The organism is Corynebacterium sp. KPL4035 (assembly GCF_037908325.1).
In the GTDB taxonomy this organism is placed as follows: Bacteria; Actinomycetota; Actinomycetes; order Mycobacteriales; family Mycobacteriaceae; genus Corynebacterium; species Corynebacterium kefirresidentii.
This window is the reverse complement of record NZ_JBBMGF010000003.1, coordinates 169323-281871: the sequence shown is the minus strand read 5'-3', so window position 1 is coordinate 281871 and position 112549 is coordinate 169323. Positions and strand designations below refer to the sequence as shown.

General features: G+C 58.0%; 106 protein-coding genes, 1 tRNA gene and 1 other RNA gene (1 of these 108 running past the window's edge). 45 read left to right on the top strand and 63 right to left on the bottom strand.

What is annotated here, in order from left to right:
- Positions 1-370 precede the first annotated feature (370 nt).
- From WMP96_RS04935 to ftsE, 11 genes are all read right to left on the bottom strand, one after another.
- On the bottom strand, positions 371-1687 hold the full coding sequence (locus WMP96_RS04935) for a hypothetical protein (RefSeq protein ID WP_340432240.1): 1317 nt from the start codon (positions 1685-1687) through the stop codon (positions 371-373).
- Positions 1687-1881: a hypothetical protein gene (locus WMP96_RS04930; RefSeq protein WP_340432238.1), complete on the bottom strand. Its 195-nt coding sequence runs from the start codon at positions 1879-1881 to the stop codon at positions 1687-1689. Before WMP96_RS04930 ends, WMP96_RS04935 begins: the two co-directional genes overlap by 1 nt.
- Before the next feature lie 2 nt (positions 1882-1883).
- The gene (locus WMP96_RS04925) at positions 1884-2468 is read right to left on the bottom strand and encodes a DnaB-like helicase N-terminal domain-containing protein (RefSeq protein WP_340432236.1); all 585 of its coding nucleotides are present in this window, start codon (positions 2466-2468) and stop codon (positions 1884-1886) included.
- Entirely contained in the window at positions 2469-2849 is a 381-nt protein-coding gene (locus WMP96_RS04920) for a hypothetical protein (protein ID WP_340432234.1), read from the bottom strand.
- Complete coding sequence (locus tag WMP96_RS04915) at positions 2849-3040, bottom strand: helix-turn-helix domain-containing protein (RefSeq protein ID WP_340432232.1); 192 nt, start codon at positions 3038-3040, stop codon at positions 2849-2851. Before WMP96_RS04915 ends, WMP96_RS04920 begins: the two co-directional genes overlap by 1 nt.
- A 244-nt stretch (positions 3041-3284) precedes the next feature.
- Positions 3285-4532 carry a tyrosine-type recombinase/integrase gene (locus WMP96_RS04910; RefSeq protein WP_340432230.1) on the bottom strand — a complete coding sequence of 416 codons (1248 nt, stop codon included), beginning with the start codon at positions 4530-4532 and terminating at the stop codon, positions 3285-3287.
- A 170-nt stretch (positions 4533-4702) separates the two neighbouring features.
- Positions 4703-5083, bottom strand: a transfer-messenger RNA (tmRNA) gene (gene ssrA / locus WMP96_RS04905).
- Between the two features lie 62 nt (positions 5084-5145).
- A complete protein-coding gene (locus WMP96_RS04900) occupies positions 5146-5502 on the bottom strand; it encodes a DUF488 domain-containing protein (protein WP_023020832.1) in 357 nt (118 codons plus the stop codon).
- Entirely contained in the window at positions 5495-5998 is a 504-nt protein-coding gene (gene smpB, locus WMP96_RS04895; protein ID WP_005322310.1) for an SsrA-binding protein SmpB, read from the bottom strand. The genes WMP96_RS04900 and smpB overlap by 8 nt, the downstream gene beginning before the upstream one ends.
- Positions 5999-6042: 44 nt before the next feature.
- Complete coding sequence (ftsX, locus tag WMP96_RS04890) at positions 6043-6945, bottom strand: permease-like cell division protein FtsX (RefSeq protein WP_200287999.1); 903 nt, start codon at positions 6943-6945, stop codon at positions 6043-6045.
- Positions 6942-7631: a cell division ATP-binding protein FtsE gene (ftsE, locus tag WMP96_RS04885; protein WP_259824850.1), complete on the bottom strand. Its 690-nt coding sequence runs from the start codon at positions 7629-7631 to the stop codon at positions 6942-6944. Before ftsE ends, ftsX begins: the two co-directional genes overlap by 4 nt.
- A 109-nt stretch (positions 7632-7740) precedes the next feature.
- Here ftsE and WMP96_RS04880 point away from each other — a divergent pair, with 109 nt between their 5' ends.
- Complete coding sequence (locus tag WMP96_RS04880; RefSeq protein ID WP_023020829.1) at positions 7741-9360, top strand: AbgT family transporter; 1620 nt, start codon at positions 7741-7743, stop codon at positions 9358-9360.
- A gap of 76 nt (positions 9361-9436) precedes the next feature.
- Here WMP96_RS04880 and prfB read toward each other — a convergent pair whose 3' ends face one another.
- Entirely contained in the window at positions 9437-10534 is a 1098-nt protein-coding gene (gene prfB / locus WMP96_RS04875) for a peptide chain release factor 2 (protein WP_301716038.1), read from the bottom strand.
- Positions 10535-10594: 60 nt separating this feature from the next.
- On the opposite strand from prfB, the gene WMP96_RS04870 reads away from it, so the two are divergent.
- On the top strand, positions 10595-11431 hold the full coding sequence (locus WMP96_RS04870) for an inositol monophosphatase family protein (protein ID WP_023020827.1): 837 nt from the start codon (positions 10595-10597) through the stop codon (positions 11429-11431).
- Positions 11424-12206, top strand: a complete 783-nt coding sequence (hisN, locus tag WMP96_RS04865) for a histidinol-phosphatase (RefSeq protein ID WP_301732436.1) — start codon at positions 11424-11426, stop codon at positions 12204-12206. Before WMP96_RS04870 ends, hisN begins: the two co-directional genes overlap by 8 nt.
- Here hisN and WMP96_RS04860 read toward each other — a convergent pair.
- The 4 genes from WMP96_RS04860 to WMP96_RS04845 form a co-directional block, all read right to left on the bottom strand.
- The gene (locus WMP96_RS04860) at positions 12203-12463 is read right to left on the bottom strand and encodes a MarR family transcriptional regulator (protein ID WP_301716040.1); all 261 of its coding nucleotides are present in this window, start codon (positions 12461-12463) and stop codon (positions 12203-12205) included. The genes hisN and WMP96_RS04860 overlap by 4 nt on opposite strands.
- Positions 12460-14382, bottom strand: coding sequence for a ferrous iron transport protein B (feoB, locus tag WMP96_RS04855; protein ID WP_301716041.1), 1923 nt, complete (start codon positions 14380-14382; stop codon positions 12460-12462). The genes WMP96_RS04860 and feoB overlap by 4 nt, the downstream gene beginning before the upstream one ends.
- Positions 14382-14627: a FeoA domain-containing protein gene (locus tag WMP96_RS04850; RefSeq protein WP_301716042.1), complete on the bottom strand. Its 246-nt coding sequence runs from the start codon at positions 14625-14627 to the stop codon at positions 14382-14384. The genes feoB and WMP96_RS04850 overlap by 1 nt, the downstream gene beginning before the upstream one ends.
- A 259-nt stretch (positions 14628-14886) precedes the next feature.
- Positions 14887-15966 carry a S1 family peptidase gene (locus tag WMP96_RS04845; protein WP_301732430.1) on the bottom strand — a complete coding sequence of 360 codons (1080 nt, stop codon included), beginning with the start codon at positions 15964-15966 and terminating at the stop codon, positions 14887-14889.
- A 149-nt stretch (positions 15967-16115) separates the two neighbouring features.
- Between WMP96_RS04845 and WMP96_RS04840 the strand changes: the two genes are divergently transcribed.
- Entirely contained in the window at positions 16116-16559 is a 444-nt protein-coding gene (locus WMP96_RS04840; RefSeq protein WP_239205890.1) for a DUF1990 family protein, read from the top strand.
- Positions 16560-16625: 66 nt separating this feature from the next.
- Here the strand turns inward: WMP96_RS04840 and WMP96_RS04835 are convergent, their stop codons facing one another.
- The 3 genes from WMP96_RS04835 to WMP96_RS04825 form a co-directional block, all read right to left on the bottom strand.
- A complete protein-coding gene (locus WMP96_RS04835) occupies positions 16626-17465 on the bottom strand; it encodes a kinesin (RefSeq protein ID WP_239205892.1) in 840 nt (279 codons plus the stop codon).
- A 251-nt stretch (positions 17466-17716) separates the two neighbouring features.
- Positions 17717-17793 (bottom strand) — tRNA-Met (locus WMP96_RS04830).
- A gap of 154 nt (positions 17794-17947) precedes the next feature.
- On the bottom strand, positions 17948-20938 hold the full coding sequence (locus WMP96_RS04825; protein WP_301716044.1) for a UPF0182 family protein: 2991 nt from the start codon (positions 20936-20938) through the stop codon (positions 17948-17950).
- A 90-nt stretch (positions 20939-21028) separates the two neighbouring features.
- Between WMP96_RS04825 and WMP96_RS04820 the strand changes: the two genes are divergently transcribed.
- Complete coding sequence (locus WMP96_RS04820) at positions 21029-21565, top strand: PPA1309 family protein (protein WP_023020808.1); 537 nt, start codon at positions 21029-21031, stop codon at positions 21563-21565.
- A gap of 46 nt (positions 21566-21611) precedes the next feature.
- Positions 21612-22274, top strand: coding sequence for a beta-N-acetylglucosaminidase (locus WMP96_RS04815; protein WP_301716045.1), 663 nt, complete (start codon positions 21612-21614; stop codon positions 22272-22274).
- Positions 22275-22279: 5 nt separating this feature from the next.
- Here the strand turns inward: WMP96_RS04815 and WMP96_RS04810 are convergent, their stop codons facing one another.
- Positions 22280-23344: a YlbL family protein gene (locus tag WMP96_RS04810; protein WP_301716046.1), complete on the bottom strand. Its 1065-nt coding sequence runs from the start codon at positions 23342-23344 to the stop codon at positions 22280-22282.
- 93 nt (positions 23345-23437) lie between these two features.
- On the opposite strand from WMP96_RS04810, the gene WMP96_RS04805 reads away from it, so the two are divergent.
- The gene (locus WMP96_RS04805; RefSeq protein WP_301716047.1) at positions 23438-24850 is read left to right on the top strand and encodes a zinc-dependent metalloprotease; all 1413 of its coding nucleotides are present in this window, start codon (positions 23438-23440) and stop codon (positions 24848-24850) included.
- Here the strand turns inward: WMP96_RS04805 and WMP96_RS04800 are convergent.
- Complete coding sequence (locus tag WMP96_RS04800) at positions 24847-25368, bottom strand: M48 metallopeptidase family protein (protein ID WP_301716048.1); 522 nt, start codon at positions 25366-25368, stop codon at positions 24847-24849. The two genes, WMP96_RS04805 and WMP96_RS04800, sit on opposite strands and share 4 nt — an antisense overlap.
- A gap of 127 nt (positions 25369-25495) precedes the next feature.
- On the opposite strand from WMP96_RS04800, the gene WMP96_RS04795 reads away from it, so the two are divergent.
- Positions 25496-26317, top strand: coding sequence for a hypothetical protein (locus WMP96_RS04795; RefSeq protein ID WP_301716049.1), 822 nt, complete (start codon positions 25496-25498; stop codon positions 26315-26317).
- On the opposite strand, the gene WMP96_RS04790 is transcribed toward WMP96_RS04795, so the two are convergent.
- From WMP96_RS04790 to WMP96_RS04755, 8 genes are all read right to left on the bottom strand, one after another.
- A complete protein-coding gene (locus WMP96_RS04790) occupies positions 26295-28352 on the bottom strand; it encodes an ATP-dependent DNA helicase UvrD2 (protein ID WP_301716050.1) in 2058 nt (685 codons plus the stop codon). The genes WMP96_RS04795 and WMP96_RS04790 overlap by 23 nt on opposite strands.
- A complete protein-coding gene (locus WMP96_RS04785) occupies positions 28345-29076 on the bottom strand; it encodes an NAD(+) diphosphatase (RefSeq protein WP_301716051.1) in 732 nt (243 codons plus the stop codon). The genes WMP96_RS04790 and WMP96_RS04785 overlap by 8 nt, the downstream gene beginning before the upstream one ends.
- Entirely contained in the window at positions 29077-30171 is a 1095-nt protein-coding gene (locus WMP96_RS04780) for a potassium channel family protein (RefSeq protein WP_034655803.1), read from the bottom strand.
- Positions 30172-30264: 93 nt separating this feature from the next.
- Entirely contained in the window at positions 30265-33444 is a 3180-nt protein-coding gene (locus WMP96_RS04775) for an ATP-dependent helicase (protein ID WP_301716052.1), read from the bottom strand.
- Entirely contained in the window at positions 33437-36544 is a 3108-nt protein-coding gene (locus WMP96_RS04770) for an ATP-dependent helicase (protein ID WP_340432250.1), read from the bottom strand. The genes WMP96_RS04775 and WMP96_RS04770 overlap by 8 nt, the downstream gene beginning before the upstream one ends.
- Before the next feature lie 32 nt (positions 36545-36576).
- Entirely contained in the window at positions 36577-37362 is a 786-nt protein-coding gene (locus tag WMP96_RS04765; protein WP_301716053.1) for a hypothetical protein, read from the bottom strand.
- A gap of 9 nt (positions 37363-37371) precedes the next feature.
- On the bottom strand, positions 37372-38310 hold the full coding sequence (locus WMP96_RS04760; protein WP_023020796.1) for a DUF3152 domain-containing protein: 939 nt from the start codon (positions 38308-38310) through the stop codon (positions 37372-37374).
- Between the two features lie 61 nt (positions 38311-38371).
- Entirely contained in the window at positions 38372-38596 is a 225-nt protein-coding gene (locus WMP96_RS04755; protein WP_005322370.1) for a DUF3107 domain-containing protein, read from the bottom strand.
- Positions 38597-38667: 71 nt separating this feature from the next.
- Here WMP96_RS04755 and WMP96_RS04750 point away from each other — a divergent pair, with 71 nt between their 5' ends.
- On the top strand, positions 38668-39993 hold the full coding sequence (locus tag WMP96_RS04750; protein ID WP_301716055.1) for a DEAD/DEAH box helicase: 1326 nt from the start codon (positions 38668-38670) through the stop codon (positions 39991-39993).
- Positions 39990-41228, top strand: coding sequence for an Rv3212 family protein (locus WMP96_RS04745; protein WP_239205910.1), 1239 nt, complete (start codon positions 39990-39992; stop codon positions 41226-41228). The genes WMP96_RS04750 and WMP96_RS04745 overlap by 4 nt, the downstream gene beginning before the upstream one ends.
- A gap of 74 nt (positions 41229-41302) precedes the next feature.
- Here the strand turns inward: WMP96_RS04745 and WMP96_RS04740 are convergent, their stop codons facing one another.
- The gene (locus tag WMP96_RS04740; protein WP_239205912.1) at positions 41303-41791 is read right to left on the bottom strand and encodes a hypothetical protein; all 489 of its coding nucleotides are present in this window, start codon (positions 41789-41791) and stop codon (positions 41303-41305) included.
- 496 nt (positions 41792-42287) lie between these two features.
- Here WMP96_RS04740 and WMP96_RS04735 point away from each other — a divergent pair, with 496 nt between their 5' ends.
- Both WMP96_RS04735 and WMP96_RS11730 read left to right on the top strand, forming a co-directional pair.
- Positions 42288-42548, top strand: a complete 261-nt coding sequence (locus tag WMP96_RS04735; protein ID WP_239205914.1) for a WhiB family transcriptional regulator — start codon at positions 42288-42290, stop codon at positions 42546-42548.
- Positions 42549-42631: 83 nt separating this feature from the next.
- On the top strand, positions 42632-42706 hold the full coding sequence (locus WMP96_RS11730; RefSeq protein ID WP_100067784.1) for a 50S ribosomal protein bL37: 75 nt from the start codon (positions 42632-42634) through the stop codon (positions 42704-42706).
- Positions 42707-42813: 107 nt separating this feature from the next.
- Here WMP96_RS11730 and WMP96_RS04730 read toward each other — a convergent pair whose 3' ends face one another.
- Together WMP96_RS04730 and WMP96_RS04725 are read right to left on the bottom strand one after the other, a co-directional pair.
- Positions 42814-43086, bottom strand: a complete 273-nt coding sequence (locus WMP96_RS04730) for a mycothiol system anti-sigma-R factor (RefSeq protein WP_023020791.1) — start codon at positions 43084-43086, stop codon at positions 42814-42816.
- The gene (locus tag WMP96_RS04725) at positions 43086-43697 is read right to left on the bottom strand and encodes a sigma-70 family RNA polymerase sigma factor (protein WP_023020790.1); all 612 of its coding nucleotides are present in this window, start codon (positions 43695-43697) and stop codon (positions 43086-43088) included. Before WMP96_RS04725 ends, WMP96_RS04730 begins: the two co-directional genes overlap by 1 nt.
- Positions 43698-43725: 28 nt before the next feature.
- Here WMP96_RS04725 and ybaK point away from each other — a divergent pair, with 28 nt between their 5' ends.
- Positions 43726-44229 carry a Cys-tRNA(Pro) deacylase gene (gene ybaK / locus WMP96_RS04720; protein WP_239205916.1) on the top strand — a complete coding sequence of 168 codons (504 nt, stop codon included), beginning with the start codon at positions 43726-43728 and terminating at the stop codon, positions 44227-44229.
- Here the strand turns inward: ybaK and WMP96_RS04715 are convergent.
- Positions 44215-44862 carry an SOS response-associated peptidase gene (locus WMP96_RS04715; protein WP_239205918.1) on the bottom strand — a complete coding sequence of 216 codons (648 nt, stop codon included), beginning with the start codon at positions 44860-44862 and terminating at the stop codon, positions 44215-44217. The two genes, ybaK and WMP96_RS04715, sit on opposite strands and share 15 nt — an antisense overlap.
- Between WMP96_RS04715 and aroA the strand changes: the two genes are divergently transcribed.
- Together aroA and rsgA are read left to right on the top strand one after the other, a co-directional pair.
- Positions 44861-46162, top strand: a complete 1302-nt coding sequence (aroA, locus tag WMP96_RS04710; protein WP_239205920.1) for a 3-phosphoshikimate 1-carboxyvinyltransferase — start codon at positions 44861-44863, stop codon at positions 46160-46162. The two genes, WMP96_RS04715 and aroA, sit on opposite strands and share 2 nt — an antisense overlap.
- Positions 46155-47180, top strand: coding sequence for a ribosome small subunit-dependent GTPase A (gene rsgA / locus WMP96_RS04705; protein WP_086587999.1), 1026 nt, complete (start codon positions 46155-46157; stop codon positions 47178-47180). The genes aroA and rsgA overlap by 8 nt, the downstream gene beginning before the upstream one ends.
- Here the strand turns inward: rsgA and WMP96_RS04700 are convergent.
- Genes WMP96_RS04700 through WMP96_RS04690 form a run of 3 tightly spaced genes read right to left on the bottom strand, consistent with a single transcriptional unit; the run spans position 47177 to position 48361 of the window.
- Positions 47177-47419, bottom strand: a complete 243-nt coding sequence (locus WMP96_RS04700) for a hypothetical protein (protein ID WP_301716057.1) — start codon at positions 47417-47419, stop codon at positions 47177-47179. The genes rsgA and WMP96_RS04700 overlap by 4 nt on opposite strands.
- A 16-nt stretch (positions 47420-47435) precedes the next feature.
- A complete protein-coding gene (locus tag WMP96_RS04695; protein WP_023020784.1) occupies positions 47436-47951 on the bottom strand; it encodes a DUF6912 family protein in 516 nt (171 codons plus the stop codon).
- Positions 47951-48361, bottom strand: a complete 411-nt coding sequence (locus WMP96_RS04690) for an HAD-IA family hydrolase (RefSeq protein WP_023020783.1) — start codon at positions 48359-48361, stop codon at positions 47951-47953. Before WMP96_RS04690 ends, WMP96_RS04695 begins: the two co-directional genes overlap by 1 nt.
- Before the next feature lie 178 nt (positions 48362-48539).
- Between WMP96_RS04690 and WMP96_RS04685 the strand changes: the two genes are divergently transcribed.
- Complete coding sequence (locus tag WMP96_RS04685) at positions 48540-48923, top strand: hypothetical protein (RefSeq protein ID WP_023020782.1); 384 nt, start codon at positions 48540-48542, stop codon at positions 48921-48923.
- Between the two features lie 23 nt (positions 48924-48946).
- Here the strand turns inward: WMP96_RS04685 and WMP96_RS04680 are convergent, their stop codons facing one another.
- The 9 genes from WMP96_RS04680 to WMP96_RS04640 all read right to left on the bottom strand — a co-directional run bounded on the left by WMP96_RS04680 (position 48947) and on the right by WMP96_RS04640 (position 59520).
- Positions 48947-49765 (bottom strand): hypothetical protein, encoded by an 819-nt coding sequence (locus tag WMP96_RS04680; protein ID WP_239205924.1) that lies wholly within the window; start codon positions 49763-49765, stop codon positions 48947-48949.
- Positions 49766-49905: 140 nt separating this feature from the next.
- Complete coding sequence (gene secA / locus WMP96_RS04675) at positions 49906-52491, bottom strand: preprotein translocase subunit SecA (RefSeq protein ID WP_340432217.1); 2586 nt, start codon at positions 52489-52491, stop codon at positions 49906-49908.
- A 245-nt stretch (positions 52492-52736) separates the two neighbouring features.
- Positions 52737-53381 (bottom strand): ribosome hibernation-promoting factor, HPF/YfiA family, encoded by a 645-nt coding sequence (hpf, locus tag WMP96_RS04670; protein ID WP_023020779.1) that lies wholly within the window; start codon positions 53379-53381, stop codon positions 52737-52739.
- A 145-nt stretch (positions 53382-53526) separates the two neighbouring features.
- A complete protein-coding gene (locus tag WMP96_RS04665) occupies positions 53527-54015 on the bottom strand; it encodes a ComF family protein (protein WP_232212580.1) in 489 nt (162 codons plus the stop codon).
- Positions 54016-54193: 178 nt separating this feature from the next.
- A complete protein-coding gene (lpqB, locus tag WMP96_RS04660; protein WP_259824880.1) occupies positions 54194-55933 on the bottom strand; it encodes an MtrAB system accessory lipoprotein LpqB in 1740 nt (579 codons plus the stop codon).
- Positions 55930-57720, bottom strand: a complete 1791-nt coding sequence (mtrB, locus tag WMP96_RS04655; protein WP_200288071.1) for an MtrAB system histidine kinase MtrB — start codon at positions 57718-57720, stop codon at positions 55930-55932. Before mtrB ends, lpqB begins: the two co-directional genes overlap by 4 nt.
- Before the next feature lie 68 nt (positions 57721-57788).
- Positions 57789-58481, bottom strand: coding sequence for an MtrAB system response regulator MtrA (mtrA, locus tag WMP96_RS04650; protein WP_023027822.1), 693 nt, complete (start codon positions 58479-58481; stop codon positions 57789-57791).
- A gap of 3 nt (positions 58482-58484) precedes the next feature.
- Positions 58485-59099 (bottom strand): dTMP kinase, encoded by a 615-nt coding sequence (locus WMP96_RS04645; RefSeq protein ID WP_023020774.1) that lies wholly within the window; start codon positions 59097-59099, stop codon positions 58485-58487.
- Between the two features lie 67 nt (positions 59100-59166).
- Positions 59167-59520, bottom strand: coding sequence for a DUF4259 domain-containing protein (locus WMP96_RS04640; RefSeq protein ID WP_023020773.1), 354 nt, complete (start codon positions 59518-59520; stop codon positions 59167-59169).
- A 248-nt stretch (positions 59521-59768) separates the two neighbouring features.
- On the opposite strand from WMP96_RS04640, the gene WMP96_RS04635 reads away from it, so the two are divergent.
- The gene (locus WMP96_RS04635; RefSeq protein WP_301716059.1) at positions 59769-60566 is read left to right on the top strand and encodes a hypothetical protein; all 798 of its coding nucleotides are present in this window, start codon (positions 59769-59771) and stop codon (positions 60564-60566) included.
- Between the two features lie 254 nt (positions 60567-60820).
- Here WMP96_RS04635 and manA read toward each other — a convergent pair whose 3' ends face one another.
- Positions 60821-62050 carry a mannose-6-phosphate isomerase, class I gene (gene manA, locus WMP96_RS04630; RefSeq protein WP_023020771.1) on the bottom strand — a complete coding sequence of 410 codons (1230 nt, stop codon included), beginning with the start codon at positions 62048-62050 and terminating at the stop codon, positions 60821-60823.
- 6 nt (positions 62051-62056) lie between these two features.
- Positions 62057-63079 (bottom strand): exopolyphosphatase, encoded by a 1023-nt coding sequence (locus tag WMP96_RS04625; protein ID WP_239205936.1) that lies wholly within the window; start codon positions 63077-63079, stop codon positions 62057-62059.
- A 41-nt stretch (positions 63080-63120) separates the two neighbouring features.
- Here WMP96_RS04625 and cobA point away from each other — a divergent pair, with 41 nt between their 5' ends.
- A complete protein-coding gene (cobA, locus tag WMP96_RS04620) occupies positions 63121-63858 on the top strand; it encodes a uroporphyrinogen-III C-methyltransferase (protein ID WP_340432216.1) in 738 nt (245 codons plus the stop codon).
- 111 nt (positions 63859-63969) lie between these two features.
- On the opposite strand, the gene WMP96_RS04615 is transcribed toward cobA, so the two are convergent.
- From WMP96_RS04615 to WMP96_RS04600, 4 genes are read right to left on the bottom strand one after another with little or no spacing between them, the layout of a single operon-like run.
- The gene (locus WMP96_RS04615) at positions 63970-65019 is read right to left on the bottom strand and encodes a sulfite exporter TauE/SafE family protein (protein WP_023020768.1); all 1050 of its coding nucleotides are present in this window, start codon (positions 65017-65019) and stop codon (positions 63970-63972) included.
- Entirely contained in the window at positions 65013-65699 is a 687-nt protein-coding gene (locus WMP96_RS04610; RefSeq protein ID WP_301716060.1) for a sirohydrochlorin chelatase, read from the bottom strand. The genes WMP96_RS04615 and WMP96_RS04610 overlap by 7 nt, the downstream gene beginning before the upstream one ends.
- A 9-nt stretch (positions 65700-65708) precedes the next feature.
- On the bottom strand, positions 65709-65960 hold the full coding sequence (locus WMP96_RS04605) for a hypothetical protein (RefSeq protein ID WP_023020766.1): 252 nt from the start codon (positions 65958-65960) through the stop codon (positions 65709-65711).
- Complete coding sequence (locus WMP96_RS04600) at positions 65957-67633, bottom strand: nitrite/sulfite reductase (RefSeq protein WP_340432215.1); 1677 nt, start codon at positions 67631-67633, stop codon at positions 65957-65959. The genes WMP96_RS04605 and WMP96_RS04600 overlap by 4 nt, the downstream gene beginning before the upstream one ends.
- 252 nt (positions 67634-67885) lie before the next feature.
- Between WMP96_RS04600 and WMP96_RS04595 the strand changes: the two genes are divergently transcribed.
- A complete protein-coding gene (locus tag WMP96_RS04595; protein ID WP_301716061.1) occupies positions 67886-69241 on the top strand; it encodes an FAD-dependent oxidoreductase in 1356 nt (451 codons plus the stop codon).
- Here the strand turns inward: WMP96_RS04595 and WMP96_RS04590 are convergent.
- The gene (locus tag WMP96_RS04590) at positions 69238-70605 is read right to left on the bottom strand and encodes a phosphomannomutase/phosphoglucomutase (RefSeq protein ID WP_340432214.1); all 1368 of its coding nucleotides are present in this window, start codon (positions 70603-70605) and stop codon (positions 69238-69240) included. The genes WMP96_RS04595 and WMP96_RS04590 overlap by 4 nt on opposite strands.
- A gap of 54 nt (positions 70606-70659) precedes the next feature.
- Positions 70660-71127, bottom strand: coding sequence for a DUF3499 domain-containing protein (locus tag WMP96_RS04585; RefSeq protein WP_023020762.1), 468 nt, complete (start codon positions 71125-71127; stop codon positions 70660-70662).
- Between the two features lie 95 nt (positions 71128-71222).
- Here WMP96_RS04585 and WMP96_RS04580 point away from each other — a divergent pair, with 95 nt between their 5' ends.
- Complete coding sequence (locus tag WMP96_RS04580) at positions 71223-71693, top strand: metallopeptidase family protein (protein ID WP_023020761.1); 471 nt, start codon at positions 71223-71225, stop codon at positions 71691-71693.
- Between the two features lie 80 nt (positions 71694-71773).
- Here WMP96_RS04580 and WMP96_RS04575 read toward each other — a convergent pair whose 3' ends face one another.
- The 3 genes from WMP96_RS04575 to WMP96_RS04565 form a co-directional block, all read right to left on the bottom strand.
- Complete coding sequence (locus WMP96_RS04575; protein WP_005528147.1) at positions 71774-72022, bottom strand: WhiB family transcriptional regulator; 249 nt, start codon at positions 72020-72022, stop codon at positions 71774-71776.
- Between the two features lie 567 nt (positions 72023-72589).
- The gene (locus WMP96_RS04570; protein WP_023020760.1) at positions 72590-73684 is read right to left on the bottom strand and encodes a sugar phosphate nucleotidyltransferase; all 1095 of its coding nucleotides are present in this window, start codon (positions 73682-73684) and stop codon (positions 72590-72592) included.
- Between the two features lie 100 nt (positions 73685-73784).
- The gene (locus WMP96_RS04565) at positions 73785-74684 is read right to left on the bottom strand and encodes a glycosyltransferase family 2 protein (RefSeq protein WP_340432213.1); all 900 of its coding nucleotides are present in this window, start codon (positions 74682-74684) and stop codon (positions 73785-73787) included.
- A gap of 124 nt (positions 74685-74808) precedes the next feature.
- Between WMP96_RS04565 and WMP96_RS04560 the strand changes: the two genes are divergently transcribed.
- The 9 genes from WMP96_RS04560 to WMP96_RS04520 all read left to right on the top strand — a co-directional run bounded on the left by WMP96_RS04560 (position 74809) and on the right by WMP96_RS04520 (position 85049).
- Positions 74809-76440, top strand: coding sequence for an LCP family protein (locus WMP96_RS04560; RefSeq protein ID WP_086587976.1), 1632 nt, complete (start codon positions 74809-74811; stop codon positions 76438-76440).
- Positions 76441-76465: 25 nt separating this feature from the next.
- Positions 76466-77131, top strand: coding sequence for a TIGR03089 family protein (locus tag WMP96_RS04555; RefSeq protein ID WP_200288089.1), 666 nt, complete (start codon positions 76466-76468; stop codon positions 77129-77131).
- A 43-nt stretch (positions 77132-77174) separates the two neighbouring features.
- Positions 77175-77912, top strand: a complete 738-nt coding sequence (locus tag WMP96_RS04550) for a sulfite exporter TauE/SafE family protein (protein WP_301716064.1) — start codon at positions 77175-77177, stop codon at positions 77910-77912.
- Between the two features lie 516 nt (positions 77913-78428).
- Positions 78429-79820 carry a hypothetical protein gene (locus WMP96_RS04545; RefSeq protein WP_023020755.1) on the top strand — a complete coding sequence of 464 codons (1392 nt, stop codon included), beginning with the start codon at positions 78429-78431 and terminating at the stop codon, positions 79818-79820.
- A 215-nt stretch (positions 79821-80035) separates the two neighbouring features.
- Positions 80036-80677, top strand: coding sequence for an ABC transporter permease (locus WMP96_RS04540; protein WP_301716065.1), 642 nt, complete (start codon positions 80036-80038; stop codon positions 80675-80677).
- A complete protein-coding gene (locus WMP96_RS04535) occupies positions 80674-81876 on the top strand; it encodes an ABC transporter ATP-binding protein (RefSeq protein ID WP_259824897.1) in 1203 nt (400 codons plus the stop codon). Before WMP96_RS04540 ends, WMP96_RS04535 begins: the two co-directional genes overlap by 4 nt.
- On the top strand, positions 81863-82615 hold the full coding sequence (locus WMP96_RS04530; RefSeq protein ID WP_301716066.1) for an ABC transporter permease: 753 nt from the start codon (positions 81863-81865) through the stop codon (positions 82613-82615). The genes WMP96_RS04535 and WMP96_RS04530 overlap by 14 nt, the downstream gene beginning before the upstream one ends.
- On the top strand, positions 82612-83568 hold the full coding sequence (locus WMP96_RS04525) for a glycine betaine ABC transporter substrate-binding protein (protein ID WP_340432212.1): 957 nt from the start codon (positions 82612-82614) through the stop codon (positions 83566-83568). The genes WMP96_RS04530 and WMP96_RS04525 overlap by 4 nt, the downstream gene beginning before the upstream one ends.
- A gap of 161 nt (positions 83569-83729) precedes the next feature.
- A complete protein-coding gene (locus WMP96_RS04520; protein WP_301716067.1) occupies positions 83730-85049 on the top strand; it encodes an amino acid permease in 1320 nt (439 codons plus the stop codon).
- Positions 85050-85448: 399 nt separating this feature from the next.
- Here the strand turns inward: WMP96_RS04520 and WMP96_RS04515 are convergent, their stop codons facing one another.
- The 3 genes from WMP96_RS04515 to WMP96_RS04505 form a co-directional block, all read right to left on the bottom strand.
- Positions 85449-86768 carry an MFS transporter gene (locus WMP96_RS04515; protein ID WP_301732386.1) on the bottom strand — a complete coding sequence of 440 codons (1320 nt, stop codon included), beginning with the start codon at positions 86766-86768 and terminating at the stop codon, positions 85449-85451.
- Between the two features lie 399 nt (positions 86769-87167).
- Positions 87168-88442 (bottom strand): threonine/serine exporter family protein, encoded by a 1275-nt coding sequence (locus WMP96_RS04510; RefSeq protein WP_034656263.1) that lies wholly within the window; start codon positions 88440-88442, stop codon positions 87168-87170.
- 548 nt (positions 88443-88990) lie between these two features.
- Positions 88991-90208, bottom strand: coding sequence for an amidohydrolase (locus WMP96_RS04505; RefSeq protein ID WP_340432211.1), 1218 nt, complete (start codon positions 90206-90208; stop codon positions 88991-88993).
- Positions 90209-90468: 260 nt separating this feature from the next.
- Between WMP96_RS04505 and WMP96_RS04500 the strand changes: the two genes are divergently transcribed.
- The 6 genes from WMP96_RS04500 to WMP96_RS04475 all read left to right on the top strand — a co-directional run bounded on the left by WMP96_RS04500 (position 90469) and on the right by WMP96_RS04475 (position 97254).
- Positions 90469-91449 (top strand): carbohydrate ABC transporter permease, encoded by a 981-nt coding sequence (locus WMP96_RS04500; RefSeq protein ID WP_301716070.1) that lies wholly within the window; start codon positions 90469-90471, stop codon positions 91447-91449.
- Between the two features lie 27 nt (positions 91450-91476).
- A complete protein-coding gene (locus WMP96_RS04495) occupies positions 91477-92322 on the top strand; it encodes a carbohydrate ABC transporter permease (RefSeq protein ID WP_034656258.1) in 846 nt (281 codons plus the stop codon).
- An 80-nt stretch (positions 92323-92402) separates the two neighbouring features.
- A complete protein-coding gene (locus WMP96_RS04490; RefSeq protein ID WP_340432210.1) occupies positions 92403-93725 on the top strand; it encodes an ABC transporter substrate-binding protein in 1323 nt (440 codons plus the stop codon).
- A 47-nt stretch (positions 93726-93772) separates the two neighbouring features.
- Positions 93773-94894: an ABC transporter ATP-binding protein gene (locus tag WMP96_RS04485; RefSeq protein WP_301716071.1), complete on the top strand. Its 1122-nt coding sequence runs from the start codon at positions 93773-93775 to the stop codon at positions 94892-94894.
- A gap of 175 nt (positions 94895-95069) precedes the next feature.
- Positions 95070-95687, top strand: coding sequence for a hypothetical protein (locus WMP96_RS04480; RefSeq protein WP_023020746.1), 618 nt, complete (start codon positions 95070-95072; stop codon positions 95685-95687).
- Between the two features lie 172 nt (positions 95688-95859).
- The gene (locus WMP96_RS04475; protein ID WP_340432209.1) at positions 95860-97254 is read left to right on the top strand and encodes a GntP family permease; all 1395 of its coding nucleotides are present in this window, start codon (positions 95860-95862) and stop codon (positions 97252-97254) included.
- Positions 97255-97262: 8 nt separating this feature from the next.
- Here the strand turns inward: WMP96_RS04475 and WMP96_RS04470 are convergent, their stop codons facing one another.
- Positions 97263-97772 (bottom strand): gluconokinase, encoded by a 510-nt coding sequence (locus WMP96_RS04470; protein ID WP_023020744.1) that lies wholly within the window; start codon positions 97770-97772, stop codon positions 97263-97265.
- 102 nt (positions 97773-97874) lie between these two features.
- Here WMP96_RS04470 and WMP96_RS04465 point away from each other — a divergent pair, with 102 nt between their 5' ends.
- Together WMP96_RS04465 and WMP96_RS04460 are read left to right on the top strand one after the other, a co-directional pair.
- Positions 97875-98426 (top strand): DUF262 domain-containing protein, encoded by a 552-nt coding sequence (locus tag WMP96_RS04465; protein WP_340432208.1) that lies wholly within the window; start codon positions 97875-97877, stop codon positions 98424-98426.
- 41 nt (positions 98427-98467) lie between these two features.
- Positions 98468-100354 (top strand): DUF262 domain-containing protein, encoded by a 1887-nt coding sequence (locus tag WMP96_RS04460; protein WP_340432207.1) that lies wholly within the window; start codon positions 98468-98470, stop codon positions 100352-100354.
- 113 nt (positions 100355-100467) lie between these two features.
- Here the strand turns inward: WMP96_RS04460 and uriH are convergent, their stop codons facing one another.
- Positions 100468-101409, bottom strand: a complete 942-nt coding sequence (gene uriH / locus WMP96_RS04455; protein ID WP_301716073.1) for a uridine-preferring nucleoside hydrolase UriH — start codon at positions 101407-101409, stop codon at positions 100468-100470.
- Positions 101410-101418: 9 nt separating this feature from the next.
- Entirely contained in the window at positions 101419-102843 is a 1425-nt protein-coding gene (gene uriT, locus WMP96_RS04450) for a uridine transporter UriT (RefSeq protein ID WP_200288122.1), read from the bottom strand.
- 66 nt (positions 102844-102909) lie between these two features.
- On the opposite strand from uriT, the gene WMP96_RS04445 reads away from it, so the two are divergent.
- The 4 genes from WMP96_RS04445 to WMP96_RS04430 all read left to right on the top strand — a co-directional run bounded on the left by WMP96_RS04445 (position 102910) and on the right by WMP96_RS04430 (position 107406).
- On the top strand, positions 102910-103518 hold the full coding sequence (locus tag WMP96_RS04445; protein WP_200288124.1) for a hypothetical protein: 609 nt from the start codon (positions 102910-102912) through the stop codon (positions 103516-103518).
- A gap of 81 nt (positions 103519-103599) precedes the next feature.
- Positions 103600-105150 (top strand): alkaline phosphatase D family protein, encoded by a 1551-nt coding sequence (locus WMP96_RS04440; protein WP_340432206.1) that lies wholly within the window; start codon positions 103600-103602, stop codon positions 105148-105150.
- A 21-nt stretch (positions 105151-105171) separates the two neighbouring features.
- The gene (locus WMP96_RS04435; protein WP_301716074.1) at positions 105172-106077 is read left to right on the top strand and encodes a polysaccharide lyase family protein; all 906 of its coding nucleotides are present in this window, start codon (positions 105172-105174) and stop codon (positions 106075-106077) included.
- Positions 106078-106212: 135 nt separating this feature from the next.
- Complete coding sequence (locus WMP96_RS04430) at positions 106213-107406, top strand: amidase (RefSeq protein WP_023020737.1); 1194 nt, start codon at positions 106213-106215, stop codon at positions 107404-107406.
- Here WMP96_RS04430 and WMP96_RS04425 read toward each other — a convergent pair.
- A complete protein-coding gene (locus WMP96_RS04425) occupies positions 107403-107912 on the bottom strand; it encodes a 2'-5' RNA ligase family protein (protein ID WP_023020736.1) in 510 nt (169 codons plus the stop codon). The two genes, WMP96_RS04430 and WMP96_RS04425, sit on opposite strands and share 4 nt — an antisense overlap.
- A 113-nt stretch (positions 107913-108025) precedes the next feature.
- Here WMP96_RS04425 and WMP96_RS04420 point away from each other — a divergent pair, with 113 nt between their 5' ends.
- The 4 genes from WMP96_RS04420 to WMP96_RS04405 form a co-directional block, all read left to right on the top strand.
- On the top strand, positions 108026-109924 hold the full coding sequence (locus WMP96_RS04420; protein WP_340432205.1) for a fructose-specific PTS transporter subunit EIIC: 1899 nt from the start codon (positions 108026-108028) through the stop codon (positions 109922-109924).
- Between the two features lie 559 nt (positions 109925-110483).
- The gene (locus WMP96_RS04415; protein ID WP_023020734.1) at positions 110484-111047 is read left to right on the top strand and encodes a CAP domain-containing protein; all 564 of its coding nucleotides are present in this window, start codon (positions 110484-110486) and stop codon (positions 111045-111047) included.
- Positions 111048-111258: 211 nt separating this feature from the next.
- Positions 111259-112020, top strand: coding sequence for a LamB/YcsF family protein (locus WMP96_RS04410; RefSeq protein WP_301716076.1), 762 nt, complete (start codon positions 111259-111261; stop codon positions 112018-112020).
- On the top strand, positions 112020-112549 hold the 5' portion of the coding sequence (locus tag WMP96_RS04405; RefSeq protein WP_301716077.1) for a 5-oxoprolinase subunit B/C family protein. It continues 1045 nt past the right edge of the window; only the first 530 of its 1575 coding nucleotides appear in the window; its start codon is at positions 112020-112022; the stop codon falls past the right edge of the window. The genes WMP96_RS04410 and WMP96_RS04405 overlap by 1 nt, the downstream gene beginning before the upstream one ends.

The following is a 112549-nucleotide window of genomic DNA, read 5'->3' as shown; positions in this document are numbered from 1 at the left end:
TGGTCGACCGTGGGTTGGGGTGTTGTGGGGGCGGGGGTTGCCCCTGGGGGTGGGTGTGTATTTGTGGTGTGGAGAGAGATGGCGCGACTCACAGTGGCAGGGCGGGGAGTCACCACACTAACCCGCTTATGAAATGCCCCTAGGCCATCCCCGCGGTAACTAATCACTCTAGAAATAGGATTACAAGTGTAGAAACACTACAAGGGTGCCCTATGTGTCCTATGCAGGTCAGGGCCTATTTTTGGGTGTCCTATTAGGTGTCCTACGTGTCCTAGGACAGCTAAGCCCAGGACAGTCAGGACACCACTCTAGGACAGGCAAAACACCGCGTGACCTGCACAGGACAGGTAGGACACTAGGACAGGCCCGTCTACACGAGATGATGGAAAGCAGGGCCGCGTTCTACACGCGAACCATCCCAGCGAAGCGCGCCATCGTGAACCATCTGCCCCAATATCGAATCGGCATCGGGACGGTCACGACTATTAAGCGCCTGCCTAAATTGCTGCCATGTTTCAGGCTCTGGAGAACAACCATCTTCAACATCAACCCATTCAACAATCTTTTGGGTTAGACGGCTGCGTTTCTCTTCCTTCCGCTTTATCCTCCGCTCTGCTGCCAGCTCCGCGGCTTGCTCATCCTCGCCCCGCCGCGCCGCCCTATCCTCAATGCGCTTATCGCTATCGTGCCGTTCACAGCGGGCGATAACCGCGGCGGAATAATCCATAATCGCTTTAGCGCTGTCATAGTCATGCTGGCTAGCACTAGCCTGGCTGCGCAGTAGGGCAATGCCCATAGCTAGCTTGGCGGTAGTGAAATCAGCGTGACCTACCGGCGCTACCGCTGCACCATGCTTGAGCTTTTGCTTTTGCATATCCCGGGAATGCTGCTGCACTGAACGAGGGAAGCTAAACGGCTTGCCCTCCATCAACTGCATTGGAATATCTACCGGCAAGAGCTCCGCTTTAGGATAGTCGCGGTCAACATCCACCAATGGATCTACTAGCTCTACGAACACGAAACGATGCCGCAAACCATCATCGCCACCTTCCAGCAAAATACCGGCGGTATCAGGTTGAGCCCCCACCGACAAACAGCCACGGTAGGAATCTTCCGGAAGTTGAATTTTATCCCTCCGGTTATTAATCCCCAGAGGGTTGCCACTGTAGACAGATAAAAGATTCTGCCTGAGCGTATTGCCTTGCCGCTTCATCAGGTTGCCCAATAAGCCAACTTCTGCGACACCAAACAGCACAGGCGCGCCAGGTATCGCTGTGCCATCTTCCACCAGAGGGTTGCCGTTATCGTCGTGTTCAATCATCGACGTGATTACGCCCTCCCCTGAACTTATAGACGCGTGTGTAGGCTCTAAGGTCTTGCCCTGGCATGAGACCTGCATAGCGTGGCGTACGTACTTCATAAGCCGGTCTTTGCCCATACCCGGCGCGTCCATCAGGCAAACGAATAGGTTCGCAGTTCCGGTACCTAGGCCTGCATCCAGCATGACTTTTCCGGGGGTTGCTGCGATGGCGTATAGGGCACAACCGACAAGGAATGAGACTGGTGGAAGGCTGTTATGGCGCGCATATTTGCGTATCGCTGCCAGCGCCTTGGAATCGGTATTAAATACCGTATTTTCTAGTTCCTGCCACTGCTGCAGGCTGTAGGCACTATTGCTCTCGGTCATTAACCCTCACCTCCAGCGACGAAATACCCGCGGGCTGGTGCATCAGTCCGCCGCCCGTCCGGGTCACGATGGCCACTGCGAAGCAGGGGAAGGCGCAGGGCTGCATCACGGCGACGTTGAGCAGCATCGTAGGTGCCTCTCGCCTGCTGTTGGGCGGTGAGCTCATCCACCAGGCGGTTAGTTACCTTGGCCATTGTTAAGCCACCTCCAGACCGGCGCGGTGCGCCATGTGTGGAAGGAACACAATCTGGTTCATGCAGCGGCGAATATCTTCATCTGCGCCACTGGAGGCGGCGTTAACGAGCTCATGCCCGGCACTGTCTAAAGCACGGTGTAGGCGCATCCTTTTAAGCCCATCAGCAAGGCGGTACACGTCCGCCATTACCGGCGGTAGGTACTTGCCTGAAGTCGCCTGCAGTAGGGCGCTAGCCACCGTGTCAGACAGGCTCCCGGCAGCCTGTAGGTCTTGCTGGATTAAATCTGGCTGCAGTGGCGCGTCGGGCTGGCCTTCATCATGCAGCCGCTGTGCCGCTTTGGTGATAGCCACATAGATAGTGCCGTGGTGCGGCATGTAGAAATCACGCGCATCTAACCTGTTGGCAAGGTCTGCAACCTGGCCAGCTCGCGCTGCTAATAAGCCACGCAGCAGGGCTAATTCAGCTTCCCGACTGTATAAGGCGCTGGTATAGTCAAGACTGGTTGACGCGCCACCACCATCATTCTTGCCCTCTTCCTGGCCTTCCTCGCCGGGCAGGGGGTATTTCTTTGCCGATGTGGGCATTTAGTAATCACCGCCTTCGATGCACGCGTCCCACACGGGGTTATCCGCATCGTCATCGTCTTGGCCTGGCGGGTTAAGCCTGCTGCTATACCCGTCATCGATGTAGACGGGCTGGCCGTTGCTGTAATGCCTCTGGTGGCATACTTGCCAGACAGGCCCATCAGATAGCCCCTCAAACTCCGGATTGGGCTGTACAGTCAGCAGACCGGCGTCACGTAGTTCAGCATCGACGGCGCTAACTAAGCTGCCGAGAATATCGCACACAGGTTCTAGCGTGGCATCGTCGAGTCCACTGAGTATGAGATTATCTTCCGCGCAATCCACGAGATTATGGATCAACTCTCGAATGTAGATAATCCGGTCATTGGCGTTCACGTTCATTACGCTGCACCCCCGCTCCACTGGTTGGTTGGGGTGAACAGTGCGTCCACATCTTCAGGCTTCAGGCGGATATTGCGCCCGGCCCTATACGCGATTAGGCGACCTTCCGCAATGTAGCGGCGGATAGTACGGGGGGATAGTTGGGTATAGTCTGCTGCCTGCTCAATCGTGAGCATTTGTGTGTCCGTCATGTCCCTTAAGGTGCCATGAGGGGAATTGAAATGCCACATATTGGTGCAGGTCAGGGGTAATACAGAGTTGTTTACGGTGGCATACGGTGGCATACGGTGGGATACGGTGGGATACGGTCGTTTACCATTTTGCATTAATGGCATTAATCACATTTTTGCACCAACCGCAACATAACCGCAGGTAACCAGACCCTAGAGAGTGATGTAGGACACATGTAGAGGGGTTAATCAAAAGTGGTAGATGCTACGTAAGCGAAGCGCTCACCTTCTCCATCAACGAGGTCGTTCGCTCCGCCCTCACCTTCAGATACACATTAAGAATTGTGGTCACATCATCCTGCCCCAGCAGGCGACCAATCTCCTTCAAATGCGCACCCTGCTCCGCCAAGCGAGTAATCAACCAATTACGCCCAGTATGCGGATCAATATCAGGACTTACCCCAGCCGCCTCTTTCGTCCGTTCAAGCACACTGCGATAACTGGTATCCATCACCATCTTGCCGCTAGAGGTAGCACTAAAAAGCACGGCACTACGGTCACCTTCCGTAGTACGCAATACCGTTGGCGCACCGGGCGCATACTTTTCTAAGTGCTCCAGAAAGATAGGCGTATCCGCCGCCATAATCGGCACCTCCCGATAACCCGCCCTAGTCTTAGGCGGCTGCACCATCATATAGATACCGCTGTTACCTGAAATGCGCTGCGCGTTCTGCTTCACCCTCACAGTCACACGGGGCACAGACGCGCCGGGCTGGTGCTCCACCTGTACATCGTCTCGCTCCAGGGCGATAGCTTCACCAATGCGCAGGCCATGGTGCAACATGAGTGAGGTTAAGGCGCGATAGCGGGCAGGCACGTGGTCTAAGATGGCGGCTATTTCCGCATCCGTAGGCAGGTACTTTTCTTTAGGCTGTACGCGCTTGCCCGCTTCCTTAATATCCACGGGGTTGGCTTCTATCATTTCGCGTTCAACGGCTGCAGCACACGCGGCTTTTAGGCGCTTATACGCCTGTTGATTAATCGTGTGGGCATTGGGATAGCACCGCTGTACACCGTCCCACCAGCGGTACACGTCCGCTTTAGTCAGCTTCGCTAGCGCAATATCCCGCAAGCTGCATACGTCTTTATCTTCAGCTCCAGGGCCAGAGGGCTGTGTGATGCGCACGCGGGCCACACGGCGATAATTCTGCATTGTGGATGGCTCAAGTGGAATGGGGCGCTGCTCCAACAGATTATGGAAGCGGTCTAACCACTGCCCTACCGTTTCGCCTGAAACTTCCTCCTTAGCCCGGCGCGTCTTGGGCGGCTCCCACGTGCCTAAGTCGATTAGGCGGCGCTCTGTGGCTATCCATCCATCTGCATCAATTTTATTGGCGAATGAGTGGCCAGGCGTGTGTATTGCGGCATCGGGGCCGGTGTATTCCGCGTACCAACGTTTGCCTTTTTGGCGGACGCGCCCGAATGAGCTGCGCCGTGCTTTCTTACTTGCCATGAATGTGCTCCAGGGATAAGGGCGGGAAGCGGGAATGTATTCCCGTTATTTTCCCGTTCAGAGTTCATTTAGTGTCATTCTATGGCAACCTATGGCAAGATACTAGACAGGCAATAACCTGCATAGATAAAGCAAAACCCCTAGTCGCGAACGACTAGGGGAAATGCAATTGGTGGAGCTGCCGGGAATTGAACCCGGGTCCTTCGTCACCTTGCCAGGGCTTCTCCGTGCGCAGTTCGCACAGGATCTCTGCTCGGCCCTCCGGATCGGGCGAACACGTCCGGATGATGGGCCCAGTCACCAGTAAGAGTCCCGACCGGTCCTGATGACCCGGCCAGCCGGCTAGTTCCTTAGTCGATGCCAGGTTCTAGGTCAGGAACGAAACCTAGGCTGACAGACACGCGTCGCTGTAATTAGGCAGCGAGGGCGTAGTCACGCTGAGAGTTCTTCTCTGCGTTTATTGGTTGCTACGACGCTTATACGGTGGTCGTTAGCCTGCACCGGCACGCTTCCCCTGGCTCAGTGCACGAAGTCGAAACCAAATCAACCCCATGCGGTAGGGACGGGATAGTGCATCTTCCCTACGGTTCGTATAACACTACCCCACCCACTTTTATTTCCTCAAGTGCTCCTTCAGCCACTCTTTGAGGACCACTGCGTGGTTGACCTTGCGGTTGGCGGCGGCAAAGAGAAGGGTGGCGTCGGCAAGCGCAAGCAGCTGGGTGAGCTCTTCGGAGTCATTGTCATCCAGCTCAGCCTTGTAGCGGCGGGCAAACTCGTCGAAACGATCCTCGTCGTGGTTCCACCATTTGCGCAGCTCCGGACTCGGCGCGACTTCCTTGAACCATTTCTCGTAGTCCACATCGCTCTTGGCGACGCCCCGGGGCCACATCCGATCCACCAGCACCCCGACGCCTTCGATGGTGTCCTCACCCTTGATGACGTCGTGGACTTTCGCTGTCTTAAACATTGATGCCCTTCACGCGGCGACCGAGCTCGCGGGAGATTTCGCGGTCCTGGTCGCGGCGCTTAATATCCTCTCGCTTGTCATAGTCCTGCTTGCCTTGGGCCAGCGCAAGCGAAAGCTTGGCGTAACCATTTTTGAGATAAACCTTGAGCGGAACCAGGGTCTTATTGCCATTGCGCACCTGGCCATAAAGTTTGTCGATCTCGCGGCGGTGCAATAAAAGCTTGCGGGTGCGCCGCGGGCTGTGGTTCGTCCACGAGCCCATGGAGTACTCCGGAATGTGGAGGTTCCGCAAGTACACTTCGCCATCGTCAATGGTGGCGAAGGCATCATTGAGCGAGATTTTGCCCTCCCGCAGGGATTTAATCTCGGTGCCGAGCAGGACGATGCCACACTCGTACTCCTCGAGAATTTTGTAGTCGTGCCGGGCCCGGCGGTTGGTCGCAAGCGTAGCCTCGCCGGATGCCGCCTTCTTGTTTTTCTTGCCCTTCTTAGCCATAGTTATGCCAGTGTAGTGCCCTTTTGACTGGCCCGGCAAACAGACTATTTGCGCACATATGACCGCAGGGTGATATGGGCCGTAACGGCGGTAACCACCAGCGCTAGCAGGCCAACGAGCGGGAGGGCAATCCAGAGATCGCCGGATTTCATAGGAGCAAGCAGCTGTGATTCATAAAGTCCCTGCAGGGACGGGTCTACCACTTGGGACTTGCCCAAGAAGATGCCGGCCCCGCCGAGGAGTACACCGATGAGGGAAGCCAAGACTGCTTCCATGACGAATGGCGCCTGCGTCATCCACCGGCTTGCGCCCACCATGCGCATGATCTCCGTTTCGCGAGTGCGGTGGAATGCAGCAATTTGCACCATATTAGCCACCAAGAAGATGGCCGCCACAGACATCACTATGGCCAGGATGAAGGTGGCATTGCGGATGGAGTCGAGGTTGCTGGCGGCATTGCGCACCTCTTGCTGCTGGTCGACGACGTCCTCTACCGCTGGGTTATCCCGAATCGCATCGATTGCGGAGGCATCTTCTGGGTCTACAAGCCGCACGTGGAATGCAGCCGGCAGCGCATCAGGGGAGGTTTGCTCCACCATCACAGGGTCGGTGTCTTGAAAAAGTTCTTTGAACCGCTCATAGGATTCTGCGCGGTTGCGGTATTCCACGGACTCGACGGAATCATCCGCCTCCAACTTATCCTTGATATCCGCGCAGGCCGGACTCGTGCAGTCTGGATCCCCAGCAGAAATATCCTCATTGAGCTGAACCATGACCTCGACGCGGTCGAGGTAGATATCCTTGGTGTCCTTGGTCAGGTTGGTCACCATAATGCCGGCGACAACGAGCCCGACCGCAATCGCGGTGGTGATAATCATGGCAATGGTCATAGTCAGGTTGCGGCCAAGCCCCTTTGTGGCTTCGCGGAAAATAAATCCTAGCTTCATGCTTCCCCCTCGTATTGTGCGTCATGCTCATCGCGCACGAGCACTCCATTGCGCAGCTCCAGCACGCGCTTGCGCGCCTTATTGACGGCGCGGGCGTTATGGGTGGACATGACCACGGTGGTGCCGCGGCGGTTGATGCCCAGCAGTAAGTCCATGATCTCGTCAGCGGTGGCGGGATCGAGGTTGCCCGTGGGTTCGTCGGCAAGCAGAAGCTTCGGCCGATTAACTACCGCACGAGCGATGGCCACACGCTGCTGCTCACCACCGGAGAGCTCATGCGGATAGGCGTTGTGGCGATCGTGGAGTCCCACCAGCTCCAATACCTGCGGGACCGCGGTGGAAATGCGGTACTTACTCTTGCCAATGACCTCCAGTGCAAAGGCCACGTTTTGATACACCGTCAGCTTGGGCAGCAGGCGGAAATCCTGAAAGACGTACCCAATGGACTGACGCAGCGCGTTGATCTGCTTGCCAGAAAGCTCATTGACGTGGAAATCATCAAAGTAAATATCGCCCTCGCTGACATTGCTATAGCGCACCATAAGCTCCAAGAAGGTGGACTTACCGGAACCGGATGGACCGATCAGGAAAGCGAATTCACCATCCGTAATCTCGAAAGACACCCCATCGAGCGCTGGGCGGGACTCGGCGGAGTAGGCCTTAGTCACGTTGTCGAATCTAATCACGTGAATCACTGTAGCAACCAAAGTTGACACCGCGCTGTGAACTATATTTAAGTAATGTGGTCTAAGACACTAATCTGTTCCGACCCAATCGACAGAAAGTGCCGATACTATGGCCGAAACCGAAACTAAAGAAAAACCACGTTCTGCAAGCGGCTTCCTGGGCACTGTAGAAAAGATTGGCAATAAGCTGCCGGATCCGTTCTGGCTCTTCGTCATCCTCGCGGCAATCGTTGCTGTGACCTCCTGGCTGGGACACCTCATCGGTATGAGCGCCGAGGATCCCAAGACCGGCGAGACCATTGAGGTGCAATCGCTACTGACCACCGAGAATATCTCGCGAATGGTTACGGACGCGGTGGAAAACTTCACCAGTTTCCCACCGCTCGGCGTCATCCTTGCCGTGATGCTCGGCGTGGCCGTGGCCGAGCAGTCTGGTCTGCTTTCCGCTTTGGTGCGCGGCATGGTCACCAAGGTCAGTGCCAAGATGCTTACCTTCGTCGTGGCGTTGGCCGGTGTGACCGGCTCTGTGGCCTCCGATGCCATCTACGTCATCCTCATTCCGCTGGGAGCCATGGCCTTCCACGCGGTGGGCCGCTCCCCCATCGTGGGTGCAATGGTGGCCTTTGCCGCCTCGTCAGCCGGATTTAATGCCTCGCTGATTCTCAATATCACCGACCTCCTGCTGGCTGGTATTTCTACTCCAGCCGCGCAGTTCGTCGATGCCGAGTATGAGGTCAGCCCGCTGGCGAATATCTTCTTCGTCATCCCTTCCGCCGTGGTGCTTTCGCTCATCATTACCGCGGTCACGGAATTCCTCATGGTGAAAAAGGCCCGCGAATTGGTAGACCATGACCACATCAATTACGAAGAAGTCTCCTTTTCCAAAGCCGCTGGCGGCCCTTCCAACGCGGAAGGGGAAAAGGAAGAATACGACTTCACGGATGATGAAGAGGCCATGCGCATCAAACCCAATGAACAGCGTGGTTTGATAGCGTCCGGCGTCACCCTGGCGATCTTCCTCGCCGCCTTCTTCGCCCTGCTGTTTATCCCTGGTTCCCCGCTGGCGAGCCAAGAAGACAGCTTTATGGAGTCGCCGCTCATCAGCGCCATCGCGGTGCCCATTGCCTTGGCCTTCTTGGTATGCGGCATTGCCTATGGCTTGGCGGCTGGCACCGTGAAGTCCTTTGCTGATGTGCCGACGTTTATGGCCAAGGGCATCGAGACTCTCGTTCCCATGCTGGTCCTCTTTTTCGCCGTCGCCCAGTTCCTCGCTTGGTTCGAGTGGTCCAACCTCGGCGTATGGACCGCTATTAAGGGCTCCGAGCTACTCCAGCACTGGTCCCTGCCGCCGTTGCTCATGTTCGCCGCGCTGGTCGCCATGGTGGCACTGCTCAACCTATTCATTACCTCCGGCTCTGCCCAATGGGCGCTTATGGCCCCGGTCATCGTACCGATGATGATGTATGTTGGCGTCTCACCCGAGGTCTCCCAGATGCTCTTCCGTATCGGTGACTCACCGACGAATATCATCACCCCAATGTCGCCCTACTTCGCGCTGGCGTTGACCTTCCTGCAGCGCTACTACAAGCACGCGGGTGTGGGTACCTTGATGTCGCTCGCCCTTCCTTACTCGCTATGCATGCTGGTGGGCTGGTTCATCTTCTTTGTCATCTGGTACCTCATCGGTCTCCCGCTGGGACCAGGTGCACCGATGCACTTCCCCGCATAAGATTTCGCCGCGAGCTCAAGACAAAGGCCGAACTGCAGAGACAATCCTCTCAGTTCGGCCTTCGTTGTTTTCCTAACTAGTCCTGCTCTTGCTGCATGCGCCAGCGGATGCCGGATTCAAGAAAGCCATCGATATCGCCATCAAGCACCTTGGAGGGATCACCCACCTCAAAGTTGGTGCGCAGGTCTTTGACCATCTGGTACGGGTGCAGCACGTAAGAGCGCATCTGGTTGCCCCAGGACGCGTTACCACCAGCGCCCAGCGCATCGAGCTCCGCCTGTTCTTCTTGGCGCTTGCGCTCCAAGAGCTTTGCCTGCAGCACGCGCATAGCCGAGGCCTTATTTTGAATCTGCGATTTTTCGTTCTGGCAGGTGACCACGATTCCGGTGGGAATGTGGGTCAGGCGCACCGCGGAGTCGGTGGTGTTGACGGACTGTCCGCCAGGGCCCGAAGAACGATAAACATCGACGCGCACATCATTGTCCGGGATATCGATGTGGTCGGTCTGTTCCACCACCGGCAGGACTTCCACCTCGGCGAAGGAGGTCTGGCGTCGGCCTTGATTATCAAAAGGCGAGATGCGCACCAAGCGATGCGCGCCTTGTTCCACGGAAAGCTGGCCATACATGTATTCACCATGGACCACAAAGGTCGCGGACTTGATGCCCGCTTCTTCCGCGTAAGAGATGTCATAGACATCCACCTTGTGGCCGTGCTTTTCTGCCCAGCGGGTATACATGCGCATAAGCATTTCAGCCCAGTCCGCCGCATCCACACCGCCGGCACCAGAACGAATATTGATAACCGCCTCACGCGGGTCATACTCACCGGAAAGCATGGTGGTGACCTCTAGGGATTCGATGGCGGACTCCAGGGAATCGAGCTCCTCGTCTGCCAGGGAAGAATCCCCTTCCTCTTCCGCAAGTTCGTACATGACGGGCATGTCCTCGAGACGCCCGCGCAGCGCTTCTAGCTTGCGAACCTTCGCCTGCGCTGCGGAAAGCTCAGAGGTGACCTTTTGGGCATGTACGGGGTCGTCCCACAGGGATGGATCCCCGGCCTGGGCCTCTAGTTCCCGAATGCGGACAGCCAAAGCCTCTGGGTCCATGACCTTCTCAATGGTGGTCAGGGTGGATTCTAGTTGCTTGAGCCGTGCTGTTACTTCGGGACGCATAGGCCCCAATCCTACCCACCCGGCCATCACAATTAGCCATCGGCCGCGTTTAGGGTGACAATGGTGGGCATGGATCAAAAGCCGAGCTTGCAGGAGATGATCGACGCGGTCATCAAGACCTTTATTGTCGCGCATGCGGATGACGGGGATGCGCACCTTGCGCAGGCCCTCGTCTATAACGCCGGACGCTTGGCGTGGCGCCTGCGCGAGATGGGCGTTGACGTTGAGCAAAAGACTTCCATCTCGGACGTTGTCACGGATGCAGACCGCGCGGCCGAGCGCTTCGTCGCGGGCGTGCTCGAGGCCGTGCGCCCGGAGGACGGCATCCTGGGTGAGGAGGGCGCCGCCCGCGAATCCCAGTCCGGCCGCACCTGGGTCATTGACCCAGTCGATGGCACCTACAATTTCTCTTCCGGCTCCGATTATTGGTGCTCTGCCCTCGCGCTTGCCGACGCCACCGGGATCACCCTCGGCGCCGTCCACCGCCCCGCCATGGGTTATACGTGGTTCGGTGGCCGCGACTACCCCACTTCTCTGGACGGCAAAGAAGTTTCCCGCCTTGCGGCTCAGCCAGCCAAGCAGATTTCGCTATCTACCTATTTGCACCCGACCTCGCTGATGGATGCGGATATCCGCGGGGCATGGCAGCGCGTGGCGGAAAACTTTGCTACAGTCCGTATGCTCGGTGCCGGTTCTGTTGACCTGTCCTCCGTAGCCGATGGCACGTGGGGCGCATGGATGCAGCATTCGGTAGCGGATTGGGATTGGTTCCCCGGCAAAGCTCTCGTTGAAGCAGCCGGTGGTGCCGCCCGCAAGGTAGAAGCCGGCGGTGTCGAATGGTGCCTCGCCGGCAATAAATTGGTAGTGGATCAGATGGAGGATTGGCTCCGTGGGTAAGTTCAAAGAAGACTTGGGCCTCGCGCTCGAGCTGGCGGGCCATGCCGATGTGGTAACCATGCATCGTTTCGAGGCCTCGGATCTTTCCGTTAAGGAAAAGCCGGATATGTCTCCCGTATCGGATGCGGACCTCACCTGTGAGAAGCAAATCCGCGAATCCCTCAAGCGCTCCCGCCCGCGCGATGAGGTGCTGGGCGAGGAATACGGCGGCGAGGCCTGTTATAAAGGCCGCCAGTGGGTCATCGATCCCATCGACGGCACCAAGAACTTCGTGCGTGGCGTGCCCGTATGGGCCACGCTCATTTCCCTCTTGGAAGACGGCGAACCGGTGGTATCCGTCGTCTCCGCTCCCGCCCTGCGCCGCCGCTGGTACGCGGCCAAGGGCGCGGGTGCCTTCCGCGTGTTCGGCGGCGAGCCGAAGCGTTTGAGCGTTTCCCACGTAGAAAAGCTCTCCGATTCTTCGCTGGCGATGAGCTCGCTGACCGGATGGGCCGAGCGCGGCCTGCGCGATAAATTCCTCGCGCTAACGGATAAGACGTGGCGCCTGCGCGGCTACGGAGACTTCTGGTCCTATTGCCTCGTCGCCGAAGGCGCAGTAGATATCGCCGCCGAACCGGAGGTTTCCCTGTGGGACCTCGCTGCGCCCTCACTCATCGTGACCGAGGCCGGCGGTACCTTCACTGACCTTGACGGCAACCCCGGACCGCATGGCGGATCCGGCGTAGCCTCCAACGGACTGCTTCATAAGCACGCCCTCGCCGCGCTACAGGGCTAAGGCCTTCTCCGCAGCTGGAGCAGCACCGGACCGCGGTGCCCGGCAGCCGCTCCGGAACAACCGCCCGCCTGCGCGCAACTGCCGCAGCCGCCGGTGGGGCACGAAGTGAGCGATTCACGCACCAGCTCCGCCGTGCGTTCGAGGTGGGCGAGGATGATTTCCACGGTCCCCTGCCCTAACCCAGTAGCTTTTGCAATGTCAGCCGGGTTGGATTTTCCCTGTTTAATGGCCTCCTTGACCTGCTCCGTGGGGCTCATAGGAAGACCTTGAGGACTTGGAAAACTCCCACCGCCAGGATCCAGGCGGAGCCGAGTTGTAGGGCGAATCCGATGAGTGTCCACTTCCAGCCTATTTCTCGCCGCTGCGCGGCTACCGTGGCTACGCACGGGGTGTAGGCCAGCAGGAATACCATGTACGCCCATACTGCCGCGAGCCCGTGCCCGCCAGAGGCCGCATCAAAATCAGCGCGGATATGGCTGGCCAGTGGGGATTCTGCTTGCTCTTCCGGTGCATCGTCAGTGACGTCTTCGACCGCGTACGTCTGTGCCCACGTGGAAATGAGGGTTTCCTTCGCCACGAATCCGGTGACCAAGGGTCCGGTCAGCGACCAAGAATCAAAACCTGCTGGGCCAAAGACGGGAGACATTGCCTGCGCAACGGCACCATAGGCGGAATCCTGTGGCGGCACTGCCTCTTCATTAAAGGAGTGCCCGCCGGTGACCGGGATGGACATGAGCAGCCAGATGACTACCACCGTGGCCACGATGATGCCGCCGGCGGTATGCAAGAAGCCCTTGAGACGCACCCACATTACTGAGATGGTGAGTCTAAACGTGGGCAGCTGATAGGCCGGAAGGTCGATAACGAGGGCTTCGGCCGGCATGGCCCGCCACACCGTGCGGCGCAGCGCCAGGCCTACCAACACCACCAAAGCGATGGACAGCACATACATGGCAAATACCGCGGAACCGGCATGAGCAGGGAAAAATACCTGTGCCAGCATCATAAATACGATGAGACGCGCAGAGCATGAAGTAAAGGGAATAAGCAGGCAGGTGAGGATGCGGTGGCGGACGTCGCCAAGCACGCGCGTGGCTGAGATAGCCGGTACATTGCAGCCATAGCCCACCACGATGGGGATAAAAGCCTTACCCGGCAGGCCGATGGCGCGCATCACGCGGTCAGTGACCACGGCCGCGCGCGCCATATAGCCGGAATCCTCCAGCACCGCCAAGCACAAAAACATCAGCGCAAGAAGCGGCGCGAAGGTGAGCACCATGCCTACGCCACCGATGAGACCATCCACCAACAAGCCTGTGATCAGCCAGTTATCCGGGAGGATGCTGCGCGCAGCGGCGGAGACGGGGCCGGTGATGAATGCTTCCAATCCGTCCTGTAGTGGACCCGCGACAGTAGTGGTGATGAAGAAGACCGCCCACATCACCGCCAGAAACAGAATCGGCCCGAGCACTGGGTGCAAGACTAGGCGGTCCACGCGGTGGCTGAGCGGTTCGCCAGTATTCGTCCGTGAAACGGCAACCTTTTCCGCCGCGTCCAAATCCACAAAGCGCTGGTCTAAGTCGGCATTGGGCCGGATGGTCCGCGGCTCAGTGTGCATTGCCCGGGCAACCTCATACTCGAGCGCATCCAAGTTTTCGCGCCGCCGGCCGTTAACGCTGACTACCGGGATGCCCACCTCGTGTGAAAGCGCGGACGTATCGATGCTTATGCCCTGCTGCTTGGCGATGTCCTCCTTGGTCACCCCAATCACTAACCGGTATGGGTGCTCCGCAATCTGGAAAGCGAGGTTCAGTCCGCGCGCCGGCGCAGTGGCGTCCACGAGCACCACAACCACATCGGGGCGCTCACACGGCGGAGCCTCCACGAGCATATCGCGGGTAAATTCCTCGTCTGGGCTCATGGGATCCAATGAATAAGCACCAGGAAGATCAATGATGTCAAAGGCCTCTGGCTGCGCATTCCACAAGCCACGGCTTATCTCAACGGAGGTACCCGGCCAGTTTCCGGTCTGCACCTTCGCTCCGGTTAGCGCATTGAACAAGGTAGATTTGCCGGAATTTGGAGCCCCGACCAATGCGAGGACCGGCGTTCCCTCCTTCGCAATGCGCATCGAGGAGGTGGAATGGCAGCTCGGCGCAGCGGTTTTCCGTGCCATTATGCTGCCACCGGGATGACTTCGAGCTGGCGAAGGGTAGCCACATCCACCGCATAGTGGGCGGTGCCCACGGTAACTAGGCGCGCACCGCCGGCTACCTTGCGGCCAATCTGTACGCGCACACCTGGGCGGAAACCTAATTCCCGCAAGCGCAGCGCCAACGCCGGCCGCTCGTCGATGGCGTGCTGCAAGCAGCACTCAGGAAGTTCCACCAAAGCGTCTACCGGTGCCTGATCGGCGCGCATACACTCGGATTTTTCGCACCCCGGTTTGCGCCGGGTGCGGGATAACAAGGACAGCTGCAACATCGCGTGGTTACCTCGGTTCTCTCTGACCGGACCATGCCGGTGATATTAGCCACACCTAGGTAGCTACTAGATAAGGCTAACCTTAGTCCGCGCAAGCATTTCACACAAGAGCCGATTAGTTGTGATTATCAGCACCGGGCAGGGACGCAAAAAGCCCGCTCCCCGAGCTGGGGAGCGGGCGAATGGCTCAGTACAGCTAGTCTTCAGGCAGCGTGAAACCGGCACCTACGCCATCGCGGCGGTTCACATCTGCTAGGACCGCATCCATATTGGTGGCAGCGGTCGGGTTATGAACCGGCCCCTGCAATGGGGTTCGGCACGGGAAATTCACCGGCAGGAATCCACCGGAAATGGAACCAATGAGTCGGCCATTGACGAGCAACGGCGCGCCAGAATCACCCATCATGGCGCAGACTTGGTTTACCTGAATCTTCTTTGCCTGCTGATAGGTAATGCCACAGGTCTTGCCGGTGGCAACGCCCTGCTTGCACACCTGCTGGCCCGGTTTGACGCCACCGCCTAGTTCATTGACAGTTACGCCATTGTAGGAACGGGACACCTTAGCCTTGGAGCCGAACTCAATAACGGCGTAGTCCAAGTCCTCGTTCTTAGACACCACGGTGCCCGTCGGTCCGATTTGCTCCGAATCAGCGGAGGTAACTGAATCGCCCACATTGCCGCAGTGGCCAGCGGTCAGCCCCACCTTGCGGCCACCATTATCGTTGCCTGCCGCGGTCAGAGTGCACATCGTCTTGTCATTAACGTAGAGCGGGGTGCCTGGACCATAGAGGGACTTACCCTGATTCATGGCTGCAACAGACTCTTCTGGAATGCGTGGGGCATCAAACATGGAACCCGGCACACGGTGCAGGACGTAATCAGCCTGTGGCTTGCCCGCGGCTACCTTGGAAAATCCATCGTTTTTCCACTTATAGTTCGGATTGGTGCCCTGCGGTTTAAACTCCGGCTGGGTAGCCTGCTCCGCTAGGCCGATGGGATTCGGGTTGGTCAGCGGTTCCGCGTACTGCGCATGCTGCTGTGCCACGTCCTGCGCATTGCGTACAGAAGCATCTACAGCATCGGTGACGTTCTTATCCACCTGCGGGGTCTGGATACCAACCTCCGCCAGGCCATCGCGGACCTGGTTAATAATCCCTGCGGAGTCGAAATCCGGTTGGGGCAATTCCTGGGCGCCTGCGGCCGGGGAACCCAGAAAAAACGCACCAGCGAAAGCCGAGCCCACCAGAACTTTCTTAAGGTGCGGAATGCGAAGCATCAAGGTACCTACTTTCAGTTGTCAACATCGTGCAAGCTCGATAGTGGCACGAAAGAATTGTGGAAACAGCAAACTCTTGTGACTGTGTCCAAGCCGTTATATTTCTTCCAGACTTCGGGGGTGATCACCCCTCCCCTATCATGGAGAACATGCCCACACCGCTGTCCTATTCTGATGTCTCCGACTTTCCACAGCTGCATATGTCGCGGGTTATCGATGCTGACTTTGACGCCGCCGCACACCGACTTTTCCGCTGGTCAGTACAACGCAGCGGTCTTTTCCGTGTCCGCCCGACCCATGAGGTAGTGGAGCTGGGCGCGGAGGTCACCCTCGGCTTGGGTCCATGGGATTTTCACTGCCGCGTAGTCGATGTCTTCCATGAGGATGGCCGCTGCGGATTCACCTATGGCACCCTCCCTGGACACCTCGAGCGCGGCGAAGAGACCTTCACCCTAGAGCGCCTGCGCGATGGTCGCACGGTGTTGCTTATCGACGCCGCCTCAGAGCCCTTCCTCCCCTTCCTGCGCCCCCTTGTGGACGTGCCGAGGCGCCTGCTTATCAGCAGGCTTTATCTCCACGCCTTGGACGAATAGCAGGATTGTATATACGACTAAAGCCGCCTCCCCAGCCCGGGGAAAGCGGCTTAAACTCGGCGCTGGTTAATTCTTGCGCTTGTCCTCAATGGACTCGCGTGCATCGCGCACAGCGCCCTTAACGCGGTCAAAGAAGCCACCCTTCTTCGTGGACTCCTCCTGGTACTCATGCGCCTTGTCCTCCACGAAGCCTTTAGCACGCTGGAAGGCATCACCTACGGCGCTACCTGCCTCGGACGCCTTATCCTTTAGCTGATCTAGGCGCTCAGAGGACTGCTGACCGTTGACGTTGTCTTGGTTCGGTGCAGTTGCAATGCGCTCTTCGTGTGCTTCGCCCACGATGTGCTGGCTGGGCGCGTAGTCCGAATTGTCCTCATCCAGCTTTTCCTGCAGGTCCGGCTGCTGCGGGGCGGAACCAATGTGCTCTTCCTTCGCACCGCCTACGATGTGCTGGCTGGGCGCGTAGTCCGAGTTATCCTCATCCAGCTTCTCCTGCAGATCCGGCTGCTGCGGAGCGGAACCAATATGCTCTTCCTTCGCCCCACCTACGATGTGCTGGCTCGGCACGTAGTCAGAGTTATCCTCATCCAGCTTCTCCTGCAGATCTGGCTGCTCAGCAGCCTTACCCACATGTTCTTCCTCCGCACCAGCAACGACGTGGCTCTGCGGCTCATACTTGCTTGCGGCGGACTCATTGTTGTCCACAGATGGGTTTCCGACCGGCTTGGACAGACCGGCAGCACCCGCGGCGCCTGCCGCTGCAACGCCGGCACCCGCAGCGGCAGCTCCAGCGCCGGAATGCGCGGACTTATTAGCCTTAGCCGACGAAGACGCGGTGTCTTCAGACGCTAGGTACTTATAGTCATTGCGATCCAAGTCAACCTCGTGGCCTAGGTTATTCGCCATTACTACGTACTCCTTTAAATAGATTTATCTTCTCCCCTCTAGGGTTCCAGAAAGTTGGGAAGCATGCACGAAAAACTTTGTCGGGGGCATCCCATTCCAGCGGCGGAAGCGAAACGTGCATTGCAGCCACGTTCTGACGAGAATTGCGGCAGGCATAGACAAAACGGGCTTGCACTAGACAAATGCGCCTGCTGGTGGAGATCAGAAAACAAAAACGACCCTCACCGGCGAACCGATGAGGGCCTAGAAGTTGGTAGCGGGGGCAGGATTCGAACCTACGACCTCTGGGTTATGAGCCCAGCGAGCTACCGAGCTGCTCCACCCCGCGTCGAGATGACTTCCATCATCTGCGCTTGAACAGTACGCTAACACAAAGTGTATTCGCTCTGTCCTGGCGACTTATGTAACTATACATAGGGAAAGGCACCTACCCAAATCCGCTGGGCAGGTGCCTTAATCGCCGCTTTTAAAGAGTGAAAGAACTACTTTTCCGTCTTCTGATAAGACTCAACTGCCTTATCTAGTTCATCCAGGGCGCGACCATATTCCTCGAAGGAACCATCGCGAGCATCCTCTAGGCCCTTCAAAGCCTTGTTGATGTCATCGATGGCGCCTGCCTGGTCGGAAGAGGAAGGAGCGGAGGCTGGGGCCGGCTGCTTATCTTCCTTGGCATCCTTCTTATTCTTGTCGTCCTTGGTGTCGGTCTTTTCGCCAGAATCGCCGTCGACTTCCTCAATATTCTGAGCGGCCTTGGCATCGATTCCAACTTGTTCAAGGGCATCACCGATAGTGGGGGCGTAGCCTACGCGGCCCTTATAGGACACGAGTACGCGCAGCAGCTTCGGGAAGGCAGAGGCCTGGTCCTTGCGCTGCGAGTAAATCGGCTCAAGGTACAGGATTTCGCCATCACCTACTGGCAGGGCCAGCAGGTTACCGTTGTGCAAGTCGTTAGTGCCTTCCCACAGGGTGCGGTCTCGGGCGACCTGGTCAGAAGACATCATCGCATCCTGCGCCTGCTTCGGGCCCTGAGTCTGCGTATTGGTCGGCAGCACCCGCACGGTGATATCGCCATAAGTTTCCGGATCGGAGGAGACAGCCATGTGTGCGGACAGGAACTCGCGGTTCAAGCCGCGATAAGAGGTAGTCAGCTGGAAGCTGGGCTTGCCGGTCTCTGGATCTGCGGCCATCACGTAGTAAGGCGGCTGGTTGAGCTGGCGAGATTCCTCCGCAGTGGGGTCATTCGGCACGGACCAGAAGGCATCGTTGTTGAAGAATACATTCGGGTCATCCACGTGGTAGCGCGCCAGCAGGTCACGCTGCACCTTGAACATATCTTCCGGATAGCGGAAGTGCTGACGTAGCTCATCGGAGATTTCCGCCTCTGGCTTGACGACGTCCGGGAAGACTCCCTCCCAAGCCTTGAGCACTGGGTCATTCTTATCGAACTCGTAGAGATCCACGCTGCCGTCATAGGCATCGACGGTGGCCTTTACCGAGTTACGGATATAGCCCACTTTGTCATTGACAAGGCGTTGGGTCGTGCCATCAGGATTGAGGGTGTCCTGGGTGGCGTCGGAAAGCGAGGCACGCTGGGAGTAAGGCAGGGATTCCAAAGTGGTATAGCCATCGACGATCCACTTCAGGCGGCCATCCACCACGGCCGGGTAGGTAGCAGAATCGGTGGTCAGCCACGGAGCAACCTTTTCCACGCGCTCGCGCGGGTCGCGGTCATAGAGAAGCTTTGATTCGTTGCCGACGCGGTCAGAAAGCAAGAAGTTCAGCTCGCGGTACTTGGCGGCGTACATAGTGCGGTCGAAGATATTGCCAATGCCGACGCCGCCCTTGCCGTCATAGGTATAGGTGGAGCTATCGGTGTCATATTCCACCGGGTTATCGCCAGTCTTGCCGGTAATGGCGTAATCCATGCCATCGGCAGCGCCAGCAATAACCGGGCCATAGTAGATGCGCGGCTGGTCTACCTTGATGCCCAGAGACTTCTCGGCGTCCTGGGTTTCGCCTTCGCCCTCCGACTCACCGGCCTGGGTCTGCAGATCAGAAACGGTAAAGATGGGGAAGCCTCCGCGGGCAGAGCCCGCATCGCGGGCTACCTCATCGACCTTATTGGCCTGCGCTGCCACAAAGCCATTGCCGTGGGTGTAGACGGTATGACGGTTAATCCAGTCGGACTGATTCTCCCGCAACTCATTTGGATCCAGCTCGCGCGCAGCAACGACGAAGTCACGCTTCTTACCATCGATCTCATAGCGGTCCATCGATAGCGTCTCTGGGAAGCCGTAGAAATTCTTCAGCTGCTGCATCTGGGTGAAGGTAGGAGAAAGAATCTCCGGATCCAGCAGGCGGAGGTTATTGATGGTGGCGTTATCAGAAGCCACCTTGTCATCAGAGACCTCGTCCCCACCCCAGTTGTCTTCATAAGTGACATGGTCATCGGTAAGCCCATAGGCATAGCGCGTGGCCTCAATATTGCGGGCGATGGATTCTTCTTCCTTTGCCTGACGGTTTGGCTGCACGGAAAAACGTTCCATCAGCAGCGGCCATGCCTGGCCGATAACCAGCGAGGACAGCAGCATCAACACCACGGCCAGACCCGGGATGCGCAGGTCCTTAATGACGATGGCCATAAACAATGCCACCGCCACAAAGACGCCGATGATCATCAAGATGATTTTCGCCGGTAGGTAGGCATGAATATCGGTATAGGAACCACCGGTAAAGAGATCGTGCTGGGCATATAGGAGCTCGTAGCGATCCAACCAGTAGCCGATGACCTGAACAACCATCCACAGGCCGGCAGTAATCGCCAGCTGCAGGCGAGCCGAGTGGGAAATGGAGCCGCGAACTCCTGCGGCCTTATTGCCAATGCGGATGCCACCCAGCACATAGTGACCGAAAAGCGCGATGAGGAACGCCAAAATCAACAGGATAGATAGGGTGCTGACCACCATCTTCAAAACCGGCAACGTGAAGGCATAGAAACCTAGGTCGTGGTGGAACTGGGCGTCCTGTTGGCCGAATTCCTGGCCGTTTAAAAATAGCAGGACCGTGCGCCAATTAGCCTGGCCGATGAAACCGGCAATGATGCCCACGATGGCGGGGATGACCTTGAAGAAGACGCCCATAGACTTTTCAATGGACTTGCGGTACTGATACACCGGCGAGTTCAAGTCCCCAAGGTCGAGCGAATCCGGACGCCCGCGCCAGGCAAAGAAGCCCGCGGCCCACACCACGGCAGCGGCGATGAAGCCGAAGATGATAAAGAGCACTATCCGCGCAATAATCGCGGTGGTGAAGACGTTCCGGTATTCAATCGCACCAAACCACCTCCAATCCGTGTACAGGCCCACAAACATGGGGCCGATGAACAAAAGGAGGGCAATGATGGCCGCAATGATTGTCGCGACCCGCGGGGGCCGCTTCAACGGGGCGGCTGGTGTGGATGACCCTAAGGACAACGCCAGCTCCAATCAAATAGTGCGAATTTAAAACCTGTAGACTTCTTCCAGCTTAAGGAAGCAATACACAGATAACGAATAAGGATGTTTATGAGTTCCCCCGAATTATCACAGCCAGCTTTAAACCGCGCGATGACCGAAGCCGTGGAATTCGTCCATGCAGAGGGCTGGGACGCCCGCCCCACTATCTTCGCGCTCGTTCCTACCCACTTAGTAGCAGACCAGCTTGCCGCCCTCGATGAGGAAGATGCGGCGCCGCTTACCCTTATCGTGCAGGATAATGTGCCTGAAAACATTGAGCCCGGTTCTGAGCAGTTGGCCGACTATGTCTCCCGCTTGGCTTGGCCGCGGGAGGTGGCCGGCGTCATCCTGGCCCAAGAGATTAGGTTCCGCGATACCTCCAGCGAGGACCCCTCCCCTCGCCCGGCGCGCCTGTTTTCCGGCGCGCTGCGTGAGGAAGGGATTGAAACCACATTGCTGCAGCTGCGCCCCACCGAGGAGGAGTTGGAAGCAGCCGGGCCATTCGCGGAGGATGACATCCAGCTGCGCGGCGGCCCCCAGGTAGCACCCGGGATTATCGCGGCCCTGCGCTATGGGCTGAGCCAGGACCCGGATGAACTAGATTAGACTGGAAAGACAATTCTCGCTTGCGACTAAGGAGCAGTTTCCTACCGTGCAACGCTTTACTCTCACTCGCCTGACCGCTACCCGCGCTACCGCAGCAGCACTCCTGCTGGGGGTAGGCGTGAGCACTGCCGGCTGTTCCTCGGATGATGCCGCGCCTGCCGACGCCCCCGTAGAAACCACCACTGCCGGTGCCGAGTCCGCTACCACTGCGGCGGATGCCACTGAGGAAACCAGCACCGCATCCAGCTCTAAGGCCGCTTCTGAGTCAAGCGTCGAGTCGAGTGCGGCGGCGAGCTCGGAGGCGGCGTCGGAAAGCACAGAGCCTGGGAGCGAAAAATTGGAAAAGTCTGTGTCCAAGGCCTATGACATCTTCGCACCCGTGGCACCGCAAGAGCTTTTCGCGCACTTCGATCGCTGCGATTCCACGGGCGGGGATGACTCGTATAACTGCTCTGGGCCGAAGGTAGGCCAGTTCCAGTTCTTCCGCTCACACTCCAAGGCAAAGCAGACCACGCAGGTGCTTACTGAGCTGCGCAGCTCGCAGGTCATTGAGGATAGCGGCGACCGCGTTGTGGGCTGGTCCACGCTGGGCACCACGGCGGTTATTACCGTGGTGGACAATAAAGAAGGCATGGTCATGCAGCAGATGATCTCCTCAGACCAGGAAGATCCGGAAGAGAAGATCAAGGAACTGGGCCTGGCTAAGTAGGCCGCTTATTGGCAGGTTTTAATTTCCTTGCCGTCCGCGAAGTCTTTCATCGTGGATACCGCTTCATCCAGGTTGGACACTTCCGCAATAGGCATGTCCCCGTGGTCGCTCGCGGCGGCTTCGGAGCAATTGTCTTGTGGCGCCAGGAAGAGTTCCGCGCCGGCTGCGTGGGCGGCGGCGATTTTATGTTGGATGCCGCCGATGGGGCCCACCTTGCCATCTTCTTGAATGGTGCCGGTGCCGGCCACAAATTTGCCGCCAGTGAGGTCTTCTTCGCTGAGCTTATCGATGACCGCCAGGGTAAACATCATGCCTGCGGATGGCCCACCGACGTCCTGCAAGTTGTATTTGACCTTAATATCGTCTTGCGGGACCGAGAGCATGGCGATACCCAGCATCGCCTGCCCCTTCTGGTGGGGGTTTTCCCCTAGCTCTATTTCTTCTTCGTGCTTTTTGCCGCCACGCTCCACGGTCATCGTGACCTTATCGCCGGGGCTCTTTTCCTTGATGATGTCTTGAACCTCACCCGGCTCCGAGACTTCCTTGCCCGCCACGGCGGTAATGACATCATCCTTTTTCAGTTTGCCCTGCGCAGCACCCTTATCCAGCACCTCTGCGATGGAGATCTTTACCGGCAAATGCAGGTAGTCCATGGCTGCCAGAGTCGCTGCGGACTCGGATTGAGTAAAGGCCTGCTTATTGGACTCTTCTACTTCTTTATCGCTCATGTTCTGCGGGATGACGGTATCGATGGGCACGATGGTGTCATCGGTCATCATCCAGCGTCCCAGTGCCTGGGCCAAGGTCATATTGGTACGCACGGAGACCGTAGTCATGTTGAGGTGACCATCCGTGTCATAGGTTTTCGGGGCTTGAACGTCAACGACCTGGGTGCCGTCTACCTCACCCAATGTGTCTACCGTGGGGCCTGGGCCTTCGGCAGCATAGGGGACGGTCAAAGACACATCGGTGCCGGGAATATGGTCAAGCGATACCAACGCACCGGTTAAGACGACGGGGATAGCACCCCAGGCGATGGTGCGGACGCGACGGCTAGCAGGAGAATTCACGAATCACTACCCTACAACCTTTGCCGTCGTGTTCGCTGTCAGCGTAGCAGGGATCATGGAAACTAGCCGGATGGTGTCGGTAGATTAGGACGCATGAGCAACGGATTCGGTTTTTCTTTCCCCAATAATGATGACGACGATAATGACGGACGTCGTGACCAGAACCCGTTCGGCGCATTCGGCGGCGCTAATGGTGGCGGCCTCGGTGACATGCTGAACCAGTTCGGTCAGATGCTGTCCGGCATGGGCTCTTCCATGAACTCGCCGGAAAATTCCGGCCCGGTTAACTACGACATGGCCAAGCGCATCGCCCTGCAGCAAATCTCCCAGTCAAAGGGTGTGAGCGCGGACGATACCAAGGCAGTCGAGGAATCCGTCCGCCTAGCGGAGCTGTGGCTTGATGACGCTACCTACCTGCCCACCGCCTCCGGCACGGCCAAGGCGTGGGATTCCAAGCAGTGGTTGGAAGAAACCATGCCGGCCTGGCAGCGCATGGTCACTCCGGTGGCGGAGCATATGAATGATGCCCAGATGGAATCGATGCCGGAAGAAGCCCGCGAGATGATGGGCCCGATGACCAAGATGATGAGTCAGATGTCTGGCATGAACTTTGGCATGCAGCTCGGTCACGCCTTGGGTGATTTGGCTGCGCAGGCGTTGACCGGCTCTGATTTCGGCCTTCCCATCGCCCCGGCCAATACCGTGGCACTGTTGCCACAGACCATTCAGAAGGTCGCCCGAGAGCTCAATATTCCTGGCCAAGAGGTGCTGGTCTATATTGCAGCGCGCGAGGCCGCGCGGCAGCGCCTGTTCAAGCACGTGCCGTGGTTGGTAGAGCGCATCGTCTCCTCTGTGGAGGAATATGCCATCGGTTTGGTCATTGACACCTCCCACTTGGAGGAAGTCACCCGCGAGCTCAACCTAGAGTCCGGCGATCCGCAAGCAATCCAGGATGCGATGAGCAAGCTGCAGGGCATGGACCTCTCCCCACGCATCACGTCCAAGAACACTGCGGCAGCCTCTCGCCTAGAAACCCTACTGGCATTGGTGGAAGGCTGGGCCGAGCACGTCGTCACAGAGGCACTGGGCGAGCGCATCCCATCCACCTCGAAGCTAACCCAGGCATGGGCGCACCGCCGTAGCACTGGTGGTTCTGCCGAAAACGCCTTCAGCAAGGTCGTTGGTATCGAGCTCAACGCCCCCAAGGTTTCTGAGGCCGCTGAGTTGTGGCGCCGCGCCACCGTTGCCGTGGGTGCGGAAAAGCGCGATAAGGCGTGGGACCACCCGGACTTCCTGCCAACTGCAGAGCACCTAGATAACCCTGCCGCCTTTATCGACTCCCTATTGGATGACGGCCCTGATGAGGGCTTTGAGGAAGAGTTTGCCAAGCTGGAGGAAATGCTCAAAAACGGTGAGGATTCCTCTGCTGCTCAGGACGATGAAACCCGCGAGGCCGATGGCCAAGATGAGCAGAAAGAAAAGGGCAACGAGGACGACGAGAACTAACAGCCCCAGCGCTGGTAGGCCTCAAGATAGCCCTTCGCCCGCTCAGCGTGGGGCGCCCTGTCCGCCCAGTGCCAAAAATCCCGCCCATGGCGCGGGATGAAGGTGTGGGTGAGCTCGTGAATGATCACCGAATCCAGCACATAGTCCGGCACGTGTTGTAGCCGGTCGCTCAGCCGAATATCCGCGGTGGAGGTAGTACAGCTACCCCACCGCGTATTTTGATTGCTTACCCAACGAATAGAGCCGATGGTAGCGCGGCTGTCTAAGAAAGCCGCGTTAAGCCGCCGAGCACGCTCTTCTAATTGCGCGTCCGAGCGGCGGCTACTGCCCTGTTTCTTTTCTACCCGCGCCAACATATCCGCCACTGCCTCGCGCTCATCGCGAGCGGACATCCAGGCGGGGATGCGTACCTCGAGCACCCCGGAGACCATGCGAGCCTGCACGGTTTTCTTCCGCTTGGCGGAACGAATGACTTTGACCTCTGGGGTTTGTGGTGCGGGGGGCTGCGTGCTCGACATGACAGGTGATTGTACCTGTGGTGCAATGGAATCCACATGCATCGGGGAAAGGGGTATAGGCGTGGGGGCTTGTGTCACCCAGGTAGTTTTGGCGCCGGGCAGCGCAGTGTTTTGCCGCGAGGAAACGGTGGTTCAATTTGGCATGGATGCCACCCGCGTTGGAGTGGCAGAAACGGGCAGCGCGCTTTCCGTCGCGGCGGCCTTCAATACCGCTCGCGAGCCAGTGAAGCCAGAAGATTTGTCTGGGAGACTATGCGCCGCAGGTCTAGATGAGGCCGCAGCGCTTAGCCTTATCGAGGACGCACTAGACTATGGCATCCTTTGGCCTTATAAAGAGGCCGTAGAGAAATCGGACACTCTTGTCTTAATGGGAGAATCCGCACTGGCGCAAGGCTTACGCGCACGCCTGGAGGCAGATGGATTCCAAGTTCGCATCCCGTTAGAGGATGACAATATCTTTTCCTATATCCACGACCTCGACGGCATGTATCCGGTCCTGGCCGTAGACCAGCTGCACTGCCCACTGGATTCCGCCAATGCACTGGCGGGGACGGAAACCACGTGGCTTCCGGTGTCTTTATTGGACAATCGTGGCGTCATCGGGCCGGTACGCGTGCAGGGCCGAGGCCCATGCCCACTGTGTGCGCACCTATCCCGCGTGGATACAGACCCGCGCTGGAATATCATCAGCACCCAATTACCCCGCGTGCGCCGCGCCCCAGAAGCCGTGGTGCTCGATGCGGTCTCGGCACATACGCAGGTGATCATTCGGCGGCTTATGGGGCGGCCACTGCCGCCGGGAGCGCCGACCGCGAAGCCGCGCCCTGGGCAGCAGTGGGAGGTCGATGTCTACGGTCACCACCAGCAGCGCACCATCCTTGCGCATCCGCGCTGCCCAGTATGTTTTGGCGGGAAAACCAACCTGGCTAGCTGCGCACCGAACGAATGACCTCGAGTACTTGGGCGCCATAGCGCTCCAGCTTGCTGGGGCCTACACCAGAAATGGACAGCATTTCTGCTTCATCGGCAGGAAGCTCCTCCGACATGGCCTGCAGGGTGGCATCGGAAAAAATAACATAGGCCGGCACCTTTTCCTCGCGCGCAACCTGGGAACGCCACGAGCGCAAGGCAGAAAAGACCTCTTCATCTCCGCCTCCCTCGCAGTCTTCGTGGCGGCCGATAACCTTTTCAGCCGGTGTCGCCAGCAGACCTGAACATACGCGGCAGCGTTTCGGGCGGCGCGAGCGAGTCCCCTTGCCAGAGGCGTCTTCGGCCGCCGGCACGATTCCATCGAGGAAGCGGGTACGCTCGCGCGAGGCTCGCGAACCAGTGGTCTTCGCCAACGCCCACGACAGTGCGAGGTGCTCGCGGGCGCGGGTAATGCCGACATAGAACAAACGACGTTCTTCCTCAATCTGCTCATCGCCCGCCTTGATAGCGTGGTTGATAGGCATGAGCTTTTCTGTCAGCCCCACGAGGAACACCGCATCCCATTCCAAGCCCTTGGCAGCGTGCACAGTAGCTAGCGTGACGCCTTCCATGGCTGGGGCCTGTTTATCGGTGGAGCGCCGGCGCAGTTCCCCCAACACCCCGTTGAGATCTATGCCAGGAGCCGATTCCACAATCTTCTCGATGAGCCCTACCAATGCGTTGAGGGATTGCCAGCGCTCGCGGGCCTGCGCGCCCTGCGGCTCGGTGGCGCTTAGTCCGAGCTCGACAAAGGCGGCGCGAGCAATTGCCACCGGGTCCTCCGGCAAGTCTTCCCGGCGGGTGGCGGCGATGAGAACGCGAATGGCCTCTAGGATCTCCGGGCGGCGGAAAAAGCCCTCGCCGCCACGGACTTGGTAGACCACTCCGGCGTCAGCAAGCGCCTGCTCAAACTGCTCTGACTGGGCATTAATGCGGTAGAGGATGGCAATCTCAGAGGCCGGTACGCCCTGGTCCAGCAGTGTGAGAACCTGGCCGGCAACCTCCTGGGCCTCAGTCTCTTCAGACTCATAGGCCTTAAAGGTGGGCTCTGGACCAGGCTCGCGCATGCCCTGCAGCTCCAAGCGTGTGCCAGCCGCACGCCCTGTGGCCTTGCCAATGACCCGATTGGCCAAGTCCGTTACCTGCGGCGTCGAGCGGTAGTCACGCTGCAGCTTGACCACGGTCCCATCCGGGTACGTGCGCGAGAAGTTGAGCAGATAGTCCGGAGAGGCACCGTTGAAGGAATAGATGGTCTGATTTGCATCACCCACCACGGTGAGGTCATCGCGCTCGCCCAACCAGGCATTGAGCACCCGCTGCTGCAGCGGGGTTACGTCCTGATACTCATCTACAACAAAGGTGCGATACTGCTCCCGGAAGGTTTCTGCAATTGCCGGCACATTTTCAATGGCACCCGCGATGTGCATGAGCAGGTCATCGAAATCCAGGTGCATCATGTCCGGTGTGGCCTTTGACTGTTCGTAGCGGCGAAAGGCCTCTGCCACTTTGGCGGGATCAGCCGGAGCGCTGCGGTCCGTAGTGGCGATCACAGACTCATAATCCTCGGCGCTCACCAGCGCGGACTTAGCCCACTCGATCTCCGCTAGGACGTCACGGATCATATCCTTGGAATTATCTAACCCCACCGAACGCACCGCGCGGGCGACCAGCGGGAATTTATTATCCAGCAGCTGCCACGGAAGGTCCCCCGCTACCTGGGGCCAGAAATACTTCAGCTGGCGGCGCGCCGCCGCGTGGAAGGTCTGTGCTTGCACGCCGGCCACGCCCATGGTGCGCAGACGATCGCGCATCTCTCCGGCTGCCCGCGCCGTGAAGGTCACCGCTAGCACGCGTTGCGGGCTCACAAAACCCTGGTCTACCAGGTTGGCAATGCGATAGGTAATAGTGCGGGTCTTGCCCGTACCCGCGCCAGCCAAGATGCACACGGGCCCGCGCGGCGCCGTGGCCGCGCGCAGCTGATCTTCATCCAGCAGGGACAAATCCGGCTTAGTCACCGTGATACCACTCCATAATCATCGTGTGTGCAATTGAACCCGGACGGGCCAGCTTAAGCTGAGGCAGCTCGGCGCGCTCCACCCACCGGATTTCTTCCAGTTCCCCATCAGTATGGCAGGTGGGCTGGACATCAGCCGTTTGCGCACAAAAGCCCAGCATAAGCGAGCCGCTCAGTGGCCACGCCTGCGAGCCCCAATAGCGAATATGGTCCACCCTACGCCCGGTTTCTTCGAGCGCTTCGCGTGCAAAGGCTGCCTCCGCAGTCTCGCCGGGTTCAACGTAGCCAGCGATCAAAGAGAAGAAGCTATTGCGGCGGCGATTACGCGCCAGCAAAATCCGGTCTGTACCGCTGAGGCGAATGAGCCCAATGACGGCGGGATCCAAGCGTGGGAAGACCAGCCGTTTCTTGTCGTGCGGATCGCGCCCAACGATTCCCGGCGCCGGGTAGTCCAGCTGGCGTCCGGTCCGGGGATCAAAGCGCTGTTCGCGTCGGTTGCGGATAAGCGCGATGGCTTGCAGGATAACCGGCTGGTCTTGAAAAAAGGTTGCACTTTCCAAACGGCCTAACTTCCCTGCGCTATCCTCCGAGACCAAGCATGCCTGCAAGGTGCCTAGGTCCACCACGACCTGCTTGCCGACGCCCCCGGGAACCTCTTTCACCAGCACCGGCTCCCCCACCGCCGTAACCGGTACGAGGCCACTAGGAGTTACTGGGAGGAACATTTAGTCCTCGTCATCATCGTCCATGACCTCAATAGGCTGTTCCATCTCGTGCTTGATATACAGCAATCGGTCTCCCGGCTTCAACGCGGAGGCGTCCGCGGTATCCACTCGGTGCAGCTCATTATTGCGCAGGACAGCAAGCACGATATCTGCCAGGTGGCGTGGGTTAGAACCAACCTCAAACTCGCGCACGGCACGCTCGGCCACGGAGAAGCCCTCATTAGGTGAAAGCAGGTCTTCCATCATCTCCACCACCGTCGGGGTCACGGTAGCTAGGCCCAGTAGTCGGCCGGCAGTCTCAGCGGAGGTGACCACGGAATCTGCACCAGATTGCAGCAGCAGGTGGCGGTTCTCGGACTCGCGAACCGACGCCACAATCTTGGCCTTGGGTGCAAGCTCTCGCACGGAAAGGCAGCACAGCACCGCTGTATCGTCCGTAGATGGGGTTACAACAATAGAGCTTGCGTGCTCTACCCCAGCGATCTTCAATACGTCTTGCTTTGTGCCGGAACCAAAAATGGTGACTAGTCCGTGGTGCTCTGCGTGAGCTAGGGAGGCACGGTTGGTATCAATGACCACGATCTGGGAGGACGGAACATCATCGGCCAGCAGCGCGGCCACCGCTCCGGCGCCCTTGGTGCCATACCCGATAACGACGGTGTGGTTACGCAATTGCTTTCTCCAGTTCTGGATTTGGAAAGTACGTCGGGCCTTATCCGTTAGCACGGACAAGGTCGCGCCAACCAATAAAACAAGGAAGATCAGGCGGGCAGGTGTAATAAGCGTTAAGTTAATGAACCTGGCCTGCGGGGACACAGGAACGATATCGCCGTAGCCCACTGTAGTTAGCGACACCGCAGCATAGTAGGCGGAATCCAAAAGCGACATGTCCTCGCTATATCCACCGCCGTCCAAATAGACCACGACTGTCACGAAGACAACAATGCCTAAAGCCCACAGCACACGCTTGCCCAACTGACGCCACGGGCTGGAATTTTCATCCCTCGGCACCGTAATGACGTCAATGAGCGCGTGGTCCGGCTGCGAGGACAGCTCAACCTGCGGCAAGAAGCGACTCTTAAAGTGCGACTTCATAGCTCGCGCACGATTTTTGCCCACTAGCCCCGCCTTTTCTGGTCTCGAATGATTGCTCAAGAGATTGCGTGCTTACGCAACCGCTCACATACCTTAGCCCTTTTGGTGCTCAACTGACGATTCAAGGAGTTTCTTTAGCTCTTCCCCACGTGGAAGGCAGGCTGGCTCAAAGGTATAACCATCGTGCACATAGTAGAAAGCAGCGCGAATCTTCTCTCCGCCATGGATACGCCGCCATGCCTCTGCATAAACCGCAAGCTGTATCTTGGCGGCGTCCATAGCCTCCCCTTGGGGTGGGCGGCCTGTCTTCCAGTCCACCACCATCCACGTGCCGTCGTCCAAGCGGAATACCGCGTCCATGCGCCCGCGCACCACGGCCTCACCGATGGTGATTTCAAAAGGCGCTTCTACGTATTCCGGTTGACGTTGCGCCCACTCCGAGCTCAAGAAAGCCTTTTTCAGCTCTTCCAAGTCATAGTCCGCCGCCTCATCAGTACCCGGCAGCTCTTCCTCGCTCAATAGTGCAGGGCTGCCAAAGCGGTCCTCCAACCACGCGTGGAAGGCGGTACCGCGCTTGGCATAAGCATTCGGCTTAAACGGCACTGGACGGCGTTGCCTGCGTGCGAACTGGAGTGGATCTGCCCGCAGCGCAACCATGTCAGAAGCAGTCAGTTCACTGGGCAACTCAACGTCTACCACCGGCTGTTGCAGTGCCCTGTATTCTTCAATAAGAGCGCCAGCTTCCTGCTCCCACAACTCAAAGGTTTCACCGTGGCTAAGGTCTGGAAGTTCTTCCATCGCCTCAAGCACCGCATCGGCACCGGCAACTGCCTCCGGGTTGGCCTTCAGCGCTGGGAACTGTGCGCTCTCACCAAAGTCCTCCTCGGACGGTTCATCTGGCACGGACCACTCCACCACGTACTGCGGGAACTTCTCCTTCAAATGCTCCAAGTATTCATAGGGCCCCTTCTTGTTTCTTGAAGAAAGGTTATTAGTCCCCGAGCCAGTAACGGTCAGCGTGGATTCGGTACGGGTCAATGCAACATAAAAAAGGCGCGCAGATTCTTCCGCCTTTAGGGCACTATCTGCTTTCTTAAACTCTTCGCAGGCGTTTTGGAACTGCGAGCGCTTTTCGGCATCTTCTGGGACCTCAATATAGTCGTCCTCCCCCGGGACCTTTTCGATCCTGCTAAGGAAGGTCTCTGCTTGCGCGTTATAGCTAGAAGAATCAGCATGCACCACGCAGACATGCTCCCATTCCAGGCCCTTGGCCTTATGCGCAGTCATAATTTGCACACGGTCCGTTGCGGCAGGCACCTCGCCCATGTCCAAACCGTCTTCCTTTTCGAGTGCAAGCGCAAAATAGTCCAAGAGTGCGTACAAAGAATCACCGTGGAAGCTAGCGACGATATCGGCAAATTTATCCAGGTGCGTCGCTCCCCCCGCGCTTCCGCGCGCCAAGACTTCGGTACGGATATTAAACAATGCTTCAATATCAGCGAAGATATCCACCAGCGGCTTAGATAGCGAATAGGTGCGCAAGTGCCGAAGTTTGGCAGATACCTCTTCCATGCGGGCAAGGCCCTGTGGGGTATAGCGGTCCCTCTCCCCCAAGTCAGCCAGGGCGTCGGCAAGGCCAACGCGCTGATCCGGTTCTTCTGCGGTGACATCTTCCAACTGCGCTCGCAGGTAATCTTCCGGGTCCATTCCTGGTTCCCAACGCAAGCGCTCCTCCCTTGCTCCGGCGAGGTTTCGTTGACGCGAAGCGAGGGCCTGAATATCGCTAATCCCCAATCCGCACATAGGGCCAGCCAGTACCCGCACTGCTGCAGACAGATCTTCTGGGCGTACGAGCATCGTGGCAATGGCCACGAGATCCTGGATTTCTGGCTGCCACAACAAACCACCGAGACCGATGATTTCATTAGGTACGCCCGCCTTGTCTAAGGCCGCAGCGATTGGTGCGGACTGCCTATTTTTACGCACCAGAACCGCTGCGCTGAAGGTGTCTCCTTCGCGTTTGTCCCACTGCTTTTTCAAATGCTCGGCGATAAATTCGCGCTCGCGATTTTCGCTTTCAAAGTAGGCCAGCTGGATTTCACCCTCGCCTTTATGTGGGGCGGCAGAAAGTTCATCCACGGGACGCTCAACGCCTTCAAATACCCTCTCCGCCACTGAGTTAGCCAACTCCAGCGCACCAGAAGGGTTGCGCCACGAGGTGGTCAATTGGTCCTTCGGAGCAGGTGTGCCCGGCGCGACTGGAAAATCCTCCACGAAGGCGGTGAGGTTTTCAGAGGTCGCGCCGCGCCAGCCGTAGATGGCCTGCATTGGATCGCCTACAGCCGTAACCGACAATTCATCTTTTTCGCCGCCGAAAAGGCTTCGAAGTAGAACGCGCTGGGCATAGGAGGTGTCTTGGTACTCATCCAACATGACAACTTTGTAGCGCTGGGATTGTTGTCTGCCCACAACAGGATAATCACGCGCTACTCGGGCGGCGACAGACATTTGCTCGCCAAAGGTGATGACTTGTCGCTCGGATTGTTCCTTTTTCAGCGTCTCCAGCAGCGGTACGTATTGCACACGGCGTTCTTGCGTGTGGATATAGCCCAGCAGCTTTTGAGAGTATTCGGGGCCATTCTTCTTCGATTTGTCAAGGTTATCGATATCTGCGCGAAAATCGCGCGCATGCTCAGCGATATGGCTCGTGTCTTTGAGACCGTTATCAATATCTTGGCTGAGGCTCAGCAGGGTCTCGGTGATTGTGGCTAGGGTGCGATCGTCTTCTAGTTGGCCGGTGTAATTGCGCACCACATCGTAGGCTAAGGAATAGCGCTCGGCCTCAGTAATGATGCGCGCGGTGGGCTCAACCGGAACTAATAGGCCGTATTCACGAACGAGTTCTCCGGCGTAGGAGTCATAGGTGGATACCTTCGGCGCAATGTTTTCTAATGCTTCTGCCACATCGCTGCCTGGTGGGATGAGACCGGAATCGCGCAGTTGAATCAGCTGCTTGCGAATGCGTTGCTCCAGCTGTTGCGCGGCTTTGCGGGTAAAGGTCAGGCCAAGAACCTGTTCAGGTCGCACATAACCATTGGCCACCAAATACACCACGCGCGAGGCCATGGTTTCTGTCTTGCCAGCACCAGCGCCGGCAACCACGAGTTTGGGGCTAAATGGGCCTTCAATGACATGGGCTTGTTCGTCGGTAGGCGGGAAATCCTTGCCCAAGGCCGCAGCGATTTGCTGTGGGGAAAAGTTGCTCTTAGGCATCGGTGGTCATCCTTCCTTCTTCCTGCACGGGGCAGATGGAGCGAATTGGGCATTTGTCGCAGTCTTTATTGGTACGCGCAGTAATGCGCGGACCACGCATTTCCTCCACCAGCGGGGGCAGAAGTGCGGCGAATTCTTCGAGTGCTTCCGGAGATTTATCGCTTTGCCAAATCTCGCCAATCTTCTTAGTGGTTGCGCCCGGGTAAACCAGCACTCCTCCCTGGCGCGGTATTCCTTCACCGTCGTGGACCTGATGGCCGTCGAATGCACCGTGGGCAAGCGCGAGCTGATAGGTCATTAACTGCACATGGTCTTCGGCTTCTTTCTTGGCCGGTTGGTTTTTCCCGGTCTTGAGGTCCACGACCAAGTAGTTTCCTTCTTCATCGCGAAGGAGACGGTCCATATAGCCGCCGATGCGCACGCCTTCACGGACACGTACGCCCACAGGAATTTCCACGCCCACTAGTTCTTGATTGACCTCAGATTGGCGCGCCCATTCGTGGGCGCGGTCCAACAAGGCGGAAAACTCATCGAGTTTGAATCGCAATTGCCACTGCGGCACGTCCTGGATGCGCTCGAAAGCCTCCATCACCAAAAGCTTGGCCTTTTCCGCATCCATACCGCGGCCAATGGCTTCAAAGAAGGCGTGGGCCAACGTACCGCGGAGCAGGTGTTCCTCGGTACTTGGATCCTCAGCCACATTGCCCAGCACAGCCTTGAGCGGGCAGTTGAGCAACGCTTCTACCCGGGAGGGCGACAAACTGCCGCTGGTATGCAACGGCAGTTCAGCCGCAACGGAACGCGCCGACCACCACTGCTCCGGGTGGGCGCCGGGGATCTCGGCCGCCGCTAACCGCGCGAGCTGGCGGGCAGCTTGCTTGCGTTCAACCTCACCAGATTCCGGATTGCTAACTACGCGGCGCAGCTGTGCGACAAAGGCCGGTACGGACAACACCGCAACATCGAGTGGATCAATCTCCAGACCATCGCGCAAAGAAACGGGTGCGGGTTCGGGCACATCGAGGCCCAATTCGCGCGGGAGTTGGGCGCGGCGCAGCGCCCGCTTTGCTTGGCGACGCGCAGCTTGACCGGGAACATCGACACCACGTCCGGCGAATTCGTCGATGAACCGAGAAGGCTCGGAGACCGTATCGCCCTCTGGATTCTCCACGGCAGTAATGAGCAAGCGCTTTCGGTGGCGGGTGGTAGCGACGTGGAAGAGACGACGCTCCTCTGCCAAGCGGGAGGCGATGTGGCTGACGGGAGTATCGGGATCAATATCGTGGTCGAGGAGATCGATAAGATCTTCTTGCCCGAAGATGGAGCCAGTCTCTCCTAGCGAAGGCCAGCTGCCTTCCTGGGCGCCGGCCACGATGACGGTATCCCATTCGCGGCCCACTGCACCGTGCGCGGTCAGGATTTCTACGGCCTGCGGAATGGCGGTACGGCGGTCACGCACGCCGGTGGGAAGTTCTTGTTCAGTGATATGGGTCAAAAACGCGCTCAGTGAAGAATCCGGGCGGCGTTCTACGTAGTCTCCAGCAGCGTCAAAAAGCGCCATCATTGCATCTAGGTCGCGGTCGGCCTGCGAGCCCGTTGCACCACCGCGCAAGGCCGAGGCCTGTAGACGGTTGTCCAGGTCGGTAGCACTCCACACAGCCCACAGAATCTCCTCCACCGAAGCGCCGGAAGTGAGCGCTTCCCGGCCGGCACTGAGCACTGCACGAACGCGTTCGAGGATCGAATATTCCCGTTCAGTGAGCTGTCCGTTGAAGTCTGGGAGCTCGCCGTAGAGAAGGCCCCGGAGGCTATCGATGCCCCGAGTGGTGGAATCCCAGCGGCGCAAGCCACGGATCAGTCGGCGCAGGGTGACAGGATCGGCGCCACCCACAGGTCCGGTGAGTAGTTCTTCCAACTCAGAGTTAGATAGTTCCTCCTCCAAGGCGCGCAGCGCAAGCAACACAGCGGAAACCAAACGCTGTTCGGCCAAGACAACGTCGGTGGGATTGATATGTACGGGCACACCGGCGGCTAGGAGGGTGCGGCGCATTTGGCCAATGTCACTAGTAGAGCGCACAATGACAGCGATGTCGCGCCAGGGCACGGCATCTTCCAAGTGGCGGCGGCGCACGGTATTAGCTACGACGTCGCGCAGCCGACCGTCCGAATCCACGATAGAGATGCACGCCGGTGTGGGCCTGCGGTAGGACTCGGTGAGCTCAATGTCATGCTCGGCTGGAAAGTCCTGCAAAAAGCGCGAGCTAGCACCACGAAAGGCAAAGACAGATTGGGCTGTATCTCCACCCACAACTACGAGGTTGGCCTGCGCAGCTAGCCCAAGAATGAGCTTTCCTGCGGTGGGGTCGAGCAGTTGAGCATCATCGACGACAATGGTGTGGAAGGGATGATCGCGCAGTAATTCAGGGCGTTGGAGAACCGCGGTAACCAACTCTGCAGCAGAGTATGAATGGGAACGGGAGAGGAGCTGCACGCGCTCATACTCGCGCAGAAATTCGCCCGCGGCGGACCACATAGGGCGGCCATATTCGTGGCCTAGGCGCTCCAGGTCTCCTGGGCCCAGACCTCGTTCAATGGAGCGCAAAAGGAAATCGCGCAACTGCCGCGCAAAGCCCACATATTCCAGCGCGGGGCGCATCTCTTCTGGCCAGGAACCGTGGCCGTCCTCTGCTTGACCGATAAGTAGCTCCCGAATGACGGCATCTTGTTCCGCACCGGTAATGAGCCGTAACTCCTCCTCGGCCGCCGTGCGCAGTAACGCAAAAGCCAAGGAGTGCACAGACCGCACCATTGAGGTCTGTGCGGCGTAATTCTCGAGGCGTTCAGAAAGTTCGCGGCGCAATCGGGCACCGGATTCCTTCGAGGGCTCAATAACGAGAATGCCGGAGGGATCCGCGCCAGTTTCCTGGGCTCTGTCCAGGGCATGAATGACGGTATCGATAAGGAAGCTCGACACGCCACTGCCTGCCGCACCGGTTACTTTCCAGGAACCGGATTCGGGCAGGTCAACCGGCCAGCTGCGGGCCGTGGCGGACGGGGTACGGGGAACGAGGCGCACTTGTGGGGACGGTGGGAGGACCACTCCCGCACGCGCGGTGGAATGGGGGTCGTAACTCACCGCTCCAGTATGGCAGATGCCCGTGACACCAGATATTGTTCCACCCACTCAATGTTCGAACGCGTGTTTGAACGTGAAGCAGGATGCAGATCGTTGATATGACGACGATACGACACTGCACGCAAGAGCAGCTCCTGCATGCCAGGCACGTGGCTAAAGCGCTGGCAGATCTCATCATCAACCGCCTGAGCAATAAGCCCGTCGACGATGACTAGGGCGGCGCTCCAACCGGCTGGGCGCGGGAACTCGCTCGGCACGATGTCCACGATTCCTGGCGGGTTGACGCCGTGATAGACCGTGGTGGTGAGAAGAGCGGTGTGGGCGGGGATAAGGGGGACGTCGGCAAGCAGAGCCGGGCGATAAGCCTCCCCGGTTTCTCCCCACGCGGCGCGCTCCGCGCGAGCAAAGACATCGTCACGCTGCCCGGTGGGAAGTGCCACCTCGGCCATAGCCGTATCAAGGCGCAGCGCCATCTGTGCGGTTTCATCAATGCGCCCCCGGACCTGCCCCGGAATAAACTGCGTGGCCTTCCAGCCAGCGGCCGTATGACGGCCATCGCTAGATAAAATTGGCCGGGAAACCCGGGCGCCTTGCACACTTAGGCGCTCGCGCGTCTTGGCGGACCATGCAGCAAAAGGACCGGCCTGCGAATAGACCACGTCCCCCACCTTGATGCCGTTATCCCACACCGGGCCTAATTGATCGCCCTGAGCGCGGCGAGTACCGGTAGCACCAGTTTCCGCGTGAAAGGCGCTTAAAACATGCTCTGGGGGAAGCGGCATCCTTAACTCCTATTCGGGTTGGTGGGGATCCTTATTATCCGGGTTGGGGAAAGGCCACGGGTTAGCTGCACAGGTCACGTCCTCATCAGGATAGACCTCGCTGGGCTTGCGATCGTGCAATGCCTTGTTATTGAGATCCAAGGTCTGCTGCATCATGATCGGAGCTAACTTGCCCTGCCCACCACACGGCTGGTGGGCCGCATAGCCAATGGCGTGGCCCAGCTCGTGGTTAATAACGTACTGGCGGTAGTTACCCATATCGCCTTCAAACGGCGTCGCACCGCGCACCCAGCGAGCCTCATTAATAACCGTGGTGGACTCGCCAGTAATGGTGGTATGGCAGGAGGTTTCCGTTTCAATTTTCTCCCCGCACCGCTCCGCGGCGGTACCCAAGGAGGTCAGCTGGATACGGGTATCTGGATCCGCATCAGAGGCCACGTGCTCGAACTCGAAGTCCTTGTGCGCGGTCCAGCCGCGCGGATCAGAAAGGGTGGCCTCCACCATGGCTGCAAAAGAATCATCGCCGCCATACGGTGCGGTATTGAGGCCATCTTCCACCTCGATGGAATAGCGCACCTTCTGCGCGCCACCCTTACCGGCTACGGCGCCGGGCTCGCCCACCTCATGGAAAGTGCCCTTTCCCTGCTTGGTAAACGCCCCACCGGGCGGCATCTCACTAATTTCCCGTTTGACCGCTTCCGCATCAGCCGGATCAGGCCCGATTTTCTCGGCACTCGTCGGGGCAGCTGTGGTAGTTTCTTCCGCCCCTTCTTCAGAGGAGGAAGCGGTGGCGATATCGACAATGAACCAGATGGTCAAGGCGATCATCAAAGGGATAGCCACCACGCGCCACCAGCCATATTGACGCGCAAACCGGACCACCGCATTAGGGTGGTCCGGCGAATGGCCCTGGCTCCGGTGAGCGTGGCGAGTCTCCCTGTCTTCCATGGGGCCTTAGGTTACCCGTTTATTTTTAAAAATCTGAATCAGCAGACCGGTGCGCTCGTCTTTAGGCGCCGGCGAATCCCACGGCGTGCTTCTTCGCAATGCCCACCTCAACGTAGACCACGCGGTCAGTGCGCACGAGGTACTTGCGGCCCTTGTCATCTTCCAGTTCCAAGGTGGAGTTATCCGCCAGGGCGCTATTGATCTTCTGCGTCAGCTCAGCCTGGTCACCTGCAGCGCTAATGACCAGCTCGCGAGCGGTGTCTGCGAAGCCAAACTTGATATCCATGAGGGTTCCTCCTCTAACTAGAGTTTTATTGTCAATGGCCCCACTATAACCATCCCGGCTACTATCAAGGTGTGTCTGACATAAAATCCCAGCCACCGAGCTTCGCGGAACTCGGCGTTGCGGCCGAAATCTGCGATGGACTCGCCACCCGTGGCATCACGCGTACTTTTGCAATCCAGGAATTAACCCTGCCCATCGCTTTGTCCGGTCAGGATTTGATTGGCCAAGCGCGCACCGGCATGGGCAAAACCTACGGCTTTGGCGTGCCGCTTTTGGATCGTGTCTTTGATGATGCCGATATCGAAGAGCTCGATGGCACCCCGCGCGCCCTCGTGGTGGTCCCCACCCGTGAGCTTGCTCAGCAGGTCACCAAAGACCTGCAGGTAGCCGCCGCTGACATACCGGTGCGTTTGGTTTCCATCTACGGAGGCCGGCCCTACGAGGAACAGATCACAAAGCTCAATAAGGGCGCCGATGTCATCATCGGTACACCTGGCCGCCTGATCGATCTCCACGAGCGCGGCAATCTGCAACTAGACCGGGTGGCCATCTTGGTACTCGATGAAGCCGACGAGATGCTAGATTTGGGCTTTTTCCCCTCGGTGGAGGCCATCCTGCAGGCTCTGGATGGCAATGCGCACCAGACCATGCTCTTTTCCGCTACGATGCCGGGCGCGATTTTAACGCTGGCCCGCCGTTTTATGGATAAGCCCATCCATATCCGCGCCGAATCGGGCGAGCAGGATTTCACTCATTCCTCCACCCGCAAGGTCACCTTCCAAGCTCACCGCATGGATAAGGTTGCCATCGTCGCGCACGCCCTGCAGGCTGCCGACCGCGGGCGCACCATCATCTTCGCCCGCACCAAGCGAGCGGCCGCCCATTTGGCCGATGATCTCGCCCGGCGCGGCTTCCGCGTGGGAGCCGTCCACGGCGACCTTGGGCAAAAGTCCCGCGAGAAATCCCTGCAGGCCTTCCGCTCCGGCCAGGTAGACATCCTGGTCGCCACCGATATTGCTGCCCGCGGTATCGACGTCGATGATGTCACTCACGTCATCAACTACCAGGTACCAGATGATCCAATGACCTTTGTCCACCGTATTGGTCGCACGGGTCGCGCCGGGCATACCGGTACCGCCATCACCTTGGTGGGCTACGATGAGCTGGGCAAATGGCAAGTCATTAACGATGAGCTGGATTTGGGAGAGCCGGAGCCGCCACAATGGTTTTCTACTTCCCCAGAGCTGGCCCAAGCGCTAGACATCCCCGCGGATGCAGAGGAGACCGTAGGCCCCGAGACCAAGGTTGTAGGCCAGGTTTCAGTCCGCGAGAAATCCCCCACCCGTACCACTGCGCGCCGCGGCAGCTCCCGGCGCCGACGAGGAGGCCGCCGATGACTAAGGCTCCCATCTTGCGTTCCACGCTCTCTGATTGGAAGGCCACCGGCATCATTGCCGTGGTCTGCGCCATCGCGGTAGGCGGTGCAGCCGTCACTGCCAATATCAATCAGGCACATTTGAGCCAGGCGGCCGTTCCTGGGGAAAAGGATGCACCCGCACTTTCCACAGTCCCGACTAACCTCCACGAGTCCTTCAGCCTCCCCAATGAACCGGTGCCTGGCCAATACCGAGCGGTTTCGGCGCACGGCCTGACCATCACACATGCGGATCACACGCTCACGGCTACCAATCCGGACGGTTCCGAAGCGTGGACCTATGAGCGCACTGATGCCGAACTATGCTCACTGTCTGCTGCATGGGGCAAGATAGTAGCTACTTATAAGACCGGTGTGGGCTGCGGAGATACCGTGGCGATTGATGCCGCGACTGGTGAGTATGACAGCACCCGTAGTGCCATAAATTCGGACGAGGTGGTACCCATATCCTCCAATGACCGGATAGGAACGGTCTCCACCGACCGCATCGATCTGTGGCGCTCCGATATGGTACGTACCGTGGAATACGGTGACGTGGAGGCAAAACAAGAACCGGACAAGCAACCGCATGAGGATTGCACGCTCACCTCGGCCCTTACCCGTACCGAGAACTTAGCCCTGACCGAGTCCTGCCCCGATAAGCCGAATACCACCTGGTTGCGCTTCCAAGACACCACCCCCGATGATTCCCGTCAACCGGACATCGCCGCCGATGTGGACATTGCCACCGATGGCGCCCGCCTTGTCGCCGTGGGCCAAAAGGCCGCCGCCGTATACCGGCCAGGACCACACCCCTCCATCGAGTCATATAACAATGAAGGTAAAAAGCTCGACTCTTCCCCAGCAGAGCCTTCTCCGGCTATAGACACCGGCGACTCCCCCTTCGCGCCGACAACTGCGGACTTGCCGCACCATATGACCTGGTTTGATGGCTCCCGGCTTTACCTCTTTAAGCCGAGCGACCTCTCGGTTGATCGCATCGTGGAAGAGGCCATCGGCACCCCCATCGCTGTCAACGAGCAGATGCTGGTGCCTACCAAAGAAGGAATTGCAGTCATGGACTGGTCCACTGGCAAGACTCTGCGGACCGTCCCGGTTGACCGCGGCGCCTACCGCGGTGCCGTTTATCTCACCTTAGCGGGTGACACCATTGTGGAAGCCCGCGGCGATAAGGTAGTGGGCCTTAGCGCCGATTAGTACCCCACCATCGCATAAAAAGGCCGCGCATTCCGGGTTTTACCGGGCGCGGCCTTTTACACGTGAAGACGACTTTAGAAGTTTGCTGCCGCCCACTCAGTGGAGGCGCGTACGAACATCAGCAAGAAGATGACCACTGCGGCGCTCAGCAATGTCACCGCGCCCAGTAGCGGCGATCCACCGCTAAACATTTGGAAGGAGCTAGCCGCCAAGATTAGCTCCACCAAAATAATGGCTCCCCTACCCCAGCGCTTTCCCTTGACCATGGCCCAAGCGCCAATGATGACAAAACCAAACACAATAAAGATAAAGAGTGCGGTGCCTAGCCCCACAAAGCTTCCAGAGCCCGAATCCGACACCATGGAGCCGTTTTCCGCACCGGTCAGTTCGCGCACGATCAGGAAGATGCCAAAACAGATTACGGCGATGGACTGAATCACGGCGAGTGCTGCGGCCACGAGGACTGGTTGCGGCGCCCCGTGCTGGGTCTTTTCTTCCCCACTAATCGACCGCGTGGAGGCAGCATTTTGCTTTGTGTTTACCTTCTTGTTTTGTTTGGACACAAGCCCACAGTCTACTCACGGGCAACGCCATTTTCTTGTGCGCCACTCAGGTTTCGCGGGGGCAAGGGCTAACCGGACAGATTTGACGCTTCTCTAGTCACCACACTCAAGTAGTTTCAGTCAATGCGCCAGTTCAGCGCGTTTCTCACAGGCTTCTTTCAACTCCAGCGTCTATCTAAATGACCCCCACACCACTTTCCATTCAGTGATGTTTAACACATTTTCGCCTCTACCCCTAGCGGAGCCTGAGTAAACATGTCATGATTCTGGGGTAGCAAAAAGAAAGAGGACGTAAACCTCTTCTTAACTTGAAGGAAACTTCAAGTAACCACAATGTGGACCATTGGCGGCGGCGACGCTGGCCCGACCTCGAGACCGGGCCCCACTGCGCGCAGACCAGTTCACACAACCACCCACCCATGGCATTGGTTGCTTTTCATTTTATGAAAAGTGCTTGTGCTTTCTGCTGTCGAATTTTTGTTAGGAGATATCAATCATGGATTGGCGCCACGAAGCTATTTGCCGCGACGAAGACCCCGAGCTGTTCTTCCCAGTAGGCAATTCTGGTCCTGCACTTACCCAAATCGCTAAGGCCAAGTTGGTCTGCAACCGTTGCCCCGTTGCCTCTTCCTGCCTGAAGTGGGCACTGGAGTCCGGCTTGGACGCCGGCGTCTGGGGCGGTTTGTCTGAAGAGGAGCGCCGCGCCCTCAAGCGCCGCCGCAACCGCGGCCGTGGACGCGCCCGCGTTTCCGCTTAATCATTGGCCCCCAATTTTCGTTTCGGCGCCCTTAGCCGCTAAAGTTGAATAAAGTTCAGATACCCTCAACGAAGGAGTGCGCAATGAGCAAGCGTGGTCGCAAGCGCAAGGATCGCCGCAAGAAGTCCGCTAATCACGGCAAGCGTCCTGGCGCATAACGCACAGCACATAAGCCCGGCCCTCGGTCATCACAGACCGTAGGAGCCGGGCTTTTGCTTTGCCGAATCGGCGCAGGCCGCTTAGCAGCCCGTGCCGTATGTCCGCACTACCAGGTGGTCTCGATGCGAGTGATTTCAACCGAGATGCGGCGGCGTAACGCCTGCGGCGCCTTGGCCTGCCCGTTACAACAGTTGCGCACCAGCGAACGAATAATCTCCTCGCTCTCGAGGCGCTTTTGACAAAAATCACACTGGGCGATGTGCTCGCGGATGGCGAGCGCGCGGGCATAGGTGGTGGATTCATCGAGAAGCTCGCACAGGAGGGCCTGTACCTCTGGGGAGCTACACGCACCACAGTTGTGTTCCGTTGCGCGTTCCATTACTTCTCCTCCATGTCTGGGTGTTCTAATCCAATACCTTGTTCTCGTGCCACGTCTTTCAACGCTTTTCGGAGTAGTTTTCTTCCCCGGTGCAACCGAGACATCACTGTGCCCAAAGGAGTGTCCATGATTTCCGCAATTTCTTTATATGCCAGGCCCTCCACATCCGCGTAGTAAACCACCATGCGGTAATCATCGGGAAGGTCATTCATGGCCTCTGAAATGGTGGAATCTGGCATGTCCTTGAGCGCGGCTACCTCGGCGGATTCCAGGCCGGTGGAATCATGTCCGGCGGTGGTATAGAGCTGAAAATCACTCAGGTCATCAGCCGAGGACTCCGTTGGCCGGCGCTTCGCCTTGCGGTAGGAGTTGATGTAGTTATTGGTCATGATGCGATAAAGCCAAGCCTTGAGATTCGTACCCGGAGTAAAGGAATGGAAGGACTTATAGGCCTTGAGGTAGGTCTCCTGCACTAGGTCTTCAGCGTCTTGGGGATTGCGCGTCATGCGCAAGGCGCCACCGTAGAGCTGATCTAGCAGGGGCAGCGCTTCCGCTTCAAAGCGGCGCTGCAGCTCCTTTTCGCTGATTGTTTCTTTAGCCACAATTTCCATACTAACGCCTAGCGTTAGAATCCCAGTCATGTCTAAAAAGTCCCCGCATGCAGCCACCCCAGCGCTCAAAGTTGTAGAAGACGCCGGTATCGAGCACCACGTATACACCTTTGAGGCGGGCACCGATCACTTCGGTGATCACGCCGCCGCGGCTCTAGACGTAGAGCCGGAGCGCGTACTCAAAACCCTGGTCATCGATTTAACGGCGGGCAAGGGACCCAAGCGAAAATTAGCGGTGTGCGTTATCCCTACTACCCACCACCTGAGCTTGAAAAAAGCCGCAGCCGTACACCAGGTTTCCAAGGCCGCCATGGCGGAGCCGCACGATGCGACCAAGTCTTCCGGTTATATTCCCGGCGGCATCTCTCCCCTGGGTCAGAAGAATCCACTGCCCACCATCATCGAAGAAACCGCTGTGCTTTTCGATACCGTCTTCATCTCTGGCGGGCGCCGCGGGCTAGATATCGAGCTCAATGCGGAGGACCTCGCGCAGCTGTGTGACGCCAGCTTTGCCGATCTACTCGCCGAGTAGCTCTGGATAGTCGTTGGATACAGTGCCCACGGCTTTGTCGGCGGGGTGGGTGTGAAAGCCCCGCAGGGGCGTCGGCAAGAGCAGCTCGGCGGCCTCCTCGGGGCTGCCCTCTAGCCACGTACGCATTTCCTCGGCCGCCAAAAAGCGCGGCAGGCGATGGTGCAGCCACTCCATTTCTTCCGTGGCTGCAGTGGTAATGATCGTGGCGGACAGGCGGTCTAAGCCGGTGTCCCAGAGGCCTGCGGCCCACAACAAGCCTTCCTCCGCGCGCACGAAGTAGGGCTGTTTGCCGCCCTCTTCCTGGCGCCACTCGTAGTAACCATTCATCGGGATGAGGCAGCGCTGCCCCTTAAAAGCGTGCCGGAAAGAAGGCTTGGAGGCCACGGTCTCCGCCCGCGCATTAAACAGCGGCGGGCCCTCAAGATCTTTCTTCCAGTGCGGCAATAGCGCCCACCGCGCAGGATCGACTTGAGCAAGGCTTTCGCGCACGCGCACGATAGCCACCGGCTGGGTAGGCGCAACATTGTAGCGGGGCCCTGGGGTTCCTTGCGGGGCATGTACCTCGGTGACTCCGGGCAGCTCTCCCACCGCATCAAGGAGGGACTCGGTAAAAAGAACGAATCTTCCGCACATGCCCTCTATTATGGACGATATGTCTCAACCATGGTCCGCCCCGCAAGCGGCAGGCCCCATTACGTGGGCCCAGCACGTGCCGGGCTCAAAGTCTATTACCAACCGCGCCTTCATCTTGGCCGCGTTGGCCGATGGCCCCTCTACCCTGCGCGCTCCGCTGGTCTCGCGGGATTCGCAGCTGATGGAAAAGGCGTTGGAGTCTATGGGCGTGCGCTTCGAGCACGACGGCGAGGACATCCACGTCACCCCAGGCCCGCTCAAGGGCGCAACGGTAGATTGCGGCTTGGCCGGCACGGTCATGCGCTTTATCCCGCCGGTTGCGGCCTTGGCTGATGGCGCCGTGCTTGTCGACGGCGACGAGCAGGCCTACGCCCGTCCCATGTCCACCACCCTCGATGCGCTGCGCCAGCTTGGCGTAGAGGTGGACGGCGATAGCCTGCCCTTCACCGTGCACTCGCACGGGGTGCCAGAAGGCGGCAAGGTCACCATCGATGCCTCTGGGTCATCGCAGTTCGTCTCCGGACTACTGCTAGCCGGTGCACGCTTTAAAAAGGGCATCACCCTAACCCATGAGGGCGGCCCCTTGCCCTCTTTGCCGCACGTGGAAATGACCGTGGGCATGCTACGGCAAGCGGGCGTGCGCGTAGATTCCGGCGAGAATACGTGGACCGTGCACCCTGGCCCGATCGCCGGCCGGGAGTGGGCCATCGAGCCGGATTTGTCCAATGCCACGCCTTTCCTTGCCGCCGCTGCTGTCACCGGCGGCCGCGTGACCATAAAGCGCTGGCCCGCCAATACCACGCAGCCGGGTGACGCTATTCGCCATATCTTGGTGGATATGGGCGTTATGGTCACCCAAGAGCCGGGCTTTGTCACCGCAAAGGGCTCCAAAGACGGAGCGCTGCAGGGTATTGAGCGCAATATGGGTGATATTGGCGAGCTCACCCCTACCGTCGCTGCGTTGTGCGCCCTGGCAGACACCCCGTCTACCCTTACCGGCATAGCTCACCTGCGCGGCCACGAGACCGACCGCTTGAAGGCGCTGGCGGATAATATCAACGCCCTCGGTGGTAAGGTCACCGAACTTGCCGACGGCCTGCACATCGACCCCGTCCCTCTCCACGGTGGAGAATGGCCGTGCTACGCGGACCACCGCATGGCCACCGCGGGTGCCATCCTCGGTCTGAAGGTGCCGGGCATAGAGATCGAGGATATTTCTACCACCTCGAAGACCCTTCCTGGCTTCGACCGCATGTGGGAGACGATGCTGGACCCCGAACAACAGGAGAGCAATGGCTAGGCGTTTCGGTTCCTTTGATGAATCCGACGTGCGCGTGCGCCCTGGCAAGGGTTCGCGGCCGCGCACCAAGGATCGTCCCAAACATAAAAATGCCAAGTTCGGCATGGTCATCACCAAAGACCGTGGGCGCTGGGGCGTCGCGCTAGATGACGGCCCGCGGGTCACCGCCATGCGTGCCCGCGAGCTCGGCCGCACCGCCATCGAGGTGGGCGACCGCGTTGGTGTCGTGGGCGATACTTCCGGCAAGAAAGACACCTTAGCGCGCATAGTGAAGCTGGAAGAGCGCACCTCCGTTCTTCGGCGCACCGCCGATGACACCGACCCCTACGAGCGCATCGTGGTGGCGAATGCGGACCAGATGCTCATCGTCACCGCCGTGGCCGATCCACCACCGCGTTCCGGGTTTGTCGAGCGGGCCCTCATCGCCGCCTTCGTGGGCAATATCCACCCGATCTTGTGCCTGACTAAAACAGATCTCACGGATCCTGAGCCGTTCGCGGCCGAGTTTGCTGATCTTGATGTCACGGTGGTGAAAGCCGGCGTCGAAGACGGCCTCGAGTCCGTGCGCCAGCACATCGATGGCCACGTCACCGCGCTCATCGGCCACTCCGGCGTGGGCAAATCCACCCTGGTCAACCGCTTGGTTCCGGATGCGGATAGGGAGACGGGGGAAGTATCGGGAGTAGGCAAAGGCAGGCATACCTCTACCCAATCGGTAGCGCTTCCCCTCCCCGCCGATGATGCATACTCTGGCGGCTGGATTATCGATACCCCCGGCATTCGTTCCTTCGGCCTCGCACACGTGGATGCAGATGACGTGCTCGGTGTCTTTGAAGATCTTGCGGCCGCCGTCGAGGATTGCCCCCGTGGTTGTACGCATATGGGCCCGCCTGCGGACCCAGAATGCGGGCTGGATGACCCTGCGCTTATCCCTCCGGATACCGCCAGTGCGCGGCGGCGCGACGCGGTGCGCGGCCTGCTCGAGGCCCTGCGCACCAACGTGGACTGGGAAAATTAAAGGTGGAAACCGGTATCGGCCATAACGCCTAGCAGGACATCTACGATGCCAAAGACCACATCCAGGATCTGGCCCCAGGTGCCCTGGGACGAGGTCTCTAGCAATGCTAGCCACGGGGTAGTGGGCACGACATCGGCAGCGGCCGGGGTGGTATCGGCCGCCAGCGCGGCTGGCGCGGAAATGAGGGCTACGCCTGCGGTAACGGTGGCTGCAGCCAGGTTCTTGAAACGCTGAGTCATGTTTTCTCCTTCAGTTTTAGAGCAATTCTACGAGGAAAGGCAGCTCGCTGGGGTGATAAAAGGCCATAAACTTATCCAGTGCATCTCCCACGGCCAGCTCCGCGTCCTCATCGCCAAGGTCTGCGGTGTCAATAGCCTCGATGGCCTTCGCGGTGGTTTCTTCGGATTCCGCAATATCCACGTGGATGGCCGCTAGATCGTCTTTGCTGAATTGCGCCGGCTGGAGTTCTACCACCGGCTCGCCCATATCCGGTCGCGGGGTGATGACAGAATCATCCAAGTCCACGGAGATGACCACGCGGCGATGCGGGAATTTTTCTTCATCGCCGATGGCCAGAAGGCGCATAGAGGCCATAGATGCCTCGAGGAATGCCGAGTAGGCAATCTCTTCTTCATCGCCCTCGGTATAGAAATCCTGCAGCGCTGGTGTCACCATGAAACCCCAGCCGGAGCGCGCAGAAAGGGAACCGGTTTCTTCCAATTCCGCCAGCATGGCGTAGGTTGCGGGAATGTAGACGCGGGCTTTAGCCACTAAAACTCACCTTCAATATCGAAGACAGCCTGGATTTCTACGGAAACGCGATCAAAGCTGGTGTACAAAAAGCCCACCATGCCGGTTTCCACGGCGGCGCGGACGTTGAGAATAGAATCATCAACCATGACGCAATCATTGAGCGGAAGCTCTAGGGCATCTGCGGCCGCCTGAAATGCAGCGACCTCTGGCTTTTCCGCCCCAACCTCACCAGAGAGAATAACTGCATCTACGTTTCCGCGGTACTCCCACTCGCGAATGTGCTCCGCGCCTGGACCGCCCGGGTCATTGGAGAGGATGGCGGTTGCCGCGCCATTTGCCTTGGCGGCGGCCAGCAGCGCCTTCCAGCGACGGTTATCTTCTTCGGTGCCGTCGAGGACGCCGACATAGTCAACGATCAGACCACGCATGTACTTAAATCCTTTGGTTACGATTTTCTCTTTAACTCCCCGAGAGTATAGCGAACCGCGCGCGCATTCGCGGCCACCCCTTTCAGGAAACCCTCAGAAATGGCGGCCGCGAGCCGGGCATGAGACAATTATCACGCGTCCGCCTCCTGCCCTTATTCAGGAGCACTACTTCCCCATCATGTACGAGCCCATCCCTGGCTACTCACACCTCAAACTCTTCCTCGCGCCTCATCGCGTGCGCTACGGCCGCTTGCCGACGTCCGCGGAGGTCGCCGCCCAACACCGCATCCAAGGCTGGGTAATCTTCGCACTCGAGGTTGCTGCCGGCTATCGGCCGCTAGCTCACCTCAATTCCGCGCGCTATTCGGACGCAATCCGGCTGCATATTGGCTCGTGGGTGCGCCAACGCTCCAGCCCCTACACCACGGACAGATTGCAATTGACAAGCCTGCACGCGCGCTCAAACGGAGAGTATTTCGGCTCTGTTTATATAGGTCAACAGCAGCATGCTTTTACAGGATCAGCCAGTCACACGGGATTAACCTCGTTCCGCTTGCTCTAAGCTATGCGAACGGACCTCACCGCCTAGGAAATGAACTGGCCGAGTTGAGAAAGAATATCGGACCAGTTCAGTGCGGACCATCCAATTCCGGCAGCGCTTGCTAGCGCCGCAATACCGGTAGTCAGCAGACCACCTTCCAGGACGGATAGCCCGGAATTGTCATCAGCAGTGCCATCCGCGAGTACGGTATTCACACCACGGTGGGTTGCTGCGGCCTTTTCCAAGGGAGCATTGACCTGCTTGGTGATAGTGACGATATCGCGCAGCGCTGACGCGTAATCCGGGAACTCATCCGGGAAGGCGGAGCCTGTATCCCCGGTGGCGGGCCTCTGTGGCCGCGGAGAAGACTCTGCATTGCCTGCAGTGGACTGCGGCAGATCCTTAGTGAATTCACCCAGCTCGGCGCGAATCACCGCCTGGGCATAGTTGGCACCCAGCACGTCAAGGTAATCCAGCACGGCAGCTTCGGTGAACTGCTTGCCTTCCCGCGATTGTGGACGCGCTTCGGGCTCCCACGGGAAATCGAGCGGTGTGGCATAGATATTGCCATCGGCGCGCGCAGTATTGAGCCGGGATGCGCCAAAATAATGGTCAAAGGCAGCATCCGCTTTCTCCTGCGACAAAATTCCATCTGCCACCAACGCTTCCTTACGCTGGGTAGCGATAGCCAAAATGGCCGCTGCCGCGTTGTCCTGTTCTAGTTTTTCGCCCGAGTCCAAGATGATGCGCAGAGAAGACGCAGAGTCGCGCTGCATCTCATACGCCACGGCTGGGGTGGCGCCACCAAGCAAGGTAGCAGACAGAAGCGTCGTAATTCCTAGACGCAAAGAACGGCGACGCATCGTCAGTGGAGTTCCTCACAGGAAAAAAGCAGATTGGACAAGATTCTTATATTCTACTCATTTTTCCCTAAAAAGAAACCCGCCCCGCTCCCACTTTTAAGAGTGGGTGCGGGGCGGAGTTTGAGAAAGAACACCGGGTTTTAGGCCTCTACGGTATCCCCACCGTTGTTGTTCGCAGCGGTCGAAGACTCACCGGCCTGTTCCTCTTCCTGCTGCTTGAACTGCTTGCGCAGCATAAAGAGCTGGCGGACGGTCTCTTCCTTGACGCCTTCGTTCATCGCATTGAACATCTCGCCGCCCTCCTTCTGGTACTCCACCAGCGGATCGCGCTGCGCCATCGCGCGCAGGCCAATGCCCTCCTTGAGGTAGTCCATCTCATAGAGGTGCTCACGCCACTTTTGGTCAATAATCGGCAGGATGACCATGCGCTCGGTATTGCGCATCTGCTGCTCGCCGCCAATTGCGGTTACAGATTCCTCGAGCTTGTCATATTCGTTATTGGCGTCTTCTACCAAAGCGTCGCGAAGCTGCTCAGCGGAAAGCTCGCCTGGGGAACCATACTCGGAGCCTTCGACCAGTTCCTCGTGGGAAATGGTGGGACCGTACAGGGAATCCAATGCGTTCCACAGCGCATCTAGGTCCCAATCCTCCACGTAGCCGGTGGCTGTAGCGCCGGCGACATAAGCGGAAACGGTGTCATCAATCATGCCGCGGATATTGTCCTGAATATCGCCGGCATCGAGGATATCGTGGCGGGTAGCGTAGACCACCTTGCGCTGCTCGTTAAGCACCTCGTCGTACTTGAGAACGTTCTTACGCATCTCAAAGTTCTGGTTCTCCACCTGCGCCTGGGCGCCCTTAATGGAGTTGGAGACCATCTTGGCTTCGATTGGAACATCGTCCGGTACATTGAGGCGATTCATCATGTTCTCCATGGACTGTCCCACGAAGCGCACCATCAACTCATCGCGCATGGACAGGTAGAAGCGGGTCTCACCCGGGTCACCCTGGCGGCCAGTACGACCACGCAGCTGGTTATCAATGCGGCGCGACTCGTGGCGCTCAGTACCCAGCACGTAGAGTCCACCGGCCTCGCGGACCTGGTCACCCAACTTCTTGGAGTGTTCCTTTTCGGCATCGATCTCTGCCTCCCAGGCCTCCTGGTACTTTTCCTCATCCCCGAATGGATCTAGGCCGCGCTCACGCAGCTTCTCATCGAGGATGACCTCGGGGTTACCACCAAGCACGATATCCGTACCACGGCCGGCCATGTTGGTAGCCACGGTTACGGTGCCAGGACGGCCGGCACGGGCGATGATCTGGCCCTCTTCCTCGTGGTGCTTAGCGTTGAGCACGTTGTGCTTGATTCCCCGCTTGGATAGCAGCTGGGACAGGTACTCGGAGCGCTCCACAGAGGTGGTACCTACCAGTACTGGCTGACCGGCCTCGACGTGTTCAGCAATATCGTCCACCACGGCGGCGAACTTGGCTTCCTGCGTCTTGTAAATGCGGTCAGAGTGGTCCGCACGCTGATTTGGCTTATTGGTAGGAATCGGCACTACGTCCAGGCCATAGATGGAATGCAGCTCGGCGGCTTCGGTCTCTGCCGTACCGGTCATGCCGGAGATCTTCTCATAGAGGCGGAAGTAGTTTTGCAGGGTAACGGTAGCCAGCGTCTGGTTCTCGTTCTTGATCTCTACCTGCTCCTTGGCCTCGATGGCCTGGTGCATGCCTTCGTTGTAGCGGCGGCCGGCCAGCACGCGGCCGGTGAAGCTGTCGACGATCATGACTTCACCATTGCGGACGATATAGTCCTTATCGCGGGTGAAAAGCTCCTTGGCCTTCAAGGCGTTGTTCAGGTAGGACACCAGCTGGGAGTGCTCCGGGGCGTAGAGGTTATCAATGCCGAGCTGATCCTCTACGTATTCCACGCCCTCTTCCAGCACACCGATGGTGCGCTTTTTGTGGTCTACCTCGTAGTGGATGCCTTCGCGCATGCGCGGTGCCAGCTGGGCGAAGACACTGTAGAACTGGGAGGAACCGTCTACTGGGCCGGAGATGATAAGCGGGGTTCGGGCTTCATCGATAAGAATCGAGTCAACCTCATCCACGATGCAGAAGTTGTGACCGCGCTGCACCACTTCATTGAGGGAGCGCACCATGTTATCGCGCAGGTAGTCAAAACCTAGCTCGTTATTGGTGCCGTAAGTAATGTCGCAATCGTAGGCAGCCTTGCGCTCTGGTGGGCGCATCTCAGACAGGATGACGCCTACGGACAGGCCGAGCCAGCGGTGGACACGGCCCATCATCTCCGCGTCGCGCTTTGCCAAGTAATCATTGACGGTCACGATGTGGACGCCCTTGCCCTCAAGCGCATTAAGGTAGGCAGGCAGGAGTGAGGTCAGGGTCTTGCCCTCACCGGTGCGCATCTCGGCAACGTTGCCGAAGTGCAGGGCCGCGCCACCCATGATCTGCACGCGGTAGTGCTTTTGATCGAGGACGCGCCAGGCAGCCTCGCGGACGGTGGCAAATGCCTCGAGCAAGATGTCATTCATCTCTTCGCCGTCTTTAAGACGAGTCTTGAACTCATCGGTCTTTGCCTTAAGTTCTTCGTCCGAAAGCTCCGCGTACTTATCCTCAAGGGCAATTACGTCGTCTGCCATTTTGCCCAGGCGCTTGACCGTACGGCCCTCGCCCGCGCGCAGCAGCTTGGAAAGTCCAAACACGGTTAGTTAGTCCTTCTAGTCGCGACAATAAAGTTAACTCGTCGCTATTGTACTCACTCGCATTCACAAAGCACCTTCCGCCTAGCGCATAGGGCATGCGCGCAACCTTCATCTGGCATATCTAAGCCTTTAAAGCCGCTTGCCGACGTCGAACCTCCCCCACCAAGACACCATTTCCCTTGATACGAATTCGACCCCGCTGCAGTTATGCAGCGGGGTCATTACCTCAGGAAAGTGCGAGCGCTTTAGGCCTCCGCGTCTTCAGCCAGGGAGATAAGGCCATAGTCGAAGGCGTGGCGGCGATAAACCACGGAGGGCTTATTATTCTCCTCGTTAACGAAGAGGAAGAAGTCGTGGCCAACCAGCTCCATCTCGCTCAAGGCATCATCCACGCTCATCGGGGTAGCCGGGTGCTCCTTGGTGCGCACAATCTGGCCGGGACGAACATCCTCGACGGTCTCAGCATAAGGGTCAACGTAGCGCTCTTCCTTGGCGCGCTGTGCCTCAGCCTGTGCCACCATCTCAGCGGCAATCTCTCCGGTGCCCTTTTGCGCGCGGTGACCGCTCTTGACGTTTTCGCGGCGCACCTTCACCTTGCGCAGGGAGCGCTCCATCTTGCCCAAGGCGGTCTCGAGCGCAGCGTAGAAAGAATCTTCCTTTGCTTCGGCACGGGCGATGTGTCCCTTACCCGTAGCGGTGATCTGGATGCGATCCGCTTCAGAATCGCGGCGCGGGTTCGGCTCGTGCTGCAGCTCCACGTGGAAGAAGGTCAGGGTGGGGTCAAGGCGTTCAATCTTGGCCAGCTTGTCATTGACTCGCTCTTGAAAGTGATCAGGGACCTCGACATTACGGCCCGTAATCGTTACCTGAGCTTTGTTTGGCTGGGACATTGAAATGCCTCCCTTGAGTAGTGGGGACTGGATTCAATCACAGTAGCTATCTCTCTGTGACACTCCTCATGGTATCACTGGTTATGACCTGACAGGGCGAAATTTTTTCCCGCTCCCCTACCTCGAGGGTAGATCCCGCCTTTATCTAGGCATCCGCAAAGACCAATGCTCCACATACTTCTACGCCCGCGGCCTGCAGGGCAGCAATGCTCGCGGCTAGGGTGGCGCCGGTGGTAACGACGTCGTCGGCAAGCAGCGCAGGGGCGCGAGCAATGGGAGCATGAACGCGGACTCGCCCCTGCAGGTTAGCCCACCTATCCTGCGCGTTAAGCTCGGACTGATCCGCGGTGGACTGCCCCATCGAAAGAGCCGCGCACACGCCCACGCGCTGCAGCTGCGCCGCTGTATGGCACACAGCGGCCACAGGGTCTCCCCCGCGCGCCCGCGCCGAGCGCGGACGGGTAGGCGCAGGAACAAGGGTGAACTCGCGCGGGATATCACCACGGGCACTCAGATAGGCCAGCCCAGCTGCAAAGACGGCCCCGACATACTCGCGAACCGGCTGGTTGCCGCGCTCTTTCATGCCAATGATGATGCGGCGGCGAATATCGGAATAAGAGCCAAGGGCATACACGGGCGCCCCCAGCAGCCGGGGCCGTGCTACCAAGTAGGGCGGGTGCCGCAAGTGCTCGCGGCAGTGTTCACACAACACCTCGCCCGGCGCGCCGCATCCAGCACACGCGCGCGGAAAAATAAGCTCCCCCAAGCTCATCGTGTTGCCTCCCCCCCTAGCCGCACAAGCCTTCCGACGGCTAGTTAGAAACGATAGGGGAAGAACGCCGGCCCTGCAGCCCAGAGACCTCACGCCAGTTGGTCTCATCCATCACGGTGGAAGGTAGCTCAAGCATGGCGTGAGAATCAGTGATGAAAAGCTTGGTGGGCGAGGAAGCTACAGCCACCACGGGGGCGGTGATATTACCGGTAGGCATGGTCGAAGCCGAGGAACCATCCTGCTCGATGCGCCAGACGGGTGACTGGCTCGAGGAGGTACCAACGATGAGCGAGCCATCCATATTCCAGTCCAACGATAGCGCCGAACCGGAAACTTCTGGGCCGACCTCGCGGGCGTTGACGATGCGCTTATCCCCACTGCTGGATTGGGCAACCGCCGCGATATACACGTGCCCATCGATAACCATGGCCACGCGGGCACCGCTATGGGACAAGCGGATGACGGAGATTTCGCCCTCAATATCGTCAATGCTGCGGGCATCCACCTCGGATTTGGAGATGCGGCCCGTGGTCTTGGAGCGCACCACGCGCACGATGCGATCTCCGTCAACCACAGTCCACGCGGCTTGCCCGTTGTATTCAAAGGTCGGCCGTGCCAGCGTGGGACCATCCACCGCATCCTGCAGCTGGCCATCGAGCTCGCCTATCTGCAGGGAGAAATCATTATTGGATTTGCGGCGCACGGCCGCAACGAGGCCGCTATCGGCCACATCCACGGACTGCACGTCTCCGCTACTGCCCAAGGTGGATTGAACGGGCTCGGCCACGCCATCGTCTACCTCCAGCAGGTTGCCCTCATTAAGGGCGTAGAGCTTAGACAACGCGGTGCTGCTTTCTTCCGGGTTATAGTCCGCAAAGTCATCCACGCTCAAGCTATCCATACCTTCCACCAGGTCACCGCCATCGGCCTTGACCTTAAAGGGACCGGTATGGCCGGCTTTGCTAAGCGTCCACACCAGTTGGGCGGCAAAGAGAGTGCGGTCGTGGGCGTCCAAGTCCACTAGGCCTTCGAATTGGTAGCCTTGCTCGCGGTCATAGCCGGCATAGGTAACATTCTCCCCCGCCGCACGGCGGGTGGCAGGGGCAATGCTGGCCGAAGGCCCCTCCATCAACAACGTGATAAGCGTCGACTCCGATTCTTCGCCCCCCTTATACAACCAGCGACGATCCGGAACCAGCACATCGTTACTCTGCTTATAGAAGTACAGCGATTGCGGGGCGTAGTGGTTGCGCATTTCATTGCGCTCCATCACCACTCCGGCCGGCAGGCCATCGACGCGCCACCTATCGTCTTGCATCTTCATGTAGATGACTGCCTCATAGCCCTCATTTTCCGGGACATACGCGCCACCGGATTTCAGGCGGCCGATAATAGTGCCACGTACTGTAAAGGCGCGTTCATTATCTTTCGAGCTTTGTTTATTGGCGGGCGCGGTAACGATATCCAGGCTATCGACCACCATCACATCGCCGCTGGCGTCCCATGCACCACGGGCAGTATCCGTAAGAAAACCACGGGCGACTTCGTGATCATTTCCGGGCACGGCCGAAGCCTGATAGAAATCTCGCAACGTCAGATCCGGGTCATCGCCCGGTTGCGGTGCAATAACTTCCCCAGGACTGTCTTCCTGTCGCTGGTAGGTCCCTACCACCTGCGGCCCGGTGTCACTCGGCAGAGTGGAACAACCGCTGACAAAAAGCACGACCGCTGCGGTACTAAAGACCGCGGTTTTGCAATAGTTGCTGCTGAACACGCTCACTTCCTCCTCCCCTCAAAGTCCGGGGCCTTATAGGCGCGCCTATCTGGGGCGGCCGCACCACGGTTGAGCTCTCGTTCCGAGGGCCATAGGATGCCATCCCCCTCCGCCTGGCCAGTGGTAGTCTTATCGCTCTTTTCGGCGCGCGGTGAGCTCATCCCGGATGCAATGGCAGGCGTAGCAGAGGCGGGTTCGACACCCGGATTACCGGTGCTAGAGTCCTGCGCTTCTGGAAGTTCAACTCCGGCATCTGGGGTCGATTCCGGCAACGAGCCGCCTTCCGCAGGGTTGTTTACGGGTGCGCCAGGGATCTCCACAGAGATGGGTTCTTCTCCCACCTCGGCATTCGGGGTGCGCGGGATAATGAGGCGGAAGCGCGAGCCAAAGCCCTCGTAGCCGGTGGCATCCAGCGTGCCGCCGTGCAGGACGGCGTCCTCGCGGGCGATAGCCAGCCCCAGGCCGGTGCCACCGGAGTGGCGCTTGCGGGAGGAATCCGCGCGCCAAAAGCGGTTAAATACCAGCTCTTCCTGGCCCGGTTTCAAGCCCACGCCATGGTCTGTAACGGTAACGCCCACCGCGGTTTCCGTGGTGGCGACATCCACCGCTACCGGATTGCCTTCCGAATGGTCGATGGCATTGGCCAAAAGATTGCGCAAGATGCGCTCAAGGCGGCGTGAATCGGCTTCGACGGCGATGCGCTCATCCGGCAGGTTGAGCTGGACCTCTACGTTGAGCTCGCGAGCCAAATGTTCGACTTGCTCATAGGCGGACTCCACGCAGGAGCGCAGATCAATGGCGGCGGTAGACAGGTCCGCCACGCCGGCATCGTGGCGAGAAATCTCTAGCAGGTCCGCGAGCAATTCCTCGAAACGATCGAGCTCGCTTGACATCAGGCGGGAAGCTCGCTGGGCGCCGTGCGGCAAGCTATCGCTTTCGGCCTCAATCATGTCCGCGGCCATGCGCACGGTGGTCAATGGGGTACGCAGCTCATGGGAGACGTCGGAAGTAAACTGCCGCTGCAAATCGCCGTATTCCTCCAGCTGCGCAATCTGGGAAGAAAGCTTATCGGCCATGTTATTGAAGGACGCGGCCAGGCGGCCCATCTCATCGTCACTATCGACGGCCATGCGTTCCTTCAAATGACCAGCCGCCAAGCGCTGTGCAATGCGCGAAGCCGAACGAATCGGCGTAATAACCTGCTGGGTGGCCAGCCAGGCAATGCCCACCAACAGCACCACGACGACCACACCGGCCGCCGAAAGCAGGCCTCGCATCAATGCCATGGTGGATTCTTCCGACTCCATGGACAGTGCCAAGTAGACCTGAGTATGCGGGATATCGGTATCGGTAGGTGTTCCTACCAGCAGGGCGTTGTAATACTCACCGTTTTCCCGCGGAGCCGGGAAATACTGCTGCGCAATCTGACCTTGATCCACCATCTCCCGCAACTGATCCGGCACGGGGAAACCTTCTGGCGAGGTAATAACCGAGCCATCCTGGTTTTCCACCACGATGACCGGTTCATAAACCGCCTGGGCATCGCCCTGCTGGGCAGAGAGCTGGCCCAGTGCCGCACGTGCAGAATTGATGCGTACCTGCACCGAATTGGCGGAACTGGTGGCATCAATCTGCTGTTCCACGGCCGTGCGGGCACGCTCCAGCTCCTGCTGCGCCACGTCTTCCTTTTGGCTAACCAAGCGCTGAGTCAGCACAGAAACCAACGCGTAGGCCAAGATGATCATGACCACCGAGGAGGCGACCAAAATCATGCCAATGACGCGCGCCTGCAAAGAGGTACGCCACGTTGTAATGAAGGCGTCTCGAATACGCCTTAAACGTTCAATGATGCCGATGGTTCTTACTCCCCGGCGCCGGGCTTACCGGTCTTATACCCCACGCCACGCACGGTCAGCACAATCTGCGGATCCTCCGGATCATGCTCGATCTTGGCGCGTAGGCGCTGCACGTGGACATTAACCAAGCGCGTATCAGAGGCATTGCGGTAGCCCCATACGGACTCCAGCAGCGACTCACGCGTATGCACTTGGCCAGGGCGGCGCGCCATCTCCAGCAGCAGGTCAAATTCCAAAGGAGTCAAGTTCAGTTCGGTACCATCCGTGCGGCGCACGGTATGCTCCGGCACGTCAATGATGAGGTCCGCCACCTCCAAGATTTCAGACTCCGCGGAATCGGTGCGGCGCAAGCGCGCGCGAATGCGGGCGATGAGTTCCTTGGGTTTAAATGGCTTGGTGATGTAATCATCCGCGCCGGATTCAAGGCCTAGCACCACATCGACCGTATCCGTCTTGGCGGTCAGCATAACGATGGGTACGGAGGATTCACGGCGAATGGCGCGGCAGATATCCACGCCGTTCATGCCCGGCAGCATAAGGTCCAGCAGAATGAGGTCCGGCTCGTGTTGCTCAAAGGCGGGCACGGCGTCATTGCCGTCCATGACCGGAATGGGCTTAAGTCCCTCAGACTCGAGCACAATGGTCAGCATCTCCGAGATAGCCGGATCGTCATCGACTACCAAAATCTTGGGCGCCACGTTTTATTCTCCTACAAGGTCTTTTATCGCTGAAATTATAGTATCCGCATCGGCGGTGACAATCCAGCGTCCACCCCAGCCCGCATCTGCTAGGCGCTGGTAGGCCGCGGCGGTGCGTTCCTGCAATCCGCCATCGCGCTCGTAGCGGTCACGCTCCCGGTTGGCATCTGCTTGGGCTCTTGCCTGCGCTCTTTCCGACGCCACTTCTACCGCAGTATCCAGATAAACCTGCAGATCCGCTTGCGGCAGGCCTAAAGTGCCAAATTCCAGATCATGCACCCAGTCCATGACGGCATCGTCTTCGAGTCGCGCCGCCGAATATGCCGCATTGGAAGCCACATACCGATCCAATAGCACCACGGCGTCCGTACCCTTAGCTCGCTGCAATTGGTCTTTTACGCCGTAACGATCCAAGGCAAAAAGAGTTGCCATGGCATATGCCGAATCTGTCAGGTCACCCATTTTTCCGTAGAGCGCCTTTTGGGCGAGCTGGGCGTGAATCGATTCTGCATAGCGCGGGAAGGCGATGACCTCCACGGGTCGATCCAACGACTCCCTGATTGTGGAGACCAGCGTATTCTTACCGGCACCGTCGATGCCTTCGATGCTGATAAGCATAGGTGTGGGGTACCTTCCCTTCTATTTTGTCTGGCATGAGGCCACTGCTGCGGGCAGTAGGTATGGCTTAGGAGAGGGCCTCTATAAACGCTTCGAGGTCATATTCTTCCTCGACATTTTCTAGTACCTCGAGGGCATTTTCCGTCAAGGTTTCGCTGCCAGACCCCACCAGCTCCCTAATATAGGGGTAGTCTTCAACAACCTCGCCCGCACTGAAGGGCGCGCCAGCCCAAATGGCAGCGATGGTGGCTGCTGCTTGCGCGTTCTGTTCCTCTTCTTCACTGAGCTGTGGCTTGCTATGTGCTACTTCGCAGGCATCCTCAACGGCGCGAATTACCCCTTCTTCATCGAGGTTTGCCATTTCTTCCAAGAAATCGACGTTGAGGTCCGTGCTGAAAATATCTTCGTCCCAAGTACTCACTTTTTGACTCCTTCGGTGCTTTCAGCGCCATTTATACACGCTTTCCCAGCTAAAGAAAGCACGCAATGAAAAGGTTTGCAGGGCATCCTACATCCGCGAACTGGCGTTTTCTTGGCGTATCACAGAATCGCAACGCCGTAGCAATGTTTCCTAAACATGATAGTCTCGTTACCAACTTGTTACCGCGGTGCTATACCGCCACCTCCTATGGGGTTAAATCAGCCCACCTCACAGAAAGGACAGCCACGATGAAGCCAGATTCGCGCCGCGTCTACGTGTTCATTGTGGCCGGACTGATAGCCGCGGCCGTCGTCGGATTCACAGTCTGGCGCATGAGCTCGCCGAGCGCTAACTATTCCAATGCCGCGGATCAGTCCGGGACCACCTCCGTCTCCCCGACGCACACTGCGGCCGAGGAAACCACCACTTCTCCCACGGACCATTCGCCTTCAAACAAGCGCTCTGCACATGCGACAAGCTCTACAGCTTCGTCCGGCGATTCGAAGCACCACCAGCCGCATAACAGTGATCCGTATCTAGCCCCCAATGCGGTCATGCACCCGCAGGCGGCTACCCAGCCCACCAAGGTTTATCGTCCGGAGAATATTTCCCCACAAGGAGCCTCCTCGCAGGGTATGGGCAGCATCCAGGGTGAACAAGACACCGGCCAAGGCGTTCTGCGCCCGACGCCTGATTACCCAAGCAATCAAAACGGCTCGCAGGCTACCGGTTCCCCACAGGGCAACCAGGGCAACAACGGCGGCAATGGCGGCACCGCTCCGCAAACCACCACTGCCCCGTCCGCTCCGCAGCCTTCCCCGACGCAGCCTTCGGAGCAAAATGGGACGGGCACAACCACTGGTGAGAACAAGCCCAACCCGGACCGGGGACAACTAACCGAAAACAAGCAGCAAGAGGTCGCAGAGGCAGAAGTACCACGCGACGATCAAGCCGCCGCAGAGCAGCCTTCTGCCGAGCAGAACCAAGAGCCGACCGATTTCGTGCCGACCAAGCAGGCGCCGCGCAAAGCAGCCGCTTCGCACTAATCCATAGCCCACTGCGCAATTAGCTGAATACAAAAAGCACGTTTCCTCGATTCTGAACGCGAATTTCGAGGAAACGTGCTTTTGTATGCGCCGGACCATTAGAGCTGTGAAAGAAACAGCCATATGAGGCACTCGCGCAGCGACGAAAGCGGCGGCAGCGCGCCGGAATTGAAATTCCACACCTCGCCTGAACCCCGGCGAAGAGGGGGTTCGGCAAAGCGCGCTGGTGCGCAGGCGAGCCAAGCGCAGGCGGGCTAAGCGCGGGCGACGAAGAGGTCGGCGGCGTCGGATGCCGCAGTGGCAGTGACTCGCCCCTCAGAGGCAGGCAACCAGACGGCTTGGCCGGGGGTCACGGTGAGGGTCTTGCCGGCGGCATCAGTAAAGGTAACGGAGCCTGCGGTGCACAGGGCGATGGTCGGGCCATCGTAATCAAAATCCACAGAAGATGCTCCGCTAAGCTCTACACGGTCTAGCAGGAATTCTTCAATCGGGACCGGGTAAGACCATGCGGCGGCATCGTGCACATTATTCTGAGCGGACTTATCCTGCTGTTGAACACGCGGTTCATCGGCAGCCGCGTAGGTGAGAACCTTGACTAGTTCGGGAACGTCAACGAACTTGGGGGTAAGGCCGCCGCGCAAAACGTTATCGGAGTTGGCCATAATCTCTACGCCAAGGCCGGAGACATAGGCGTGCAGCTGGCCCGCATCTAGGTAGACGGCCTCGCCGGGAGAAAGTTCGATGTGGTTAAGCAACAGTGCACCCAATACACCGATATCGCCCGGGTAACGCTGGTTGAGTTCCAGCACCGTGGACATTACACGGGACTTCCAATCGGCCGGGTCCGCGGCAATAAGGCGCTCACCAGCGGAGACTATGGCGGCGATGAGTTCCTTGCGCTTGGCGGACGGGATGGTAATCCACGTGGTAAAGAGAACGCGAAGGTTGGCGGACTCGGTGGTTACCGAGGGGTCCTCGTCCAGCATGGCAACGTAATGATCCAGCTCGGGGCACTCCAAGGCAGCAAAAAGCTCGCGAGTGCGCGCCAGCGGGCGGAAGCCAGCCATGGCATAGAAATCCGTGAGCGCAACGATAAGCTCGGGCTTGTGGTTATCGTCCTTGTAGTTGCGGTTGGGTGCGGTGAGTTCAATCCCAGCGGCATTCTCGCGGGCAAAACCTTCCTCTGCCTGCTCCTTCGACGGGTGCGCCTGTAGGGATAGCGGCTCCTCGGCCGCTAGCACCTTGAGGAGGAAAGGCAGGCGTTCACCGTACTCGGCGGAAACGCGGCTGCCTAGCTGCCCTGCTGGATCCTCCGCAATGACCTCATTGAGAAGGCGGTCATCCACCGTAGACGGGTCTCCGGGGTGGGCGCCGAACCACAGCTCTGCGACGGGCTTTTCTGAATCGGGCTGACCCTGCAGGTGTGGGATGAGGGTACGCGAGCCCCAGGAATAGTTGCGGGTGGCGCTGTGCAACAGCTGCATGTGTTTCTATCCTTTAGAAATCTCGTAGGCGGTCGCGGAGAAACTCCGCGTAATAAGCTGCAGTGAGCGGGCAAGATGCCCGAGGCCCGGTTCCGGGTCAATGCTGCGGACTGCAAGCGAGTTGGGCAGGTTCGCCTCTTCCTGCCCCCAGAAAATCACCTTCAAGGGTACCAAAGCATCCGTAGTGCCATCGCCATCAATGAAGGGGTCAAAGAAGAGATCATTTGCTCGGGAGCTATCGGAATCTCGGTCGAGTGCGCGTCGCAATTCCGCAGGGTCCACGAAAGCGCTCGGCAGGCCATGCACCGCCCAGATGGTCGCAGCCATACGAGCGACGAGGGCGTCGATCTGCACGTGCTCACGCCGCTCAGAAAAGGAATAAGGGTCGAGCACGCAGGAGTGGATGATGCGGGCGCCTTCGATAAATTCGCGCAGTTGGCGGCCCGGATTGGTAGTGGCATCGCGCTCAGGGGAAAGCTGCGCGAGTTCGCGGTCCACGGCTGCAGCAAGATCCTCCAGGATCTCTTTCACCGCGGTCGGGTCCTGGTAGAGCAGGCAGCACAGAGCATGCAGTGCGGCGATGTTGCGGGCAGGCGAACTGCCCTCTGCCGTAGGTAGGCAGGGGGCGATGAGGGTATCGTCCGGGCAGTCCTCCACGAGCGGGCCCTTGGCCGGGCCAATCAAAACGGTGGTGGCGCCGCGCTGGCTGGCGGCAATTAATGCGCGCGAAGCCCAATCGCATTCGCCGGTCTCGCCTACGACAACAACCACGTCCAATGCTCCCACGTAACGCGGGAGCGATTCGGTGACGACGAGCGGGATTCGCAGCGGCTCTGCAAGGCCGACACCCAAGTGGGCGGCTTCCCTGGCAATCGCATCGGTGGGGATTATGACCAGCGAGCGAGGATTAAGCCCGCGGAGCGCCTCGCTCCAAAGCTCCACTTCTCCGGCCAATAGGCGGATTTGAGCGCCTTCGTGCGCGACATCAAAAAAGCGCACGGTTTCGGCATCATAATTACCGGTATCCATGTGGCTTAAGCATAGTCGGGCACCCACTAAGATGGAGTCCCATGACTTCCGCACAGATCCATCCCGTGCCCCTCATTGGCGGCGGCCCCGGCGCGTGGGACCTCATTACTGTACGCGGCATGCGCGCCTTGCAGGATGCAGAGGTTATTCTCGCCGATCACCTGGGACCTACAGCGCAGCTCGATAGGCTGTGTGATATTTCTTCCAAAGAGCTCATTGACGTCTCTAAACTCCCCTATAAGAAGTCAATCTCGCAGGAAAAGATCAACGAGTTACTCATCACTCATGCCCGCTCTGGCCGCAAGGTAGCCCGCCTTAAGGGAGGCGATCCCTTCGTCTTTGGGCGCGGATTTGAGGAAGTTCAAGCGCTGGCGGAAGCTTCGATTCCCACCACGGTCATACCGGGCGTAACTTCAGCTATTTCCGTTCCCGCAGCCGTTGGCGTTCCGGTAACTCAGCGCGGCATCGTCCACGGCTTCACGGTGGTTTCCGGGCATCTACCACCCGGCCACGAGAAATCCTTGGTGGACTGGGAAGCTCTCGCCCGTTCTGGCGCCACGCTGGCGGTCATTATGGGGGTTAAGAATGCACCGGCGATTGCTAGCACACTTATTGCAGCCTCCCTCTCCCCTTCCACCCCCTGCGCCATCATCCAAGAAGGCACGCTTTCTACCGAGCGCGCTTACCGCTGCACCTTGGCCACACTGGCGCAGACGATAACAGAGCACGATATCTCCTCGCCGGCGGTCTATGTCATCGGCGAGGTGGCCGGCCTCTAGCGGGTTCAGGGTAGCAAGACTCGCATAAGCCCTAACCCCACTTTCGGCCGCGTTCCGCCTACTGCAGCCAAACCTTGGTCTATTGCCTGGCCAAAGGCCGCAGTCGATGCGCTACATTCGGTCCGAGGCGGGGCTTTCGGGCGCCTTATCCTGCACGATGGTGACACCTGACCTGCGCGAACCGTGGAAGTGATGGGCGGCGGCGACACGCTCTGGGTAATCCGGGGCATGAAAGTCCGCGTGGGCGGCTTCCTCAGCGTTTTCTGCTTCCAATTCCGCTGCACGGGCACGCGTAGTGCGCAGCGTGCCACGAACTGTTGCGGCCGCACCAGCAGCGACCACGACGGCGATGACTATCGAGGTAACTGCTGATGGCACTGACCAGCCAAAGTAGGTCTCGGCGCCACCGATAACCTTGCTGATATTAAGCCCTACGATGGCCGTGCCCACCAATCCACCAAGCAGGACTGGGTTGATACGGGAGATGAGCCACGCAGCGATCGGAGCAGTGATGGCGCCGCCGATGAGAAGCGCGATAACGGCGGCAAGGTTGCCGACGATGTCGTGCCAGAGGCCGACGATAAAGCCCGCGGTGGCACCCAAGGTCACGAGGAATTCGGCGGCGTTGACCGTGCCCACAATGCGGCGCGGCTGCTCCCGACCAATGGCCATAAGCGTGGAGGTCGACACGGGACCCCAGCCACCGCCACCGGTAGAATCGACAAATCCGCCCACCAGGCCAAGGCCGGCGAGAAACGGAGTGGAATGCGAGCGCTTGTAGGCGGAACCGCGGCGGCGCGGTTGGGAGAACCGCCAGATGAGGTTAGCACCAATGCCTACCAGGATGAGTGCGGTCACCGGTGCAGCAGCGGCAGTGGAAATATTCGACAGCAACGTGGCCCCCACAAACGCGGCAATACCGCCGGGGACGCCAAGGCGGACCACCGTCTTCCAGTCCACGTTGCCGAAGCGTGCGTGGCTCAAACCGGAAATGGCAGTGGTGCCAAGCTCAGCGGTGTGCACGACGGCAGAGGCCTGCGCGGGACCTAGGCCGGCAAGGAGCAGCATCGTGGTAGACGTGACGCCGAACCCCATGCCGATGCCACCGTCCACGAGGTTGGCGGCCGCACCGGCGAGGGCGATGAGGATGAGAGTTAGCATGGCACGAATACCTCCTGTGCACCGCGGCGTGCATGATGAAAACGGTCTGCGACGAGGCCTGAAATATCAGTGCCGAGCGGGTGCTCAACGGTCGCGGGAACACCCGCCAAGCGGTCTAGGAGCAGCCCCTCGGTGACAAAGAGCGGTATGACGCGCACGCGCTTAGGGTCCGCATGCTCGCGGCATAGGCGCACGATCCCCTCGCGGCCACCGCGGGTAGCAAATTCCACCGTCGCGGGTACGCCGGTGAGCGCGAAGGTGCGGTGGGCGAGCTCACGTATGGCATCATTCGCCGCTGAATCGGAGGAACCAACGGAATAGATGACCACGTGGGCGTCGCCAGGCCGGGTACGAGAGGCGAGCACACGGGCGAGGTCCTCGCCGGTGCCGAGGCCTGCGGCGAGGTGGAGGGACAAGTGTGAGGTCTGGGAGGCTGCGGCAAGCGCACGCGGAACATCAACGCGCTGGTGATAACCCTGGGTGAAAAGCAGGGGAACCACGATTGCCTCGGTCTCCCCCATCTGGGCAAGCTCGAGCGCGGCCGCGGTGAGGTCGGGCTCGTTGAATTCCAGGTGCGCCGCGCGAGCTGGACGCAAGCCCGTGGCCTGGGTCAAACGCTCAATTCCGGCCGCGGCACCCGGATGCCGTGAACCGTGGGACAGGGTAATGAGTGCGGGCATGGGGCATCCTTAAGCCTTTGGCGCCGTGGTGTGGCCGCGGCGGGCAAGCGAGCGCTTCAGTGCTTCGTTGGAGGACACGGCCGGTGCAGGGGCTACTGGGGCATCGTCCTGGCCGTGGAAACGCACGGAGAAAATCCGCAAGCATTCCTGGCATTTCCAGGCAAAATCGTCTTCCTCGTCCGGAAAGAGGTCGGTTCCGGCGCAATACGGGCAGAAGCTGGGATGGTTGCGGTTGGGATTGGGCTGGCGGCGAAAATTCACTGCAAGTCCTCCTCAGCTGCGCGCAAAACCCAGTGGCGGAACTGCTCACCTTCCTCGCGCTGCTCCTTGTATTTGTTGACCAAGCGGATGACGTACTCGGGCACCTCATCGGCCACGACCTTGTGGCCACGCAGCTTGCGGCCCCAGTCCGGAGACAGGCCAAGGGCGCCGCCTAGATGGACCTGGAAACCCTCGACGCGGTTGCCCTCGGAATCAGAGACGATCTGCCCCTTCAGGCCAATGTCTGCTACCTGTGAACGCGCACAGGCGTTGGGGCAGCCGTTAAGCGCGATGGAAATCGGCACATCCAGATCACCCAGGGTGTCTTCCAGGATGTCCACCAACTCGATGGCGCGGGCCTTGGTGGTCACGTGCGCGAGCTTGCAAAACTCCAGCCCGGTGCAGGAAATGACGCCACGGCGAAACTCAGATGGCTGGGAATACAGTCCGGTCTCGTCGAGCGCACGGGATAGGCTCGGGATGTCCTCTTCATCGACGTCGAGGAAAAGCAGCTCTTTCATCGGGGTAGTGCGAATACGGCTAATCCCAAATTTCTCAGCCACGTCTGCGATAGCGATGAGCTGTTCGCCGGTGGCATGGCCCACGGTAGGCTTCACGCCCACGTAGAACTTGCCGTCCTTTTGGCGGTGCACGCCAAGATGATCGCGAGAGCCGGGCTCGACTTCCAACGGGACGCCATCCAGCAGCGGCTCATCTAGGTATTCCTCTTCCAACACCTGGCGAAACTTTTCAATGCCCCACTTAGCCACCAAGAACTTCAGGCGGGCTCGGTTTCGATTACGGCGGAAGCCGTAGTCACGGAAGATGCCGACCACACCGGCCCACACCTCAGGCACGCGTTCTAGGGGAACCCAGGCGCCGAGGGACTGCGAGAGCATCGGGTTAGTAGAAAGGCCTCCGCCAACAAAGCAATCGAATCCAGGGCCGTACTCTGGATGGTTCACGCCTACGAAGGCGACGTCTTGTATCTCGTGTGTGACGTCCTGACGGGAGTTGCCAGAGATGGCGGTTTTGAATTTGCGCGGTAGGTTATGGAACTCCTCACGCGGCAGATAGTTATTTTTGATCTCTTCAATGGCCGGGGTGGCGTCAATAATTTCATCTTCTGCCACGCCCGCGACAGGCGAGCCCAGGATAACGCGGGGCACGTCGCCGCACCCCATAAGCGTGCTCAGCCCCACTGACTCAAGCTTGTCCCAGATGGTGGGCACATCCTCGATACGAATCCAATGCAGCTGGATATTTTGGCGGTCCGTGAAGTCCGCGGTAGAGCGGGCATAATCACGCGAGATCTCACCCACAGCGCGCAGCTTGGCGGGATCGGCGCGGCCACCATCGAAGCGCACGCGCATCATGAAGTACTCATCCTGCAGCTCAGCGTTAGAAAGCTTAGCGGTCATCTCACCGCCCAAGTTTTGGTTGCGCTGGGTATAAAGGCCCAACCACTTGAACCGAGGAGCTAGGTCATCAGAAGGGATCGAGGAAAATCCTTGCTTGGAATAGATATCGATGACGCGCTGCTTGGCAGAAAGCCCACCATCCTCCTGCTTAATTACCTCATCGTTATTGAGGGGCTTGGTACCGTCAATCTTCCATTGGCCTTCGGGCTTCTTGGCGCGGGGAGTGCGCTTGGTATTAGTCGCGGTGGTCATGGTGTAGATCTCAACCTGCCTTTCCTAAGTATTGAAAGACAACCTACCCGTCTAAATCAGACAGACAAAGCGGTCTTTTTTATTTTCAAGTAAAAAATCGCCATAACCTGCGCAAAAGTCAGAATAATTTTAGAAACTAATTCTTAGCCTTGCCGCAATCTAGACCAGACGGTTCAATTGCCAGAAAGATAAAGCTAAGAAAATGAACCCAGCGGTCTAGCCCCGCGAGAAAGAGAAAGGCCTTCGCACAACATGAATCAGCCCTTAAAAGTAGCCGTGATCGGTGCCGGTCCAGCCGGCATCTATGCCTCCGACATCTTGGTAAAAAAGACCGGTGGTGAGGTACAGATTGACCTCATTGAGCAGATGCCCGCCCCCTTTGGCCTCATCCGTTACGGCGTAGCACCGGACCATCCGCGCATTAAAGGCATCATTAAATCCCTCCACCGCGTACTCGATACGGAGCAGATTCGCCTGCTGACCAACGTGCACATCGGCCGGGATATCACCGTCGATGAGCTGCAGCAGCATTATGATGCCGTGGTCTTTGCCACCGGCGCCGTGGGCGACCGCCACCGCGATATCCCCGGCGCGGACCTCGACGGCGTGCATGGTGCCGGCGAGTTCGTGGGCTTCTACGATGGCAACCCGCGCTTCGAGCGCAATTGGGATCTTTCCGCCACAGAGGTCGCAGTCATCGGCGTGGGTAACGTGGGCCTTGATGTCTCCCGCATCCTGGCCAAGACTGGTGACGAGCTCAAGGTGACCGAAATCCCCGATAATGTCTACGATTCCCTGGCCCAGAACCAGGCCGAGACCGTGCGCGTCTTCGGCCGCCGCGGCCCGGCGCAGGCCAAGTTCACCCCGCAGGAGCTCAAGGAGCTGGACCATTCCGAGTCCATTAATGTCGTGGTTTCCCCGGAGGACATTGACTATGACGAGGCTTCGCTGGCCGCGCGCCAAGAAAGCAAGTCCACTGACTTGGTGTGCCAGGTGCTCGAGCAGTACGCCATTCGAGATCCGAAAAAGGCACCGCACACCCTGCAGATTCACCTTTTTGAGCAGCCGGTGGAGATCATGGGTAAGGACGGCAAAGTCAGCGGGATTAAGACCGAGCGCACCGCCCTTAATGGGGATGGCAGCGTGCACGGTACCGGGAAGTTCACCGAATGGCCGGCGCAGGCGGTCTATTTCGCCACCGGCTACCGCTCCGATGCGGTCGATGGCGTGCCCTTCAACCAGGACAAAAACGTCATCAATAACGATGGTGGCCATGTCATCGATGCGGCCGGCAAGGTAGTTCCGGGCCTGTACACCACCGGATGGATTAAGCGCGGGCCAGTGGGGCTCATTGGCAATACCAAGTCCGATGCCACGGAAACGATTGGCATGCTGCTTGCCGACGCCGCCTCCGGCACCCTCCCCTCCCCTTCCAGCGACGCAGATATCACCGAGGTCCTTAGCGAGCGGGGAATCGAATACTTGACGTGGCAAGACTGGCAGCGTTTAGACGCGGCCGAGCGCGCAATGGGCGAACGCGAGGGCCGCGAACGCAAGAAGTTCGTGGAGTGGGAGGACATGGTCTCCCACTCGCGCGCCGAGGTTTAACGGCGGATGATGGCGAGGACTTCGTCGACGATGGCCTGAACTTCGTCGGCGGTCTTTGCCTCTACGTTGAGGCGTAGCAGCGGTTCCGTATTGGAGGCACGTACGTTAAACCATGCCTCGGTTCCCTTGAGCTCGACGGTCACACCATCCAGCTCATCGACGGACTCAATTTTATCCGCCAGCTCATCCAGCACTGCCTGGGTAACGGCTTTCTGATCCTCCACGGTGGAATTGATCTCACCAGAGGCTTCATAGCGGGAGTATTCTGCCATGAGCTCGCTTAGCGGCTTATCGGACTGTCCGAGCGCTGCCAGCACGTGCATAGCGGCAAGCATGCCGGAATCAGCATTCCAGAACTCCTTGAAGTAATAGTGCGCGGAGTGCTCACCGCCGAAGGCGGCCTTGTGCTCAGCCATCTGCGCCTTAATGAAGGAGTGACCCACGCGGGTGCGCACTGGGGTGCCGCCCTTTTCCTTGATGAGCTCCGGCACGGTCTTAGAGGTAATCAAGTTGTGGATGATGGTAGCGCCGGGGAACTTATCCAAGTAGCGTCCTGCCACCAACGCGCAAATGGCAGACGGGGAAACAGGCTGGCCTTTTTCATCCACGACGAAGCAGCGGTCCGCATCACCATCAAAAGCCAAGCCAATATCGGCTTTCTGCTCCACGGTGAACTTCTGCAGATCCACCAGGTTCTTCGGGTCCAGCGGATTAGCCTCGTGGTTCGGGAAGGTACCGTCAAGTTCGAAGTACAAATCACGAACCTCGAAAGGCAGGCCATCGAAGACAGCCGGCACGGTGTGGCCACCCATACCATTGGCGGCATCTACAGCCACGACGAGAGGCTTGGAATCCTCCAACGGCACCAGCTTGCGTAGGAAGTCCGCATAGCCAGCCAGAATCTCCTGCTCTGTAATCGCGCCTTCAGTGCCGGTGTACTCCGGGGTGCCTTCAATAAGCATCTGCTTAATCTGCCCCAAACCAGTCTCCTGGCCCACAGGCACTGCGCCGGCGCGACAGAGCTTAATTCCGTTGTACTTGGCTGGGTTGTGGGAGGCGGTAAACATAGCGCCCGCGCACTCCAGGGAACCAGCGGCGTAGTAAAGCTCGTCGGTCGAGGTCAGCCCCAACAGGGTCACATTGAGGCCCTGCGAGGTCACACCCTCAGCGAAGGCGCGCGCCAAGGACGGTGATGAAGGACGCATATCGTGGCCGACGGCCACGGTATTTTCGCCTTCCTCACGCAAGATGGCGGCAAACGCAGCGCCCGTATCGCGCACGAAGTTTTCATCGATGTCTTCGCCCACCACGCCACGGACGTCATAGGCCTTAATTACTGCATCAAGCTGCTCACGAGTTCGCATACCCAGCAATAGTACTCTCGCCCGCAGGGAAACTACTGCACTGCGGGGTCCGTGTCAGTCCAGTTCCGATTCCGCCGGCGTTATTTCATCGGGTACAACCGAAAGGTGGGCACGGCGGGCCTTTTTGGCATAAGCCACGCGACGGGTACGAAAGACCGGGTGATTCGAATTAGCTGGGTCAGCGCCATCAAAGGTCGCGGAATAGTCGATAGGGTCTGCCCCCGAACCGGCGCTACCGTCATCGACCAAGCCGGTGGTCACGCGGCCGTCTTCCTTGACCGCTTCTGCCAGGGCCATCAGATCGTCTTCCTCATCCAGCTCGATGCGATCGACGCGCACCAGCTCCCAGCCCACCGGAGCCGAGATGCGATCGCGGTGCGTGGCGCACAGGTCCCAACTGTGCGGGTTCTCTTCTTCCGCCAGCGGACCGACCACGGCCGTTTGGTCCGCGTATGCATAGGTCAATGTCGCCACGGCGGGGCGGCCGCAGCCTGGGCGGGAGCAATGGCGAGAAATAGTCACAGCGCATAAGTCTAAACCCTTAGTTGAGATTTAGATAGTCTTCGCCCCGGCGTGGCTCCGCTAAATCCAGACCACCTGCGCCTTAGAATCAGGGCATGACCGCCGCTCGCCCGCACATCCGCCCCGCCCGCGACCGACACGGCCACGGCATGCGCGGACCCCTCCTCCCCCAGCAGACTCCGCGCTACCGCAGCGCGCGCGAGCACTTCGACATGGCCGTCTTGGAGGCCTATGCCCCCATCCAAAACTCCTTCGCCCCGCAATTGCGTGGCCTCGACCTAGCCGTAGACACCATTCCGCGCATGCGGCTCTCACCCGATATGACCGTGCTCCCGGATGAGATTATCGCCGATGGGCCGGTCCCCCTCGGGCGCGTGGTTCCTGCCGGCGTAGACTCCGCCGGCCACCCCACGCGCGCCCGGTTGGTCATTTTCCGCATGCCCATCGAGCAGCGCGCTTCCACCCCGTCCGAGCGTTCCGAGCTTCTAGGTACGGTTATTACCGCGCTCGTGGCGAATTATCTCAACTTGGACCCGGAGGAAGTGGATCCACGCTATAGCTGGTAGCCACCTTCACGATATGACCCAGCAGAAAGGCCCTGGGCCGCACGTCATGTGCTTGCCCGGGGCCTTTCTGGACACCTTAATTATCCAATCTCGCGCTTGAGGCGGCGGCGCTCACGGTCCGATAGCCCGCCCCAAATACCGAAGCGCTCGTCGTGCTCCAACGCGTACTCCAAGCATTCATCACGCACCGCGCAGGCCTGGCAAATGCGCTTAGCCTCACGGGTAGAACCTCCCTTTTCAGGGAAGAATGCTTCAGGGTCCGTCTGCGCGCACAGCGCTTGGTCCTGCCACTCCTGCTCGACGGCACCGAAGAGTTCATCGAGTGACATCTCTGCAGCAGCACCGCCACGGAGAATGGCGTTGTTATTAGCCATTTTGTCCACGCCTTTTCCTTTCTCCGAGGTTGGGTAATTCTAATCAGTGCAACCGACCGTACACCACATTCCCTTTGGGTAACCCCGCTGGGCCGGTGTGGAAGTAACGGCGTCGGCCGCTGTTTCTTTCACTGATGTAATTTCACACCGGATCACTAAATATCGTCAACCCGAATTAGCGGCTTCTTCGCACTTTTCGGCAAAAACGCAGCACACGATCCCCACGCGTCACATCTGTAACAACTACTCCCCACTGGGGGTATAGGTAGGGGGTACTACATGTAGTGGCACCCCGTTTTTCTGTCAACAATTTTCAGAAAATTCCGGCGTGTCGCGCGCACAATCTCTCAAAGAAGGGATCTACGTACTCACCAACGCTGCACAGATTTCGCATTATGGTGGCAGCTTTAGAAGGACAGGCTGAGTAATTCCGCATGGAAAAGGCCGAACCAAGGACTCATTTTCCTCAGTTCGGCCTATCCCAGTCAGACTTATCGCATGGCCCAGCCCACGGCAGGAGCGTTAAGCATCGGAGCTAAAACGCACTCCAGCGTCCGGGATGGAAACGCCGGGGAAGACACGCATGCCGTCGAGAAGCTCGCAGCGCGCTCCAATGTGGGCGCCCTCGCCAATGACGCAGTTTTCAATGACCGCGTTGGCGCCAATATGTGCGCCGGAGGCAATAATGGAGTTATGAATGATGGCACCTGGCTCAATGCGCACGCCATCGAAGACGACGGTGCCCTCGAGGCGAGATCCGGCGCCTACCTCGGAACCACGGCCCACGGCAGTACCGGACAGCAGCAGCACGCCACCAGCGATACCGGCCGAAGGATCCACCAAGGACTCGCCGGTCTTGCCTTCAATCAGCGGGGAAGGCGCAATGCCGCGCACCAAGTCCGACGATCCGCGAGTGAAGTCATCTGGGCGGCCCATGTCGCGCCAGTAGGAGTTGTCCACGTGACCGACAACGAGGCGACCCTCTGCCAGCAGTCCCGGGAAAGTCTCGCGCTCGACAGAGACGACACGATCGGCCGGAATAGACTCGATGACCGAACGCTTGAATACGTAGCAGCCGGCGTTGATCTGGTTGGTCGGCGGGTCCTCAGTCTTTTCCAAGAAGGCGGTTACCCGACCATTGGAATCGGTAGGCACGCAGCCGAAGGCACGAGGATCAGCCACGTTGAGCAGATGCATGGTGACATCGGCGTCCTTGTCATGGTGCGTGGTGAGGATTCCCTCCAGGTCCATGCCGGACAGCACATCGCCGTTGAAGACCATGACGGTGTCATTGCGCAGCTTGTCGTAGACATTGCGGATACCGCCGCCGGTACCGAGTGCGGTCTCTTCCACCACGTACTCGATCTCCAGGCCTAGGTCCGAACCGTCGCCGAAGTACTCCTCAAAGACCTCAGCCTTATATGAGGTAGACATGACCACGTGCTCGATGCCGGCGGCCTTGATGCGGGCGAGAAGATGCTGCAGGAACGGATAGTTGGCCGTCGGCAGCATCGGCTTCGGTGTACCGATGGTTAGTGGACGCAGGCGGGTACCGCGACCGCCAACGAGAATCACTGCATCCGTGCTGGCACCGTGGGTGGTGACTGCTTCAGTCATAGTCTTCCTTATGTATGCAGACAGTTTTATTCGGTGATTTTCTGAGGGACAGTGTAGAGCTTAAAAGCGCAATCTAGGTCAACGGCACGCGCACCGCGGCCTAAGAACCTACCGATGCCGAGGCAATTAACCCACGCACCCGCAGCCCCAGCCACAGTGCACCACGCAATGGGGCCTGCCACCAGGCGGGGTGGCGGTCTGCTTGGAAGCGGTAGGCGGAGTCATGGTGCGCGCGTAGCATGGCGCCGGCGTGTGCTTGTGTGGAATGCCCCTTGGCGTGACTGATGACTGCTTCTGGGCAGAAAATGTTTTGGTAGCCGGCGCGCGCGAAGCGATCGCCTAGATCTACGTCTTCGAGGTACATGAAGTAACGCTCATCAAATCCGCCGATGGCTTCAAAAGCCTCCCAACGCACAAGAAGGCAGGAACCAGATAACCAACCAGCCGGCCGCTGCGTAGTCATATCGGTTTCATTGCGATAAGCGCGCGACCACGGATTAGAGGGCCAGATCGAGGAGAAGAGGGCGTGCCCAATGCCGGTGGCGACGGTAGGCACGGCACGGGCAGAGGGGTAATTGGTGCCGTCCGGCTCTACTATGCGCGGGCCCACGGCCGCAGCGTCCGGCCATTTGCGGGCACACTCGATGAGCCGATCGATAGATCCCGGTCTAAAGGCAACGTCCGGGTTGGAAATCAGGAAAAATTCCTCATCTACTCCGCCGCGCTCGCGGGCGAAGCGGGCACCGGCGTTCATGCCAGCGCCATAGCCGATATTCCCGCCGGTATCGAGGAAATCTACCCCGGCGCGCTCGCGGGCGGCAGCCTCGGGAACACCGTCGGTAGAGCCATTATCCGCAAGCACCACCTTGGTGCCGCGGGCGTACGCACTCGGCAGGGAGTTTAAAAAACTACCGAGGTATTGTCCGGGACTATAAGTCACGGTGATCACGGCCAGTGGGAGTTGAGTTGGAGTAGTCACAATGGCCACGAGCTTAGTCACAAGCACTCCTCGCGCTGGGCAGGGACACTGCCCGAACACGCGAAATCGGACGCGGATCACTAAGTTTTTAACGTTCTGCCCTAAACTGTCTCCAGATCCCCACCAATCTAGAAAGCCTCCACTTGTGACTTCTGAGAACACTCGCCGGGCGCGCACCATTCAGCCGGCGCCCTCTGCCGCTAGTGCGGTAAAGCAAAAAGGTTCCACGGCCATAAAGACGATCGTAGCCCTGCTATCCGCCCTGATCCTGGTGGTATCTGGCGTGGGTTATGCCACCGTCGGCCGGCTTGATAATGGTATGTCTTCTGCCAAGGACTTGTCCTTAGGCGGCAAGGGACTTTCCGGTGACTCGCTCGATGGCGCGGTGGATATCTTGCTGGTGGGCAAGGATTCGCGCACCGATGCTAAGGGCGATCCCCTCTCCGATAAGGAACTAGCAGACCTGCACGCCGGCGTGGCCGATGGTGAGGAAAATACCGACACCATGATGCTCATCCGCGTTCCGGAGGATGGTTCCCGTGCTACCGCCGTGTCCATTCCGCGCGATACCTATGTTAAGGATCCGGAGTACGGCAATATGAAGATGAATGCTGTCTTCGCCTCTCACAAGAACGCCAAGGTGGACGAGCTCAAGCAGGAAAACGCAGAGGCAGAAGCAAAGGGCAAAAAGAAGCCGCACTCGGATAAGGACATCGAAAAGCAGGGCGTCGAGGCCGGCCGCGAAGGGTTATTGGCCATGGTGCGGTCCTTGACCGGTGTGTCCATCGACCACTACGCGGAGGTGGGCCTGCTGGGCTTTACCCTGCTTACCGACGCCGTCGATGGTGTCGAAGTCTGCCTCAATGATGACGTCAATGACGATATGTCTGGCGCTAAGTTCAGCAAGGGCAAGCAGACCCTCGATGGCGCCAAGGCCCTAGCCTTTGTGCGCCAGCGCTACAACCTGCCGCGCGGCGACCTCGACCGCATCGTGCGCCAGCAGGCTTTTATGGCTTCCCTGGTCAATAAGATCTTGGACAATGACACCCTGGCTAATCCCTCCAAGCTTTCCAAGATTGCCAAGGCGGTGGAACGCTCCGTAGTCATCGATGAGGGCTGGGACATTATGGGCTTTGTTACCCAGCTTGCCGGCCTGGCAGGCGGCAATGTCACCTTCACCACCATCCCTGTTACCTCCATCGACGGCCAAGGCGATTATGGCGAATCTATCGTCACTATCGACGCCGCCGAGGTTCACCGTTTCATGGACGATTTGGCTAAGTCCCACGATGAAGCCACCGATGAGGCCAAGGCCGAGGATAAGGACAAGCAGAAAAAGGCGGACAAGGACAAGGACGTCGATCCTAATATCAATATCCACGTCCTCAACGCCGGCAATATTGACGGCCTAGCTTCCGGCATCGGCTCTTGGCTTGAGGGCAAGGGCTATACGGTAGAGCGCTCCGCTAACGCGCAACCGGGCATCTACAGTGAGTCGCAAGTGGTAGCCGCTGATCCGACGAGCAAGGAGGCGAAAGCCCTAGCCAAGAAACTGGGTGGCCTGCCGGTGGCAGAGAACCCGCAGCTCGATAATGACACCCTCATCGTCGTGGCCACCGATGACTACCAGGGCCCCTCCGATAAGGAGGCCAGCGCCCAAGAGCCGGAGGAAGACAAGTCCAGCCAGCCGGTAGGCACCCCGGGCGATGACTTCGGTACCGCCAAGGTTTCCCCAGAAATCGACGCCGGTGGCGATGGCCCGCGCTGCGTGAACTAGCACTTCTCCCCTACGATGGGCGAGTATGGAACTACTCGCCCATCTTTTGCATGCCGATGCCGCCTCTCCGCGCCTTACCGTATATAACGAGACCACCGGCGCACGCATGGATTTTTCCGGGCAAACGCTCGACAATTGGGTAGCGAAGATCGCCAATATGTTGGAAGAAGAGCTCGACCTAGAGGCAGATTCCACCATTGCCATCGATCTGCCCTCCTCGTGGCAAGCGGCCGTTGTGGCCTTGGGTGCGCTCGCCTCCGGCCCTTCCTATAGCTTTGGCGAGTCTGCCGCGCTTGCCGACGTCGTCTTTACCTCCCCCTCCCGCTACCCCGCCGCCCATGATCGTCAACCCCAAGCCGATATCGTGCTCATCAGCGAGGACCCCTTTGGCCGCGGCGTCGTAGAATCCGGCGGCGATCTACCCACTGGCGCTATTGATTTCGGCCCTACCGTGCGCTTCTACGGCGATCAGTACTTTGGTGAAACCCAGCCACTGCCGCAACTCGTCAATACTCCTGCGAGCGCCGAGCGCCTGCTATCTACCGGCTGGTCTGATAATGAGTCTTTTTCCCGCGCCGTGCTCGAGCCCCTCGCCGCGGGAGGTTCCGCCGTCATCGTTGCCGGCGTGTGCCCAGCAGAGCGGTTGGAGGAAATCGCCTCCAATGAGAAAGTGACAGCTCGCCTTTCCTAGGTTTAGTCGGCAGGATTGAGCCCAGATACACTTAGCACTCGTTATGTTTCTGGGAATCTCCGCGGACGCATGGTCCTATATCTTCATCGGCCTCCTCATCCTTGCCGGCACCATCACTCAGGGCGCCATCGGTTTTGGTTTAGGGACCACTGCCACGCCCATCATCGCGCTCATTCGGCCTGAGCTCCTACCCACGCTCATTCTGTTGCTCGCGTTGTGCATTTCTAGCTATACGTTATCGCGCTCCTACCGCGAGACTTCTTGGCGCGTGGTGGGAATCTCTTCTCTTGCCCGCATCCCCGGTTCTTTAATAGGCGCTTGGGCAATCGCGAGTCTGTCCCCCAATGGACTATCCATCTTCATCGGTTGCGCCGTACTCTTTGCCATGACCCTATCCAGTTTGGGATGGAGCCCGCGGCCGACCACCCTCAATACGCTCATCGCCGGCGTAGCCTCCGGCATCCTGGGCACCTCCACTTCCATAGGCGGCCCGCCCATGGCGTTGATTATGAAGCGTTTTGATCCGAACCGTACCCGCGGCACTTTGGCGGGCACCTTCGTCCTCGGAACCTTAATTTCTCTTATAATTTTGGCGCTCAATGGACAGATCAGCAGCACCCAAGTAACCGCTGCGGCGGCCTATTTCCCCCTTATTGTCATTGGACTTATCGCAGCGAACTACCTCAACCGATTTATAGATAGGAAACTGCTCAACCGCATCGTCATCATTGTGGCCATCTCTGCAGCCCTCATGCTGATCGTTGAATCCGCCCTCTTCTAGCCCTGCACCCCACCCTCTTCGGAACATCCTGGACAGTTCCGGTTGCGAAAAGCACCAACCTCTGCCATGTAAACGCCTATAACTTATGACATGTAACATTCACCAGCAGGCATTTTATAACCGCCTTTCACCCGCTCAAATGCAGCGCACGACGCATACAGTGACACACCTACAATTTCCCCACAAGACTCGTGCACCACTTTAGAAAATAGCAAAATACCCCCACATGGGGGATACGTCGATTCGCCTCAAACGAGCGATGTATAGACATCTATTCATCAATAATTTTTGACGCACTATCGACCACTTAGCGGGAACAACCCCCATTAAACAGCTCGGTCTATATAAAACATATTGACCTTTCTTTGGGGAAGATATATAGACATCTAAGAGATGACGTAACTTTAAGCGTGTTTTAGCGTTTTCTTAGCGCAACGTCGAGAGTTGCTGGATTTCATTCATAAGTTCATTCATTTTCTACCTGCATTTTTCTACCTGCATTAGGAGAAGTTCTAGATGTCGATTCGTCGTCGCATGACCGGCCTGACCGCCGGCCTCATCGTCGCCGGCACCGCATTCGCGGCACCGCTGGCTGGCGCAACCACCCAGACCGAGTCCTACCCGGAAACCCCGGCCCTGAACCCGCAGCTGCCCATCATCCACACCACCCACGGTTCCGATCACATGAAGGCGAACGTCCTGAACCCTCGCCCGGTATGCAACCCGTGGGAGGACCACCGCACCGTGGTCTACAAGGTTTCCGATCGCTTCCTGCCGGCCGGCACCATCTCCACCACCAACCAGACCAAGAAGGACATCCCGCTGCAGCAGGATCTGTCCAAGTCCCAGTCCATCTCCGTTTCCGTCAACGGTGACCGCACCGAGACCACGTCCATGAACCTGGGCGGCAAGGGCTCCGGCAAGAATGCTGAAGGCTCCGCAGGCATCTCCCACGAGATCGCAACCAAGATTGGTGCTAGCGCCTCCTACTCCCTGTCTTGGGAGGCTGGCCAGTCCATCGGACCTTACGACGTTCCGCCAAACCACACCGGTGAAGCTACCTACGGCTTCCGCGTGCTGAACATGACCGGTACCCAGCAGTACTGCAAGCCAAACGGCACCTGGTCCACCCCGACCGCTTGGAATGCAATGCAGCCGGTTAAGAACGAAGTTCGCGTCAAGCTGTACGACAAGCTGTCTGATTCCTACGCTCCTAACAAGGATGCCCAGAACACCACCGACGTCAACGACCCGAAGGTTGTGCAAGAGGACAAGAACCTCGAGGCTGACGCAGAGGTAATCAAGGACACCGAGGGCACCGCCAAGGAAGATGCCGAGAAGGTTTCTGAGGCAGAGGGCAAGAACGAAGAGGCTGCTGACAAGAAGAAGCAGGAAGAGGTTGATGCCAAGGAGGACAAGAAGGACTCCAAGCACAAGCTCGACCTCGAGCCTTACATGACCGTTTCCGACGCTAAGCACGCTGGCTTCGCAGGCACCGTTGCAGTCCGCGCCAAGAACGTTGGCTCCGAGCGCTACTACGGCGAGTTCCCAGCTACCCAGTTCCGCGTTGATGTAAAGACCGCCAAGGGCCCGAAGGGCGTTGACCGTCTCATCACTCCGCGTTCCTCCAACGGCGCTCACATCCGTGACCTGGGCTTCAACGAGAAGACCTCTACCCGTTCCTTCGAGGTGACCTTGGCTAACCCGATTAACGCTGGCGAAGAGGCTCGCATTGCGAACCTGGACTTCGGCGATGGCAAGACCAAGGAAGGCCGCCTCATCAATAACATCGAGGTAACCCAGACCTCCCGCATCAAGGGTGATGACTCCAAGCACAACGACCAGAACGTTGATTCCCGCGAGCACACCTTGAATGACTTTGGCAAGAAGGCTGAGGGCCTGTTCTAAGAACACCTCACTTCTGCCCTAGGAATATAGTTTCCTAGCCCGTCTCAAACAGAAGGCCGCCGCACCTCCCATGGTGCGGCGGCCTTCTTCTTGTCCATTGGCCGACCCACCTCCAACTTTGTATCCTTGACCGGTACGTCATGCCTTCTCGAAGGGAGTTTTATAGAGACTAAAACACCAATCCCACCCTCTCCTTCTTTCTTTAAGGTGATGAAATGACAGATTTTATTGCTGCACGTTGGCAGGACATCCTCTTCCGCAGCTATCAGCACACCAGCTTGGTCATCCAATCCGTGGCCGTAGCACTAATAATCGCTCTCGTGATAGCTATTTTTGCGGCTCAACGCCCACGCGGAGCGGCCCTAGCCAATGCCCTATCCTCCATTGGCCTAACACTTCCCTCACTCGCCCTTCTCGGCCTTGCCATTCCTCTCTTTGGAATCGGCACAATGCCCTCTGTTGCTCTCGTGGTCTTTTATGCGGTCTTGCCAATTCTGCGCAACGCGATTGTCGGGCTGCATACAGTGGACCCCACAATTATTGAATCCGCTCGCGGGCAAGGCATGAGCAAAGCGGCGATTCTTTTCCGCATCCGCTTGCCACTGGCATGGCCCATCATCATGACTGGCATCCGGGTAGCAACCCAGATGTCTATGGGTGTGGCCGCCATTGCAGCCTATGCACTCGGACCAGGACTCGGCGGCTACATCTATTCCGGCCTTAGCCAAATCGGCGGCACCAACGCGCTGAACTACACACTTGTCGGCACACTCGGCATCGTAGTACTCGCTCTTATCGTGGATGCAATTCTTGCCGGCCTCCAGAAACTGACCACCCCGAAAGGCATTTCCGCATGACACAAAACAAGCAATCAAGTCCGGTTTCAGCTAGCGAGACCAGCGGTGCTGAAATCGTCTTTGACCACGTGACCAAGTCTTACCCAGGACAGAAATCACCTGCGGTAAAAGAGTTGTCTTTCCGCATCCCCGCCGGAGAGCTCGTGGCATTTGTGGGACCTTCCGGCTGTGGTAAGACCACTTCGCTTAAAATGATTAACCGCCTGGTCGAACCCACCAGCGGCGAAATCCGGATTAACGGTGAAGACGTAACCAAGAAGAATCCCACCCAGCTGCGCCGAGACATCGGATATGTTATTCAAGGCGGCGGCCTCATTCCCCACATGTCCGTCGCAGACAATATTGCACTCGTGCCAAAGCTCAAGAAATGGAATAACAACAAAATTTCCCAGCGCACCGATGAGCTCTTGGACATGGTGGGCTTGGATCCCTCGATCTACCGGGACCGCTTCCCCCGAGAACTTTCGGGCGGACAACAGCAGCGCGTGGGTGTAGCGCGTGGTCTCGCGGCCGATCCCCCAGTGGTGCTCATGGATGAGCCTTTCGGCGCAGTGGACCCGATTACGCGCACGCACCTGCAGGATGAACTGGTAAACATCCAATCGGAGCTAAAGAAGACCATTGTGTGCGTAACGCACGATATCGATGAGGCGATCAAGCTGGGCCACCGTATCCTCATTTTTGAACCCGGCGCGCAGATTAGCCAGTACGATACGCCGGAAAATATTCTGGCCGCACCAGCGAATGATTTTGTGGAAGACTTCATCGGTTCGGGCTCTGCCCTCAAGCAGCTAAATTTGCGGCGCGCGGATGAACTTGAGCTTTGGTCGCCACCCATAGGGCGCATCGGCGAGAAGACTGCAGACGTTCTCGAGCGTTTAGATACCGCCGGAGAAGGGACTGTCGTTATCCTGGACGAGCACGATCACCCGCGCGAATGGATCACCAAACGCCAGCTCAGCCGCTTTGAGTTCATTCCTGATCCGACTATAGAGTTGTCCTCTGTGGTGGAAGCTCGTTCTACGCTTAGCGACGCCATGTCGGCCATGCTTGCTTCCTCCCACGGCGGCGCCATGGTTACCCGCCGCGGAAAATTCCAAGGCGTGCTCCTTTATGACACGGTCAATGACTACATCCGTCAGATCAACTCCGATGCCCACTCTCCTCGCGGTGAAGGAGGTAGCAGTGGAAAAGCTTAAACGCCTCGGAGGAGAGAACCGGCTCCTCATTTTCGGTATTCCAATTCTAGTCATCGCGACAGTTGTCGGATGGCTCATTTGGCACGCCACCGCGGATCTTGATGAAATTGAGGCTCGCACCTTGGAGCTCAATTCCGTCGCGGCTTTGGCGTGGGAGCACCTCGTGCTCGTGCTTATTTCCGCACTCTTGGTTATCGCTACCGCAATCCCCTTAGGGATTCTGCTCACGAGACAGTCCACGCAATTTCTTGCCCCCGTGGTCACGGGTATCGCCAATATTGGTCAGGCAGCTCCGGTCGTTGGCGTCATTGTACTCTTGGCCATTTGGCTCGGCTTCGGCACTCCGGTTGCCATCCTCGGGTTGTGGTTTTATGCCTTCTTGCCGGTGCTGGCCAATGTCATTGCAGGTTTAAGGGGCGTCGACAAGCAGCTCATTGAGGCAGCGCACGGGCTAAGCATGTCCCCCATGCAGGTTCTCGCCAAGGTAGAGCTTCCGCTTGCGCTGCCGGTCATCATGACCGGTGTCCGCACGTCTTTGGTGCTTCTCGTAGGCGCAGGTGCGTTTGCCACGTTTATCGATGCCGGTGGGCTTGGCGGACTCATCACCTCTGGAATCAACCTTTATCGCACGCCGATCCTTGTTTCGGGCGCGGTACTTATAGCAGCCTTAGCGCTCACCGTGGAATGGGTGGGCCGACTATTGGAACTCGCTTTTACGCCGAAGGGGATGATCAAATGAAACGCCTGATGGCAACACTCACCGCGGTTGGCACCCTCTTTCTGGCGGGCTGTGGCCTTGGTACTGCAGGTGGTTTGATTCCCCGCGGCGAACTGCAAGGCGATCTCGCCGGCATTGATCTGAAAGGCGAGACCATTTCCATCGGGTCAAAGAACTTCAAGGAACAGATCATTTTGGGAAAAATCGGGGCTATTTTGCTGCAGTCAGCGGGCGCCAACGTCAAGGATCTCACCAATATTCCGGGATCTACTTCGGCCCGCCAAGCCCTCCAAGTAGGCGATATGGACACGATGTTTGAGTACACCGGTACCGCATGGATTACCTATTTGGGCCATGATGATCCCGTTCCTGGTTCACGGGAACAATACACAGCCGTGGAAAAGGCAGATAAGGAAAATGGCTTAACGTGGCTGCCGCCAGCGCCGATGAACAATACCTACGCCTTAGCTACAAGCGAGAAGACGCACCAAGAATCGGACGTAGAAACGCTCGCGGATATTAAGGAGCTTCCTCCCGAGCAGCAAACCTTCTGCACCGATGCCGAATTCCTCGCCCGCAATGATGGACTCCTTCCCATGCTCAAGAGTTATGGGGTGAAAGAGCCTCCACGCAGCCGCATTAAGGAAATGGATTCCGGCGCGGTCTATGCCGCCTTAGACAAGGGAGAATGCACCTTTGGCTCCGTTTTCGCCACCGATGGCCGCATTAAGGCCCTCCATTTGCAGGTGTTGACGGACCCTAATCTGTTCTTCCCTAAGTACAACCTTGCCCCGGTTATCCGCACCGAGGTTTTAGATGAGCATCCAGAAATTGAAGAGCTTTTCGCTCCCCTGTCACAGCTGCTTACCGACGAAAAGATGCAGGAACTCAATGCCCGCGTCGACGTCGACGGTGAGGACTACACCACCGTGGCACTCGATTTTTTGAAGGAAGAAAACCTGATCGCGGACTAGCTGCCAAGCCTTAGCAAGATTCCCAAAGACCGTTGCACCACCCTCGGTGCGGCGGTCTTTAATATTTCTTTAACTTAGATCACACTTTTACTTTCGTTCGCCAAAACCTTCAGATAGATTGTTTATGTTGTCTTATTCACACGTACTGAAGGATGAATTCTATGTCTCACACGACTGCGAATGCGCCTGCTTCACCGGCCAGTTCACCCACTACCGGCAGCGCAGACACCCCAAGCGGCAGCCAGGTGACTACCAATAAGGCCGTCAATAGCCAGTGGACCATCACGCTCTTCGGCACTGCCGTGGGCGCAGGTATCCTCTTCTTGCCGATTTCCGCCGGCAGCTTCGGCTTCATCCCGCTACTGGTAGCCACCTTGCTCATCTTCCCGATGACCTACCTGGCCCACCGTGCTTTCTCCTGGATCATCAGCTATTCGCCGCTGCATGGCGAAGACGTCCTTGCAGTACTCACCCACTTCTTTGGCCGGAGCAACGGCATCATCCTCGCGATTATCTACTGGTTCACCATCTTCCCGGTAGTGCTCATTTATGGCGTATCGATTACTAATACGGTCGATAGCTTCATCGTCAACCAGCTGGGTGGCCCAGGAATCTCCCGCTACATCTTGGCACCGCTGTGCGTAGGACTGATGACGCTGGCACTTGCCTTTGGCAATGCCATCATGTTGAAGATTGCCCAGTTCGTGGTTTATCCGCTCATCGTGGCGCTGGCAGCAGTATCGCTCTACCTCATTCCGCAATGGGACCTCGGCTCCTTCATGGAGGCCGGCGATCACACCGCTGGCGGCGTTATCAAGGCCATTATCCTTATCCTTCCCGTCTTGGTATTCTCCTTCTCCTTCGTTGCTGCGATTTCCCAATTCTCGCTGGGCATGGAAAAGGAATACGGAGCGGATCACCACGCACAGTCCGATAAGGTTATCCGCAATTCCGCCATCTTGTTGACGGTCTTCACTATGTTCTTTGTCTGGTCCTGCGCACTGGCCATGGGCGCAGACGGCATGCAAGAAGCAAATGACAAGAACCTGCCGGTTCTTTCCTACTTCGCCAACGAAACCGGCACCCCATTTATGGCCTACATGGCACCCATCGTGGTTATTTGTGCAGTAGCTTCTTCCTATTTCGGCCATGCCCTTGGCACCATCGAGGGCACCCAGTACCTCTTCAACCTGGCCGCACCGAAAGCCACAAAGAAGATGTCTGCCCGCACGCTCGACCTATGGACCTACCTCTTCATCTTCATCGCCACGTCACTGGTAGGAATTTTCAACCCCTCCATCCTGGACATGATTTCTGTCGTGGGCGGCGTATTCTTCGCCTTCATGACCTACCTGCTTCCCATCTGGGTCATTTACCGAGTGGACGCCCTAGCCCGCTTCCGTGGCAAAAAGACCAACTATTTCGTGGCGGTCATGGGCTTTATCGTGCTCTTTGCCACCATCTGGGGAATGTTCCAATAATCCCACAAAAAGGTGGTTCGACAAGGACTTTTCCTGTCTGACAAGGTGGGAGACAACATGCCAGAACAGGAAAAGGCGCCGCACACACTTGCAACGCATTGGCGCGGATGCAAATACTGCCGAAAGTTATGACTACCAAGCCACAAATGGGCTAGCAGTAAACTTTCAGCAACTAGCAGGGACCTATCAGGCACAATCCATTGTGGTAGCAGCCCCGTGCCCCATACTTAAATCATGCGTTTGAGAGAGCGCATACGAGAGAGATAGAGAGAACCCCTCAGTTTCCAGAGGGCGGCTTAGGCCGATACATGGAAACACCTTGTAGAGAGAGACGCCTGCGGCCCTCGGTTCCTTCCGGTTCCGAGGGCCGCAGGCGTTTTATCCTTTTATAGCGAAACGCTACTGGTGCAGCTTATTCTTTTTCGACGCGAATAGCACCGCGGTTCCAGTCACCAGCGCCGCAGCCACCAAATAGAAGGCGGGCGCAAGCTGCAGTCCTGTGACATCAATAAGCCAGGTAGCAATCATGGGAGCGGTACCGCCAAAGACAGCATTGGCCGTATTAAAAGTCAGCGCGAAGCCGGACAGGCGCACGTGCGTGGGGAACTGCTCGGAAAGGAAGGAGGGCAGGACGCCGTCGTTAAGCGCCAGCACGCCACCCAAGCAAACCTGAATGATAATGACGAGGAGGATTCCGGCGCCGTCGAGAAGCATAAAGGCCGGAATGATAGTCACGCCCATAAAAGCGGCCGCGCACAGCATGGTCGTGCGGCGGCCCAGGCGGTCCGAAAGCATGCCGGTAAGCAAGGCAAAGCCCACATAGAATGCGGAGGCAACAGAGGACGCTATAAACGCCGGGGTTGCGGCCATACCCAACTCTTCTGAGAGGTAGGTGGGCAGGTAGGTCAAAATGACGTAGAAGCCAATGGCGTTGAGCACCGCACCAGCAAAGGCAATGGCCAAGGCCTTGGGATACTTGAGCACCTCCCGCAACGGAGATTCTTCCGGTTCATCCTGATCCTCAAAGTGGGAGGACTCCTCCGTGTGACGGCGGATCCACAGTCCGTACATGCCCAAAGGCAGCGCAATCAAGAAAGGCACGCGCCAGCCCCAGGAATCCAAGGCAGCATCGTCAAGCACACCCGTCAGCAACGCCGCAATGAGCGATCCCAGCAACAAGCCGGAAGCCGTAGCGGACGGCACCACCGCAGAATAAATGCCGCGCTTGCCGGCCGGAGCGATCTCAGCCAAGTGCGTGGCCGCACCTGCATACTCACCGGCTGCCGAAAAGCCCTGCACCATGCGGCACAGCAACAGCAAAAGGGACGCGGCGAAGCCTATGGTGGCATAGCCAGGAAGGAAACCGATGCACGCGGTAGCCAGGGACATCATCACAATGGAGACCGTTAGGGTCTGGATGCGTCCGTGTTTATCACCGAAGTGACCCCATACGATGCCACCCAAAGGCCGCACCAAGAATGACAGCGCAAAGAGCGCAAACGTCATAATCAGGGCACGGCGGCCTTCCATCTCCGGGAAAAAGACTCGGGAGATAATCGCGGACATATAGATATAGGCTGCGTAATCGAACCACTCAATGAAGGTGCCTATAAACGCTGCCTTTATGGCCGAGCGATGCTGGCGTTTTGTTTCTTCTGTATCTTCCACCTGCGCCGGCACGGCATCATTGGCTGGGGGTTGGGAAGTGAGAGGAGACATGCTCCTCACCTCAATTCTGTAGCTATACAAGCAGTTGAAAACGGCGCAGGCCCGCTGCGCGCATGCCCTCAACCCTACAGAATCAACTTATGGTGTACGTCACTTTTATGCGCCAATATTGCACTCCCCCACAATTGTTACGCTTGTCAGCGCCTTATCCATCCCCTCCCAGCCACTAACAGCCACCCAACAGCCGAGCCTCATGGACACTACAGCACAGTGCCCCATACTGAGATCGTGCGTTTGAGAGAGCGCATATGAGAGAGATAGAGAGAACCCCCTGCAGTTTCCACAGGGCGGCACATGCCGATATATGGAAACAGTGAGAGAGACGCCTGTGGCCCCCAGTTCCGAAAGGAAGTGGGGGCCACAGGCGTTTTCCCAGTTAAGACCCTAACTTCATGCTGTAGAGGGCTTCTGCGGAATTTTTTTATCAAAATCAATAAGTCGGCCCAATGCCCAATCCTTATCAGTTAGCAGGCGAGAAAACACCAATCCGGCGCCAATAGAACCAACCACCATCATTCCTGTCGCAACGTTTGCCAAAGCTTGATCCATTTGACCGTCATTCAAATAAAACACTGCTCGAAACATTGTCACCCCCGGAATCATAATCACGGCAGCCGGAACGGTCGTTGTAATACGAGGAAGGCGCGCCTTTTTAGAAGCAACCGCACCTAGCAGCCCAATCAATAGTCCTCCCACGAATGCCGCAAAGAAAATAGTTGTACCTGCGTGAATGAGGATCAAACGGAGCTCGTTTGCCACCGTTCCGACACACGCTGCGACCAAAACCATGCGGCGGGAAGAGTTGAAAAGAAAGGCAAAGCCAGCAATTCCCAGAAAACTTGCGACCGGCGCCAACAAAAACCACTTCATATCCTGTGCAGGGGCGGGCGGATCAGGGGTAAGTTGTGTCAACCAGCTAACCATCGAGACTGTGAAAGTCGCTGTAAATATAACAGTGAAGGCGTACCCTAACCTGACTATTCCTGCGTCCAAATCAAAACGCGCAATGTCGATCAAAGCAGAGAAAAGAGGAAATCCGGGGATCAAGAATAAAACCGCTGCTACCACGCCCGAGGACAATTCACTCGGCGCCACTGAGCCTATCGCACCAAAAAATTCCGTTAAAAGGAAGAAAACGATACTTGCCGTTGCCCCGCCAGCAATTACTCCCCCGATTTGATGGACGTGCCGGTGGAGAACCGTGTACCGCACAAACTGGCCTGCAAACGCCGCTAGAGCCACCAACCCCACCGCTTCTAACGGGAAACAGTTAAGATACGCAAACGCCGCGCACGCGATCGCGGCGGCAAAAGAAAGAACTAAACCGCTCCAGCGCTTTTTGACTCCAAACTCAATAACATCCAGCTTTGCGGCCAATTCTTGGGCAGTAATCCCCGCATAGAGCCGATTATGGGTCAGGTCTTCTAAGGCTTCTATCCGCGAAGCATCAACCGCAGGAGAATGTTGCCGGGCAATCACTGTCCTGAAATATTCCCCGCGGTGGAACGTACAAGTAATCTGCGTCAAACCCACTGTGGCATCTAAGTGGTCAAACCCCAAAGCTCGCGCACTGCGTTTCATCCCCCTTAAAACACGGTAACCAGAAGTGCCGGCACCCATTAGGAGCATTCCCACCCGCAAGACAACATCCGCTTCCACGCCCATTTGCCGGTGCAATTCTGGATCAAATTGTTGCGACACATCTCCTCCTCTGACACGGTTTTAGCGCCTATTTAAAGGCTTCTCGACCCCAACCGAAGCCCGAGAACACACTTTTAGTTTTACCTAGAATCCTACGCAGAACCGCACCCCTATGAATAGTTCTTCATCGACCTAGAGGTCGCCGCCTTTTACACCGTGGGCTGGTCTGCGCGTTTATATGGCGATTTCCACCCCATTACCACAATACTCACAGGTAAAACGCAGGCCTGTAGCAGGCTAGGGAGTTATCTTAAGTTCATGCGTTTGAGAGAACGCAAGAGAGATAGAGAGAACCAGTTCCAGCGCCCTGCGGCCCCAAGTGAGGCCCGGGCGTTGGAGCTGTTTTAGGGGTCTGCCGGTTAATTGCACTAAGAAACGGTGGACGCAGGAAAACCTTGCATAGAGAAAACTCACCAGACTTGGCGGCTATGAACTACTCCCCCACAGCCCGGATGCCAGCAGCAATGGCCGCACATCTTTTAAGAACCGTGCGGCCATGTACAGTTTCCCGCTTAGTCGTTGCCCAGATAGCTCAATGCAGCGGCAGCAAGTGCTTCGGTGCCAGTGCGCAATGTGGGTTGGAGCAGCGGGGCGAAGTGCGGGCTGTGGTTGGGAACATCTTTTCCCTCTTCGCGGCCGGAAAATACCCAGAAGCAATAGGGAACCCCAAAGGCACGCGCAATGGTGGAGAAATCCTCACTGGCCGTGAGGGGTTCTGCGGTAAGAACGCGGTCGGCGCCGAAGTAGGATGTGAAGGCTTTCTGGAGCCGCGCCGTGGTCTCGTCATCATTGCTGGTAAGCGGGTAGGCATCGTGATAGTTAAATTCAGCAGGCTGAGGGCTACCGGCAGCCTGGCACTCAGCGTTGACGATGCGCTCGATGGCGCCGGAGATTTTATCGCGTACTTGCTCGCTATAGGCACGCACGTTGATCTTCAGGTTAGCCTCAAAGGGAATGATATTTGCCTTCGAACCGGCATTGATAGCACCCACGGTCAACACCCCAAACTCGGAAGGGCTTAGTTCGCGGGAAATGACTGTCTGAAGGCGCATCACAATGGAGCTGGCCAGCACCACTGGATCGACGCTGCGGTGTGGCATGGAACCGTGCGAGCCTTGGCCATAAACCTTGACATCCAGACTTACCGCGGTGGACATGAAGGGTCCTGCGGCAAGAGCAACGGTGCCAGCAGGAAATTGGCTAGCAAAAACATGTTGACCTAGGACAACATCGGGAGTTGCTACCTTATCTACCAGACCGTCATCCACCATGGACTGGGCACCGGCAGCGATTTCCTCGCCCGGTTGGAAAATTAGTTGCAGGGTGCCGGACCACTGGTCGGTGGCCTGCGCCATGAGCGCACCCATGCCCAGCAGGCTGGCCACGTGCGAATCGTGACCGCAGGCGTGCATGACGGATATGGGGTTTCCATCCGGGTCAAGAGCGGTATCGGTGGAGGCATAATCCAGGCCAGTGTCCTCCTTGACTGGTAGGCCATCAAAATCCGCGCGCAGCATGACAGTTGGCCCGACACCATTTTCTAAGATGCCAACCACGCCACCGCCTACATCCACTTGTTCAAACCCGAGGTCAGCAAGCTTGCCCTTGATGATGCCAAGCGTGCGCTCCTCCTGCATTGATAGCTCCGGGTGCTGATGCAGGTCCTTATAAAGTGGCTCCTGCCAAACTTTGACGGAGTCATAGTTGCTGCAGACAGTGCGGACAGACATTGCTTCCTCCTTGTGGAATCGCGGTGGAATATGGGTGCCAGTGTAGAAGGGCGGGAGGAAGGTGGGCGTCGGCAAGCAAGGCATTTTTGTAATGCCAGCCATAGTTTTATGGCAAAGAGACAGGCACCACGGCCCGCTGAGCTGGAGTTTTTAAAAAAATTTGATGACGCATCCACTTTTAACCCATCGGACATTAATAATTCACTGATTGTTTGTTTTTCATGTATCTGGGCTTCACCCGTCCACCCTAGATTGACCGAGTGACCTTTCAGGAAGACTCTCTCAGTGGCGGCAACTCAGGCACTACCATCGCCCGTCCCGCCCACACGGAAAACCCCAGTGATTCTGCGGCGCTGGTGCGCAAAGCAGCGCGCAATCGCCACAAGGAATGGCTGCTGGCCGCAGCGCTTTTAGCGCCGAACCTGATCCTGCTGGCTGTATTTACTTACCGGCCGCTGCTAGATAATATCCGGCTATCCTTTTTCAATTGGAATATTTCCAGCCCTACCTCCACCTTTGTAGGCTTGGACAATTATGTGGAGTGGTTTAGCCGCGAGGATACGAAGACCATCGTGCTCAACACTGTGGTATTTACATTCTTTGCGGTCATTGGCTCCATGATCATCGGTCTAGCACTGGCATTGCTGCTCAACCAGAACATTAAGGGCCGCAACTTTGCACGCTCGGTGGTCTTCGCGCCCTATGCCATCTCTGGCGCGGCCATTGGTATCGCCTTCCAATTCGTCTTTGACCCGAACTTTGGCCTCATCCAGGACATGCTGGGCTGGTTCGGCATCGACTCCCCGAATTTCTATGCCGTGCCAGGCTGGGCGATGTTCATGGTGACGTTCACCTTCGTGTGGAAAAACCTTGGATATACCTTTGTCATTTATCTAGCCGCGCTCCAAGGCCTAGACAAGGAACTGGATGAAGCCGCCGCTATCGACGGCACCGGACGCTGGCGCAAATTCTGGCGTGTGACCATGCCGCAGCTGCGCAATACGACCTTCTTCCTTTCCATCACGGTGCTTCTTAACTCCGTGCAGGTCTTCGACATCATCAACGTCATGACCCGTGGCGGCCCACAGGGCAATGGCACGCAGACGTTGGTCTTCCAGATTTATAACGAGACCTTCGTCAACTTCCGCGCCGGCTACGGTGCGACTGCCGCCACCATCTTGTTCCTGATCCTGCTCATAATCACCCTGATCCAGGTACGCATCATGGATAAGCGAGGTTAACCCACTATGGCTACTTCAACCCTTCACATGGTCACGGATGAATCCCCCACCACCCGTCGCGCCAAGCTCGTAGGCGGCTATTTGGGCATCCTCGCGGTACTGCTCCTTATTGGTCTCCCGCTCTTTTGGATCCTCATGACCTCTTTCAAGGCCAAGGGCGATATTTATACAGATCCGGTCAACTGGCTGCCGCCGGTATGGGAGACTGAGAATTACTCCGATGCCACCACCCGCGTGCCTTTCTGGACCTACCTGCGCAACTCGGTAGTCATTACCGCAGTGCTGTCCATCATCAAGATTGTGCTTGGTGTCATCTCTGCCTATGCGCTGGCCATCCTGCGCTTCCCAGGCCGCCATCTGGTGTTCTTGTTGGTCATTTCCTCACTCATGGTGCCCAGCGAGATCACCGTCATTTCTAACTACGCCTTGGTCAATTCCTTGGGCTGGCGCAATACCTTCGTGGGCATCATCGTGCCGCTGGCCGGCGTGGCTTTCGGCACCTTCCTCATGCGCAACCACTTTTTATCCCTGCCCTATGAGCTGGTGGAAGCCGCCCGTATGGACGGCGCCGGCCCCATCCGCCTGCTTACCAAGGTGCTCCTGCCGGTCTCTTGGCCAACGCTGACCGCGTTTTCCGTCATCACCATGGTCAATGAATGGAATACCTACCTGTGGCCATTCCTCATGGCCGATACTGAGGACGTTGCCCCACTGCAGGTGGGTCTGACCATGCTGCAAAACAACGATGGCGTGACCAACTGGGGTCCGGTTATGGCCGCCACCATCCTCACCATCATCCCGATGGTGATCATCTTCCTAGCCTTGCAAAAGTACATGATTCAAGGCCTGACCACTGGCGCCGTCAAGGGATAGAAGGACTTCTACCCCACCCACGCTCGCCGTTTCCACATACTTTATTTCCCCCCTTAACCAGGATTTTTCAGGAGAACTACATGCTACGCCGCACATTCCTCGCCCTTGCTACCACAGCCGCATCTGCCACCACTCTCGCCGCTTGCGCCGGCACCTCTTCTACTAACCCACAAGGCGGTAAAGACAAAGGCGGCGATGGTGAAGTCACCGAATTGACCTGGTGGTCCAACCACCCGGGCACTTCTAAGGACATTGAGAAGGAAATCATCTCCCGCTTTGAAAAGGAGAATCCTGATATCAAGGTCAACCTCGTTGATGCCGGCAAGAACTACGAAGAGGCTGCACAGAAATTCAACGCCGCGCTCACCGGCCAAGATCTACCGGACATCGTGGTGCTTTCCGACGTCTGGTGGTACAACTTTGCCATCAACGGCCAGATCGCCAACGTGGATGACCTGGCGAAGGAAGCCGGAATCGACCTGTCTACCTATGTGCAGCCACTCTACGAGGATTACAACTACGACGGCGGCCACTTTGCGCTTCCTTTCGCTCGTTCCACGCCGTTGTTCTATTACAACAAGGACGCGTGGAAGAAGGCCGGTCTGCCAGACCGCGGTCCGAAGTCCTGGGATGAGATGGACGAGTGGTCCAAGAAGCTCGCCGCGGCCGATTCCAAGATGAAGCCATTTGGCTGGGGCGACGCCGTGGACTACCTGGGCTGGATTTTCCAGGGCCCACTGTGGTCCAAGGGCGGTGCCTACTCCGATGAGTGGGACTTGAAGTTCACCGATGACAAGACCATCAAGGCCGTCGAGTGGCTCAAAGACATCACCGATGAAAAGAAGGGCTACTCCTACGTGGGCAATGACATGGCCATGGAGTTCGGCACCGGCCGTGCAGCCGCGACTGTGCTGTCCACCGGTGACCTGGCAGGCCTGACCGATACCGCTAAATTCGAGCTCGGTACTGCATTCCTGCCTAACCCTACTGGCGATAGCGCCTGCCCTACCGGTGGTGCTGGCCTTGCCATCCCAGCTGGCATCAGCAAGAACCGCCAGTTGGCTGCAATTAAGCTCATCGACTTCATCACCAATGAGGAAAACACCTGCTACTGGTCCCAGAACGTGGGCTATATGCCGGTGCGCTCCACCGCGGTAGACAACAAGGACCAGAAGAAGTTCATGGAAGAAAACCCGAACTTCGAAACCGCCATCAAGCAACTTCCGGAGACTCGCCCGCAGGATAATGCCCGTGTCTTCCTGCCCGGCGCGGACCAGGAGATTGGTGGTGCTTTCGAAAAGATTGTCACCAACCGCGATGACGTCACCAAGGTGCTTACAGACCTGCAAAAGACCCTGCAGTCCATTTATGACAACCAGGTCAAGACCGTCATCAATAAGTAGGCTCCCCCTGGCGCCCTCCTCCCCTCACTACATTCTGAAAGGTAACCATGGCTACTGTCACCTTCGATGGCGCAAGCCGCATCTACTCCAAGGATGCTAAGCGCCCCGCCGTTGACCGCCTCAACCTCGATATTGCTGACGGCGAATTCTTGGTCCTTGTCGGCCCCTCCGGCTGCGGTAAGTCCACCAGCCTGCGTATGCTCGCCGGCCTCGAGCCCACCGACCGCGGCTCCATTCGTATCGGTGGTAAGGACGTCACCGGGGTGAGCCCCTCGGACCGCGACGTGGCCATGGTCTTTCAAAACTATGCGCTCTACCCCAATATGTCCGTAGCGCAGAATATGTCTTTCGCACTGGAAAACCGCAAGGTCCCTAAAAGCGAGATTAAGTCTCGCGTGCAAGAGGCTGCGAAGATCCTGCAGATGGAAGATTTGCTGGACCGCAAGCCCGCCAATCTTTCCGGCGGCCAGCGCCAGCGCGTAGCTATGGGACGCGCCATCGTGCGCGAGCCAGCCGTATTCTGCATGGACGAGCCCTTGTCCAACTTGGATGCCAAGCTGCGCGTATCCACCCGCGCGCAGATCTCTAACCTGCAGCGCCGCCTTGGCACCACCACCGTCTACGTCACCCATGACCAGACGGAGGCGATGACCATGGGTGACCGCGTCGCAGTTCTCAACGCCGGCGTCCTACAGCAGGTGGATACCACCCGTACCATTTATGACCGCCCGCAGAACGTCTTTGTCGCCGGTTTCATTGGCTCCCCGGCGATGAATATCTACGACCTATCCCATAACTCCTCGGAGCTGCGTATCGGCTCTACCCGCATCAACTTGGCCAATTACAACTTCGATGGCGTTGAGACTGTCACCGTGGGCATCCGCCCTGAAGACTGGCAGTTAAGCGATACCGGCAACGGTGGGGCAAAGTTTACTGTCGCGCATATCGAGGAACTGGGTAACCAGACCTACGTTTATGGCGACCTTAACGGCGCCGCGGGCAGCAGCTCCGCCGATGGCATCCTTAAGTCCTCTACCCGCATGGGCGGTCAGACCGGCATCCTGGTCAATGCCCGCGGCCGCTATGCGGTGGGCGATACTTTCTACGTTTCCCCCGACCCGGACCGAGTGCATCTATTTAGCACCACCACCGGGCAGCGCCTGAACTAGAAGCAGCAAATAGGCAGTTGACACCTTAGATTCTTATTTTTCCCTTTGCAGAAGATAAGAAACTGATATATGCTCGCACACATAAGACGCCCGTGCAGTGCCGTTTACCACGGATATTGCTCGGAATATTGCACTCAGCGAACCTTAAAATCAACCGAAAGGTAATTCACTGCCTATGCCTTCTTTCAAGAAGCTATCTGCCGCCACTTTGGCTGCAACAGCCATCCTCGGCACCGTCGCCGCACCGGCCGCCAGCGCCAAGAGCGACCCAGTTCGCTCCCTTATTTCTCCGGGCACCTGCAAGACCATCACCAAGCTGGCCAACGATGGCAAGCCGGTCCCGGATCCTTCCATTCTCCACGATGAAGACTCCGTAAAGCCGTACTTCAAAGATGGCGTGCTGGAGTACAAGGTGGTCGAAAACTTCCCGTACCGCAAGCAGCTGGATGCCGCGGTTGCCGAGTGGAACAAGGCCCTCAAGGGCAAGGCTTCCCTGAAGGAAGTTAAGCCTTCTGAGGCTGATGATGACACCATCGCCATCATCTTCAAGCCCGACCCAAATGGCTACGTCCAGGGTGCCGCTTACCCGGATCACAAGATGGTCTTCATCAAGATTCCTAATGCCCAGTACCCAGAAGCAGTCCAGGGCACCATCGCTCACGAGCTGGGCCACATGATGGGCGCCGGTCACTCCTGCGCCGGCGCGCTCATGGCCGGCGCTAACCAGAACCCCATCTCCTACCATGTGACCCCGCTGGATGCGGCGGCTATTATCCAGGGTCAGTTCGACTAAACGCCCGACGACTCCTCTCCCCTAGGCCCAGCACTGTGTCTAGGGGATTTTTCTGTCTTTACCCGGCTACGTGTTGGGTAGGTCGCATTCATCCGATTGTTTTAGGCGGCACACAGGCCTACTGCTAACGTTGCCGTTATTCAAAGGTTTGCATTAGAAAAGGAGTCCGCCCATGGATACGTGGGAACCCACCCTGTCGACCGGCCCGCTGCTGGGCATTGCGGTGGCCGCCATCGCCGTAATTTTGGTGTTGGTCATCTATTTCAAGCTTCACGCCTTCCTCACACTATTGGTGGTCTCGGCACTCACGGCGCTGGCTGCGGGCATTCCCCTCGACGGAATCGTGCCCACCATGACAGAGAGCTTTAGCTCCACCCTAGGTTCGGTGGCACTGCTCGTAGGCTTGGGCGCCATGATCGGCCGGCTGGTGGAGGCTTCCGGCGGCGCTAAATCGCTTGCCGACGCCATGGTCCGCCGCTTCGGCGAATCCAAAGCACCCCTAGCACTCGGCCTAGCGTCGCTCATTATGGGCTTTCCCATTTTCTTCGATGCCGGCCTGATTGTGATGCTGCCGGTTATCTTCGCCGTCGCTCGCCGCTTGAATGGCCCTGTCCTTGCCTTCGGTCTGCCGGCAGCTGGCGCATTCTCGGTCATGCACGTCTATCTGCCGCCGCACCCGGGCCCCGTTGCAGCCAGCGAATTCTACGGCGCCGATATGGGTCTCGTTCTTTTAGTCGGACTCATCCTAGCCCTGCCCACCTGGTATATCTCCGGCTACCGCTTTGGACTGCTCTCCGGTAAGAAAATCCCCATCAAGGTAACCGATGCCATCGCCGGTCCCCTCCTCACGGAGGACGAGCAACCTCACAAGCCTGCCTCTGCCGCCACGGTGATTTCCATCCTGCTCATCCCGATGGTGCTCATCTTCTTTAACACCGGTCTCAATGCTTTGGCGTCCTATGGCACCATCGACGCCGACGCCGCGTGGGTACGGTTCTTTGTCATGCTGGGCCAAACCCCCATTGCCCTGCTGATTACCCTCCTCGTCGCGCTCGTGGTCTTGGGCCTGCGCCGTGGCGTAGAAAAGACCGCGTTGGAAAAGCTTGTCGATTCCTCCCTCGGCCCCATCTGCTCGGTCGTGCTTATCACCGGTGCCGGCGGCATGTTCGGTGGTGTGTTGCGTACCTCCGGGATTGGCGATGCGCTTGCTGATTCCCTTTCCGGCCTCGGCATCCCCGTCATCCTGGCCTGCTACCTCATCGCCGTGGCCCTGCGCCTGGCCCAAGGCTCGGCGACCGTTGCGCTAACTACGGCTGCCGCCCTCATGGTCCCAGCCGTAGAAGCTGGTGGCTTCAACGAGCTCCAGCTCGCTCTTATCGTTGTTGCAACCGCCGCCGGTTCCGTCTTCGGCTCCCATGTCAATGACTCCGGCTTCTGGCTCGTCGGCCGTCTCATGGGCATGGACACCATGACCACGCTTAAGACCTGGACTGTCAACCAGGTGCTCATCTCCGTTATCGGCTTCGCCCTAGTCCTGGTCATGTACGGCGCCGCAGCCGCCTTCTAGCGCCAGCTTTAAGTACCCGCTTTAATCCATGCTGCGGCATCGCCCGCAATTTCCGACGCCGGCCGTGTCACATCAAAGACCCGGCCGGTTTCGTCATCTTCCAGCGGCTCCAAGGTATCGAATTGCGATTGCAAAAGCGATGCCGGCATAAAGTGCCCCGGCCGATGCTGCATGCGCTCATACAGCACATCAAAGTCCCCGTGCACGTGGACAAACACCACACCCGGGCAGTACTGGCGAATAAGATCCCGGTATTTCCGCTTCAACGCGCTACAGCCCACCATCGCGCCTTCCGGCCTATCCGCCAACCACTGACCAATCTGTTTCAGCCAGGGCTCTCTATCCGCATCATTGAGCGGAGTTCCCGCCGCCATCTTGTCGATATTGGCCTGCGGATGCATATCATCGCCATCGCGATACTCCAGCCCAACCAGCGGCGAGAGCGCCTCCCCCACCGTTGTCTTGCCCGAGCCTGATACTCCCATGACAACGACGTGGCGGAAAGGGTGCTGCTTCATGGTGGCTCCTTGGGTTAGTGGTGTCTACCCCTCGAGTTTATGCAGAAATCGAGCGCTGCCCTACTTGACTACGTACTCACCTCTGCCCGAATAACACCATTTATGTCATCTATTATGGCCCTGTCGTCTATTCTCTCTCGCGAAAGGCCTTTCATGCGCGGCAGTATCCGTGAAATCTATACGCTTTATGATGGTAATAATCGCTGTCTTCTCATTCCCGTTTACCAGCGCAACTACGACTGGCAGCATAAACAGTGTGCTCGGCTATTCGATGATCTGGAAGAAATAATTAGCAGCGAGCGAAAGAAACACTTCTTCGGTGCGGTGGTGGGAAAGAACCAAGATTCTTGGAATTGGATTGTTATCGACGGCCAACAAAGACTTACAACCGTCAGTATCCTCATGCTTGCATTCGCGCACGCCCTCCAAGAGGGCGAAATACAAAGTGAAGATCCCACGCTGGCCGAGAAAATCATTTCGGACTACCTTCGGATCGGCCAAAACAAAGAAAACCCGCGCTTCAAACTTAAACCGGTGAAAGATGATGACAAGGCCTACCGGAAACTATTTGGCCCTGAAAGCGAATTCATCAGCTCCTCCAACGTAACGGCTAATTACCGCTTTTTCCGAAAAAGCTGCGCTCTACTCAATTAAACGCTGACCAAGTTTGGAATGCGATTTGCCGCCTTGAAGTAATGCACTTGGATCTCGAAGAGTACGACGAGCCGCAGCGCATCTTCGAAAGCCTCAATTCCACCGGCCTAGAGCTTAAGGAAGCTGACAAGGTCCGCAACTACGTGCTCATGGGGTTGGATTCAGCCAAACAAGAGCAGTTGTATAACGATCGCTGGAATCCAACTGAAGCTAACTGTCGCTTTCAGACTGACTCATTCATTCGTTGGTACCTCACTACCTACACCACTAAAACCCCACGTGAACAGGACGTATACGAGGCTTTTAAAGCATTCGCTTCCAAGCGAAAAACGAGCATGCCAGAACTACTGGATGACTTGTACGCCTATTCCAAGTATTTCCGAGAAATTCGAGAATCCGATACCGGATATCCTGCAGTAGACACGCAACTTAAGCGGATGAACGAGATTATGGGTGCGGTAGTACTCCCGTTCCTCATGCCGCTTCTGCGTGACGTCCACGAGCACAAAACCACGCCCGAGGATTTCCTCGAGGTACTGCTCACAATTGAGTCCTACATTGTCCGACGTTTTGTCACTGGTATCGCCACCAACTCGCTCAATAAGATCTTCGCGACTATGTACTCAGAGGTCAGAAAGCTGCATACTGACGGGGCTCCTTTCGCACCAATCGTCATCTATCAGCTCAATAGGCGTTCGGGCAGCGGACGTTTCCCAACCGACGCTGAATTTAGAGAGTCCTTCGCAACAAAGGATTTCTACAATATTCGAGCATACTGGCGTCAGTATCTCTTCAATTGTCTAGAAAACGGCAGCTCAAAAGATATTCGTGATGTCTCCTCTGCTCTGGCCGAAAACAAGATTTCCATCGAGCACATCATGCCCCAAACACTTACTGAGACTTGGCGCCAAGAACTTGGTGACAAAGCCAAGGAAATTCATGAGACCTGGATAAACCGAATTGGCAATCTAACTGTCACGGGCTACAACTCCTCTTACTCGAATTCTCCATTCAAGGCCAAGAAGTCAATGGAGAATGGTTTCGATAGCTCGCCGTATCGCCTTAATGATCTTCTTAAGAAGTCCGACCGCTGGACCTTGATCCAGCTTGAAGAGAGAAACGAGCTTCTCACCGATAAGGCGCTCAACTTCTGGACCTCTAAAACCACTGACTTCACGCCGCCGAAAGCCATTCTCCCCAAGGAGCCAATGGGAGACAGCGAAGATTTCAGTGGCAGAAAAATAAGTGGGTTCGAGTTCGGCGATTTTAGAAAGACCACGAAATCCTGGGCTGATATGGTCGAAGCGGTACTAAGCTATCTACTCCACGAGCATCGCACCGAAATTTTCTCCTTCGCGAAATCTTCGAAGTTTTTGCGCTTTGAAAAGCCTGCGACTGAGAAGACCCGCTCCTATAGAAAAATCGAGGAAGGTCTCTATGCTCAAGTGGGAAACAACACCTCCGCTAAAATCTGGTTCCTGCGCGCTCTTTTCGAACACCTCGACCTAAATACTGAAGACCTCGTTTTTACCTTCCCCGCTTCCAAGACGGACCCAGCGGAAGGCATAGATGACCAGAATAACGAAACCCCTGTTGGCAAATACGCAGAGCTAACCAAATTCTTTGATCAACTGGTTGAAGCTAGAGAGCTGACGGATGCACCCGAAAATACTGAGTCGCTTCGCGAAGAATTCATCAAGGACTTTGAAGAATTCAGCACCACGAATCCTGAAGCATTATTTGATGGTAAAGAGTTCGATAGTTTCATCTCCACCACCGTGCCTTCTGAAATGAACGATGCCCAAGTGCTAGCTGTTCTAACTCAGCACATCAAGGTGTCGCAGATGCTCGGCGGAAGCTACTTCCACCAGAAAATTAAGGACGGTTCCATGGCTGAATTGGTTCACCGACTACGTGATTTCGGATAAACCACTCGGTGGGAGCCTCTGCCAAGGAAAGCAGCCACGCTATGGCCCCCCAACTGAGGGTTAAGGGGCGATAACGTGGCTGAAAGTTGGCTGGCTCGCGGGGTGAAGGTGGCCTAGGCGAGATTTTTGAGGGCGTCGGTAACCAGGCACCAGAAACCGGCGTGGTCGAGGGTAGTGGCGACTTGGGTGTGGCAGGAGGCGTCGGCAGGCTCGCGGAGATCGGTGACAGTCATGCCAGTGGTAAGGGCGCCGGCAAGCTCGACGTGGACAGGTGCCTTGCGGGTCTGGACGATGTCCGGATCGATGAGATAGGCGATGGTGCACGGGTCGTGGACCGGCGGGTTATCAAAGCCTTGGTTGGCCCGGTAGGCCTTGCGGAAGAAGCCGAAAAGGCCGACGACGAACTCCGAGACTGGGGTCTCCAAAGCCTTGATTTCGGCTTCCACCTCCGGCGTGGCTAGCGCCTGGTGCGTGAGGTCGAGGCCCACCATGGTTACAGGCCAAGGCTCTTCAAAGACGATGTGGGCGGCCTCAGGATCGATCTTGATATTGAACTCGGCGACTGGGGACCAATTGCCTTCGTGGTAGCCGCCGCCCATGAGGACTACTTCCTTGACGCGCTCGACGATGCGCGGCTCCTTGCGCGCGGCCATCGCAATATTAGTTAGCGGCCCAGTAGGCACGAGGGTGATGGTGCCGGGCTCGTGGGACATGATGGTGTCGATGATGAAGTCGATGGCGTGGGCGTCGGCAAGCGCGGTGCTTGGTTCCGGAAGTTGGACGCCTTCCACGTCCATGCCGGTGGAGCCGTGGATGGCCTCGGCAACCTCGACGGGGCGCACGAGTGGGCGGTCGCAGCCGGCATAAACGGGAATCTCCGGGTGACCAGCGATTTCCTTGACCACCAGGGCATTATGGGAGACCTTATCCAAGGTCTGGTTGCCGCCCACGGTGGTAATGCCCAGCAGCTCGATGGTGGGGTTGCCCATGGCTAGAAGCAGGGCCACCGCGTCATCGTGGCCGGGGTCGCAGTCCAGAATGGTTTTTCGCGTCATGCCACGAGCCTACTTTCGGGCGTTGACGGCCGCCACGGTGTCATCGATGGACTCCGGTCGCGGAATGCGGAAGGACAAAGCTAGGGCTGCAAGCAGAATGATGACGCCGGCAATCATGCCCGCGCGGTAACCATGCTCGAAAGACCCGGAAACCGCGAACAGCACTGCAAAGGACAAGCCCGCGCCTAGGTTGAAGGCGCCGGCGTTCATGCCGGGCAGGTAGCCCTGGTTATCGGCCGGCGAGAGCACAATTCCTAAGCCATTGAGCATGATATTGGCAATGCCCGCGTAGGTCACGCCCAAGAAAATAGAGACGAGAAGCAGGGTCCACGCGTTCGGGGCACCAACCACGAAGATAGAAATAATCAGGCCGACGACGGTACCGATGAGGCCGGTTTGCAAGACGTATTTATAGCCCAACTTGGAGGCCATCCAGCCGGCAATCGGGCCGAAGACCAAGCCGGCGAGGGCGTATGGGGTGAGCGTGACCCAAGAAATGGCGCTGGCAGAAATTCCGGCGCCGGCATCTGCATCCTGGCCAAGGTTAGGGATAAGGCCATTCATCACGGCAAAGACACCGGTCATGGTGAGCAGCGTGGTAGAAAGCAGTGCCCACGTGCGGCGTTGTTTGAGGTAGGCCACCGGTACGAGCGGATCGGCGACCTTCTTCTCCACATTCCAGAAGGCCCAGAAGCCGGCGGCACCGATGAGGAGAAGGATGATGACGAGGAACCAATTGGCCTCAGCAAGCTTGCCGGCTTCGTTGAACGCAGTGAGAACGCAACCCAGCGCCACCGCCAGAGGTAGAACTCCTGCCCAATCCATGCGCGGGGTTTCAGTGGCCGTGGACTCCTTGGTAAATACCTGCACCGCTACTACTGCAATGACGCACAGAACTGCCATGGTCCAAAAGACCGAGCGGTAGCCGAAGTTGCCTGCCAGCCAGCCGCCGGCCAGCGCATCCACGCCGGCAATACCACCGTTTACCGAGGTCACAATGCCCAGCAACAGGGCGTACTGCTGTTCATTGAGCACTTGCTGGCGCAGCATAATCAAGCACAGTGGGACCGTAGGACCTGCCACGCCTTGAATAATGCGGCCAATAAGCAGCACGGCGACGTTCGGCGCAATGGCTGATACCACGCACCCCAGCGCAGCTACCGCCATCATGCCAACGAGGACCTTCCTGCGCCCGATGAGGTCACCCCAGCGCGGCAGGAATAGTGAGAACAGTGCCGCGGCCGTAAAGAATGCCGTTTGCGTCAGGCCGATCTGTGCGGTGGTAGCTCCCAACTCGTCTTCCATCGTCGCCAAGGCTGGCGAGAGCATCGACGCATTGAGCTGGAACGCAAACACCGCAGTAAGCAGTGCGAACATCAACGGGATATAGGAGCTGGGCTGGAGCTTTGGGGGCTCAGAGGTGGTGGAAGTCATGGCTTTCAATGTAGTTGATGAATCCTGCGCTCCAGATATTTTCTCATTGTCTACTATCCATAGATTATGAAAACTCTCTCCTACTTCGTCGCTCTCATAACGGTGATGCTTTCTTTGGCTTCTTGTTCCTCTCCGGATTCGCAGCCGGCAGGAGCAACCGCAACTAGTTCCTCCAGCACGGCCAATAGTTCAACTATCAGCTCTAGTTCCACAAGCTCTGCGCCCGAGCCGTCCTCTTCGGAGCCGCAACCGACAGCGGAAGCTGAGCCTTCGCTTGCCGACGCTCCCCTAGCGAACACCACCGAATCCACCTCAGAACCCACCCTGACCGAGTGCGTCTACGGCGGCGGTAGCTGGACTACCAACGGTTGGTACAGCGATGGAACTATCCGCTGGGCGCAAGAATGCCAAAACCTCCACGACGAGCAAATGGCAAAATACCCCTACCGGTGCCCGCAAACAGATCACTACGTCTCCGATCCGTCTCAGTGCTCGTCCCCGGTAGGCAACGGTACTGGCGGCTCAGATTCGGATTATGATCCCAGCATCCCGGCTTATATGACACGTTCCGCTGAGGTTGAGCAGATGCGCGCTGAAAACCAGAAGTGGTGGTTTAACTGCCAGGCAGAACATTCGGCTGAATACTGCCTCGAGAACGATCCTTGGAGTCCATAGATTTCATGCTGATTTAACCAGCGATTCACCGCGGCTGCTTAGGCTGAAAAAGTTCCTTTTAAACCTTTTGTGGAGCTTTGTATGCCTTATTCAAATAGTCGTTCTTCTTTTAATCGTCGTAACTTCCTGCAGATTGCAGGTGTGTCGGCCGCGGCGGTGGCTGCGGGTATTAATGCACCAGCAAAGGCGGGTGCGCAGTCGAGCCTAAGCTCATGGGGATCGTCACGAGGTGGGGATCTGCCGCAGGATTCGGAGCTTTTTGGCTTGGGCGTAGCGGCGGGTATGCCGCGGCATGATTCCATGATCCTGTGGACCCGCTTGGCCCCGGAACCGCTGGCTGAGGATGGTCACGGCGGCATGACCGGCGGCGATGTCCGCGTGGGTTGGGAAGTTGCGAAGGATGAGGGGTTTGGGGACGTCGTCAAGCAGGGCGAGGCCTTAGCCCAACGCGAGCTGGCACACTCGGTACATCCGCAGGTCACTGGACTGGAGCCGGCAACTGAGTATTTTTATCGCTTCCGCGTGGATGGCAAGGTAAGCCCAGTAGGTCGGTTTAAAACTCTGCCCGCACCCGGCGCGAAGGTGGATGATTTCACCTTCACAGTGGCTTCGTGTCAGGCGTGGTATCACGGCTATTTCACCCCGTGGAAGCATATTGCGCAGGAGCCGGATCTGGATATGACCATTTTCGTGGGCGACTATATCTACGAATACGGCATTGTGGAAGGCAATAATTTGTGGCGCCAGGGCGCAAGCGTGCCCGATGTTTTCAAGGCAAAGGTGGAGACTCTGGAGCAATATCGCCTGCGCTACTCGCTCTTCAAATCTGATGAGCACCTGCAGGCCGCGCATGCGCGCGCTGCGATGGCGATTGTGTGGGATGACCACGAGGTTGAAAACAACTACGCCGGCAATTGGTCCGAGATTGGCACCAAGGCCGAGCACTTCCTCTACCAGCGCGCAGCTGCCTACCGTGCCTTTCATGAGAATCTTCCGGTCGCCCCGCCCGCGCTTCCCGAAGGCCCCAATAACCGCATTTATGATTCCTTCGACGTGGGCACGCTAATGCGTTTCAACCTGGTCGATACCCGCCAATACCGCGAGGAATCCGCGGAGGATGCCAGCATCTTGGGCGCGGAACAGGAGCAGTGGCTCAACGATAAGCTCGCCACCTCCCCGGCACAGTGGAACGTGGTGGTCAATAGCGTGGTCGTCGTACCAATCGCCGATAGCACCGACCAATGGGACGGCTTCCCAACAGCGCGCCGCCGCCTTATCGAGTCCCTATCTAAGGTAAGCGATCCCGTTGTCTTTACCGGCGATATTCACCAACACTGCGCTGCCGAGATTCAATCCGAATCGGGCCAGCCCGTCGGCGTGGAATTGGTCGCCACCTCCATTGCTTCCGATGGCGATGGCTTTGCCGGTTCCAAGAGCACCGAGTGGTTGGAAAAGCCATATGTGAAGGCCATGGATAAGCGCCGTGGCTACATCAAAGTGCACGCTACCCGCGAGCACCTCGATTCCGAATTCGTCGTCGTGCCCTGGATTGAGCGCGATGATACCGCCCCGCGCGAGACTGCTTTCTCCTTCCGTACCAATGCCGGCGAGCACACGCTGCGCTCCCTCTAAACCCCGAAAGGACAATTCATCATGGGACTTTTTAGCTCGCTTTCCTCTTCTTCCTCTCGCCACGGTTCTTCCCGCAAACATTCCTCTGATCAAGGGTCCTCTACCCCAGCTTCTAGTGCAGTTGCTGCTCCGCCGGCCGTAGCTAACATTCAGGCAGAGCCGCGACTCATGGAAAATTACGTCACTTGGGAGCCTGTTTCCTGGGACGTCGTTTTGGATCACTACCGTGTCATCGGCACCGATCCCAATGGTGTAGACGTGCTGTTGGGCAAGACCATCTTCCCCTTTTTCCGCCACTCCCGGCGCGACGTCGCCGGTGAAAAGTGGTCCTACTACGTCAAGGTAGTAGATGCTTCCGGTACCGAGTCCGCTCCTTCTGGCAAGGCAACGTCTACCTCCCTGCCTTCGGTCACTGCTGGCCAAGCGCTAGCCACGATTGGTTCCTTTGATCGAAAAGGCACAGAGTTCCAGTACTCGCCAAAGGACTACAAGAAGATCGTCACTGCGCACCCAGACCAGACGATCACCGTTGGACCGGATGCTACGCCTGCCGACGTCCCTTATCTCCTCCCCGGTCCCGGCGATAAATGGGCCGGCAGCAAATCCTACACGCTGAAGTGGACGGTGAAATTGGATAAGCCTGCCTCAAAGGCGGCACTGGCACTGTGGCTCATTGATACCACCAAGCTCGGCGGTGTTCTCGATATCACGGTTAATGATTTTCATAAACAAATAGAGCTCCCGCAAGGCGCAACGCAAGGTTCGCGCCAAGGCGATGCCAGCGGGGAACCGACCCCGCTGCGACCGGCAGCAATCGAGTTTGCTCTCGCCGAAGATACCCTGAAGGAAGGAGAGAACCAGCTCGTCTTCACCCTCCGCGAAGGAGGCTGGCTGGCATGGGATGCACTGGGGATTTTTGCTGGGTAACACCATGCAAGCGGTGCTTTGCCTAGAAACGGGAAATTGTTCACCGATTCCTGATGTACGGTAGTAACATCTGCATTCTTCTAATACATAGTAAACAGCAGAGGACGCCGACGTTGAAAGGACTTAGCTTCCGTTATGGCTACACTTTCTGATCGCCTGCACCGAGCCCAGCAGGATTTTAACGCGGTGATTACCGTCATCCCGTTTGATGAGCACGCGGTGGATGAATCACCCACGCTCATGGGGCAACCGGTGGCGTTCAAGGACATCGTGGATGTGGCATGCGTAGCTACTACCTGCGGCACCAAGGTCAAAGTTGGGCGCGCACCGGTTAAGGATGCACCAGTGGTGCAGCGTTTGACGGCGAAGGGTGCGCTGCCGGTAGCGAAAGCGAACCTGCAGGAATTTTCCTATGGCATTTTGGGCGATGCCTCGGCCTACGGTCGCGTTATCAACCCACGCGATCCCGAAATCTGCGGCGGTGGTTCTAGCTCTGGTTCTGCCGCTCTGGTGGCTTGCGGCGCGCTGCAGCTTACGGTGGGCTCCGATAGCGCCGGCTCGGTGCGTGTGCCTGCTGCTTGCCAGGGCGTGCTGGGGTTCAAACCCACCTTCGGGCTCATTCCGGTAGAAGGTGTCTTCCCCTTCGCCCCGAGCTTTGATTGCATTGGATTCTTTGCCAGCTCAATTGACCTCATTGAGCAGGCCTTTATTGCTACCGCAGATGAGGAACCGGCCGCGGCGCAGGATGTTTCTGCTCTTGATGTCACGGCCCTCAAGGCCAAGGGAGAGCGCTTCGCAGATCTTTTGGCGGTGCTAGAGCACTCGGACTTTAAGCTCACCGAGGGCGTGGACTTGGAAGACACCATCGCCGCCACGGCCGAGCTCTACGAGCCGATGCGCTTGAAAGAGGTCTATGATGTCCACCGGCCATTGCTGGACCAGCGCGAAAGGTACCAGGATGTCATTTTGCAGCGAGTGCTGGGCGGAGAAAATATCAGCCAGGAAGATTATGACGCAGCTGCACAGGGCGTGAAAGAGCTGCGCGAAAAGGCTCTTGCCCTGCTTGGCGATGCCCCCATTATTCTTACCCCTACCCTCGATTCCGGCCCCCTCAAGTGGTCCGATATCACCCCGGAGAATACCGCGGAATCGGCCGCGAGCCTGCGACGCTGGACCGAGCCTTTCAATGTGCTTGGATGGCCGGCGATTACGGTGCCGCTGCGCGGCGAAGAGGAAAAAGGCGTGGGTGATGCGGTGCAGGTCGTCGGCAAGCCGGGCGAGGACCTGACCGTGCTGCGCGTTGCCCGTGCTCTACAAGCCCTGCTCTAGGCCTCGGCCAGTACTGTCTTTTCCTGCGTGCGCGGCCGCCAATAGGCGGCTTCTACGGCGCTAAGCTCCTTGAAATGCGCTGAGGTGAGCTCATCCATTGCGTGGATATAGCCAGGAACCTCCTCGCGCGGCAGGCGCAACCCCATGGTCAGATGCGGGGTCCACCGCGGCCCGCGCCCGTCCGGATTGGCGGCACTGATTTTTCGCGCGGCAATTTCTAGCTCGTCGGTCGTTTCAAGCAGCCAAGCCACCGTCTGCTTGCGCTTGGTGCCGAAAACGACGTTTCCTACCCGCCGGAAATCTGCCGGCATGACAGGCGGCAGCAGCTGCGCCGCTAAATCCACGACCTCTGGCTGCATGTGCGGTGAAAAGGTCACAGTAATGTGCGGGCGTTGATGCTGGACGGGAAAGCCGCGCTGTGCAAGGCCGGCAAAAATTTCGCGTACTTGGTCTTCCTGCTTTTGCGGCAGGTAGAGCAAGATATTATCCGGCGATGCTTTACTCACGGCGTGGCGTCCTTTTCTGCGGTCGGGTGCTTCCAGCGTACCGGCGCATAAGATGACAATCTCCTGTTGTGCCCTATTGTGCCAACGCAAACGTTTGCCGTTTAATAAGACTCATGAGCACTTCAGAGTCATCACCCCTCATCCTCGCCATCACGGCGTGTCCGACGGGCATCGCGCATACCTATATGGCGGCCGAGAACCTCGAGGCCGCAGCCCAAGAACTGGGCTACCGCATCAAGGTTGAAACTCACGGTTCCATTGGCGTTGAGGGAACTTTTAGCAAGCAAGATATCGAAGACGCCGATGCCATTGTCATTGGTGCCGATACTGTAATTTCCAAAGACCGCTTCCACGGCAAACGCCTCGAGGCCACCGGCGTGGACGAGGCCATCAAACACCCCAAGGAACTCCTGAGTAGGTCTTTGAGCGCTACGCGCTGGGAAGGCTCCGCGGACAACAAGGAAGAAGAAGCGCCCCGCAAGAATAGTATTGGCCAAACCTTGTACAAAGCGCTGATGAACGGCGTCTCACACATGATCCCGTTCGTGGTTACCGGCGGTTTGCTCATTGCGGTAGCCCTCTCTATCGGTGGCACCCCAACGCCTGAGGGCATGGCGATTCCAGAAGATAGCTTCTGGAACACGGTCAATGAACTCGGCGCTCTGGCGTTTTCACTGATGGTTCCAGTTCTCTCCGGCTACATCGCTGTGGGCATCGCGGACCGACCGGGCCTTGCGCCTGGCCTTATCACCGGCCTCATCGCCACCACCGGATCACTATATGGGTCTGAAACGGGTGCCGGCTTCTTGGGCGGCATTGTCACCGGTATTTTGTCTGGTTATGTGGCCCTGGCCATTAAGAAGATTCCAGTGCACAAATTCATTGCACCGATCTGGCCCATCATTGTCATCCCGATTTTCACCACACTCATCGTGGGCCTTATCTTTATCTTGCTCATTGGCGCACCTGTCTCGGCCGCTTTCGAAACAATGACTGAGTACCTCGCCGGCATGCAGGGATCCTCCGTCATCGTGTTGGGCCTCATCCTTGGCGCCATGATTGCCTTCGACATGGGTGGCCCCTTCAATAAGACAGCCTTCCTCTTTGGCGGCGGCATGATCGCGGCTGGCAACGCGGCGCCGATGGGCATGGCGGCCTGCGCCATTGCTGTGCCACCTCTTGCCGTGGGCGTAGCGACGCTTCTGCGTCGCCGCTGGTTTAACAAAGCGGAAAATGATGCCGGCATCGCGGCATTGTTCATGGGATTCTTCGGCATTACTGAGGGCGCTATTCCGCTCGCTGCCGCACGTCCATTGCAGGTTATTCCCGCCAATGTTGCTGGTGGTGCCGTAGCCGGTGCACTTGCCGGAGCATTTGGCGCGCAAGACCACGTGATGCACGGCGGGCCAATCGTCGCGGCGCTCGGCGCCGTAGACAATGTCGTAGGTTTCTTTATCGCCATGCTCGCCGGCATCGCGGTCTGTGCCGGCCTTATCCTCCTGCTAGTAGGGTTGACGCAGCGCAAGGATAAACCGCTGGTAGCCGTGGACACGATCAGTCTGGATAAGGACTTGGGCTCTTCCAGCGAAGAGGTCATTCGTTCCCTAGTGAAGCTCACCTCTCCGCGAATGTCCGATGCGGAAGCGGTCGCTAGCGCCGCATTGCAGCGCGAATCTACCCGTTCCACCGGTGTGGGACACGGCGTAGCCATTCCTCACGCGCGGTCTGCCGGGGTAAAGGTACCCACCCTTGCCTTCGCCCGCCTACTCCAAGGTGTCACGTGGGCCGAGGGCGAGGACCCAACCACCCTCGCCTTCCTTATCGCCGTTCCCGACGATGCCGGAAAGCAGCATCTCAAGCTATTATCCAAGCTCGCACGCAACATCATGAAGGAAGACTTCCGCGCCCAACTCCACGGAGCACGGAACCGGAAGGAAGCCGCCGACATCATTTCCTCGGCCCTTTCGCCCGCCCCCTCTACTAACAAGGCGGCCGCGACCAGCCAGGCTTAAAAAGCCTTACTTTTGCGAGCGCTCAGCGATTTCTCCGCTGAGCGCTCTTTTATGCCTAAACAGCGCGAAGATACCGCGATTCTGCTGCCCCCACGGACGGGGCAATGCGCCTAAAAGGCTCCGGCGAGACTATGTGCCGACATGGTGGAATCTCATAAATCTTATGACAACCAGAAACCACAAGGTTCTTCATAGGCTCTAGCAAGAAACTGGCCAGTTTCGCCGGTGGCTGGCTTAAAACTAGACCCATATACCTTAAATCAACCTCATTTCTCCGGGAACCTGAGATATGGATTGGAAATTACCCCCGTAGGGCGAGGCGTTCAACGCCGTCACTGAGGGAATTTAGGGGTTTCCTAGCTCAAATCGAGAAATAACTAAGAAGTAATTAGTTTTCCGGGAAATCATCTTTAGGAATCCTAATAATTGCTGGTCAGTTGGCTTTTACCCCGTGGTAATTGATTAAATTTTAAGTGAAGAGGAACGGAAATTCGCCGTGAACACCCCGCGATTTCCACCCTTGTGATACCCGCTAGGTTCCAGCAGAAAGGCACCGCTTATGTTTACCCCCAAAGTTCACTTCTGCGCCAAGAAGTTCGTCGCTCCTGCACTTGCAGCAGCCGTCGCCCTCGGCGTTGGCGTAGCTCCTGCAGAGGCATCGAGCTCCTTGAGTAGCTTCGGTGGCGTGAACCTTCCGGTACCTTCCGCCAATCTTCCCGTTGCTCCGGCTGCCGCTGCAAAACCGGTCGCTCCAGCTTCCAGCCGCGTCCAGAACATCATCAACTACACCAACGACTACCGCAAGGCACACGGCTTGCGCCCGGTTCGCGCCAACGGTGCGCTCAATGGCCTAGCCCAGGATTGGGCCAATCAGCTGGTTCGCGCCGATAAGCTCAGCCACCGCCCGCAGCACTGGAACTACTACCCAGCCAATATCCCGGCCGGCGGTGAGAACGTGCTGCAGGCATGGAGCGACTACTCCGATGCGCTGCTAGTAAAGCTCTGGTACGAGTCCCCAGGCCACCGCAAGATCATGCTGGACCCACGCGCCAAGACCATCGGCGTTGGCGTTGCCATCAACTCTGAAGGCAAGCTCTACGCCGTCCAGAACTACGGACGCTAAAGATTTATAAAGCTAGGGCCTAGGAACTCTTGGACTCTAGCGAGGTATGCCGCCCCGTCTCGGATCCCTTCTCCGAGACGGGGCGGTTTCCCGTATACGGGTGGGGGTGTACACGCGGGTAGTGCAAACGTAATCAGCTTCACAAATGTCAGTGTCGAGGGTTACACTTAAACCCATTCGAATTGTTCAACAATCTTAAGGACGGTGTTGAATGTCCGCGCTCCATATCGATCTCAATGCGGATTTGGGAGAGACCACTGCAGGCAACCCGGTCGCAGATGACGCGGCGATGCTGGAGATGGTCTCCTCAGCAAACGTGGCCACCGGGTTCCATGCGGGTGACCCACACTCTATTGCCGGCACGCTTAAGGCAGCCGCAGAGGCCGGCGTGACCGTAGGCGCGCACGTGGGTTATAACGACGCCGCAGGCTTCGGTCGCCGCTTTATTGATTACAACCCGAACGAACTCGCCGATGAGGTGACTTATCAAATCGGCGCACTTGATGCTTTGGCTCGCGCCAATGGCACCACGGTCTCTTATGTGAAGCCGCACGGCGCAATGTATAACGCGATCGTGAAGGATAAGGCACAGGCAGAGGGCGTCATCAAGGGCATCAAGGCCTTTGGTGACTTGCCGGTAATGTTGCTGCCTGGGGGCGTAGCAGTGGACGTCGCCAAGCAAAGCGGGCTCACCGTTATCCGTGAGGCTTTTGCGGACCGCAATTACAACCCCGATGGCACGCTCGTCTCACGCAAGGAAGCCAATGCGGTGCTGGGTAGCGCCGATGAGGTGGTACAGCGAGTGCTCGAGGTAGCACAAACCGGTTCGATTACCGCCGTGGATGGCACGAAGCTCGAGGTAGATGCGCAATCCGTATGTACCCACGGTGATTCCCCCGGCGCGGTGAAGCTGCTACGCGGCGTAGTGGAGCGCTTGCGGGCTGAGGGTATCGAGATTCGGAGCTTCATCTAATGCACATTAATTTTGTGGGCACTCGCGCATTGCTCATTGACTTGGAGGGATTAAACCAAGTCATGGACTGGCACGCTGCGCTGTCTGCCAAGCCTTTGAAGAATCAGGTGGACTGCATTGCGGCCGCCACTACCCTGCTGCTGACCTTTGAGGCACCCGATTCGGCGCGCGATGCGGCGGAATTTTTGCAACACTTTTCCCCTGCCACAGCCGCGACCGCAGAGACGCGCACGGTAGAAATCGATGTGCTCTATGACGGAAAAGATGTCGATGAGGCTGCAGACCTACTTGGCCTCTCGCGCGAGGCACTCATCAACTGGCATACCTCCACCGAGTGGACTGCCGCCTTCGGTGGCTTTGCCCCAGGGTTTACGTACTGCGCGCCTTCGGATCCGTCCTTGGCCCGCGCCGTGCCGCGCCGCTCCAGCCCCCGTACCGCAGTACCGGCCGGTGCCGTAGGCATTGCAGGCGAGTTTTCCGCGGTTTACCCACGCGTCTCCCCAGGTGGCTGGCAGCTGCTGGGCACCAC

Excerpts from the sequence above, each read along its gene's own strand:
- WMP96_RS04755 (WP_005322370.1), bottom strand. The coding sequence starts at position 38,596 with ATGGATATCAAGTTTGGCTTCGCAGACACCGCTCGCGAGCTGGTCATT.
- WMP96_RS04715 (WP_239205918.1), bottom strand. The coding sequence starts at position 44,862 with ATGTGCGGAAGATTCGTTCTTTTTACCGAGTCCCTCCTTGATGCGGTG.
- uriH (WP_301716073.1), bottom strand. The coding sequence starts at position 101,409 with ATGACGCGAAAAACCATTCTGGACTGCGACCCCGGCCACGATGACGCG.
- WMP96_RS04430 (WP_023020737.1), top strand. The coding sequence starts at position 106,213 with ATGGCTACACTTTCTGATCGCCTGCACCGAGCCCAGCAGGATTTTAAC.
- WMP96_RS04410 (WP_301716076.1), top strand. The coding sequence starts at position 111,259 with ATGTCCGCGCTCCATATCGATCTCAATGCGGATTTGGGAGAGACCACT.
- ftsX (WP_200287999.1), bottom strand. The coding sequence starts at position 6,945 with ATGAAGCTAGGATTTATTTTCCGCGAAGCCACAAAGGGGCTTGGCCGC.
- WMP96_RS04435 (WP_301716074.1), top strand. The coding sequence starts at position 105,172 with ATGGGACTTTTTAGCTCGCTTTCCTCTTCTTCCTCTCGCCACGGTTCT.
- hpf (WP_023020779.1), bottom strand. The coding sequence starts at position 53,381 with ATGTCCCAGCCAAACAAAGCTCAGGTAACGATTACGGGCCGTAATGTC.
- WMP96_RS04925 (WP_340432236.1), bottom strand. The coding sequence starts at position 2,468 with ATGCCCACATCGGCAAAGAAATACCCCCTGCCCGGCGAGGAAGGCCAG.
- WMP96_RS04900 (WP_023020832.1), bottom strand. The coding sequence starts at position 5,502 with ATGTTTAAGACAGCGAAAGTCCACGACGTCATCAAGGGTGAGGACACC.
- prfB (WP_301716038.1), bottom strand. The coding sequence starts at position 10,534 with ATGCGTCCCGAAGTAACAGCACGGCTCAAGCAACTAGAATCCACCCTG.
- WMP96_RS04505 (WP_340432211.1), bottom strand. The coding sequence starts at position 90,208 with ATGTCTGTCCGCACTGTCTGCAGCAACTATGACTCCGTCAAAGTTTGG.
- WMP96_RS04440 (WP_340432206.1), top strand. The coding sequence starts at position 103,600 with ATGCCTTATTCAAATAGTCGTTCTTCTTTTAATCGTCGTAACTTCCTG.
- WMP96_RS04920 (WP_340432234.1), bottom strand. The coding sequence starts at position 2,849 with ATGAACGTGAACGCCAATGACCGGATTATCTACATTCGAGAGTTGATC.
- WMP96_RS04570 (WP_023020760.1), bottom strand. The coding sequence starts at position 73,684 with ATGACTGAAGCAGTCACCACCCACGGTGCCAGCACGGATGCAGTGATT.
- WMP96_RS04540 (WP_301716065.1), top strand. The coding sequence starts at position 80,036 with ATGACAGATTTTATTGCTGCACGTTGGCAGGACATCCTCTTCCGCAGC.
- WMP96_RS04515 (WP_301732386.1), bottom strand. The coding sequence starts at position 86,768 with ATGTCTCCTCTCACTTCCCAACCCCCAGCCAATGATGCCGTGCCGGCG.
- WMP96_RS04545 (WP_023020755.1), top strand. The coding sequence starts at position 78,429 with ATGTCGATTCGTCGTCGCATGACCGGCCTGACCGCCGGCCTCATCGTC.
- WMP96_RS04820 (WP_023020808.1), top strand. The coding sequence starts at position 21,029 with ATGAGTTCCCCCGAATTATCACAGCCAGCTTTAAACCGCGCGATGACC.
- WMP96_RS04690 (WP_023020783.1), bottom strand. The coding sequence starts at position 48,361 with ATGCGTGGTCTGATCGTTGACTATGTCGGCGTCCTCGACGGCACCGAA.
- WMP96_RS04480 (WP_023020746.1), top strand. The coding sequence starts at position 95,070 with ATGCCTTCTTTCAAGAAGCTATCTGCCGCCACTTTGGCTGCAACAGCC.
- WMP96_RS04460 (WP_340432207.1), top strand. The coding sequence starts at position 98,468 with ATGCACTTGGATCTCGAAGAGTACGACGAGCCGCAGCGCATCTTCGAA.
- rsgA (WP_086587999.1), top strand. The coding sequence starts at position 46,155 with ATGGCTAGGCGTTTCGGTTCCTTTGATGAATCCGACGTGCGCGTGCGC.
- WMP96_RS04930 (WP_340432238.1), bottom strand. The coding sequence starts at position 1,881 with ATGGCCAAGGTAACTAACCGCCTGGTGGATGAGCTCACCGCCCAACAG.
- WMP96_RS04760 (WP_023020796.1), bottom strand. The coding sequence starts at position 38,310 with ATGGAAGACAGGGAGACTCGCCACGCTCACCGGAGCCAGGGCCATTCG.
- manA (WP_023020771.1), bottom strand. The coding sequence starts at position 62,050 with ATGCAGCTGTTGCACAGCGCCACCCGCAACTATTCCTGGGGCTCGCGT.
- WMP96_RS04555 (WP_200288089.1), top strand. The coding sequence starts at position 76,466 with ATGGAACTACTCGCCCATCTTTTGCATGCCGATGCCGCCTCTCCGCGC.
- WMP96_RS04595 (WP_301716061.1), top strand. The coding sequence starts at position 67,886 with ATGAATCAGCCCTTAAAAGTAGCCGTGATCGGTGCCGGTCCAGCCGGC.
- WMP96_RS04730 (WP_023020791.1), bottom strand. The coding sequence starts at position 43,086 with ATGGAACGCGCAACGGAACACAACTGTGGTGCGTGTAGCTCCCCAGAG.
- WMP96_RS04835 (WP_239205892.1), bottom strand. The coding sequence starts at position 17,465 with ATGGCGAATAACCTAGGCCACGAGGTTGACTTGGATCGCAATGACTAT.
- WMP96_RS04600 (WP_340432215.1), bottom strand. The coding sequence starts at position 67,633 with ATGACCACCGCGACTAATACCAAGCGCACTCCCCGCGCCAAGAAGCCC.
- smpB (WP_005322310.1), bottom strand. The coding sequence starts at position 5,998 with ATGGCTAAGAAGGGCAAGAAAAACAAGAAGGCGGCATCCGGCGAGGCT.
- WMP96_RS04635 (WP_301716059.1), top strand. The coding sequence starts at position 59,769 with ATGAAGCCAGATTCGCGCCGCGTCTACGTGTTCATTGTGGCCGGACTG.
- WMP96_RS04700 (WP_301716057.1), bottom strand. The coding sequence starts at position 47,419 with ATGACTCAGCGTTTCAAGAACCTGGCTGCAGCCACCGTTACCGCAGGC.
- WMP96_RS04580 (WP_023020761.1), top strand. The coding sequence starts at position 71,223 with ATGACCGCCGCTCGCCCGCACATCCGCCCCGCCCGCGACCGACACGGC.
- WMP96_RS04850 (WP_301716042.1), bottom strand. The coding sequence starts at position 14,627 with ATGCGCGCCGATCAGGCACCGGTAGACGCTTTGGTGGAACTTCCTGAG.
- aroA (WP_239205920.1), top strand. The coding sequence starts at position 44,861 with ATGCCCTCTATTATGGACGATATGTCTCAACCATGGTCCGCCCCGCAA.
- WMP96_RS04800 (WP_301716048.1), bottom strand. The coding sequence starts at position 25,368 with ATGTCGAGCACGCAGCCCCCCGCACCACAAACCCCAGAGGTCAAAGTC.
- WMP96_RS04685 (WP_023020782.1), top strand. The coding sequence starts at position 48,540 with ATGTACGAGCCCATCCCTGGCTACTCACACCTCAAACTCTTCCTCGCG.
- WMP96_RS04745 (WP_239205910.1), top strand. The coding sequence starts at position 39,990 with ATGACTAAGGCTCCCATCTTGCGTTCCACGCTCTCTGATTGGAAGGCC.
- WMP96_RS04935 (WP_340432240.1), bottom strand. The coding sequence starts at position 1,687 with ATGACCGAGAGCAATAGTGCCTACAGCCTGCAGCAGTGGCAGGAACTA.
- WMP96_RS04590 (WP_340432214.1), bottom strand. The coding sequence starts at position 70,605 with ATGCGAACTCGTGAGCAGCTTGATGCAGTAATTAAGGCCTATGACGTC.
- WMP96_RS04485 (WP_301716071.1), top strand. The coding sequence starts at position 93,773 with ATGGCTACTGTCACCTTCGATGGCGCAAGCCGCATCTACTCCAAGGAT.
- WMP96_RS04645 (WP_023020774.1), bottom strand. The coding sequence starts at position 59,099 with ATGCTTATCAGCATCGAAGGCATCGACGGTGCCGGTAAGAATACGCTG.
- WMP96_RS04610 (WP_301716060.1), bottom strand. The coding sequence starts at position 65,699 with ATGCCCGCACTCATTACCCTGTCCCACGGTTCACGGCATCCGGGTGCC.
- WMP96_RS04535 (WP_259824897.1), top strand. The coding sequence starts at position 80,674 with ATGACACAAAACAAGCAATCAAGTCCGGTTTCAGCTAGCGAGACCAGC.
- WMP96_RS04845 (WP_301732430.1), bottom strand. The coding sequence starts at position 15,966 with ATGCTTCGCATTCCGCACCTTAAGAAAGTTCTGGTGGGCTCGGCTTTC.
- WMP96_RS04495 (WP_034656258.1), top strand. The coding sequence starts at position 91,477 with ATGGTCACGGATGAATCCCCCACCACCCGTCGCGCCAAGCTCGTAGGC.
- WMP96_RS04475 (WP_340432209.1), top strand. The coding sequence starts at position 95,860 with ATGGATACGTGGGAACCCACCCTGTCGACCGGCCCGCTGCTGGGCATT.
- uriT (WP_200288122.1), bottom strand. The coding sequence starts at position 102,843 with ATGACTTCCACCACCTCTGAGCCCCCAAAGCTCCAGCCCAGCTCCTAT.
- WMP96_RS04915 (WP_340432232.1), bottom strand. The coding sequence starts at position 3,040 with ATGACGGACACACAAATGCTCACGATTGAGCAGGCAGCAGACTATACC.
- WMP96_RS04870 (WP_023020827.1), top strand. The coding sequence starts at position 10,595 with ATGGTGGGCATGGATCAAAAGCCGAGCTTGCAGGAGATGATCGACGCG.
- WMP96_RS04725 (WP_023020790.1), bottom strand. The coding sequence starts at position 43,697 with ATGGAAATTGTGGCTAAAGAAACAATCAGCGAAAAGGAGCTGCAGCGC.
- WMP96_RS04680 (WP_239205924.1), bottom strand. The coding sequence starts at position 49,765 with ATGCGTCGCCGTTCTTTGCGTCTAGGAATTACGACGCTTCTGTCTGCT.
- ybaK (WP_239205916.1), top strand. The coding sequence starts at position 43,726 with ATGTCTAAAAAGTCCCCGCATGCAGCCACCCCAGCGCTCAAAGTTGTA.
- WMP96_RS04510 (WP_034656263.1), bottom strand. The coding sequence starts at position 88,442 with ATGGGCGTGGAAGCGGATGTTGTCTTGCGGGTGGGAATGCTCCTAATG.
- feoB (WP_301716041.1), bottom strand. The coding sequence starts at position 14,382 with ATGGCACGGAAAACCGCTGCGCCGAGCTGCCATTCCACCTCCTCGATG.
- WMP96_RS04615 (WP_023020768.1), bottom strand. The coding sequence starts at position 65,019 with ATGCTAACTCTCATCCTCATCGCCCTCGCCGGTGCGGCCGCCAACCTC.
- WMP96_RS04470 (WP_023020744.1), bottom strand. The coding sequence starts at position 97,772 with ATGAAGCAGCACCCTTTCCGCCACGTCGTTGTCATGGGAGTATCAGGC.
- WMP96_RS04765 (WP_301716053.1), bottom strand. The coding sequence starts at position 37,362 with ATGCCGCTTCCCCCAGAGCATGTTTTAAGCGCCTTTCACGCGGAAACT.
- WMP96_RS04860 (WP_301716040.1), bottom strand. The coding sequence starts at position 12,463 with ATGAGCCCCACGGAGCAGGTCAAGGAGGCCATTAAACAGGGAAAATCC.
- WMP96_RS04445 (WP_200288124.1), top strand. The coding sequence starts at position 102,910 with ATGAAAACTCTCTCCTACTTCGTCGCTCTCATAACGGTGATGCTTTCT.
- WMP96_RS04625 (WP_239205936.1), bottom strand. The coding sequence starts at position 63,079 with ATGGATACCGGTAATTATGATGCCGAAACCGTGCGCTTTTTTGATGTC.
- WMP96_RS04805 (WP_301716047.1), top strand. The coding sequence starts at position 23,438 with ATGAGCAACGGATTCGGTTTTTCTTTCCCCAATAATGATGACGACGAT.
- cobA (WP_340432216.1), top strand. The coding sequence starts at position 63,121 with ATGACTTCCGCACAGATCCATCCCGTGCCCCTCATTGGCGGCGGCCCC.
- WMP96_RS04525 (WP_340432212.1), top strand. The coding sequence starts at position 82,612 with ATGAAACGCCTGATGGCAACACTCACCGCGGTTGGCACCCTCTTTCTG.
- WMP96_RS04465 (WP_340432208.1), top strand. The coding sequence starts at position 97,875 with ATGTCATCTATTATGGCCCTGTCGTCTATTCTCTCTCGCGAAAGGCCT.
- WMP96_RS04880 (WP_023020829.1), top strand. The coding sequence starts at position 7,741 with ATGGCCGAAACCGAAACTAAAGAAAAACCACGTTCTGCAAGCGGCTTC.
- WMP96_RS04520 (WP_301716067.1), top strand. The coding sequence starts at position 83,730 with ATGTCTCACACGACTGCGAATGCGCCTGCTTCACCGGCCAGTTCACCC.
- WMP96_RS04420 (WP_340432205.1), top strand. The coding sequence starts at position 108,026 with ATGAGCACTTCAGAGTCATCACCCCTCATCCTCGCCATCACGGCGTGT.
- WMP96_RS04840 (WP_239205890.1), top strand. The coding sequence starts at position 16,116 with ATGCCCACACCGCTGTCCTATTCTGATGTCTCCGACTTTCCACAGCTG.
- WMP96_RS04490 (WP_340432210.1), top strand. The coding sequence starts at position 92,403 with ATGCTACGCCGCACATTCCTCGCCCTTGCTACCACAGCCGCATCTGCC.
- WMP96_RS04910 (WP_340432230.1), bottom strand. The coding sequence starts at position 4,532 with ATGGCAAGTAAGAAAGCACGGCGCAGCTCATTCGGGCGCGTCCGCCAA.
- WMP96_RS04780 (WP_034655803.1), bottom strand. The coding sequence starts at position 30,171 with ATGAAGTCGCACTTTAAGAGTCGCTTCTTGCCGCAGGTTGAGCTGTCC.
- WMP96_RS04575 (WP_005528147.1), bottom strand. The coding sequence starts at position 72,022 with ATGTCACTCGATGAACTCTTCGGTGCCGTCGAGCAGGAGTGGCAGGAC.
- WMP96_RS04415 (WP_023020734.1), top strand. The coding sequence starts at position 110,484 with ATGTTTACCCCCAAAGTTCACTTCTGCGCCAAGAAGTTCGTCGCTCCT.
- WMP96_RS04785 (WP_301716051.1), bottom strand. The coding sequence starts at position 29,076 with ATGTTCCTCCCAGTAACTCCTAGTGGCCTCGTACCGGTTACGGCGGTG.
- WMP96_RS04775 (WP_301716052.1), bottom strand. The coding sequence starts at position 33,444 with ATGCCTAAGAGCAACTTTTCCCCACAGCAAATCGCTGCGGCCTTGGGC.
- WMP96_RS04550 (WP_301716064.1), top strand. The coding sequence starts at position 77,175 with ATGTTTCTGGGAATCTCCGCGGACGCATGGTCCTATATCTTCATCGGC.
- WMP96_RS04735 (WP_239205914.1), top strand. The coding sequence starts at position 42,288 with ATGGATTGGCGCCACGAAGCTATTTGCCGCGACGAAGACCCCGAGCTG.